The sequence below is a fragment of the Paenibacillus sp. Marseille-Q7038 genome, from assembly GCF_965111595.1.
The window spans coordinates 2,136,717-2,252,059 of record NZ_CBCOOM010000001.1; the positions used below are offsets into that span (position 1 = coordinate 2,136,717).

Here is a 115,343-nt window from a genome sequence, read left to right on the forward strand (position 1 = left end):
TTCAAATCAGCTTGCGTCTTGTCAAATAGAGTCAGGTAATACTGCTTCGTACCTTCATCATATTGCCATGCAGGACCGCCAAACTTAGACTGCCAGTTGTTAGGTGGGCCGCCATCTGGGGCTGGGTCTTTCCATATATAGTAATCTCGGTATGGATTATCACGTGAGGAACGTGCTTCCTTAAACCACTGATGTTCGGTTGAGGAATGATTAACAACGATATCAATCATGAGATGCATGTCTCGTTTTTTCATTTCGTGAATTAACTCGTCCATATCTCCCATCGTGCCAAAAGCAGGGTCAATACTATAATAATCTGCAACATCGTAACCGTTATCATTTTGCGGCGACACATATACCGGTTGCAGCCAAACCATATCAATTCCAAGGCCTTTAATATAATCTAACTTCTTAATTAATCCCTGAATATCCCCTGTTCCCTTACCGGTCGTATCACAAAAGCTCTTCGGATATACCTGGTAGATGGAAGAGGTTTTCCACCACTCAGAAGAAGTGTTCTTATCTAGTACATTCACTTGAATAACTCCTCCTTAATTTTATTATTCCAAACTTGTATATACAGGTTGTTATGATTTCATGATAAACATGTATATACATGTTGTCAATACACTTTTAAACGATATAGTAAGAATATAAACAATAAAAGCCCAAGTATAAGCATCCTGATGGAAAAGAATCAACACTTGCGATTCTCTTTCTGATCACCGGATAATTTATACTTGAGCTATTTTCATCCTCTTTTATTAAGGATCTTAGTCTATGATTAAAATTCACCAAATTCAACAATGAACGTAAGATTTTGCATTATTTTATAAAGCGTATTCGCACTGAACAATCCTAGTAGCAGCTTACTTATGTTGGAACTCTTGAATAAACTAAGTACCCAGTGACACCACGAAACTTCTTCTTTATTTAAAAAATGACTTCTACACAGAAGGATATACTTACCAAAATGCTTTGATGTCGTCGATATCTGCTCTTCATTTGCTTTCTCTATTTCAGTCACTTGCAAAGATACTTGTTGGTTTAATTTCACCAATCGATCTTCTATCAATTTTTTAGCGCTTTCCTCATCCTTAAGCCAAATCGAATATACTTTAATTAGAAAATCATCTCGAATAATTTGGTTGCCCGCAGGTTCATTGATCCAAGATTCTAAGGTTCCTCTTCCTTTTTCCGTTATTGAATATATTTTTTTGTTAGGCTTCCCGATTTGTTCGATATGTTCATAGGACAATAAGCCCTTCTGTTCCATTTTGGTGAGAAGGGGATAAATCTGGCTGTGTTTCGCTGGCCATAACATATCCAGACAAGAAGCCAATTCATATCCTGAGCTAGGCCTTTTACTTAATACGCTCAAAATCGCATAACCAAGAGTATTCATATGCCTCATTCCTTATATTAATTAAAGTTGTCCAAGATTCCAGTTTATCTCAAACTACATCTTATTGTTACCTGTTTTTCATTAAAAAACCCTGCAACCATTTATGATTGCAGGGTTTTGTGAGCATTAATATTTTCTTAAAAATGAAGGTGAACTGTTAAAAAGCTCTTGGCTAATTACACGATGACACTCGGTTTGAATTCTTTCTATGGTCTGCGTTGAATTAGCTAAGATACGAATCAAGATCCCTGTGACTGGCAGTAACGATAATCCAATATTATATTCTTTTGTATCTTCGTGTATTGCATGGTATAGCCGGTCAAGAAGTTCATTATCTGCTTGGTCTCCGATCAACATCATGGAACCTAGATGCGTAAATCCTTCCATATATCCAAGAGAAGCAATATTTTGTGAAGAAGGATTTAATTTAATATGATCATATAAGGCTAACTCGTCATCAATATAGACCTCTGTCATTAATTGAAGCAGATCATAACTAAACTGAGTTCCTTCTGGAGACCACCCCGAAGTAATGATATCCGAATAAAGAAAAGTAGAACCCTTCTCCATTCGCACTACTGTTTTTTGAACATACTTAGCATCCTGATAACCAATAAGCGGATCTGTAATATATTCAAGATAGCTGCCCTTTTTGAGAATAAATTCAGTCTCCTGATAGGCAGGTTTATTCGGAGTCTTATATATTTTAGTAGCCGACTGTGTAGTTAATGTCATCCGGGCTTGTTCTGCCAGCGATACTTTCATCTGATAGCGGTCACCGTCTAGATATCCGCCGCCTGGATTCAGAATGTAATAACATGGCTGTCCCGATTGATCATGGTAAATCGGACGCATTACTTTGAAAGCACCTTGGAAATACACATTTTTTGCGACAGTTTTTCCGTGTCTTTCTTCCGCATCTAATCGCAGAATCCCTGTCCAGTCTTCCATTCTATTCTAATCCCTTTAAGAATGCATTGTTTTTAATCCAGTCAATGACTTCGTTAAGACCTTTATTATCCTTCAGGTTTGTAAACACGAATGGTTTGTTTCCGCGGAAAACCTTAGTATCGGATTCCATAACTTCAAGGCTTGCGCCAACATAAGGTGCCAAATCCGTTTTGTTAATAATGAACAAATCAGATTTAATCATTCCTTGTCCACCTTTACGCGGAATTTTCTCACCTTGTGCTACGTCGATGATGTAGATGGAGAAGTCAACCAATTCAGGGCTGAATGTCGCAGCTAGGTTATCTCCACCGCTTTCTACGAAAATCAGCTCAACATCAGGATGTTTTTCTTTCAGTTCATCAATGGCAGCGAAGTTCATAGAAGCATCTTCACGGATTGCCGTATGCGGACATCCACCTGTTTCAACACCGATAATACGATCTGCGGGTAGAACACCATTTTGCATCAAGAATTTAGCATCTTCCTTGGTATAGATGTCGTTTGTTACGACTGCCATACTAATTTCGCCTTCCAGATGACGAGTCAATTTCTCAACAAGCATCGTTTTACCTGCTCCAACAGGTCCGCCAACTCCAATTTTAATCGGTTCCATTATTCAAACACTTCTTTCTTTGATTAGATTTATGACATAAAAATACGAATATTTACACGTTCATGCTTCATTTGTGATAATTCAAGTCCCGGTGAAATGATTCCGAAATCAAGTTCATCCATCATCAAAATTTTATCCGTTGCCTCTATCAAATCACCTTGAAATTGCTGTATGACTTTTTGACCAGCGGTCTGGCCTAAAGGAATTGCACGCACAGCATTTTGAACAAGACTTGATAGAATCGAATACAAATAATACAAAATGGTTGTTGATTTGGAAACACCGAGGTGATGCCCGATCATCGTAAAGACGATGGCTGGATGTCCGAAGCATTTCTTCGCTTTGATCTGCTCCCGATACTCATGAAGGACCGGCACTTCATACAGTGATCCAACAAGATTTAACATCCGGTCGCCCATTTTTTTCGTGCCTTCTCTAGTCTCACGCGGCAAGTTTTGTACAGACAACATTCGATCCATTTTCCATACAGCTTCCAAGTTCTCTTCTTCTAAAGCATCGTACACCATACGAGAAGCAAGTCCATCCGTATGGACAAGCTGCTCATATAAATACACATTCAACCATTCAGAGAAAGTTTCTTGGTTATGCACAAGATCTTCCTGAATATAACTTTCCAGACCATAGGAATGACTGAACGCTCCTGTTGGAAAATTAGAATCACACAGTTGAAATAAGGAGAGCGTATTCTTATCCATGACTGTGGCCGATATGACGGAATGCTTGTTTTACTTTTCTTTCTTCTCGCTCATAAGGGATTTCCAGTTGATTCAATAATTCCTCAACAAGATAATCATACTGAACAAGCATTTCATCACCTTCAAATTGGGCTGGAAGATGGCGATTTCCTAATTGATGGGCAATCGTCCCCATTTCATTTAGGCTGCGCGGACGAATAACGATGAGATCATCGGAAGTAACATCAATCATAATGATGTTCTTATCATCCATATATAAAATATCACCGGCGATCAGGTCACGCTGTTCTTTCAAGCGAATGCCAACTTCTTTACCGTGATCTGTTTTGACACGTTGGATTCGTTTTACGAGATCAGAACTATCAAGATACACTTTTTCAATATGGTGTTTCTCTATTTCTTCTTTGGATAGGTTTTCTATATTTGTTACAACTTTTTCAATAATCATTTTTCTCTCACCTCAAAATAAGAAATAGCGCTGGCCCATCGACACACGGTCTACAGGTTCACATGTAATTAATTCTCCATTAACTCTTACCTCGTACGTTTGCGGATCAACCGTAATCTCCGGCGTTTCCGAATTCAGCTTCATATCTTTCTTCGTTAAATTCCGAATACCATGAACAGGCAGAATGATTTTTTCCAATCCTAATTTTTCATGAACCTTCAGATCGAAAGCAGATTGCGAAATAAAGGTGGCAGATGTACTGGAAAGTGCTTTGCCATACTGTGCATACATTGGACGATAAATGACCGGCTGCGGAGTAGGAATCGAAGCATTTGCGTCACCCATCAAGCCTTGAACAACCATACCATTTTTGATAATCATCTCCGGTTTTACACCAAAGAAGGCTGGAGACCAAACCACTAGATCCGCCATTTTCCCTACTTCAATGGAACCAACATATTCTGAGATACCATGGGTAATTGCTGGGTTAATGGTATATTTAGCAACATATCGTTTTGCACGGTTATTGTCCGACATTGCGCTGTCGCCTTGCAAAGAACCCCGTTGTTTTTTCATTTTATCAGCCGTTTGCCATGTCCGAAGAATAACTTCGCCAATTCGGCCCATTGCTTGTGCATCCGAGCTAACCATACTGAACACACCCATGTCTTGCAGGATATCTTCAGCTGCAATCGTTTCACGGCGAATTCGGGAATCTGCAAAAGCAAGATCCTCAGGGATCGATGGATTCAAATGGTGACATACCATAAGCATATCTAGATGTTCATCAATTGTATTGATGGTATAAGGTAATGTTGGATTCGTAGATGATGGAAGTACATTCATGTAGCTGGCCGACTTGATCAAATCGGGAGCATGACCTCCGCCTGCACCTTCCGTGTGATACATGTGAATTACGCGGTCTTTAATGGCAGCCATTGTGTTCTCCATGAATCCACCTTCATTTAAGGTATCCGCATGAACAGCAACTTGGACATCATATTTATCTGCAACCGTCAGTGCGTTATCCAGAGCCGATGCAGTAGCACCCCAGTCTTCATGAACTTTCAGACCAATCGCTCCCGCACGTACTTGTTCTGCTAGAGGCTCTTCCGATGCAGCTTGTCCTTTACCCGTGAAGCCAACATTGATCGGCATACCTTCAGCAGCTTCGAGCATGCGATGGATGTTCCATTCTCCTGGAGTAACCGTCGTTGCTTTGGAACCTGCAGCTGGTCCCGTTCCTCCGCCAATTAGCGTGGTCAGACCAGATGATAATGCCGTTTCGATCTGAGCCGGGTTAATAAAATGAACGTGCGTATCAATTCCACCCGCTGTAACAATCATTCCTTCACCGGCAATAATCTCGGTAGAAGCTCCGATCACGATGTCTACATTATCCATAACTAGTGGATTACCGGCATTCCCGATCCCAGAAATTTTCCCGTCTCTAATCCCGATATCAGCTTTATAAATACCGGTGTAATCCAAGATAATCGCATTTGTAATGACAACGTCAGGGACTCCTTCTCCACGGGTAACAAGTGGGTGCTGACCCATTCCATCACGAATTACTTTACCGCCGCCGAATACGACTTCGTCACCGTACGTTGTATAATCTTTTTCAATCTGAATAATTAATTCCGTATCCGCCAGACGGATTGAATCCCCAGTTGTTGGTCCGTACATTTGAGAATACTGAGTTCTTGGCATACGAAAACTCATGATTTACACCCACTTTCCAATGATCCATCTGTTTTATTATTAAATCCGTACACTCGGCGTTCTCCGCCATAGGGAACCACTTCTACTATTTTTTCGTCCCCTGGTTCAAAACGAACTGCTGCGCCTGCCGGAATATTCAGGTGCATACCAAAACCTTCTTCCCGATTGAACTCAAGTGCTCCATTCACTTCAAAAAAATGAAAATGAGATCCCACTTGAACAGGACGGTCTCCTGTATTTTTCACTTTGATTTTAGAAGGTGTTTTTCCTACATTACAAATAATCTCTTCATCATTCAGAAAAATTTGGCCCGGTATCATCTCTGTATTCCTCCTATCAATTCGTATTTAGCGAATTGGACTGTGTATTGTTACCAATTTTGTACCGTCTGGAAAAGTAGCTTCTACTTGAATATCGTGAATCATCTCTGGAATACCTTCCATTACATCTTCGCGCGACAAAATAGTTGCTCCAAATTCCATCAATTCAGCAACTGTTTTACCATCACGTGCACCTTCGAGTACTTCATAAGTAATGTAAGCAACAGCTTCCGGATGGTTTAATTTGAGTCCTCGTTCTTTTCTTCGTTTGGCAAGATCCGCAGCAACAACAATTAATAGTTTGTCAATCTCACGCGGCAATAAATGCATAGTTTCGCCTCCACAATATCCAACATTATTTTTATATAAAACTGTCGAAAACCCTTTAGGTTAGGACCTTATTAAAGGGGATATAAGTCTCTTATCGAGATTAAGGTTTACTAACCTAGTCCTCTTATTATATCATAATTTATATATACCACAAATTGCATATACTCATTATAAACGAAAATCGACACTTTATGGCAAATTTTTTTCTGTCCTTTTCCAGCTACTAACATAACAAGATTAAAAAGGAGACTACAATGCATTTAGATATCCAAAAGTCAGTTTACAAGGAAACGATTTCTCCCCTAATCTCTGCTACTTTTAAAGGGATTTCCCAAGTTATATTTATTGAAAATGCATTTACAGGACTCCTTATTACCATTGCAATTATGTTTTCTTCCGTCTCACTCGGTATCATTGCCTTACTATCTTCTCTCATTGCTGTCTTGATTGGGAGACTCGGAGGAGCAAAGCGTGCGCTTGTGAACCAAGGGCTGCTCGGATATAACTCCGTGTTAGCCGGTATAGCGATTTCACTCAATCTACAAGGCGGCATTCGTTTTGCTATTGCACTGGCTGGAGCTGTCGTTGCGGCTCTATTTACGGTAGCAATGATGCAATGGATGGAGCATCTGAGTATACCTGTACTCACGTTTCCTTACATTATTATGACTTGGTTTCTACTGCTTGCGTCCTATCGTCTCGGTTTGTTTAAGTTAAATCCTAACCTTACTCCTCAGGATCTATCTCATCTGAATCTCCATTTCGAGGGTACAGTGAACTCGATACAGGGAATGGTCTCCGGGGTTGGACAAGTCTATTTCCAAGACAGCTTCTGGGCAGGTATTTTGATTTTAATCGGGATCTTTTGGGCTGGCTGGAAGCTTGGACTATATGCTGTCCTTGGTTCCGCTGTTGCTCTGTTAACAGCTTACTGGCTAGGAGCTGAAGTCTCTATGCTCAATTCAGGACTTTATGGATTTAACGCTGTATTAACGATGCTGGCAGTTGGGGTTGTGTTCGATGCAAAAAGCCGTTTCGCACCTATAACCGGTATCATCGCAGCTATGGTATCTGTTCCTGTTACAGCAAGCGTAACTACTTGGATGATGCCGTATGGCCTTCCAACTCTGACGATGCCTTTTGTTCTATCTACTTGGCTATTTCTCGCCGCAAGAAAGGCGCTACCTAATATATAATAATCGGGTATTCGGAGCTTAGTAGAATATCAATCATATCCCTTAAGAGATCAGCAGAAGAGAGATTAAGAGAAATCTAATCTATCTTCTACTGCCCCAAGGGATTTTTTATGTTAAGAGTTTACTTTCAATATTAAAAAACAATTTGATCTAACCTCCTGCCCCCTGATATTTATTAACGCTTAGCATCCATAAACGATAACCTAAGACATAGCAAACCGGACCCATCAGAGGTACCATCCACATTGCCCAAGATGACAAAAGTGCTGTTCCTTTAGAAAGTAAAAATGCAGCAGGATAAAAATTGATAAATGCGAATGGAACCAAAAAAGTCAAAAGCACTTGTATGAACGTACCGAATACAGGGAGCGGATAAGAGATGAATTCTTTAAATTTAAAGAATAGAGTGAATAAGAAGCTCGTCCTAACCCATATAAAAGACATCGCTCCGATCACCGACATAAACCCTGCCTGAATCATAGCTCCGCCGATAATGCACAGGAATAGATACATGAACTCATACCAGGACAGATATAAATCCAGTTCATACAGTGCCCAGATCAGTACAGACCCTGAAATTGCTACATGAGCAAGATAACCTAAGTTAAATCCTCTACAAACTATATATAAATAAGGGTTTACTGGTTTAATAAGTATCGAGTCAAACGTTCCATTCTTCACTTGATTCTCGAGGTCCCGCATTTGAACAAAAGAAAAGGAAGCTCCTAATGCATAAGTGAACAAACCAAGACTATATAAGAGTGCTATTTCTGGCCAAGTCCATCCAGCTAAAGTATCGAATTTCCTAATAAACAGCCAAATGATAAGATAATCGCCAGTGTAATTAATAATTTGAGCAATCAAAGCCAGTAAAAAATCACCACGGTATTCCAATCTTTCTTTTGTGAGCAAAAAGACTAATTTGCCGAATAACCTCATTGTCATTTATATCAGCCTCTCTACCTTATCCACCCTGAACAACTAATCGTTTGATCGCTTTATTCCATAACCAACATACAAGAAGAGTTAACCCTGCAATCCATGCAAGTCCGGTAATAAGCAAACTACCTATCTCGTGAACTGTGATTGTTCCCAAATAGATTGCTGCGGGGAAATACCCCAGATACAGGAATGGCAATATTTTTGTAATGGTTTGCCATGATTCAGGAAAAAACCATAATGGTAGAAAGGAACCTGAAAAGATAGTGATTAGTCCTCCCATCATCCAATTCAATGCAAAATGATTCATTAACCAAAAAGCTAGTAAGGATATGAGGTACCCTAATAAAAACGAAATAGCAAGTGCCAAACCTAAAGCAAACAAAAACCCTAGAAAATGGATTGCAGAAGCCGGAGGAAGAAAACCAAAGAAAAACCAAGCAATAAATAAAGAGGGGATCGAAGTAAATATCAGTTGATAAAATGAATTCCCTAGTCCCTCGGATAATAGATAAAAAGGATAGGAAATTGGCTTTATGAGTTCTGTGGCAATGAAACCTGATTTGAGGCTATTATCAACTTTTTCACTAATTCCATTTAGCAATAAGGCACCAAGAAGCGTATTAATTATGCTATATGTAATCATTTGCTCTACACCTATACCGTTAATTTCCCCAGTTCCTAATACAGCCTTCCAAATCTCCGTCAAAATAAGAATCGCTACAAAATTCCCAAACAATCGTAACCATACTTCAGAACGATATGATAATTGGTTTGAGAATATCTTCGCCCCAAACATGATATATGTTTTCAATCATTCTCCTCCCTTCTCTTCTAGTTCGCTTGCTCTTCTTCTAGCTTTTTATAAAGTTTCCGAATCACGGAATCTATATCTACACTTTCAATAGAAACATCTTCAACAGAATATTTCGAAGCTATCTGACTGACACAATCAAATACGGTCCTATCTTTTTGCTCAAATAAATATGCTTTTCTTAAACCTTCCTCTTCCATTAACTTTAGTTCAGGTAATTCAATTGATTCTGGCTCTTCCCTAAAATAGATAATCACCTTTCTTTGATCCCCTAACTTCTTTCGAAGGTTTTCAACTGACCCGTCATACACCATGTTCCCTTTGCTTACCACAATCATTCTATGGCAAATTTCCTCAATATCTTTCATATCATGTGTAGTCAAAATAATAGAGACTTTCTTCTCCCGATTGATTGTTCTAAGAAATTGCCTAATCTGTTCTTTAGCAACTACATCAAGCCCAATCGTCGGTTCATCTAAAAATAAAATTTTGGGTTCATGTAACAAAGCCATGGCAATTTCAACTCTCATTCTCTGACCTAGACTTAATTGTCTAACTGGTTTTTCAATGAAAGAAGATAAAGATAAGAGCTCTGTGTAATATTTTACATTTGCTTTATATGTAGATTCGGAAAGCCTATAAATATGCTTATGAAGATCAAACGAATCTTGGACAGGTAAATCCCACCATAATTGACTTCTTTGCCCGAAAACAACACCAATATGTTGAGAGTTTTGTCTCCTCGCTTCATGAGGGGTAGAGCCTAGAACTTTTAATTGTCCTGAAGTAGGAACCAATATTCCCGTCATCATCTTGATCATCGTCGATTTTCCCGCACCGTTTGGACCTAAGTAACCGACAGCCTCACCTTCATCAATAGAGAATGAGATATTACGAACAGCAACTTCTTCCACATACTTCCGAGTCACCAAACTCCTTAAAGAACCTAGTAATCCCGGGAATCTTTTGTATTGTCGATACACCTTTGTGAGCCCGCTTACATGAATAACACTCATATGTAATACCTCTTCCATGTTATTTATAATTGAATTAATCAATCAAAATAAAGTGAACCGGTTACTTCTCAGATTCCGGTTCACTTTATTTACATATTTACTCCCTATCTTCTGCTTCTTAAATCTGTTCAGGTTTCTTACCTTCTACGGCAAGCAAATACATCTTCATTCCTGTCGCTTTTTGCGCAGCCCATGTACGATAGGAAACTTCTGCTTCAATTCGTTCCTCTTCCGTAAGATAACCATCAGATACCAATTGTTTGCCCCGGCTTTCTGCTACTTCGGCCCAGATCGCGATTCTGCTCTCAAAATCGAGATCTCCTCTTGACGTTTTTTCATGCTGTTCATACTTAATTACATTCTTAAGTCCTGCCTCTTCAAAACAAGAAACCAGCTGATCCGCTATTTCATTTGACATACCGCTGTCCTGTCTCCACTTCAGAAACGCCGAATAAAAGTGCAAAAATGCTTCCGGCGGTGCAGGAGACCATTCTATTTTTTCATGATTGTAATCAAGAACAAGCAACGTACCGCCTGGTTTTACAGCACCGACCATTTGCTCAAGCGCTTTCTGTGGTTCCGACAGCCACTGCAGGACACGTGCGGCAGTAATGACATCATATGTATTTTCATAAGGCAAATTGTATATATCAGCTACTTCAAATTCAAGATTTGTCAGATGAACTGAATTTTCTATCGCTTCTTGTATCAACCGATCACTTACATCGATTCCGGTGACTTTTCCATCTGATCCTACCCTTTCAGAAATTCCGCGGGTAATAGCTCCGCTGGCACAGCCAACATCAAGAACTGACATGCCCGTCTGCAGGAGTGCTGCAAGTCTTCGGTTCGATGCTTCGAGCGATCGCTGATTGACAATAACGGAAGTCCCTGCCGGCATCGATGCCCGATTACGTGATATATGGTTCATATTCATTCCTTCTTTCCATAAGTTATCCTTTATTGTAATGGAAATTAATTGCTTTTCATATAAAAATATAGAAAAAAACCTTGAGATCCTTCTGTATGCACAGAATATGAACTCAAGGTTGGTTTCTATTTTCACTTACGATTGTATCTTACTGAACTGATCTAACATGGCTTCGAGCGCTTCCAGTTCATCTTTTCCTTTTGCGGACAGGCGAAGATGGGTTCCAGGTATAATCGGTTGAAAGATCATCCCGAGCAAGCTTTTCACATCTATGATATGTTCGTGCTCATCTTTATCTACATATGAGAGGACAATCTGAGATATAAAACGGGAAGCCAAGTTCGAGATTTGAATTAATTCAAACCGATCAATATTCGAATGAACTGTGAATTCATGAACTCTCACATTCGCCACTTCCTTTTCGAATCTACTTTATGTTATTGCTCACATGTTTTCATAAAACTATTCTAATTCAAATTCACAGATTGGTAAATATACCCTTTTATCCAATTCATGTAAGGGTCGCCCGCATTAACCTTGTAAACTGGAAGTGAATACATTATGGATATGAATATTGTCAACGGGCTTACCTAACGCAGCTGTCATTAATACAAAAGCAACATCTTGTTTTGGATACATCCAAACCATACATCCACCCATCCCATTATGACCATAAATTTCACGCTCTATAAATCCTTTATGACGGATTGGAGTCTTCCATACGAAACCATAATCGGAATCGACCTCTTCGATATGTAACGTTTGAGGTGTGATCATTTGTTTAAAGGTCGCAGGCTTAATTAAGAAGTTACCTTCTTTGGTCTCGCTTTGTCTTAACATGGATTTAGCGAAAAGAAGCAGGTCATCTGCTGTGCTGAATAGGCCACCGAACGGAATCTTGGCTGCAACGAGTGAATCCATTTGACTCGCCATCGCTTCCGCTCCAGCTACGGGTGCCATTCTGGATGGATCCTGATGAACCCCGCCAAATCCGGTATCATTCATTCCAAGCGGTTCAAAAATATGTTTGTTCAGATATTCTTCATAGGTCATGCCGCTTATCCGTTCTATAATCTCAGCCAGTACGGTAAATGCCGCATTATTATAGCTGACTTCCTGCCCAAGAGCAGACTCTAAGCGGCTCTCCGCAAGTGCAGTATATAGATGAGGATGAAGTAAGCCATCAGGAGCATGTTTGCCCTGAGCGCATTCCATCAAATAACGTTGATCTAAACCACATGTATGAGTAAGGAGATGCCATAAGGCAAGCTTATCTTTCCCATGTTCCGCAAAATCCGGTAGAATCTTGCTTATTAATTGACCTGGATGAAGCAAACCTTTTTCCCAAAGTTGCATAATGGCAAGCCCAATCATCGGCTTTGTTATGGAGAAGACAGGAAATATAGTCTTGCTGTTTATTTCTCTTCCATCTTCATAAGTGCCATAGGAGCGAAGATCTAGAATCTCATCGCGATTCGTAATGCCAAATACAGCGGAAGGCCATTTCTTATTTATTACATTTTGCTCTATAAAATGATATATAGGATCGAATCCAGAAGATTGATTATTCATAAGTGAAACCCTCCAAGTCATATGTCTATTCTTTACTATGGTAACATGGATATTGTTAGGTTACAAAACAAAACCGCTTCGCTCCTTGTTAGGAATGAAACGGCTTTTCCTCTTATTTTACAGTTTGCATAACACGTTCTAGCAGTACACTTACTTCGGCACGGCTGGCTCTTTCCCCAGGTTTAAATGTGGTTGCTGTCTTGCCTTGAATCAGCTTGTTCCCATATAGATAAACGATGTCTTCTTTTGCCCAATGGGATGGAATATCAGTGAATGGATTCTTATTGTCACTCGTCATCCCTTTACCGCTGTTCTTTAATTGCCTGGCTAGAATAGCAGCAAGCTCCGCTCTTGTAATTGGTGCATTTGGATTAAAATTTATCTCACCTTGTTTGTCTTCTCTCCCTTGAATCAGTCCATATGCTCCTGCCGTTTCCACATAATCATAGTACCAGTCTGAGGTTTTGACATCTGAAAAAGTAGGCACTGTCTGCTGTTTCATATCAAGCCCGAGTGCCACTACAGCTGATTTAGCAAATTCAGCTCTTGTCATATCACGAAGCGGTTCGAAATTCCCTTCCTTTGTACCTTGCAGAACCTCGCTTGCCGCAAGCGTTATAATTGAATCCTGTGCCCATTTTAGTTTCGTTATTGCCCCTTGATCTTTAAAACCTGCGAGTGTTTGGGAAGAGTTAGGCTGATTTATTTTATTGACAGGCAAGTCTCCTACGGTTTGGGTCTTTTCATTCACTTTATCCGGTACTGTACCGCTCTGACGAATCGTAATCGTAGGTTCATTCGTTTGATGCTTCATGTTTAGCCCTGGGTTGTTCGGCTGAATAATAATAGACTTGGCTTGTTTTAATGTGACTGTTCCTTCTTTTAAGGCACGAAATGAAATCGTTCCTACTTTTCCATATCCAGCAAAAAGTTTAGCGTTCTGTGAAGTGATCGCTTCTGAAATCTGAACACTTCCTGCCGAATCAATTTTATTAACAAGACTCATTGGATTACTTGTTTTCTTGAAGACCTGCGGAGAAAGTTTCTTACTACCTGTGTCTGGTGCTAGCAGAGCTGTATCATAATTCATGTGAATCTCGTACCCTTGAACTTGGCTGTAGTCACCTGTAAATCCTTGCAGCCATATAGCAACCTCAATCGTATCCCCCACCTTAGCCTGATATGCCGAAGGTACCAAACGAACGATCGGCAGATCGACATCGGAAGCCTTATTCGTACTCTTTACCTCTGAAGCTGCTGATAGTGAACCTACTGGAATAACACAGAACATGATCCCCATTGCAGCTGTGAAAGCGATCCATTTGTTCTTTGTCTTCATTATCTTCATTCTCCCGCATCTCCTGTCGTCTTAGGTATGTATGGAGAGAGGACGTCAATGTCCCATCCTCTCTTCAGCTAAACTTACTCTAACAACTCTACTTCATTATTCGATTTCATAATTGTTAATAATGAAGGATATATCGAGTAGATCAACATTATTATCACGATTTAAATCAGCGGATGAAGTTTTTGCATTCGGCCAGCTCGCTCCTTTTTCAGCACCAAATACTTTCGCTGCGAGCTGCAGATCAACGAGATTTACATGACCATCCTGATTTAGATCCCCTGCGGTAAGTGGTCCAAAGTTCACGGATTCATTACCATCTACGGTGACTGAACCCGATTCAGAGATATGACCTGGTACAACCACACGCACGGTATAGGTTCCTTTAGGGACTTCGATAGTATACGTTCCATCTGCACTTACCACACCTGAACCCGCTACTTGTCCGCTCGCATTCAGTGCTTCCACAACGACTTTGTGAACCCCGTCAGCGCCTTGGTACCAAGTATCATTGTAATTCACATCTTGGAAGGCCTCTGCATCAATGCTGCCTGTGATCTTGAATTGATCCGGATCAGGGGTTGGAGCCAGCGATACTTTAACAGTACCACTCGAAACTTTCCCAAGAGTGATATCTTCTGACTCGCTATTTAAGACACGAACATTGGACAGAGAAAACGTGTATTCACCTGTTTCTGGACTAGAAAAATGAAATGAGGCAAGTGCTCCTTTACCAGAATATCCATCCGGGATACCAGCAAGAGAAATGACGTAGTCCGTTTTCGCTTTTCCATCACCAAGATCTACCGTACCCTCTTTAATAATCGGAGAGACTCCTGGATTCACTTCTTCTTGATAAGTAGCAAGCGCTACGCTTGGGGTTACCGAACCCTTCACGAGATCTTTATCGTACGTTAAGCTGAATTGAGCGGAATAAAGATCTTTTGTGTCGGTAAAATCAATATCTACATTAAACGTTTCATTGACGGATACTTGTTTTTTAGAGAGATTTGCCGAAAGTGAGATTTCACCCGGTGCTGGTTCTTCCGGCTCTTCCGGCTCTTCTTCGCCATCTGATTCATATTTCACCACATGAGCAGGCTCAGAAAAACCATTGCCAACAAAATCATACACATAGATATTGTATTGATTCTTTCCTTTCGTTACGGGTACTTCAATGGTAAACTTCCCATCTGAATCAATCGTACCGGGAACAAATTCCGGTTTGCCATCTACTTCATATTCTGCTTCCACGATAAGACCCGAATAATTCCCAAGCAGTTTAACTAAGAGCTCTTCTTCAATTTGTCCTGTAATTATCCCAGTGTTATCTTTCACTTGAATCGCAGGATCATGAAGAGAACTGACAGGTGCTTCTTTATCGATAACAAAATCATACGTAGCATCTTCTACAATTTCTAATTCTTCATCACCAATACCTACATAAGGAGCCAGAACGTAAACATCTGAGTCGAGTGCAAACTCTGTTTCATAATTTGAAACGAGGCCATCCCAACCTGTTAAGTTATAATCTCCTGGGTTTAAACCATCTAGAACCTCAGCGACAACACCAATCCATTCCCCTGTGTAAGCATCAAATACATCAAGTGAGAAATAGTTATTTGCCACATTTACTGTGAAAAAGGCGTCTGCTGTGTCGAAGATGTCATCTCCGTTTGGAGAGAAGAACTGCGGAATAAGTTCAAGATCAGAAACGATATCAATCTTCATCGGTTCGCCGACATATACATATACGGGAATTTTGAGCTGATGACCCGAAGTTTCGGTCAAAATCACTTCTCCATCATAATTTCCATTGAGTGTATCTGCATTCATCGTAAGGCCTACCGTAAACTCTGTATCTCCTCCAGCTGTTACTTCTACAGAAGACTCACTTGCAGTAAGCGTACCTGGAGCATTTCCATACCACTCTGTTGTAATGGTATAAGCCGAACTCTCAGACACGATATCACTGACCTTAATGGTCTTCGTTGCAGATTGTCCCCCTGCGAGAATTCCGTACGAAAGCAGACCTGTTTCATATGGTGTAGCAGTGCCTGATTCTACTGCCGTTGTTGCTTCTTCCACAAGGGCTACTGCTTTGGCTTTCAGACTATTCGTTAAATCAATACGCCCTGCACCTTGTTCATTATGGGTATAACGATTTCCTTTTAGATCACTAATCTTGAGAGCATTATTCGTCATCAGTCCCTTAATCTCATACGGGTTCAGGGATGAATCTTTATCAAGCAAAAGTGCTGCAGCTCCCGCAATATGCGGCGCAGCCATACTTGTACCTTGCAAATCCGCGTATGCATCCGTATAATCTCCGCCATATGCCGGAACGGAAGAACGAATACCTACACCTGGAGCCGAAATGTCCGGCTTAATACCGTATTTGGGAAGACCAGGCCCTCTTGAACTAAAGTCTCCCATCAAATTTTGTTGCAAATCTACACCAAAGTTGATTTTGTAACCTGCATTCGCATCTATTTTGGTTTTAAGCGCAGTACCATCTTCTAAAGAAATACTTAAAGTAGGAATGTAATCTCCTGGCTCACCTAAGGTACCCCCAAAATTACCGGGTGCATTATTATAAATCACAGCCACTGCTGCTCCTGCAGCCTGCGCATTGAGTGATTTTTCGGTGAAGGAGATTGTCCCTCTCTGAATGAGTGCCACTTTACCTGTCAGATCTTTACCTGCAAAATCCTCCGTTCTTCCAAGCCCCGCTGCAACAACTTCGATCGGTGTATCTTGAAGAGATGAAAGATCGGGAGAGAAAGTCATCAAACTGCCGAAAGTTTTAATAAGACCATCTGCCTCAATTGTTGGAACATTAAGAGGTGGTGTAGAAGCTCCTACGGAAATAGGAATCTCTGCTGATCCAGGTGAACCGAGCGTATAACCATCTGGACCGTCGTTACCATTCGCAACAACAGCTACGACTCCTGCTAGAGCTGCATTATTAAGAGCGACGGAAGAAGGATCGTATTCATTGTTAATCGCACTGCCAAGCGAGAGATTAATGACATCGAGTTCATCTTGCACGGAACGCTCAATCGCTGCGATAACTCCTGATGTGGCACCGGAACCGCCTGGTCCAAGAACACGGTATGCATAGAGATCAGCACCATAAGCAACGCCGCGTACCCATCCCGCAGTGCCATCTGGTTCCAGCGGGTTTCCGCGTCCGGCTATCGTTCCCGCCACATGCGTACCATGTTCCGTTGCTGCTTCCGGATCGTTTGGATCAGGCTGGGTTTCATATGGATCATTATCGTTATCGATAAAGTCATATCCACCTTTGTAGGCATCTTTCAAACTCGGATGATCATAGTCAATTCCAGTATCCAGAACACCTACTTTAATTCCAGAACCATCATAGCCGGTATCCCAGAACGTATCCGAACCGATAAAGGGAGCACTGTCATCCATATTCGGCGTTACACTGCTAATTGGCGATGCTTTCATTTCTGCATCAGGATAAATCGCCTTCACACCAGGAAGACCTAGTAAAGAATCCAATTTATCTGCTGTAATATCAAGCGCATAACCGTTAAATACATCTGTGTAATTTGTTTTCAGTTTTGCATTCAGTTTCACAGCCGCAGCCGCAAATGTGGTCTGCTGACTCTTAACGATGTTTCGCTGATTGGCTCCTGATTTACTTACTCCTTGTTCACGATTTGCCTCTTCTACAACCACTGGATTTTCGGTTAGTTCGATAATTACACTAATGAGATCCGTACTGTCAGAGGCAGGAACATAGTTTTTAGGCGTTATATTATAACTCTTTTTATCGTTGTTATCAGAATCTAAAGAGTCCACTTTCTGAATAGATGAGTTTTCTTTTATACCACCGTTCTTGTTTTTCATCGCTTCTATTTTCTTACTCATGTTCAGATTTTTAGATGTGACCGAAGATAATTTGCTTGAATCCACTTGAAATGCTTCGGAATTAAATTTTCTAGCTTCGGCACCAGAGACGACGGCAGGGAAAAGACTGGATATAAAAAGAGCAGATACGACGGAGAGCGACATCACTTTACGCATGAATGGCTTAGACTGCATGGTATTCCTCCTTATTCAATTCGGTAGATGGGTAGAACGGGAGCAAAATTTAGGGGAGTTTGTTCACTCTATTCTCATCGCATGTCTCCTTTTCTAGATCAATTCTTTTATGTAAGCTTGAAAAAAAGCAGTTTGTTCTTTCAAAAACTATTTTAATTTAACATAGGTAAAAACTTTGTAGAATCGTCTGTTTCTCCTATTTAATGATAGATTTCATACCATATACCTGTTTTATCTATAAAAATATAGTCGTATTGATGTAGAAAACTAACAATTCGATCTTGTATAGGTCAAATAACTTGACACATCATTAATCATCCAATGGTTGAAATATGTATAATCTATTGTTATTTTGTCTTCATGAGTCATAATTTTACCTAGTATTTTAAAAGATAGGAATCTAGAGCTACTGCCTTTATCACTGATCCCGATTTCGCTAGACCTAGTGCGTTGCATATTGTTTACACTTCTTTTTTTATCCCCGAGAAACGATCCGTACCAAGAACTAGATCTTTTGTTTTCATAGATAAAAAGGCCTGAACCACAGTATACTGACACTAGGGTTCAGACCTTTTTATTACGAAATGATTCTTCCTATGAGGGAAGGTATTCGACAATCCCCCGCTGTATTGTATTAGTCCCAGCGTTCATCCAATTTATCTGCATAAAAAGCAATCGCTCGTTTATATTTCTGTATACCGGCATTACTTGAATGTTCAGCAATTTCCTGCAAGAGCAATTTCATCGCCTGTTTATGTTCTTTAAGATTGTACTGAACCATTGCCATAAAAACTTGAAATTCCCGTCTCTCTGGAAACTCAACTATTGCGGTCTCAAAAATCTTTTCTGATGCCTCATATTGGCCAAGCGTTCGATAGGTACTGCCTAGTCCAAGTAATGCTCCGGCTCTGTCTTCCTTGGATAATTCGCCTGAAAGTGCAGCTGCATAGTAAGGTACTGCTTCTTTTTCGAGCCCTAACGTATCGTACGTCCAGGCAAGCTGATAATGTAACTGTGCAGAATCAATCAGAAGTTCCCCATCCCGTGAAAGATCTTCAAGCTTAAGCAACTCCTCAAGCGCCAGTTCGTTTTGTCCACTCTCTCTTAACTGCACTGCCTGTGATAAACAATCCATAAATTCTCCTACTCTCTTCCATTGCTCTTCTATTGCTTTCCTAATATATTATCAGCTTATAATCTACTTCAGAAGTCATGTTTAATTTAGACTCATTTAGTCCCAGCTGAACAGCTCAACAAAAAAAGAGACACGTATTTGTGTCCCTTTCTTAGTTACTACGTTCATTAGGGCGCTGAATTGGCTGCCTGACTCTGTCTTTTCCGAATGGAATGAACCCCCATAATCACCGCAATCAGTTCATAGCTGTCTATTTCGGAGGAGTTATTTTGCAGGCGATAGGCTCCTGAGCTGAAAAAACCCGAGATTTTCTCAAATCCAGCTACCATCTCTCCTTGCTCATCCATGATCGTAAAATCTCTAGAGAATGCGGGTGAGGTAATCGTAAATATTCCTCTCGATCCTGCCTGATACTCAAACTTCTTCTCAAGAAAACTCATTCTAGATCGAACGATGCCGATCGTCTCTCCTTGAGGATCAAGTACATTCCATTTATTAGAGAACACTCTGAATTTGCCTGAATAGATCAGATTACGCGAAGAATCATAGATATCCAGCGAAGACCCGAAGGCACTTTTCAAATCGATGTGACCCAGCTCACTGCCTGAAGCATCCAAAATTTCAGATGTCCCTGAACTAAAAAAACGATCCTTGAAATAGAGCTCCATACACGCTTCCCCCTACTATCAATAGTTAAGATGCTTGCCATAAAGATAACGACTTAAAACCGGCTATCACGATCCGGATGTGTAACCTTTTGGTCTGAAAAATTCGATCATCTTAATAAAGTTCACGTCATATACCTTCTCAACATCCTGCAACGTATATAGTCTGCCATCCATCTCTTTGAGGGCATAAACATAATCATGCCTTACGATATCCATCGCTTGTTTTCCGACATACTCTCCTTCGTAAGCCGCAAGTTGTTCATTCTCACTTTTGTTAAAATTCAGTACCTCGCGGAAAGAGGCTTCTACAAATGCATTGACTAATATAAGTGTATTCCCTTCTATCTGAACGGCGCGGTATAAATTACCACAATTATCCTCAATTAGATCCTTGTTTATTTCAATATTCATGGTATCCCTCATTTCATTTCTTATTTTCCATTGTATCAGGTTATGAAGACAAAAAAACGCCTTACAGACATTTGTCCCGTCTGTAAGGCATTTCCCTTTGTGAAATTCTCACATTCCACTTTTATAATTCATATGCATTCGTAATATAGGTATGTGAGAACGAACCCAAACCATCAAATAACGCATCTACAAATCCAGCTGGATCATAAAGCATACGGCCTCCACCTAGATCACGGTAACCTTCAAAACTCCATCCCCAAGGAGTATTAGCTGCATTAGCACGACCTTCATCTCCTCTGAAGGTACCATAACTACTCCATAGATCTAGTGTAAAATCGTTTCGTAATGGCCATAGAGATGTTTCAAGAGGAATCAGAGAACTATTCAGCTGCTTTGTGTTATCGAAATCCCCTAACTTTTGTGTCCAAATATCCTGACCAGCCGCATTCATGTTAGTGACTACAACACCGTTCCCGCCCCACTCAAATACGTAACCCGTCTTCCCTTTGGCTCCATTTCCATTGTAAGGTTTGAGCGCATGCCCGAAATCGCCGTCTGATTCTGTGTATTTCTCGTCATTTTGAGCACTGTATACAAGTACATGTGTACCTGTTGCATTCGTTTCTGTTGTAAATGTTCCATCATAATAGACCGTACTGAGACCCGGAGTATAACCTCCCCCTGTGGCAGGAGAGTACATTCCTAGTTTAGCGTGACGCGGCATGAGTGCTAGTTCAAGTTCCCCCTCTGGGTTCGTTACGACACTGCCGTTTTCTTTAGCCGTTCCCGGCTTTCGAATAGTGAACATCATTCCTTCCATATCATTCTCATGATCACCGAGTGTCCCTTGCGGATTATGCGCTGCGTAGAATAAGTTATAGCTGATAAAATAATGTGTCTCACTTTCAACTACAGACCAATATGTGGCTGGGTTCAGGGGAAGGCTGCTACCTTTTCCATATTTCCCAATGTTATTCCAGCTGTTTAGTGCTGACCAGTCACCGTCAAAATTCACAGGGACCGGAATATCCTCCTGAGGAGCAGAGCCTACATCCTGATACAATATCGGTGACCAGAAACTTGCAAGTTCAGCTTGTTCCTGTGCATTTAAGCTGAGAGCTACCGATGCTTCCGCCTTGCTAACCGGTGTTTCTACTATTGGTCCTGTAAGTAAAGTTCCCACTACGATAGCGCTTGCCAACACCCTTTTACCTAATCCCCATTTCTGATTCATCCTCAGTCCCCATTTCTTAGATTAATAATCCCGTCCTTACTCCTTCACGGCGCCCAGCATGACACCCGTCACAAAGTAACGCTGCAGCCACGGATACACGAGTAAGATCGGAACCGTCGTAAATATGATACTGGCAGCCTTCAGACTTTCCGGCAAAACCTCTACCATGCGAATTCCCTCCATCTGCATCGTATCATTGGACATATTGTTCATTACGAGCTGATATAGCTTCAGCTGCAGAGGATACATACTTGGATCTGTGATGTAAAACAAGCTATCCATAAACCCGTTCCAACGGCTAACCGCATAAAATAGACTAAGTGCAGCAATGACCGGCAAGGATAGGGGTAAAACAATACGAAACAGGACACCAAAATGACTGCATCCATCGATTTCCGCTGCTTCTTCCAAACTTTTCGGTATTGCTCGCAAGAAGCTGATCATAATGATCAAGTTAAAAGGATTAATTAAATGAGGTAAAATGAGGGACCACATCGAATTAACCAAATGCAGTTCCTTAATGAGGATATATTCTGGAATAATCCCCCCGCTGAAAAACATCGTAAACACGATAAGGTACATCATCATCTTTCGACCCTGCAACTGAGGTTTCGTAAGCGGATATGCTGCAGCAATGGTCATTGCCATGCATAGTACGGTGTAAAGCAACGTAAGTCCGATCGTAAAAATAAGGGATCTTAACATACTTATATCACCGATGACTCTTTTATGCGCTTCCCAGTTCCATTCCACTGGCCAGAGCATCACTTTTCCTGACAAAATTGAATTATTAGAACTCAGCGATACAGCGAGCACGTGCAGGAACGGCGCCAGACACATGAGCGAGAATAAGATAATCAATACCGTGTTGACGCCTCTGAACAGCCGATCCTTGAAAAGCAAACTCATGATCTATCTTCCTTTCATGTCCTCCATACCTAAAGGAGATATCCAGCTTAGATAATGCCGTTACCTGTCAAACGTTTCGCTAACTTATTAGCTCCGAGAATAAATACAAGTCCTACCAAGCCTTGAAAAAGACCCACTCCCGTAGCGAAAGAGAATTGTCCTGATTGCAATCCTATGGTATAGGTGAACGTACTGAGTACTTCCGAAACATCTTTAACCATCACATTTCCCATGATATAAGGACGTTCAAACCCGATCTGTACCATCTGTCCCAAATTTAATATGAGTAAGGTCACCATGGTTGTACGTATGCCCGGCAAAGTAATATGACGAATAGCAGCGAACCTGCCAGCTCCATCTATTTTGGCTGCTTCATATAATTCTTTGTTGATGCCCACGATCGCAGCAAGATATATGATCGTTCCCCAGCCTGCACTTTGCCATACCCCCGTTAATAAATAAGTAACCACCCAATAGGCAGGATCGGATAAAAATGGAATAGGTCCTATTCCTATTCGTCCGAGCAATTCATTGACAATACCTGAATTTGTAGCAAATACTTGATAGAACACGCCACCGATGATCACCCAGGAAATAAAATGCGGCAGATACAATACCGTCTGAGATACTTTCCTGATTTTTGCAGACGTTAATTCATTCAGCATGATCGCTAAAATGATCGGGGCAGGAAAAGATACGAGCAGATCGAGAAAATTCAGCATAAGCGTATTACGCAGTGCAACATAAAACTCCCGATTCGCAAAAATTTCACGAAACGTTTCTAAACCGATCCATTCACTGCCCGCAATCCCAGTGAACAAGTTGTAATCTTTGAACGCGATGGTAATCCCATAGATAGGGCCGTACTTAAATAATAGAAAGAAGATCAGCGGTAAAGAAATAAGGACATATAACTGCCAGTTGCGGATGAATTTTTTCCATTTCTGTTTTCTCACCGTACCTCCGTGTAAACTTAGAAGACGCTTAGTAACCGCTCCAGACTCTAGGTTGGCCTCTGTCTTCATCCCACTTCTCCTTTCTTAGGTGTGTGAATGAAAAGATTATTACTTTTTCATCGCTTGATAAAGTTCTTGACGATCTTTTAATATCGCATCTCCGCCGCTTTTCATCATGTCACTGAGCAGCATATCGTAAGTTGCATCGAATTCATTTGCTTTTGCCAGTATTGATCTGGCTACCAGCTCATCATATTTCCCCTGAAGCAAGGTTCCATATTTAATCTGTGATTCAAGAGGTTTGTCAAAGCGTACTGGCTTCACACCGTCTACAAGTGTAATGTCTCTTACTTGTTTACCGAGCTCGCGATCTTCTTCAGATAAGGACATTAAGTCTGCCATTTTGTTTTTCTCTGCATCACCGAAATCTTGTCCATTACTGATAATCGCCATATCTCCTGTGTTAAATAGATCCTTCTTGGCATCTTCCGTTTCCACACGAACAGGAATCCCTTGCTCTAGCCGATAATGTTTCGTTTCCTCACCATTTTGCATCGCAAACAATGTATCTTCCTGTGCCATCCAATCCAGGTATTGAATCGCTTCGACAGCATGCTTGCTTGCTTTTGGAATAATGATATATAAGCCTGCAGGCTTGTAGAGTGGTTTAAAATGATCCCCTGTGCTGTTTGTATAGGGATCAATCGCGGTAAGCTTTGCTCCAGTAACATTCGTCTTCAAGTTCTTATATGTCTCATGCAGCGGTTCGATGCTGTCAGCTCCGAACATTCCCACTTTTCCTGTCTGAATATCTTGGTTCAGTTTCTTCTTATCCTTATCCAGTGCAAAATCCGGACTCATTAAACCTTCTAAATACAACTTATTCAGAAAGCGAAGTGCTTCTTTATGTCCAGGCAGCAGCGTTGGATAGTCACGTGAACCTAACTGATGGGTAAGCGTAATACTCTGCTCTTCCGTCAATTCTTCTGTGAGTCCCCATATGATGGGTTCATACGAAGCCGGTGTCAGAGAAAATCCGAGAGGAATTACCTGATCCGCGCCTCCTGGTTTCTGTTCTTTAAAAGCTTGTAATGTTTCATACACTTCATTCGTCGTTTGTGGGGCAGGTAAACTTAACTCATCCAGCCAATCTTGACGAATATAAGAAGCGTATTTTCCAATATTGACCCTTTTAGCTGGAATCGCATATTGAGTCCCTTCAAAGACTCCATATTCAAGTGTTTCTTCGCCTAGGAAAGTTTTTAAGTTAGATCCATACTGATCCAGTAACGCATCTAATTCGGTCAACCCACCTTGCTTTGCATAGTTATATACAAGATTCTCGTCATAAGTGAAAATAATGTCAGGTACTTCACCCGAGGCCATCATGACATTCAGCTTCTGAACATCCTCTGAGCGTGGAACCGGTACGTATTCTAATATAATTCCATTTGGATCTCCGAAATTGGTCTGTGCGTACTTTGTCAAATAATTGTCTGTTATCGAAGTTCCCGTTGGTGCTTCTCCCCGCTCATACACTTCAATTTCTAGGGTTACGTTACTGGAAGAAGATTTTGCGCCCTCTTGGACTTTCTCACTCCCAGCTGTCATTACGGTACTGCCACAACCAGACAATAAACTGACGACGAATGCCGAAGTTAATATAAGTGATATCCCTTTTCCCCATCGCTTCTTCATCCAGTACTTAGCTGCTACATCACGGTTTACCATTTCCCTTTCAGTCCCCTTCCATCTTCTCCATGGATAAGCGTGTCCTTTAGCCAAAATCAGAATCGGCCTGGTTCGCATCTTTGTTATAACTTGAATTTGACTTCAGACGAAATAGACCATTTCTCTATACTTTTTATTAGCCTTAAACCCTTATCCAGCAAGGGTTTTCCCCTCTCATGATAAACCGGATTCCGATGATCAACCATTATCTGCAGATATCCAGCGAATCGGGCATGAATATACGCTGTACGCACAAATAGTAGCTTACAATGATACAAATCCTAAGCGTACAACGGATAATGATTCATTCTTTCTTTTTCCTTCGTAATAAAAAATGCCCCTTGAGCAAATATCGGAAACAGCCCTTTGGCTGTACTCCTCTCGTCAAGAGACATGTAGATAATTTCTTCTTAAAATATGCTTTCCTCATTTCAACACTTGTTCCAGTCGCGAAGATTCGAGATGAGTACTTGTCATTTTACGATACTCCCCAGGGGTTATTCCCTCCATTTTCTTGAACATTCGTCCAAAGGAGATAGAGGTCGCATACCCGATCTGGATCGCGATATCTTGAACTGAATCCTCTGTTTCAATCAGTTTCTTCTTCGCTTCTTCCATTCGCAGTCTTAGTAGAAAATCGACGAATTTCATACCGAATTCTTCTTTGAAAAGTTGACTTGCATACTTTGGTTTCAAGGCGAATTTATCGCTGATTTGTGTGAGGGACAGGTCTGGATCCGTGTAATTTTGCTCAATGTACTGTTTCACCCGATTAATCGTTTCCTGATATTTATTTGATTTCTTATAGGTACAATACCGCACATAGAAACGTTCCAGATGTTCACTAAACACTCTAGATAACCCTTGAAAAGAAGCCTCCTGCCCCACCATTTCTTGCATCATTGCGACTTGGTCTCGAAGTTTATTCTTGACATCAAAAGCAGCTATCCCTTCTACCTCTTCCAGCAGAAGCATCGCTGCATAGTCAATGATTGCGTATATTTCTTCATCCGCCAGCCGATCTCTCTCCATTTGTTCAAAAATAGTTTCGATCTTTTCCCGCCAAACCTCGTTCATCGTATGTAAATGTCTTATACATTCCGCCACATGACGGTAATAAGTATATGCTGAATAGGGAGAAGTCCTCTCTATGTGAGCGTACAACATAACGTTCCCGCTAATTAGCTTATACCTCAGTGCATGACTTGCCTGCTGATAGGAAACGGCAGCTTCTAAGTGGTGTGAAACCAGCTGTCCGACTCCAATTCGAACGATGATTCCTAGGTGTTTTTTTATCCAACTCGCTAGCTCATCAAGTTGCTTCGTCTGATTCTCCGAGACATAATCCACTTCGTGCAACCACAGAACAGCAAGTCGATCTGGCGTCACCCATTCTAGTTCCAAATGCCCTTTTTGCTGCCACTCTTCTCGAACAACATTCGCTAGAGAAAACTTCAAAACTCTTTGATCTTGATCCTGATTTTGTCTCTGAAAATCTATATCAAGATCTAATTCGATAAGAGCTACCGAACATAAATGAACATCGACTGGTATTTCGAATTGCCGTGCTTTTTCTTCCCATTCTGAATTAACAGCTTCTCCCTCCAACCAATCCCGGAGAAACTGCCGTTTTCCCAGCATCCAATCTTCCTGGTGCCTTTGTTCATATCGTTTATTTGTCTCTACCAAATTCTCCAGTGCCTTCTCAATATAAGCAAACTCATCCATTGCCTTCTGCTTAGGAAGATCTTGAAGAGGGAACTGCTGTATCCTGCTTATTAGCAGCTCTACCGGTCGATAATTACGTTTGAAAATATAAACACTCGCAAATACACAAGTAAGCAGCACTAAAATGCCAATAGCGATCCAAATATAAGATAGAATAGAAACCCATGCAAACAGCGATCCTTCTTTAATGCCGCTGTAGAACGTCCAGCCCAGATAATCCGATCGATACTGAAAGGTATACCTATTATCCACCTTTACATCATCGTGTTGCCTTTCTGTTTCCATCTCATTTGTTGAATAGAGCATGTCGCCGGTTTTGACATCACTAATCTTCATCACCGATAAATCATCACTGCGCATATCGGCTGACAGTGCAATAAGTTTCTCTACATTCACATTGACCACAACAATCCCCTCCGATCCAAGCGGCAGGGGAAAACGTTGAATTAAGGAGAGGACCTGTGTTGACTTTGTCGAATGCTGATCTGTAAATAACCTTGCCCTCAGCCAATTCCCGCTTTCTGTCAATGGAAAATGAGCCGCTATAAATTCCTTATCCGAGAACTCAGAGAGCGGCATAATCTCCTGCAAAGTTAAAACCATTGCATCTTCCGATCGATACACATAAAGTGACTGAATCGCTGGATAACTCGCCGCCAGTTTATTTAAATCTGTAGACAACTCATATTGAATAAGCCTCATGTTGTCATTAGAGGAAGTATTCATAAAATCATATAAAGGCCGATTCACCGCCAGTTCACGAAGAACCATGCTTTCCATATCGTGTGCGGCTCCTTCGATCGTATCAACCACACGTTTAGCAGTCAGTGTATCGGCCCTCTCCGCTTCTTGGGTCATCATGTCGGTAACGATGATAAAAGAAATAAAGACAACCGCAGAAATGGATATGAGTACAAGCGGTAAATAGGACAGCAGCATACGCTTATATCCTTTTCTCGCAATGATCCCTTCTTTCTGATAGAGTTGTCCCAATCATCCCACCGTCCTTCCGGTACCGATATTTGTATAGAAAGATTATTAAGGTAATTGCAACCCGAGTTCTCTTATTCGGTTCTCAATTCTTGTCGGCACCATAAGAAACAAATCATTCCAGGGCATCATAAGCTCCCCTGTAAACTTATACTCGGTAAACTCCATAGTCGGAACAAAGGCAAAACTCTGAAGATATTCCCTTACCTTCGCATCGATCTCATCATTTGTAGAAAAAAATTCACCGAACAGATCATTCACAAGCAGACCATCTATCCCCGCTTGGCTTCCTGCAGCATGATATAAATTGGGGAGCAGTTCAAACAGGGTAGGAATTGGCGAAAAAGCATGCTTGCCTGGCTGAGAGTACAAACGAACATGCGTATCTTCGATCAAATTACTGCGATCTTTCAATAGCCCTTTCAGCACTCTGCCATGAAAACTCGCCTCACAATCCACCACTTCACCGTCGTTCCCTACATAGACCCATACATGCTCCATCTCGTACAAATGCCCAATCTCGTAATCCCACCAGATGGCATATTCAATGACCTGCTTCACCTGTGACTCTGAACCTAGAAAGGACCTGCGAAACGAAGGAGATTCCGCCGGCATCTCCAGTATAGAAACCCCTACTGCCTCTGGATAAAATGGTTCATGTAAATCAAACATGAGATACGGTGCATACTTTAGCCATACATCCTTCGAATGAGAGGTATTCATCGCTTCAGTTCCTCCGTTCCTACTTTTAATTTCTCAAGCAACAGATTGTGACTAGCATGGATTTCTTCCGGCGTGCAGATTGACTTCAGCTCATAAACTTTTACCTTTGCCTGCTTTATGGCCGGAAGAAAACGATCAAAATCATCCCGATCCTGACTGTGGATATAAGGACAATAATGGTCTGACAAGCCGACCGTTTCATGAATATGAACACCATATATGTAAGGAAGCACTTCTTGCAGCTGCTCCTTATTATCATAGAGTCCCATACGTTCCATCATGGTGGCATGCCCAATGTCATACCATAAGTAAACACCGGCTCCAGCTAGTTCATCACAGATCATCTTCGCTTCCTTTAACGTGGGTATTTGATTGCAGCGTGAACGTGTTTCAATACCAACTGCGATGTTCCACTGCTTTTTCGCTGCATATTCACAAGCTTCTGTAAGACTTTGCACGATCGTGTTCAAGTACTTAGGCGCCGCCTGGTCCCGCTTATTCAACATTTCTTGAAATACACGCGCATAAAGAGCTGAATTGGGACCTTCTTCCCTATAGATCTTTTTTAGCCTCGAATCAATTTCATTCTCAAACGGAACTTCACCAGGATGAACAACAACCGCCTTTGCCCCATACCGGTGTGCATATTCCATCGATCCAATTAACGTCTCCACGGCCCGCTTACGTTTCATTTCATCCTGAAAACCTAACAATACGGAATCTGTTCCATAATCCGGATCAGGAGTATGAGGAAATACGTTATGTACACTTGAAATCCCAATCTCTCCACGTTCAATCATCGGCTCGATTGTGCTCAAATGAACGTCCGTTACATTATAGTTAAGCTCTACCTGCTGAAATCCAAGCTCCTTTATCTCCTCAACCATACCTCGTCCATCATCCGTGTAACGTTTCATGTTCCAACATGTCGAAAATGAATAGTCCCCTTTTTCCATCTCACTCCATCCCTCCATAAAAAAGTTTCCCGCTCACACAAAACATGACCTGTTTCTATTGTAGGTGGTAATTGTTAACTAGAAGTATGTAGAATGACAACGAAGTGTTAATTTCACATGGTTAGAAGCATCCCGTGTTTTTTGTAAAACGATGCGATTTCCCGAGAAATAAAAAAGACGACAGGCAAACTAGTTTAAGCTAGTTTGCCTGCCGTCTGACTGTATTCTTAAAAAGAGTACCGTTCGCAGTTATTTTACAAGCAACCTCACGAGCACTATTTCTAGGACCTAGTCATACCCAGTTCAGACAACCGTGTTGATTTCACCAGATAGGAGGGAAGGCTCGGAAACAATTGCCCAATGATTGGAAAAATTTGATTTGCTTTCGAAAAAGCAATCTTTTGTATCCTTCTGGCTCTGCGCAGTAAATCAGAAAACTCCCGATTCGCTTCTAAAGTGTAATTGCTCTCCCACTCCAAATAAGTCAGCTTACCTTTCAGATACTGATCTGTAGCAATGGAACAGATCATCGAAGAACGAAGCGCAATCGACATCCCATCTCCGCAGAGCGGCGGAATCATGAGCATTGCGTCACCTATATGTGGAAAGAAAGACCAGGGTTCCGGTTCTTCGGATAATTTTACAGGGGATATAGATACCTGAGTACCTTGAACTGGCGTTCCCACTGATAACCGGTCTGATAACCTAGAATTCGTAGAGGCTGCCACGCTAAGAATCTCCTCAATCGATTTACCGCTGCGCTGCACCATTTCAAAGGATAATAATGCGGCTATGTTAACTACACCCTCTTTAACAGGTGAGATCCCCACATAACCCCCATCACAAAAATACAGTTCCACCTCATCTGCTGCTTGTATCCCTGTATAGTGTGATTTCACTCCAACAAATACTTCCAGCTCTTTTCGCTCTACTTCTTGTTCCGTTGGAACTCCTCGAGGCTTTCTAATACCGTAAGCTCCAATGACTGCTTTGGCATGATAAGTTTCCTTCGTTTGTCCTTGCTTTGTCTCTACGAAATAAGTGTGATCATCTTGTTGTTGAACATCTATAACCATCGCTTTTGTCTTGATCTGGACGCCGAGTTCCAGCGCTTTTTTATGAAGCATAAGGTCAAGTTCATATCTGCTGATGCCCCATGCCTCACCCGGCAGACGTGCTTCCATCTCTTTGCCACTCGGTAAGATAATCCTAGCTTGTTTCATCGTTGTCGGCTCGACCCCATGCTCTAGTGGATTCACTCCAAAATAAGCCAGCATCTCCTTGGTCTCCGGAGACATAAATTCGCCGCATGTTTTATGTCTTGGGAATGCTTGCCGATCAATGAGCAGCACCTGATGCCCTTTTTCAGCAAGCTGAATGGCAGCAGCACTACCCCCGATACCGGCTCCCATAATAATCACATCTATCACGTTATCCATCTTCTCAATCCCCTCCCTTCTTCTTCTATTTTTTACTCTCTAGGTATGACAACCGCATAGCGGAATAAAGGTTTCCATGAATAGGTCATCGTCTTATGATTCAGTTTTGATTTCAGGTCGCTCCAGTCTTTGTGTGTAAATCCTTTGGCGACAGAAAGCGGACCATCGTGCCGAATATACCTGTTCCGTGAAATGATTCTTGTCGTTAACCATACCGCCGTGTAAGGTACCGGATGCCTGTGAATATCGTTAATAACCACTCCGAATTTGGAAGACTTCAGCATGTGACTCACAATTTCAACGAGCTCCTGTCCCTCGAAATGATGTACGAACTGAGAACCCGTAACGATATCTGCGTATCCTTCCGGCAGAGACTTCACATCTGCTCTAATCACATGTACACGCTTTTCATCTTGAAAATAAAACCGTGCTTCTTCGCAAGCTTCTTCCGTCAGATCTACAAGGGTAATCTTCATCTCAATCCCTTTGCTGTCAGCCCATTTAAGAAGTTTGCGATTGACATCTCCTGATCCAGCACCGACATCAAGCAGTGTCAGCTCACTCGGTCTGCCCATCTCCGTCCATAGCTTCTCCACACCATAACAAGTGGGACCCGAAGCTCCAAAAATCTTGTTCAACCTTCGCAAATGCTGGAGTGCTTCGCTCAGTTCTTCTCCACCGAGAGAGAAATCATCCATCAACTCATCTTCTTTTGCTCTTGTTGAAAGATTTCTAAAGATAGACATGGGAAGGCTCCGTTTCAGCTGCTTGATAGGCAGGGACATAAGTAAACTGCATCAGTTCTGCGGTAAGTCCAGGACCAAATGCCATCGCAATCCCCTTCGTTTTTTCCTGATTCTGATCTCTCATCTCCTTACGCATGGCAGCAAGTACAAACATAATCGTGACAGATGACAGGTTACCTGCATTCTTAAGAATATCCCTGCTGTATTTTGTCTGATCGTCACGAAGTCCAAGTACATTTTGTACAGAATCGACAATTCCTTTTCCGCCTGGATGGATTGCCCATAATTCAGGATGCTTGTCCCCTCCTAACAATAGTTCTAGTTCCGGAGCAAGATATTCACCTAAAAGTTTGGGGATTCGAGGAGATAAGTAGAGATCAAATCCCGCATTGCCCACTTCCCACGTCATATCTTCCGTTGAATCGGGTAGCAAAACGGAGTACCCTTTTCCAAGTTCGAGATAGGAACGATGATTACTGTCAGCTTCTCCAATCACGCACCCAGAGGCCCCGTCTCCAAAGAAGGAAGCTGCAAATAATGCCTCTCGATCCATAGCCGGTTGAAAATGTAAACTACTCAGTTCTACACAAACCACGAGGACCTTTGATTCCGGAGAGCCATGAACTACATCTCTTGCCATCTGGATCGCTTTAAGACCCGCCGCGCAACCTTGGAAAATCAATGGAAGCCGGTTCACGCGTGGTGATAAGCCAAGCTCTTTCATTAACATCACATCAAGCCCAGGAAGAAACTGCCCCGTACAGCTCACGGTAATCAGATGCGTAATTTCACTTTTATCTACGCCGCTATCAAGTAATGCTGCCTCCGCAGCCGCAAGCCCAAGGGGGACAGATTCCCTTTTATATGTATTCATTCTTTCTTCCGTAGTTGGCACTCTAGAGAAATCATTAGACGGCAAATATCTGCATTCTGCTGAAGATTTTTTGGTGAATTCCGGCTCGCATGTATAGCGCATCTCTACTCCACAGGATCTAAATATCCTTCGTGCAAACCGAGCTAAGTCGGGCCGGTCCTGCAGTGAAGAGGTGATCAGTTCGGATATATCTGCTTGCGGAATGGGATGTGAAGGTAGTGCGGTACCCATGCCTAATATAGAAATGCCGGTGAATTGTGAATTTTGTGTCATATATTTACCTCCTCATTGAATTAAACGGATTTTCGTTCATTTGTTCATTCGTTAACCCTATTGTATTAACTATGTTTATTCACCTCTTTCAATAAGTATGATGCTTACTGAGTTGAAAGGTAATGAAATGTCTCATCCCCGAGAAAAAACGTGTCGAATCTGTTGAATATAGATGACACAATATTCAGACGAGATAATTTTCAATCGATTTTATTACATAAATGATATTAAAAGTGACACAATGCGAAATTTTTATCCCACTTTTATAAGTATTTACCCTTAACAAATCATTTGAAATCAATAAAAATAGGAGTTACAACTGGTAATTAAATACCAGTCACCCCATTTTAAAGGAGGCCACTCATTTTGACAGAACAACGCTTGCTTGAAAGAAAAAGTTTCCGTTTTCGTATTTTGCTTGGTTTAGCATTTGCTCTTGTTGTAGGTTTAGTAACCGCGGGAATCGCTTCAGCACACGGGTATCTAAGCGCCCCGCAAAGCCGTGCTTTCTTGTGTAAACAAGGACAGAATACAGGCTGTGGTAATGTACAATATGAACCGCAATCTCTGGAAGCGAAGGGTAACTTCCCTGCAGCCGGCCCTGCTGATGGACAAATTTCGGGAGCTGGCATCTTCCCAGAAATGAATGAACAATCTCCAACAAGATGGAAAAAAGTTGATTTGAATTCTGGCAGCAATACCTTTAACTGGACTTTAACAGCAGCTCATGCAACAAAAGAATGGAAATACTACATTACGAAACCAGGCTGGGATCAAAGTAAACCGATTACTCGTTCCAACATTGAACTCTTCTGTAAAATTGATGACGGGGGAAAAAGACCCGACTTTACTGTAACGCATACATGCGACATTCCTTCGGACCGCAGCGGGTATCATATTATTCTTGCAGTATGGGAGATCTCCGATACGGGGAACGCTTTCTACAATACAATTGATGCAAATATTAAAGGTAGTGGCGGCGGAGCAGCAGACACAGCTGCACCAACTGCTCCAGCCAGCCTGCGTTCTTCTAGCGTAGCACCTACGGCGGTATCCCTGGCTTGGAATGCAGCTACGGATAATGTTGGTGTAACAGGCTACGATGTTTATCGTGGAAGTACGCTCATTGGCACTGTTTCAGGATCAACTCTGACTTATACAGCTACTGGTTTAACAGCCAATACAAGCTACACTTTTACAGTGAAAGCAAAAGATGCTGCAGGAAACGTATCCGCTGCCAGTAATGTACTGACGGTACAAACAGCTGCTGTTTCTACACCTGATACAACAGCTCCTACAGCTCCGAGCGGACTTCATTCCATGACAGTAAATGCAAATTCCGTTTCTCTTATGTGGTCTGCCTCTACAGATAACGTAGCTGTAACTGGTTATGATATCTATAATGGTAATACTCTAGTAGGAAGTGTGTCTGGATCAACACTTGAATACACCGTCACTGGTCTAACAGGCAGCACGAATTATACCTTTACTATAAAAGCGAAAGATGCTGCAGGGAATGTATCCGCTGCTAGCAATGCATTTACCATCACAACTTCTGCTCCATCAACGTCAGCACCGGAATGGACTTCCGGAACCGCTTACAAAGCGAACGACCTAGTTACTTATAACGGGGTTGTCTATAAATGCATTCAACCTCATACTGCTTTGAGCGGATGGGAACCTGCTACAACACCAGCCCTTTGGTCTGTTAATTAATTTTTTAATCACATCATCAAAAAGGAGACCCTCTATGGGTCTCCTTTTTGATGATGTGAATCTCTCTGCAACAATAAACGATATGGTTTGTTGATTATTTTAAAGATATATGAATCTAGGTAGAACTAGGCTTAGCATTCACAATTGATTCAAGCTGTCTTGAAATGGTGACCCGTTCATATTTTAATTGCCAGATTTGTTCGGTTACTTTTTTCTTTACTTTCAAATCTGTCTCTTCTTTTAATTGTTTAAAAAGTTCAAGTAATTCATCATTAAGTGCATCGAATCGAACCCATAGATCGCTCCGGGCAGGCAACTCTTCTTGCTGAACAGATTTCGCTGCACAATGGCGAATTTGCTCCATAATCGACTGTCTCCATGCTTCGTCCTTCATTTGGGTTGCATAATTCAAGAGGTCTAAATAATCATCCATTTGTAAAGACTTTGTTTGATTTTGTATGTTCATAGTCAACCTGCATCTCCTTCGCTCTCTTTTACCGAGTATTATACTAGGTATTATAAGATTTACAACACTTTTTTATATTTTTAGATATTTTTCTACGGTTGCCCTACCTTTCATAAGAGAATTCAATAAAATAAAGGGGATAAAAAAAGCCCGCTTTGCAGACGCAAGGGGCTAGTGTAAGGATCATTACTGATCAAGCGTATATAAAGGAAGCTCGGAAGGAAGTGGTTTCGGACTCTCGCACGTGCTATGCATCGTATAATGCTTACCTTCGCTTGATGCATCATGAAATGCCCACATGGCTTCCAGTACATGGTACGCAAGTTCACCACTTGCTCTATGGCTGCGCCCACTACGAATGGCATAAGCCATGTCTGCAGGTCCAATTCCCCGCGTATTTCGGTCATATCCAGGGATAAGCGGAACCTCGGTCCACTCCGACTCTCCCACCCCTCTCCATTTTACTGGACCACCAAATGTATTCGGGTCAGGAACGAGAAGTGTACCCTTCGTACCGTGGATCTCCATGTTTGGAAGCGTACTTCCGCCAAAGATATCAAAACTTGTAATCAGACTCGCTACGGCTCCACTCTGAAATCTGACAAGACCCGAGACATGTGTTGGAATATCGACCTTAACCTTCTGGCCACGTTTCTTTTCACTTGTAATCTCCCGTTCTTCAAGCGCGGCACTTGTCATACCGGTAACGCTTGCAATCGGGCCAAGCAGCTGGATCAGCGCTGTTAAATAATAAGGTCCCATATCAAACATCGGACCTCCGCCTGCCGCATAATAGAACTCGGGATCGGGATGCCAATGTTCATGTCCGCGGCTCATCATAAAGGCAGCTGCACTGACGGGAGTTCCAATACGCCCTTCTTCAATCGTTTTAAGTGCCGTCTGAATTCCTGTACCAAAAAAAGTCTCCGGTGCACAGCCCACCCGTAAACCAAGCTCCGCTGCGCGTTTTAATACTTGTTTTCCTTCTTCCCGAGTCACAGCCAGTGGTTTTTCCACATAGACATGTTTCCCTGCCTCAAGCGCCTGTAAACATACACTCGCATGAACCGCAGGAATCGTCAGATTGATGACGAGCTCAATCTCAGGGTCGGCTAACAATTCGGGAACCGTAAGCGCTTTAGGAATCTGATACGCTGCTGCTTGTTCCTTGGCTCGATCCAGATCAAGATCGGCACAGGCGACAAGTTCCAGAATGTCGAACTTACTGCAATTCTCCATATAAATCCCGCTTATTTTACCGCAGCCAATAATACCTACCTTCACTTTTTCCAAGCGTAACATCTCCCTTCAACATGTTCATTTTCTTTACAGCTGGTTATCGGCCATACCTGTATAGGCATTCGCGGCAGTATTTCTCGAATCTACTAATGTCTTTCCTTCAGCAGCCCATAAGAGCCCCCGAGTCATGATCTCTTTGACAGAAGACTGCTCCATAATATCCGCATGATGACCTAGCGAATTATAGAACACTCGGCCTTGCCCCCACCTTTTCGTCCATACTACGGGCATATCGACAGCACCATTTGCACTGTGCGGACCTTCTACTTGCGGAAATCTAGTCGTAGCAAGAACCTCTACTGCTGGATCCACATGAAGATAATACTGTTCACTTTTCACCTGAAAATTGTCTATTCCTGCAAGCAACGGACTTGAACTATTCTTGATCTCCACCGTATACTCGACTCCATCATTGCCGGGATGAGCTACCCATTGCCCACCCGTCATAAACTGCCAATCCACATTCGTTCGGAAGGAGTCACACATTCCTCCATGACACCCAGCAAGGCCTACTCCGCCAATGACTGCGGCTGAGACATTCTCCACATATTTCTGTTCAATCGTGCCCATTGTCCACATCGGTACAATCAGATCCAGTTCACGAAGTTTTTCTGCGTCCGCATAAGCATCCAGTGTGCTTGACCGTTCTACTTCAAAACCAGCTTCGGTGAGCCATTCATCAAATAAAGCCGATACCAATTCAGGTTCATGACCATTCCATCCACCCCATACAATCAATGCTTTTTTCATTGGTTTATGTCCTCCATTTCGGTTAGTTCCACCCAGCGGCGTTCCTGTACTGATTTCTCCACTGCTTCTAATACGGCCTGACAAGCTACCCCATCGGAGAAATTAGGAACCGGCTGACGATCTTCTTCGATTGCATTCATGAACTCTACCATCTCGTGAGTAAACGTCTGATCGAATCCAATGGGATGTCCAGCAGGCCACCAAGCCTCTGCATATTTGTGAGCTTGGTCTGTTGCCAGCACCCGGCGGAAACCTTGTACATCTTCCTCATCACTTGTAAAATAAACGTCCAGTTCATTCATCCGTTCAAAATCAAATCTGACACTGCCTTTACTGCCATTCACCTCGAAAGAGTTCGTACTTCGATGACCAGCCGCAAACCTGGTTGCCTCAAAACTACCAATGGTACCGTTTTCAAATCTAGCTAGAAACAGCGTCGCATCATCTACAGTGACAGGCCCTTTTTCCGTATTCTCATTTCCTTTTGTAGCCGTAAGCCCAGTCATTGCCGATGCAATCGGACGCTCTTTGATAAAGGTCTCGCTCATTCCGACGACTTCCTTAAACTCCCCTACCAGAAAACGAGCCATATCGATGAGATGAGCGCCAAGATCACCATGCGAACCGGAACCGGCAATCTCTTTTTGCAAACGCCATACAAGCGGAAACTCAGGGTCCAAGATCCAATCTTGTAAAAAGGTCGCGCGGAAATGATAGATTTTACCGAGTCTTCCGCTCGCAATCAGTTCCTTAGCAAGCTGTACCGCAGGTGAAAAACGATAATTAAAACCGATCATATGCTTAATCCCTGCTGCTTCTGCCGCACCTAGCATCTCACGAGAATCCGCAAGTGAAAGCGCTAACGGTTTCTCACAAAAAATATGTTTGCCCGCTTTTGCAGCAGCGAGTGCAATCTCTTTATGTGCATTGCTTGGCGCATTGATATCAATAAGATCAATATCTTCGCGCTGTACAAGTTCTTTCCAATCCGTCACACTTTCCTGCCAACCAAATTGCTCTTGTGCTTCTCTTACGGCTGCTTCATCGCGTCCACATATAACAGCCATCTCTGGTTTTTTTACTTTTGGGAAGAACATAGGAACACTTCGGTATGCATTACTGTGCGCCTTCCCCATAAATTTATATCCTACCATTCCAACACGAACTGAACTCATACTATATCCTCCTTGTTAGGTTAGTTAGGTTATTCACATCGATATTCACTCTAGAAGAAGCCCGAACAATAAGCTCTGCTTGCAGTAATTCTCTTACAGGATCGTCAAACCACTTACGAAAGAGCTCTGCATCATTACCTATTTGAAGCAACTTATTAGCTGCGATCGTTCCCATTTCATAAAAAGGAACTCTTACACTGCTAAGCGGAGGCACTGTGATTTCAGCTGCGTCCGAATCATCATATGCGACTATTTTCGGGTATTTCTCTTCAGGAATTTGCCATTCCCTAAACTTTTGTAACACTCCGATTGCCATCCGGTCATTCGAAACAAACAACCCATCCATCACTGGAAGTAGGTCCATCATTTTCTCTGCTGCCTCATATCCGCTTCGGCGGCTAAAATTACCTTCGAACAAATAAGTTGCATCGAGCTGAAGATTTCCTTGTGTCAAAGCCTTTTGATAACCTGACAGGCGATCTGAACTGTTGGAATACGTTAAAGGTCCATTTAAAAATCCAATATGTTTGCATCCTTGCTGAATCAAATGTGTGACAGCCTGCCTGCTACCTTCCTCATGATCCACATCGACTTCAGGAAATGATTCTCCCTTAAAATGCTGGTTCACCACAATGAAAGGATGTTTTGCATCTTTTAATTTGCGTATGGCTTCCCGCTCACCCGGCTCATCCCTAGAACCCAGAATAATAAGAGCATCTACCTTATGAGCCAGAAAAAAAGATTCGTATTCCTGCGGTTCCTGCTCACTTCGAAATAACAGAAGCAGATCATAACCTTGCTCACGAACGGCACTGCCGATCCCGCTTAGCATTTCGGAGAAATAATAACTTGAGAATAAGCGTGCTTTGGGGATATACGGCAGAACCACACCGAGATTACCACTTCGATTTCTTGCAAAACTACGTGCAAGCGCACTCGGCACATATCCCAGTTTCTCTGCTGCATGAAGCACCTTGGAACGGGTTTCTTCTTTCATGGGACCCACCCCATTCAAGACTCGGGATACGGTAGCTTCCGACACCCCCGCAAATTCAGCAACTTCCTTTCGTGTAGCGATAAGATATCCACTCATTTCCATTTAATGTACGCGCGTACATTTTCTCATGTCTTTCCATTACTGTCAATAATAAAAGTAAAAAAGACACTGGAAAAGCGTGTCTTATAATACCACTGTTTCAAGCATCTTATTAACTAAACCTTTGATTCAATTCTACATTTCATTTATCTATTTATGTATATGATGAATGTCTTGGTCTATGAAAAAGGTTTCTTCTATTCACCGCCTGGCATTGTTTCAATGGTAGTGATTATAGCAGAATTATCCATGGCAACGGGACAGAAAAGGTAAGCCGATGATTACATTCATGTTTCCGATATAAGAAAAACCTTGCTCAAGTTGAATGAGCAAGGTTCCATACTAAACAATGTGCGCTGCCAACTTATCTACCTCTCTAATTTTCAGGTAAATAATCGGTAGTAAACGTCGTATTCACATCAATCTCTTGATCGAGCAGACCGATTTCTATAAGTTGTTGCATGAGTTCTGTCCAGCGCTCCTCCGTCATGTAGCCAACTCCATGTTCTTCTGCATCATAGCCATATACATATTCCCGCTGAGCCTCTTCGCCAAATGCGATTTCATCTTCAGACAAGTTCGTGTTCACTTCATTTATTTTTTTGTTAATTTTTTCGTAATTTTCTTTGTAATTATTCCAGCCTTCCACCGTCCCGCCGATAAAAGCTTTTACGGTATCTGGATTTTCTTTCAAATACTTCTCCGTTGTATAAATAACGGCCGCATACGGCTTATAGTCGGAATCAGCAATGAGCTTCGTCTTCACTTTCACTCCTTGTTTCTCAACGACAAAGGGCTCTCCATTAACGAAAGATTGACTGGCCGACTGTGGATCATCGATAAAGTTACTGTGTTGTCCGGTATAAGCTACTTCTTTGACGGTATCTAGTTTATATTTATGTTTGAGAAACTCCCAGTAAGGCTGGCCTTGCTGGATAAATACCGTCCGACCGTTCAGGTCCCCGAAATCACTAATTCCTGACTCTTCATGATACATCAGTGCTTGCGGACTGATCTGGAACGTAGTAGCCAAGGCTACAATGGGTATTCCCTCTTTACGAGCAAGCAGAATTTGGTCCGCATGCGCTACCCCAAACTCTGCCTTTCCAGAAGCTACTATCTGAATAGAAGATACTTGAGGACCACCAGGTTCAATGGTTACATCTAGATTCTTGGCTTCATAGATCCCCTCTTCCTCTGCTGCGTAAAAACCACCGTGTTCCGATTTAGCAAACCAGTTGAGCACTACTTTTACTGGTGTTTTCGTTGTTTGCTCTGGGGTACCTGCGGCCTGATCAGGGTTCTCTGAGCTGGTTCCTCCTCCGCAGGCAGTTAAAGCCATACTCAAAACAATCAATAGGGCTCCCATTCTAACCGACTTTTTACGGCGTTTCCCTGACTTCTTCATCCCCATCACACTCCACTTCCCCTATTTTTCTTCTTTATTCTCTATTTAAAATAGTCTAATTTTTTCTTAGTGAAGATGCGTATTCAGGCTTTCGCCTTACTGCTGTTCCAAAAGCCTTCATGTACCGCAGCAATCTCATCTGCAAGTTCGGGAAAAGGTCCAATGACCTCAATTCTCTTCTGACCTCTTGCGAAAATTTCTCGGCAAGGCAGATCAAAGGTTGGATTCTGCGGATCATCCCCAGTAAGGGCGAGGAGATCCTTCTCTGATATCCCATATACCACTCTACCCAGATTCCCCCAGTACATGGCTCCCGCACACATCGCGCAAGGTTCTGCCGTCGTATATAAGGTACAATCCCATAAAAAATCCGGTGTGTATGTATGCGATGCTCTTTCCATTAAAGCCGTTTCAGCATGACCTGTGCAGCGATGTTCGGTGATCTCCACATTGCCTTGCTCCATTAAAATATGGCCGTCTTTGTCAACCAACAAAGCGCCAAACGGCGTGTTTCCACTGTCTCGAGCCATCCGCGAAATTTCAATCGTTCTTTGTAATAAAGTAAGGTGGTCTAGCTGTTTTTCTTGACTCCCCATGGTCATCGCTCCTTGTCTCTCTGCTATAATTCGATTTTAGCTACATCCAATTTCCGCGTCAATTAATCTAACACATATTCGGTATGATGAATAAGAAGCTCTTCACTTTTTGTGAAAATAGACATAACAGGCTTCTTCTTTCTGTAGAAATAAGATAATATATCGAATTACTTAACATAAGATGTTAACAAATAAATAATATTAGAGCATACATTATAAATAACTTATTAAAAATTGATTTCGTCATTCTAATTACGTTATATTGGATTATATTTACATATACCGATAGTGAGGTAGTTTGGCAGTGAAAGTCATCATTTCATTTAGTTTGGTAGTCATCAACATGATTGCCGAGCTATGGACCGGATGCTTCCGTAAAACAACAGACTTTTATGATCAGCACTCTACTACCCGCACCAAAACAGGCTACGTGTTGTTTCTTATCTCTGCACTGAGCGCAGTTACCCTTATTACCTTTTGGATCACTAAGCAAATTGATAAATAATACATCATGATCTACGTTTGGACCCTAACATAAACGATAAAACCCCGTTTCCTTATGGATTCGGGGCTTCTTTATTCTTTTCGGATCATTTTCGTCTATTCTCTTTTCTGTTCTCGTCTATTCATGATCAGTTCTAGATGTAGCTGCCGCTTGCTGTACCGCACGGATGATCCCGCTATAACCGGTACAGCGACAAAGATTGCCGCAAAGTACCTTTTCAATCTGCTCCGTAGATGGATTAGGATGCTGTTCGAGTAACTTGGTCGTACATAGAATCATTCCGGGTGTACAATAACCACACTGAAATCCGCCTTCATCAATAAAAGCCTGCTGAACCGGATGCAGGTCCGTTTCGTTGGAAGAAGCAAGCCCTTCAATGGTCTGAATCTCCTGCCCAGCACATTGATAAGCCATGAGTAGACAGGAATTTACTGGTTCCCCATTGAGTAAGATCATACAAGCTCCACATCTGCCGATTTCGCATGAGATTTTTGTGCCTGTTAGTAGTAAACGATCCCTTAGAATCGTTACCATCCGCTGCGTCGCAGGTACCTCCATCTTTACCTGATTTCCGTTAATAATTCCATTCCACTTCATGAATGTTGTGCCCCCTGTCATGGGTTAACCCCTTCTTTCCATTCGAAATGCAGCGGAGTAGCCAGCAGTTCTCTATTAATCGGCAATTTATTTAGCCAAACCCCCGTCGCTTGATGAATCGCCGATACAATGGCCGGAGCGAGTGCCACGGAACCGATCTCACCGATCCCTCTAGGACCAAAAGGATCATTTTCAGGTAAATTTTCGATCGCTTCCACTGTGATTTTCTGATGCATATCCTGAAAGGTAGGAATCAAATAGGTGTCCAAATTCGTGGTTACATACATACTGTGATCCATTATCGCATCCTCCATCAAGGTGAAGCCGAGTGCCATCCCGCTTCCTCCCTCAATCTGGCCTATATAGCCCATTGGATTCATGACGGGACCTGCAGCAACCATATGTTTAATCTCTTCTACTTTAACCTCGCCTGTCAGCGTGTTGACTTCCACTTCAGCAATTACTGCCGCATAAGTATAGAGAAAATGTCCGCCCATCACTTCATCCGGTGTTGTTGGATACTGAAATTTCGTATCGAAAGTGAGATCTTCTTCTGGAGCAAGGTCCGCAATCTCCAAGTAAGATAACAATTTCTTCTCTTGTTCATTTGAATCCGAATCACGGCTCCTGTGCCAAATTCCTCCCGCTCCCGTAACTAATTCCGATGCAGGAAGCCCGCTAACCTGTGCACATAGTTCTATTAATGTGTTGTTAAACGGGGTTTTCAACCGCTGTAAAGCCATCCAAGCCATCGTTGTGGACCGTGAAGCGGTACTTGAACCACCGTGCGGAACTCGGTCTGTATCTCCAATTACGATCTCTATATCTTCCGGGATACAACGAAATATATCGCATAACATAATTTCTAACGTAGCCACAAGCCCTTGCCCGAACTCTTCATAACTAAAAGCAACCTCGATTTTACCCGAAGCATTCAGTTTAAGTCTGCCGCCGGCAGGATCAGGAATTCCGTAACCAAGACCCGCACCATGCATCGCAAGAGAAGCGCCTATTCCTTTTTTGATCCAAGGGGTTGCTGTAGAGTGCGAGAGTGATTCTGATGAAAAATCTAATGAAGGAACCGCGTTTGTTTTTTTTATATCTATTTGTCCATTCCTTTTCTTCCACAGTTCGGAATGATCTACTGCTTCCCATACTTCACTCAGTCCATTTGTGACAAGGATCTGTTGCCCCAGCGGTCCTGGATCTGTGCTGCTGCGTAAATTCCGCCGCCGAATCTCCCACGGATCTATTCTAAGTAACGCCGCCGCCCGGTCCATTTGTCCTTCCATTGCAAAGATTGCCTGATTGCCTCCAAATCCACGGAACTCTCCAGAAACACCATTATTCGTGTAGACTGACAACCCTTCTACATCCACACTCGGTATTTGATACGGACCCATGGAATGCTCTGTTGCAAAGTTAAGCACTGGCGCTCCAAGTGTCGCATAGGCACCCGTATCAGATAAAATACGGACAAGATGGGAAGTAATCATCCCTTCCTTAGTAAAACCCGTCTCCATCTCTATTTTCATCGGATGGCGCTTGAGTCCGGCACGCACCGATTCCTTACGGGAGTTATGGAATTTAACTGGACGTCTTGTCTTCAAAGCCAATAGCGAACCATATGGCTGAACATTCAGTTCATCTTTTCCGCCGAAGGAACCGCCGATCGGGCTTGACACGACACGAATAGACTCTTCGGGCATATCCAGAATGCGGGATAACTGCATCCGATCTTTATATCCGTGCTGTGTTGGTGCATAAACCGTTAACCTTCCGTTATCTTCCGGGACAAATAAACCGCCTTCTGTCTCCATATAAGTGTGCATTTGCCGCGGCGTATAATAAACTTCTTTGATAACGAGGTCGCTTTTTTGCAGATCAGTCTTTGTGTCGCCCCGTTTCACTTCCGTCCGGTGCAATATATTTCCGGCGGGATGCAAAGAAGGTGCTCCTTCTATAAGCGCAGCCTCGGGAGAACTTAAAGGGGACAACACTTCATATTCAACACGGATTAGATGAAGTGCCTGTTCTGCAATCTCAGGCGTATCCGCAGCAACTGCGGCAATCGCATCACCCGTATACCTTACGAAATCCTCACAAAATACCGGTTGATCCGGAATCGCAATGCCGAATCCATTGAGTCCTGGCACATCCTTGTGAGTCAGTACCTGATGAACACCTGGCAAAGCCTCTGCTTCGGCTGTATCCACGTTTCTAATGCGGGCAAACGGGTGATCGCTTCGTTTAACCCGACCGTAAAGCATACCTGGCAGTGACTTATCCGTGAGATATTGTAGCGTCCCCGTCACTTTTTCTCTTCCGTCTGGACGTCTGTGCCATTTGCCCCCACTCGTTTCTTTGGTTAGCAGCATGTTCCCATTCCTTTCCCTATAAATGCGGTTATACGGAGTAACCTGCAGATCTCATTCCCTTCCATAATTCAGAGGCAAATAAACCGGCAGCCGCTTGTTTACGGTAAGTATCGGTAGCAAACACATCGCTAATGGTGACAAATTCATCCTGTACTTGCTTCATTAGTTCAGACAAAGACAGTCTACCCACAGGAAACTGACGAATCCATTTTTCAGTTTGGACTAGCCTCATCGCTGTTCCTGAACCTCCTCCTGCCGCCATAGCCAGAGAAGACCATTCTCCTTGAGAATTCATAGTTCCATGAAATGCGATCGTGACCAACGCAGGTGTAAAGGCTTCTCTTCTTCCGAGCTTTTTGAAGAAGGAGAGGGTATGGCTTCCTTCCTCCGGTGCAGGCTTAGATAATGGAATCCGGATTTCAGTTAGAAAATGATCTGCACTTCGCTGTCCTCTGCGCCATTCTTCCAGGCATTCTGTTAGTTTCTTCTCCGTAAGACCCGTGTCTGTCATCCATCGCAAACTCGCTTCATATACAAGCAACACAGGAATCGAATCCCCTACTCCAGATACAATATTACCTCCAAGCGTAGCCAGGTTTCGGATCGATGGTGCTGAGATCACATCAATAGCCTGACTCAGTAAAGGAAACTGGGTTTGAATTCTCTCAAGGGCAGCACAGGCATTCAGCCTCATCAATGCTCCAATACATAATTCATTCTCTTTCGTAGTACACGTATTCAACTCTCGTATACTCGCAAGACTAATCAGATGCTTTGGTACAGGTACCGTGCCCATTTCCCACTGCGTTCGTAATAAGGTGGTGCCTGCCGCCCACTGATAATGAGGCGATACATTCTCCACGATCTTTCTCGCTTCTTCCATACTTTCCGGTTGCCATAACACAGGATACATGATTCGTTCAGATCCTATTCCCATATCCACACCCCTTACTCCCACCTAAGCTGTAACAACCTCTACGTCCATTTCTATTCCTTAGTAAAATCAAGAAAAATCCATTTTCTTGTACGACTCCATCAGCTCACCAAGGTAAAGTAAAGTTTCAGGCGTGTCTGCGTCATAGAAGACTTCTTTTTCAAATGGGATTTGTTCTCCTACATAAGCTGGGTTTCGAATGATGGATCTAGCTCCTACATCTCCTTCGAGCTTAGAAATCACAGGATAGACCTTGCTTGATAGCAGCAGCGGAGGTTTAACTACATCCCCATCTTTCGCTGCGACATAGTGAAGTTCAGGTGATAAGGAGTATACGGATAGCAGAGCATTGATATGTTCGGTTTGAACCAGTGGCTGATCCGCTAATAAAATTAGGACACAGTCAGCACCCCGATCTACCGCTTCATTCCTTCCGCAGCGAAGAGAATGGCTCATTCCAAGCTCACAATCAGAGCATCTAGTAATGACTAGCCTGTCATTCGCTGGGTTTACGAGCCAGTAAAGCGGATCGTCTACTCTGACGACCAAGATAACCAAATCAAGGTTCGAATCCAATGCTGCTTTTACCGCATAGGAGCCGAGGGGAGCACCACTCAGCTCTAGATTTATTTTTTCCTTACCCATGCGCCGACTTTGACCTGCCGCGAGTACAATCCCTGCTGTCTGCATCGCTGTACGCCCCCTTGGCATGATCATGAACTGCTGTTATATTACGTTTGACAGCAATGAGTTCAGCGGTAATCGCTATCGCTATTTCTTCGGGGCCTTCCGAACCTATGGTAAGTCCAACAGGTGTATACAAATGAGGGAAGGGTGCCAGACCTTCAAGAAGCCTGGAGGTTCTGAACCGGGAGCCTAAAATGCCGAGATATCGGTATGAGGAATGTTGTAACTGTTCGAGAAACGCTCGTTCCTTGGGGAATTGATGACTCATGAGGAGAAGGTAATCCTGCTCCTTGATCTGAAAAGCACGTAAGATTTCCTCAGGAAAACCAACAAGAAGTGCTGCATTTGGAAATCGTTTTTCTGTACATAAGGCTTCCCGCCAATCAGCCACCGTGACACGAAATCCAGTACTCGCCGCAAGTTTAACGAGGGTAATGGAATCATCACCTGCCCCTAGAATGAGAAGTCTTGGTTTAGGGTGATAAGTATGGGAGTATAGCGCTTCGATTGAATCATCTTCGGTATGAAACGGATGTTCACCCTTCTCAGCATAATAATGAACGTCTTGCTTCTGTTCGTTCCACTTGCGCCGGATTGTAACGGAATACCCTTGATCCAGATACAGTTTCATCTGAGTTAACTTCCATCTCAGATCCCCTGCTATCGGCTCCAGCAAAATATGTAGCAACCCGCCGCAACCGATATTTTCACCCCAAGATAAATCATCTTCGGGCCTCATGTCGTACAAGACCAACTCAGGTTTGTCAGACCGTCTCACTTCTTGTGCCCTTAAAGCTAGATCAGTTTCAATACAGCCCGGGCTAAGACTTCCTATCATTCCGCCATCCTCCGTGAAGAGCATGGAAACCCCCTGCTTACGGTATGCATGACCTTCTACATATACAGCTGTTGCTAAAACCAGTGGTCTTACTTCATTTAAAGCTGCTTCGCAAATATCATGCATCTCCATATGATTTCCCCTCTCTCTTCCCTCGTTCTCCACCGGCCGTAGACAACGAATGTGGAATTACGAACGGCAGAGGCCGCGCACGATGGACATAATAAGATGGATGTAAACTACTTAGGCACTTCGTTGATACGGTTCACCATTCTTGCAATACTGCAATCTGCTTCTCTTAATACGATGGAGCGGTCAATCGTTCGCATTGCCCGCTGATCTAACACGATTTCCCCATCAATAATGACAGTATCCACATTGCTTCTTGTTGCCGAATAGACAACTCGGGAATAAACATCCACATCGTAAGATGGATAGGTATGAAAATCATGTAGATCCAGCAGAATCACATCTGCTTTCTTGCCTACTTCAAGACTTCCTATCTCCTTCGCCATACCAAGTACCTCCGCACCGCCCATTGTCGCCATTCGAAGTACCGTTCTGGCATCCATAGCTGTTGGTCCATGCGGTATTTTATGCATGAGAGCTGTGAGTCTCATTTCCTGAAACATATCCAGATTGTTATTACAAGATGCGCCATCGGCACCAATGCCGACATGAATTTGCCGGTTGAGCAGATCTGGTATGTCCGCGATTCCCGAGGATAACTTCATATTTGAACCTGGGCAATGTGTTACTTTTACACCGCGCAGACGAATGATCTCTTTTTCTTCTTCACTAAGCCATACACAGTGGGCAAGAACCAGCCTCGGCGTAGCCAGACCAATGTGATCCAGATAAACAACATTACGCATGCCGCGCTCATTCTCGACAAGTTCGATCTCTCCTCGATTTTCCGAAGCATGCGTGTGTACTTTTACATGATACCGTGCTGACAGATCCCGAACTTCTGTAAGCAGCTGTTCTGTACAGGAAACTACGAACCTAGGGCAGAAAGCGTACTGAATTCGTCCACCGCCAAAACCATTCCATTTTTCAAGTAAATCAACACTTTGCTGAATGGAATCTGCCGTTGTTTCCTGCAGTGGGAGCGGTACCTCATCTCCATGATCCATCATGACCTTTCCCGAAACCACACGCATCCCACTTTGAGCCATTGCTTGAAAAGCAGAGTCCGTGTAATGAACCGTCTCCATGTCCAGAATAGTCGTTGTGCCGCTCGCGATCAGTTCTCCGAGCCCCAGAAGTGCAGAGTAATATACAGATTCCTCATCATGCGCTGCTTCAAGAGGCCAGATCCGCTTACGCAGCCAATCCATGAGTTCAAGATCATCTGCACGCCCCCGAAAAAGAGTCTGGCATAAGTGAATATGAGTCTGAATGAATCCAGGAAGCAGCGCTTTGCCTTTGCCGTCAATAACCCGATCAGCAGCTACCTGAATGTCCTCCCCTATTTCCTTTATCTTGTTCCCTTCCATGAGTAAATCGCCTATAAATACATCTTCATTTCCATTCATCGTCACGATTTGCGCACCTTTGATCAGTAGTGTACTCATCTTTTAGGAACCTCCCCAGACTGCAACCTTATCCGTATCGATGTCACCAACCTATCGCTGCGCCGTCGCCTCGAGGATCCGCTGCTCCGTTAAGTAATCCGTTCGGATCTATGAGAATTCCTTGTGCTTGCCCCATCAAATCATCCCATTCGCTTAGCGCAATCACTTCATGCCCCATAGTCTGCAATTGCTCGATAACCTCTATTCCAAATCGCTTTTCGAGTTTCAGTTCATCTCCATCCACATCCCAGGTTCGCCCATATACCCAGCGAGGAAGTGAAATCGCTTCTTGAACCGTATAGCCGTAGTCCAGCACTGCGGTCAGAATGGATAACTGCGTCTGAGGCTGCCCTTCTCCGCCCTGAGTACCCAGGAGCAAAAAAGGTTTGCCGTCTTTCAATACCATACCAGGCATCAACGTGTGAAAGGTTCGTTTGCGCGGTTCGAGTACATTTGGGGAATCTGGATCAAGTGAAAAAAAGGAGCCTCTATTTTGAAGAATAATCCCGGTGTTTTCAGGGACATAAGCAGAACCAAAATCAAAATATAGACTTTGGATAAAAGAAACGGCATTCCCTTCCCGATCTACGACAGCCGCATAAGCGGTGTCCTGACCCATCGCTTGAGATAGGAAGGGCTGTGCTTTTTCAGGAGAATTCGCAATCTCCTCCCACAACTGTTTCGCATAGGGTTTAGATAACAAATCACCGATTGGAATTTCACGAAATTCAGGGTCAGTCAAATAACGATCACGGTCCCGAAATGATTTTTTAATCACTTCCGTCATGAGGTGATAATACGAAGCAGATAGACGATCTATAGAAGCTACGTTTGTATTATCCAGCATATTCAGCATCATGAGGACAGAGTATCCTTGAGAATTCGGGGGCATTTGGTATACCTCATACTCCCGATAATCTACCTTTAACGGAGTAACCCATTCTCCTGTATGATTTTCGAAATCTTCTTTTTGCAGAAATCCACCATCTCGAATAACGGAGTTTGTTATGTCATCTGCTAGGATCCCTTTATAAAAGGCTTCCCTTCCACCGCTTTGCAGGATTCGCAAGGAAGTCGCCAGATCAAGCTGAGTAAAGAGTTCCCCTTCCGCAAGCAACTTTCCATTTCGGATATAAACGCTGGATAATCCTTTATCCGCCCGAATATACGCTTCATCTCGAAGCATCCAAGTATGTACATTACGAGAGATCGGGCATCCTTTTTCCGCATAGTGAATGGCTGAATCAAATAACTTCTCCCAAGGCAGGCATCCATATTTCTGCGATATTTCCCACCAGGCATCTACCACGCCCGGCACCGTCACTGCACTGAGAACACCTCTTCTAGGAATCGAAGTTATGTTCATCTGCTCAAACAACTCTCTCGTCAGAGAAGCAGGTGAGCGCCCTGTTCCGTTATATCCAGAAAGCTCGCTGGACTTGGCATCATACATTAGAAAAAAAGCATCCCCTCCAGGTCCTGTCATATGAGGGTAAACAACACCTAGTGTAATACTGACGGCAATAGAGGCATCATAAGCATTTCCGCCTTGAGCTAAGATCCGTGCACCTGCACTGGTAGCTAAGTGGTGGGGGGAAGTGATCATCACTTCCGTACCCATTGGCATTTGATTCAGCATGGCACTTCCTCCTTACTGGTTTCCGCATATACCGAAAGTGCTGCTTGCACCGCTTCCCCGGCAGGAAGTTGATGTCCTTCGTGAATAAGTACCGCTTCAAGCGCACCTAGTACGTGCAGCACATTTTTACGACTGCAACTATACCCCATCGTTCCAATTCTCCAGATCTTCCCTTTAAGCGGTCCAAATGAACTGGCGATTTCAATTCCAAAATCATGAAGCAGTTTATTTCGTACAAGCTCTCCATCAATCCCGTCCGGGATATTTATACATGTCACACAAGGAAGTTTACTTTCCTCATTTCCATATAACGAAAGTCCCATTCCTTTGATTCCCTGCACAAGCGCCTTTTCATTCCGTACATGTCTTGCGAAGCGGTCTTCAAGCCCCTCTTGAAGTAAAATACGTAGCCCTTCATGCAGACCATACAGCATAGAGGTCGCTTCTGTATGATGGTTCAGTCTAGCTGAACTCCAGTAATCCTGAATCTGACTTAGATCAAAATAATTACTTCGGATGGGTACTAAAGATGGCTCATTATCCAAACTTGCCGGATCTCGTAGTCCCCGTTCGATTTGTTTTCGAGATCGAAGCTTTGTTTCGATCCGCTGATTATAAGTAATCGGCGCCATACCGGATGGAACGGAGATGCATTTTTGAGTTCCGCCGATCACTGCATCAATATTCCAAGCATCCGTCTTGACAGGCACACCGCCAATCGTAGCAACAGCATCAACCACAAACAAAATATCCAGTTCCCTGCACGTTTTTCCAATCTCAGCTAATGGCTGCATCTGACCTGTAGACGTTTCACCGTGCACCAAGGCAACCATATCCGGCTTATGAGTATGAATCGCTTCTATCACGATCTGCGGATCAAAAACACTTCCCCACTCGATTTCCATAAATATAACTTCCGCACCAGAGCGCTGAGCGATTTCAACAAGCAGATGTCCGAATCTCCCAAAAATAGGTACCAGCACTTTATCCCCAGGCTCAATAATGCTGACAAGGACTGCTTCTATCCCAGATCTAGAAGTTCCGTCTACTGGGAAACTCCACTCATTAGAGGTTTGAAATACATCTCTGAGCATCTCCATCGTTTCGTTCATCAGCATCGTAAATTCAGGATCAAACTGTCCTAATATAGGAAATGACATGGCCCGCAGCACACGCGGATCAACTTCCACCGGCCCAGGTGTCATGATCGTTCGAAGCGATGGGTTTAGCTCTTTATATTTTTTCATCTGTCTTCCCCCAGTAGCCATATTGGTACAGCATTTCTACAAGCACTCGGAACCCCCGATTGATGTCTTCCTCTGAGGTGAATTCCTCAGGATGATGACTCAGACCATTCTGACTTGGTACAAAGATCATTGCCGCCCTGCATACCTCTGCAAAAATCTGAGCATCATGCCCTGCACCGCTCGGCATTTTACGGTAAGAGAAATCAAGTATTTCACAAGCATTCTGAATCTGTTCTATCCATCGATCATCCAGAGCCACAGGATCTACCGACAAATGCTCCTGCCACTGTGCATCTAGTCGATTTCGCACTGCCAATTCGGAAATAATCAGAAGCGCCTCCTGTATAAAACGATCCATAATCTCTTTGTCCGTATGCCGGATATCCAAAGTGAATACCACTTTTCCCGGAACCACATTAACTGCCCCCGGCCAAAGCTCAATCGTACCTACAGTGGCTACCAGCGGGTCACCATAAGAAAGCGCAAGCTCATGGATTCGAATAATCATCTCGGATGCACCGATAAGCGCATCTTTTCGGTAATTCATAGGAGTCGTTCCCGCATGATTGGCTTCACCGGTGATCATTACATCAAGACGTTTCTGTCCAACGATATCGGTAACAATGCCGATGGATGTGCTCGTTCTCTCAAGCACAGCTCCCTGTTCAATATGAAGTTCCAGATATCCACCCGGCTCGAAAGGTCTCACGCGGTAAGATGAATTCGGACCGAATCCACATAACTCGGCCGCTTCCAGCATACTGATCCCTTCCACATCTTTCAGGTCACCTGCAGCACCCCAATCATTTGACCCCGTAACACTTCTCGAACCCCAAAAAGCAAACGGAAATCGACTGCCTTCTTCCTCACATAAAGACACCGCTGCAAGTGATCGAACCGGAGGCCCGTATACTTCACTCAGATATAGAAGAGCAACCATTCCTGCCGCAACGCCGAGTGCACCATCGAACCTGCCTCCCGAAATAACGGTATCTATATGCGACCCTGTAAACAGCGGTTTATGGCGACTGTTCTCGTCTGTACCTTCGAGCAATGCGTATAAATTTCCGGATTGATCAAAAGAAGTGACATGGCCTTTTTCCTGCATAAAATGTTGAAGATGCTGCTGTGCTTTCAGCCAAGAAGAGGAATACAATAATCTTGTCATTCCTCCTTCCTCGCTTTTCCCAAGATTCGAAAGTTCCTCTAGCAATTCATGAAGAAGATGACAAGAAGCTGCAAATGTTGTTTCTCTGTCAACTTCAGTACTTTTGATGGGAGTTTCAGAAAAATCAGACATAAATATCCCCCTCTTCCGCCGCCGCTTTAGACGGTATGGAAGGAATAAACCGACCTCGTCTTTGATGAGTCAATCCGTGTAGATCGTCATAAATTTGAAATCCTCGGCTAAAAGTCGCCTTTATCTTGCAGGAGAATGTACGATCTATATAGGGTGATATCGGATGTCGATATCTGATTTCTTCCTGAGTCAGCGTATAGGATTCATTCAACCTTACGATTGCAAAATCAGCATCTTTACCCAGTGCGATCTCTCCTTTACAAGAATCCAGTCCAAAACGTCTAGCAGGTCCTGCTGCGAGTAAAGAAGCGAGCAGCGGAAGTGGTGCACCCCGCTTTATGTGAGCTTCTTCAAGCATCAAGAGCAACGTACTCTGTGCTCCTGCAATCCCTCCCCATACTTGAAAGAAATTGTCCGTATCTTTCATGGAGGAAGGGCAAGGGGAATGATCTGAGGCGATCATATCAATATCACCTGATAAGAGAGCCTCCCATAATAGATCCTGCTCCTGCTTACTGCGAAGGGGAGGTGCACATTTAAAGGCGGCCCCCCTTGTTACAACATCCTCTTCTGTAAGCACCAAATAATGAGGACAAGTCTCTACCGTAACATCAAGTCCGCTGCGCTTCGCTTCTGTAATAAGCTCTACAGACCTAGCGGTGCTGATATGAACAAAATGAAGTCTGCATCCTGTTTCTTTGGCGTACATGAGGGCGCGAGTTACTGCTTCTGCTTCCGCTTCCGGTGGACGGGAAGCCAAATAATCTTCTGCCCCTACTCTTCCTTTGGAGATTCGTGCATAGGCAAGTGCATCTGTCATTTCATTGCTCTCTGCATGCAGAGCAAGCACCCCGCCAATATTTGCAATGACAGACATCCCGCGAATCAGCGCCTTATCATCCGTTCGAGTGAAAATCTCATCTCCTTCTCCGCCAGGTTCAGACATAAATGCTTTGAACCCTGCTGCACCTGCACCAGCGAGAAAACTTAGTTCCCCTTCATTTGTAGGAACAAGCCCACCCCATAAAGCATAATCTACATAGCTTTTTCCGTCGGCAGCTGACAACTTACTCTCCCAGCCGTGCCTCGTGGTCGTCGGTGGAACACCATTCAGCGGCATATCAATATATGTAGTCATTCCGCCTGTAGCAAGTGCGGCAGAACCGGTCTCAAATCCTTCCCACGCTGCTAATCCGGGTTCATTAAAATGAACATGTCCATCGACCACACCCGGAAATACAAGCTGATCTTCAGCAGAGTACAAGATAGCAGCTTCATCTGCATCTAACTCAGGAGCGATCGCCGTAATCACTCCATCCTGAATGCCGATGTCCACTTTTTCCACACCATGGGGTAAAACAACACAGCCACCTTGGATGATGACTTCAAATTTTTTCGGCATCAGAAGCCCTCCTTTTACAATAAGATGACCTGCAATACTTGCTATTACGTGCCCCGGTACGTACTATATCCCCCTGGAGCAACAAGTAAGGGAACGTGGTAATGCTCATTAGTGCTCGTGATCTTACATCGGAGTGGAATTATATCCCAGATGGTATGTATTCCACTTTCTAATAGAAAAGCCTCAAAGTACGCTCTGGCATGGAAACGAAGTTCATAAACCCCTTCGCTCAGCTCATTTTCGAGAAAAGGAGTATCCAAGCGTCCATCCGCATTCGTGAAACGGGTAGCAATCAGAACAGCCTGCTCTACTCCCTGCTCTTCCTGAACCCTGTAAAGTTCAACCTTCATATCACTTCCCGGGATTCCTCGGCTCGTATCCAGCACATGTGTTGTTAATTTCCCGTCCATCCTACACCCTGCCTGCTTGCTGTGCTTCATTTAGCTGTGCTGCGGTAAGATCTTCCCTTGTCATAGAGAAGCCTTGAAAACCATAGGGTGGACGCGGCTCTGTAAAAACAGACCCCGGACCTTCTGCTACCGTCTCGGCAATCGTTTCCCAGGTACGGTTGTTGGATTCAAAAGATACCTCTGCCAGCTGGCTGAAGTTTTGAAGCATTCGTAGTCCGATTAGATAGATGAGAGACTGAATGGAAGGAGAATTATTTTCGTGGAATACGGTAGCTGCAATGTCACGTATTTGTTCTGCATCGACATAATTACCGCGGGTGTCATCAAGACCATCTTCTGTTTCTGTGTATTTCCAATGAATGTTCAAAAAGATGAACAATGGCCGGTCAGAAGTCTCCGGAAGTGTCGTATATTCGTCCCTTACAAAACCGGAAAAGCTGCTGCCTTTCACTTTAATTAATCTAAGATTCATGACCCCGCTTTGATGCTCTGCCACATGTATGCGATCCCCTTCTCGTTCAAGAACAAATGTAGCGCTCGCACTTTCGTTGTGAGAATACTTAAACACAAGGTCACTGGCAGCGATTCCATTGGTATTTCCGACCCCAATCTCTTCAAAAGGAACCTGCTCTGCTGACATTCGTACCCCTGTCATTTGCGGGTAGGTTTCAAGGAAAGCTCGGCTTGCGTATTCTAGAAAACCTTCCACCGTAGCCCCTGTATAATCAGCGGCATGACGTAAAATAAAATTTTTCATAGAATCTGTTGCCACAATTAGAGAATTATCCCCTTCTGTAAAAGAAGTAATAAATTGTTCTCCCTTGACAGCTACCTTGATATTCATCCCGAACAGAACATTTCCTCTCCCTCTAAAAGAAGATTCAGGAATTACCTTCACACCTGTCAGCGGTTTGGCATAGGAACGGAATACCCATACATCCCCTTTTCCGTAGTACATCGTTCTCTCTTTCGCCGCTTCGTAAGTCATTCATACCCTCTCCTCTGCCATGTTTTGTTCCACCCAAGACGTAAGACGATACCAACTAATCAGATAAACCTCTTCTAATGCGGTTTGGAATTCTTCTTCCGGAGTATGCTCTGATCGTTCCTTCAAGGCTTTCCCGATTTCTTCAGGTGTTTTACCCTTCACCGCAATAATAAAAGGAAATCCAAACTTTCCTTTATACCTGTCATTGTCTCTCGAAAGTTCTTGTTGCTCTGCAGCAGGCAGCGTACCTAGTCCCGCTCCTTTTTGTTCGTTTACAGAATGCTCACTCATCGTAAGACGCGATCCAAGATCCGGGTGATGACAAAGCAGTGTCATTTTCTTATCGTTATCTGATTGTTCCACTACTTTGATCATTAACGCATGCATTTGTTCCAAAGAAGCAAAAGGCCGTTTGTGGTAAGTGGCTTCAGCAATCCAAGGTGAATGTTCAAAAAGATCACCAAATAAAGCGATGTACCTTTCCTTAGTGAAAGAATTTATATCTTCTAATGTTAGGTTCAGTGAATCCCACCTCCTAATTTGCTTTTGTATTTACATTTTATGCTATATGAATTTTAATTGACAATATATAGGGAACATATTTGTCATATAAACTAACATGTGAGATTTGTTTTGTGTTTTGTGCACGTATACTACTTCATGAAGCGTGGTTTAGGAATGGATTCATGAGCCTGTAAATAGTTCCGAAAGGTAAATACAAGTTTGAGTTTGAGAAGATCATTTGATTTTTTGAGGTCCATCTGCAGGAGGGTACTGATTTTATCCATACGGTATGTGATTGTGTTACGGTGTACAAACAATTGTTTTGCTGCTTCATTAATAAGTCCGTCATTTTCGATAAATGCTTCGAGTGTATTCATTAAAATTTGACTTGGATCTCCGCCCTCCATCTGTAAAGGCTCCAGTACCTTATTGCAGTAATTTTCCATTACAGATTCAGGTACATGACTAAAAAGATAAGCGAATTCAAGCGTTTCAAACTGAAGGGCAATTTCTTTCATTCCAAAGCGAGCGGCAAGTGAGCGGGTATGGAGGCATTCTTGATAAGCTTCACGAAGTGACTTGGGTTCATATTTCATTTTACTGATCCAAAATCTCGGTATGGAACCACCAGCCGTTTTACCAGGCTCAATGATATCTTCAAACCGACTGAGAAGAAAACGGGACAATTCTTCGCCATAATCTTTTCCGGCAGGGCATGTATAGATCGAAAGAATACCTTCATTTATTTTGATATGTGAAGAGTTGGTCAGCTGCATCATTGGATTGTATTGCAGTTCTCGGTGAATCTCCTTCAGCAGTTTCCCATCAGCAAACATCTCAGGTTCCACTGTTGTCAGTACACATTGATAATTTCCTTGGAACAACTGTATTCCATATCCTTCGGAACGTCTCACCAGCTCATCCCCGTTGATCTTCCGTTCCAGATACTGTTTCATTAAAAGACACATCTCATCTTGCAGGGTTGGATTAATATGATCTCGGTAAGTCATATCCATATCATAAGCAAGAACTTCCGCTGCTTGCTGAAACAACTCTTCTTCCTCTTTTAGCGCATAAGCCCCATCTGTATATATAAGTAAAAAGCCGAAATCTTCATCTTTTTGAATGATGGGAACACGATAGCAACTGCCATGATCCCATTTCACTCGCTGAAACATTGCTTTATAGGGCCATCCTTGCTGTACATTCAGATCCTTTGTTTCTTCGCTCGCAAATAATAAATGTCCCCTCGAACCGATCACAGCAATGGGGTGACCAATAATACTAACCAATTTAGCAAACACATCTTTTTTATGATCTTGATCTAGGGCGAATTGCATTAGTTTTTTCTGTTTCTCCACCACATTTTGCAGTGTTTTCGTATTCCGTTCATATTCAGCCTTAAACAAGGCATTCATCTGGTCAGAAAACGTAAATTGAAAAGGTAATTCGATTAGGGGGAATCCGAGGTGATCCGCTTCTTCCACAATCTGATTCGGTATGTGCTCCCAGAATCTACCGAGTTTTATACCGAGACCTGCACAACCTCGTTCATGCAACTTCCGAAGGAGCATAACAGCTTCATCTTCACTGTCTTTCATCACAAAGGCGGTCGTAAATAACAGCTCGCCGGATTTAATCCACTCCGCAATATCGGGTGCGTCCATCACATTAACCGATTTAATAACTCTCGCCCCTCCCTGTGCTCCAGCGACCAATTTAGCCTCAGAGAGAGGATAGATACTTAAGGCTTCATTAACAGTAAGCTGCATGCAAGACACCCTTTCTATACCTAACATGTAACGTGAAGTTATCTCCTTATTTGTTAAATATTATAACTTTTGTAGCGGCATATGGAATAGAGGAGTAGGATTATTCTTTGCATTTATGTTCTACTAGCTCATTTTTTATGGTGTATGGACTCCTATGCTTGTAAGCACAAAAAAACACGATTTCCCGCTTTTGTGCGAAAGATCGTGTTTTGGACAGAAGACGTATTTTTCTGAAAATCACGTTTAATTCAATAGGTTATTTAAGCATTTTGGTCATGATCAGATCTATTTGTTCTTCATCACCCATATAGAAAGAATGAGCGCCTGTTTGCACAAACCCCATTTTCTTATAGAAGGAAATAGCATTCTCGTTCTTCTCCCAAACGCCTAACCACATCTTCTCTTTGTTCTGTTCTCTTGCGATTTCGATCGCTTTATTTATGAGGAATTTACCCAGCCCCTGTTTATGAAACTTTCTTCTTACATAAATTCTTTCCACTTCTAGTGAATCATGTCCCATCGTTTCAGATTGAGCGTCATTCGTGTTTAACTTTAAATACCCAGCGATTTCTTCATTCAAATAAATAAAATAGAATTCTGAACATTCATTTACTAATTCTTCTTCTATTTGTTTCAAGTTAAATGCTCTATCAAGATAGGTTTTCATATTTTCTGGAGAATTCTGATCTTCAAATGTATCTTTAAATGTTTCCACACTTATTTTCCGAAGTAAATCTAGATCTTCCATTGTACATTTTCTGATATTCATCTTCGTGATTTTTCCTCCCACTACTAAATCAATATTTTCTCTTGTTGCCTTTTTTAACGTACTCCCAGTCTTTTTCTACATTGTTTCTGACTTTCTGCAGTAAATTGTAAATTGTCTCTACTTCATCATCGGATAATCCAGAGAGAGCAATCTTATTGGAATAATCGTTTTCTCTTATGATAAAAGGGTAAATAGCCTCCCCTTTTTCCGTGGGAAATAGTTTCTTTATTTTTTTGTTATGATTGTCTTCTTTCTTTTCAATAAAGCCATTGATTTCTAATTTCTTTATAGCGCGTGAAGCGGTTGTTCGATCTACTTTTATCATCTCAGCTAATTTTTCTTGAATGATTCCCGGGTTTTCACAAATTCGTACAAGGTACAAATATTGTCCTTTTGTAAGGTCATATTCTTTAAATTCTATATTACTTATTGAATCTAAAGCCCTTGCGATCATTCCTATTTCACGAAGAATTCCCTTCATATTTAGCTCCTTAGCTTAATTTTATTGCATTTGCAACAATTTAATATATATTAATTTAACCTATCTTTGTTGTATTTGCAATATTAATGAGAATGAAGAATAGATGGCAAAATATATACTTTTCAATCACTATCTTTTGCGCTCAGGTGTTAGGGGATTTGCTCCATTAAACGTAAAAAAAACCAACCTAAAAGTCGGTCAGTTTTGTTCATGGTATATACCTGATAACTATTTTATTTAACTAAAAACCATGTAAGCGGATATTCTAGGAGTCACTTCAAACTTAACACACAAGTTTTCCGCTTTGAACGTAACTCCATTCCGAAATTCCGGATTTGTATTGGAGAAGCGGTCCGTTTTTAGACACTACATTCGGCTTCCCTATTTACTTCGTTTTGGTGAATTCCGTACTTGGCTTAGACGCTCTCCATACTTAAAGACAAGAATGCCTCCTATGATCACGAGAACTCCAATCAATTTGTTCATTGTAAATTCAATTTTTTCTAGTCCAAAAAAACCAAGCGAATCCCATAATAACGCAAAACTTAATTGAGACGTGAGCACAATAGATGTCGAAAACGTAGGCCCGAGTAACTTGATTCCCTGCATCAAACTAAATACGACCCCTACCCCAATCGCTCCGCTGATCCAATACCATGCCTTCATATTCTCCATATGATATCCACCGGTTCCTTCTACCACTAAACTAATCGCAATAGAAGCGATTGCTCCAAGTCCAAGTACTATAGTCGTTGTAAACCAGGAACCTGTGTGTTCGCCCATTTTACTATTAAAAACAACCTGCATCGCTACAAATGAGCCTGCAATCAAAGCTATCATAATTCCTATTGTCATATCATAACGGGTCCTTTCCAATCTTATTACATTACAACTTAAGAATAATAACTCCAATAATCATCATCGCGATCCCAAGCAACTGCGGAATGGTAATTTTCCGCTTCATTACCCCAAACCAACCATTGATGTCGATTAGATATGTGAGACTAAGCTGGGCAATTAACAAGGCAGATATCGTGAGGGTTACACCGATTTTTTGGATCGCAGTCACTTCACTAAAAATAATAATTGCTCCCATCAGGCCACCCGTTATGTATAGAGGTTTTACCTTCTTGATCGCGCCAAAGTTTCTTTCACGCACAAGCAGCATAATGAGTAATGCAATCACAAACCCGGTAGTTTGTGTAATGGCAGCCGCCTGCCATGTCCCCATATCTTCACTAATTCGGGTGTTCGCTATCCCTTGCAGTGTAATACACGCCCCACCCAAAATGGCAAATAAAATTCCTTTCAATTTCTGTACTCCCTTCTGTCCAAAAGATACGTTCAGCATGTCTAATCATACAAGCTCGCTATGAAAAAAGGCAACCCAATAAGAAAAGGACCAGAAACCGATAAGGTTTCTAGTCCTTTATGAATGTACGGATTAGAATCTGTACATTTTCCTGCTTTATACCGGGTTATGCTTTTGGAGCAATCATTTTGGATGGATCAACATACTCTGCAAACTGTTCTTCTGTCAAAAGTCCCGAAGCAAGTGTTGCTTCTTTTAACGTCAGACCATTCTTATGCGCATGCTTCGCAATCTTCGCTGCGTTCTCATAACCGATATGCGGATTGAGCGCTGTAACTAGCATGAGGGAATTATCCAAGTTCTGTTTAATTGCCTCTCTATTCGGCTCAATACCAACGGCACATTTGTCATTAAATGCACGAATGGAGTCTGCAAGTAACTGCACGGATTGTAAGAAATTATAGATAATAACCGGTTTAAACACATTCAGTTCGAAGTTACCTTGGCTTGCCGCAAAACCTATGGATGCGTCATTTCCCATCACTTGTGCAACGACCATAGTGAGAGCTTCACTCTGCGTTGGATTTACCTTTCCTGGCATAATGGAGCTACCCGGCTCATTCTCTGGTATCGAAATTTCTCCTAGACCACTACGAGGTCCACTTGCCAGCCAACGTACATCATTCGCAATCTTCATTAGATCCGCAGCGAGTGCTTTGACGGCACCGTGGGTATAGACCACTTCATCATGACTTGTCAGGGCATGGAACTTGTTTACTGCAGAAGTAAAGTTTTTGCCTGTTGCTTTACTAATCTCTTCTGCGGTCATCTCGCCAAACTTAGGATGAGCATTAATTCCCGTACCTACTGCGGTTCCTCCAATAGCAAGCTCCTTCATGGTCTCCACACTAGCTGCAATCATACGCTCGCTTTTAGCAAGCATGGCTTCCCAGCCGCTGATTTCCTGCCCAAGTGTAATCGGAGTAGCATCTTGCAGATGAGTACGCCCTATTTTAATGATATCCATGAATTCTTCCGATTTCTGATGGAGTGTTCCTTTTAGCAATCGAATAGCTGGCAGCAATTCATCTTCCACTGCAATAACACCTGCAACATGAAGCGCCGTAGGGAATGTATCATTAGAACTTTGTGACATATTCACGTGATCATTCGGGTGAAGACGTTCTTCCTTAGCTTGTTCAGCGAGCCACTGATTACCGAGATTTGCAATCACTTCGTTTGTGTTCATATTGGACTGCGTACCACTTCCGGTCTGCCATACAACGAGCGGGAAATGATCATCCACGCGGCCACTCAAAATCTCATCGGCTGCGTATACAATTGCTGCCGCTTTATCTTCTGAGAGCTTGCCAAGCTGAAGATTACTTTGGGCAGCACTTTTTTTCAGTATCGCAAACGCACGAATGACCTCAATCGGCATTTTTTCCTGACCAATTGGAAAATTCTCTTTACTGCGCTGTGTTTGCGCACCCCATAAACGATCAGCTGGAACCTTCATCTCACCTAGCGTATCTTTCTCAATACGGAAATCCAATTGCAATTCCTCCTTCACCGAATCTTATGGGATCCTAAGTTATTTTTATGAAGAAAAGCTTGAGCAGCAGATATCCTCACTGCCTATTAACTATTGAGATCTATTTACTACATACAACCGGCTGGCTTGTTCAAAAACAAAACCTGGTTCTAGTGCAATCAGCCCGATTTCCTCGTTTGATTTTCCTGTTACATTAGGTGCATTTACGAGATTCATCTGCGGTTCAGGACAGAAAAACTGATTGCTCGCATTGTTGTTCCAGATCATCCAGTGCTTATACGATGTACCTACATCATAAACAAGCGTATCTCCTGTTTTTGTGTTCGTAAGTTCCATGTAGTTACGTCCATTCTGAGGCTCAGAAGTATAGTGATTATCCATCGCTTCAAAATATGGATTCACGCCTTCTGTCTTTAAGAGCTCTTCTTCTTTGGATAAAGGCTGTATGTCGCCTGTCGGCAAACTACGAGCATTCAGCTCATAACGCTGACCAATCGTCGCTTTGACTTTATAATCAGAAGCCTCGCTTGCATTATCAAATGGCGCCTTGATTGCCGTGTGAAAAGCTAATAAATTAGGCATCGATTCCTTACCTTCATTTATAATGGTAACTTGTTGCTGCAGTCCTAGCTCGCTAAGTGTATAACGAAGACGGATCGTATATTCAAACGGGAGATACTTATAAAATTCATGTCCTTCTCGTACAATCTGTTCGACAATGACATAGCTCTCCTGCTCAGTTGTACCAAAACTTACAACCTGCCATGGTATGTAGTGCATAAATCCATGCAGATGATTGCCCGTTGCTTCTTCATTAATTGGCAATTGATATACCTTGCCGTTCCAAGGAAACTTACCATCCTCGAATCGATTCGGCGGAAATAGTACAGGAATTCCATATACTCCTGGGTTCTCTTTTAATTCCTCAGCGTGATCTTCACCTGGTTCTCTCAGGTAACTATGACCTCGCTCTACATCACGAAAAGAAACTAGATTCCCTCCGATTTCCGGGATCATCTTAGCTTCGTAAGGGCCTGACTTCAAAATGATAGCAGGAAAACTTCCGTATGTTCCTTCATATGCTGTATGCGTATCTTGTACCATGTTTCTTCAACGCCTCCTATATGTAGCGCTTTCATATCTAGTATGAAGCAAAGTTATTCTCTTGACGAATATATCATGTTCTACAAAAAAATTCTATCATATGCCTTTATGGTGCAAAAAATAGGAGAGGTATCCTGTATATAATTCCAATAAGCACTTCTCTAGAGAAGTGCTTATTGTTTATTACCCTTGAAGCATATTATGAAGCAAGTTCAGCCACTTTTTCTGGAGTAATTGCTCCTTTGTAGATCTGACTCATCAATCATACCTTTGAAAGGAGTATCCCACCAGTTTGTACCTAAACTGAAGGTTCCTTTATTATCTGTAAAAATATCAGGGAAACCTTTGCCCGTATATTTTCTGCTCCATCAACATATACGGTAACTGCGTCACCATTCACCGTAAATGCATAGTGAGTCCACTTTTGAAGCGGTGTTTTCACATCCGTTTTTGCATCGTACCACGCTTCACCTGACCACAACATCGCGTTGTTTTTTGCCCCATCATGTCCCATCGGCAGCATACTAATCCAGTTTTTATTCGTTTGTGCTCCGAAGAACACGGGAGTGTAGGGCTTCAATTCATCTGCATATACCCACATCGCAACCGAATAACTGTCGCTTGAAATCAGTCCGCTTGGAAGAAGGATACCTGACTTCCCGTCAAACGCGGCTGCTTTCCCTTTTACCCCATCCTTATATGAGATCGTTCCACCATCTGGGTTACCGATTTTATCTCCGATCACCGTTCCGCTTCCAAAGCTGCCTTTGGTATCAGTTAACTTTTCCTCAAAAGAAAATTCAGCGGAGAGTTCAGCTTCGCCTTGTTCCTCCTTTGGTAAGTCCTCAGCTAGTTTTGCAGCTACTTCCGCAGTAATCGCAACATGGTAGATGCGAAGTTCATCCATCAGCCCTTTGTATGCAGTATCCCAGAAGTTAACACCTAAACTGAATACGCCATCTTTGGTCGTAAATACATCTGGGAAGCCTGAGCCTGAATAAGCCTCGGTTCCGTTAACAAACACTTTTACAAATCCATTATCGACAGAGAATGCAATATGTTGCCACTGATTCGTACGAATTCTTGACCCGATGGATGCATTGTACCAATTCTCACCAGACCATAGTGTTGTCGTATTATCCCCTGCTTGCGGTACAAAACTGATCCAACTTTTATTTGATCCGCCAAAGAAAGTCGGTGTATACTGTGTGATCTCTGTAGGCTTCAGCCACATGGACACAGAATACTCTTTCCCTTCAATTAAACCATTCGGCAGCTTAATACCCGATTTTCCGTCAAATATAGCTCCGTTTCCTACGACACCCTTATCATAAGTAATTGTACCGCCTGTATTATCGATGCGATCTCCCGTAATCGATCCTTCACCAAAGGAACCGAATGAAGGGGATAGATTATTTTCAAAAGAATACTGCGCGTGTAAACCATACGCAACATCAACCGGTGCCACGACAATCGTAAATGTTTTCGTCATTACTGCACTACCCTTAGAGATCGTTGCTGTCAGTGTTGCCGTTACATTCGGCTCGCCGACCTCTGGAGGGTTCACTTCTCCTGTCTCAGACACAACGTTTGGATTAGATGTCTTCCAGGAGATTTGAGTGTTGCGAGCCCCCTTCACAGGAAGGATAAGGTTAGAAGAAACATTAGATGTATTACCTAATGTAAGTGCCTGCTCCACATCTTTTACAACCTCTTGATCTGTTTTCTCAGGCTGTCCAATACCCCAGATCGTTTCTCCCGCACTTGAAATAGCCGTAAATGTCATCGTTTCCTTCTGTAAAGTTTCGTCCCATTGTTTTACGAAAACTCCATCATAGTTGACTCCGTCCACGGTTAGCTCTGCATAGTAATTATTTTTTAATTTCCATGTACCGGTTACTCCTCCGGTTATTTTGTGATTTTTGTTCAGCGTAATATCAACGGAATTGGTGATATCTCCTGAATAAGCTAAGCCATGGTTCACAAATTTATATTCACCTGGAATATCTTTTGTCTTGAGTTTCGTAAGGGACTCGCCCGCATAGCGATTAGCCGCTACTACCGGCCAACCATCCTTATTCATGTACATTTGGTGAACACGAAGCTCGTGTGCTTCTCCTTTTTGCGGGAAGCGAGCATGGAAGAACAAGAATTGTTTACCTGTCTCTTCATCGTAATATACCGAGTTATGACCAGCAGATACGTAACCATAACCTGTACCTGTTCCCGGATCCCCAATCTCTCTCTTGAAGAGGAAGTTACCGATCATTTTAATTCCATAAGTTTCATTTTCCGCGCCACTTGGCAATACAGCATTTTTCCCCTCAGCATCGACATACGGACCCTGAGGATTCTTCGATCTGAATTGTCTCATGTTGTATCCGCCGTCAGCCCCAAGCCAGCCGTAAGTAACCGTTAAGTAATAGTAACCCGTCTCTTCATCATAGACAATAAACGGGCCTTCTCCTGATTTCGTATAACCGCCGGCAATTTTCGTACCAAAATAACGATCAATGATTCGTCCATCTTTCGTGGTTCCATCTTCTCCTGGATAAATTGCTTCCCCCGTTTCCGGGTCCAGTTCGAGTAAGAAAATACCGCCTGACCAAGAACCATAGGTCATCCATAGCTTACCGTCTGTATCATAAAATAAGGTGGAATCAATCGCGTTAGGATACACGGTGTTATTGAATGATCCGTCTGCTTTAAACCATTGTTCATTAGGACCGCTTAAAAGCTTCTCGTCAACCAATGTTTTGATATTGGTATTTGTCCATTTTTTATTCACTTGACTATCTGTATCTTTAGCATCATTTTTTGTGAATCCAGAGTAAACAATGGTATCTACATACTCATAGGGTCCTTCGATGTTTTGAGATACCGCATAACCAATCGCGGAACGGATATAGGTGGATGATGCACTGTAATACATCATATAAGCACCCTTTGTATTGTCTTTATTGATGTAATCTTCGTTCCAGAACACGTCCGGTGCCCAAACCGAAAAGCCACCTTTACTATCTGAATCGTTTTCACCAGCCCATGCGAATGAGCCCTTCAAATTCTCTGAAAGATTGCCAAAGAGAACATTATTAGGGGTTGTGTATCCATTCGTAAACGTTGTCCAATTCATCAGATCAGTCGATTTAGCTGCCTCAATATGAGAACCGAATACATAATATTCTTTTCCGTCTTTAATGATGGAAGGATCATGGACTGATACATTCGTAAAGGTTGGAGATCCCTCTTTATTTAACGTAGTTCCGCTTGTTGGAAGCCCTTTCAAATCTACAGACTGTGAAGCACTTCCTTGTTTACCGCTTACCTTTGAATCCTGGCTGTCTGCATAAGCAAAAGTCGGTACAAGCAAAGCAAATACGAGAATCATTGCTACATATTTCGATAAAGTTCTTTTCACATTAAAGTCCTCCCCATAAAGTATGACAAGCGTGTTTCTCTTTACTTTGTAAACGAATACAACAATCCAGCCATTGAATGGCTTTTCCTTATCTACCACCTATACGACCATAAACCACGCCCCATTACTCGCATGTTAATACATATCCTAACTAGTTAATATTTGTATTCTAACGTCATTTACCAATTTTCGTCAATGCTACAATATATTAAATGAGAATAAGGAACACCCTGTCTATCAATAGAAGCTAATAAACATATGAATTATTTTACTTGTATATTAATTCTTGGTTCTATATACTAAATAACCTGGATTATATTTCTATAAAAGGAAGGTAGATACGATGTTACGTATGGGAACCCCAGAAGAAGCAGGCATGTCCGCATCAAAAGTAGCTTACGCTACCAGCTATGCGAAGCAGATGGTCGACAACAACATTACCCCTGCTGAAGTCATACTTGTCGCAAGGAAAGGCATCATTGTCTCCCACCAAGCATTCGGAACGCTCACACCAGCTGCCGATTCACCACAGTTAGCTACTAATGCTTTATTTCCCTTATGCTCCATTACTAAAGTGTTCACTGCTGCTTGTATTATGATATTGGTTGAACGAGGGCTCATCGGTCTGAATCGTCCCGTGTCAGACTACATACCCGAATTTCAAGGAACCGGAAAAGAGAATGTGCGAATTCACCACCTGCTGACCCACACTCCGGGAATGAATGGAGAAGACGTATATACTTACGCGATAGGGGATGGATCAACAATGGATATCCCTCCTTGCGAAGAATCAGAAGAACCTTATTTCCATGAGTACCTCCATAGGAGATATGGCGCTCCCCTATCCAGCAAGCCGGGTGAGATCATGTCTTACCTTGGATTTGGATATGATCTACTTGGAGATATCATAAGGAGAGTCAGTGGAATCTCCTATCCCGACTTTGTTAAGCAAGAACTGTTTGAGCCGCTTGGGATGAATGACTCTTATTTTAAAGTCCCTCACGCCGAACGTCATCGCATTGTGAAACGATCGCCTGAAGACCCTTGTTCAGAATGGCTCGAAACAGACGAAATGATAGACTCCGTCTCCCCTTCAGCAGGTATCTATAGCAGTGCCATGGACCTTGCTATCTTTGCTCAGATGTTCCTCAATAAAGGTACATACGGGGATCAGCGGATCCTCTCTCCCATTTCTATAAAAGAAATGACAAAAAATCATATTCCAGGCGTCTCCTCCGTCTACAGAGATGAAACTTTTCCAGAAGCGAGCTGGGGATATGGCTGGAGTATTAATGGGAATAAAAAAGATGGCGGAGATTTATTTTCCCAGCAGGCATACTCTCACTGGGGAGCAGCAGGCGTATTTGTCGCAGTTGATCCAGTATATGATATTATATTAATTCATTTTACGATCGAACGAGATTTGGAGAAACCTTTCAAAAATATGTACACAGATCATTTTAACAATGTTGTGCTGGCCGCGATTGAACAATTTTAAATTTCATCACAACAAAAATAAAGATATCCCAAATTGCGGGATATCTTTATTCATCATTTCTCTGATCTATTAGACGTATTTCCCTTGTCTCGGTAGGGCAAGCCGGTCAAAGTCCCGAGCAAGACGATCCAATTGACCTCTAAGTTCTGTACTTGCCATCATATGACCATGTCCCGTAATGGCAAACTCTGGTTTAAGATCAGCAAGCGTCTGAACAGAAGTTTTGGCAGCGTCCCAGTCAGTAGTGAAATACATTGGAGGTCCATGGAGTTCTTTATCCTGGAAAATAACATGCCAGAGCGATTCTTGCTGGACTGTGATAAACGCATCCCCTGCAATAAGTGCCCCGTCCGTCTCCCGGTATAAAGAGATGTGGCCTGGGGAATGACCCGGTGTAGCAATCCAGCGCCATTCTGGGGCGTACGGTACACTATGATCAGAAGGAAGCGCATCAACCCGATCATCCAAATGAATTGCTTCGTTAGGAAAAATAAAGGATGCACTAGCTAGTAAACCTCCGCCAACCGTAGGATCCGCTGGTGGATAATCCGTTAGACCTGTTAGATAAGGTAATTCTAAAGTATGCGCAAATACAGGTGTTCCCCAATGTTGCTCCAGCTCAATCACATTACCCACATGATCAAAGTGTCCATGAGTCAACACAATCGCTAAAGGCGGTCCATCAAAACGTTCTTCTGCAATTTCAATAATATCTTTCGCGAAGCCCGGCATCCCTGTATCGACTAGAATCCATTGTCTAGAACCTGGGGTTCCGACAAAAAGGACATTAACAAACAATGTTCGCAGACACAATAAATCGGGTGCAACCTCTTCTAGAGCCGTCTTGCCTTCCGTTATCAGATTATCAGATGCCATGCGACGGATACCTCCCATTCTTATTGGAATGCCCCCTATGTGCAATCAATCATCTGTAGAATTCCCAAGTTCCCAGAAAATATGTGCTTCGTAAGAAAAACTCACCCTACTATCTATAGTCGGCATGTCACAAAAATAGAACAACCATTCATATTAAGACAAGCTTTGTCACTTTTCGTCTGCTTTATTCAGGAATTGAATCAATTGCTGCATCTAGAAGATCATTATATAAATCATCATCTTCCTCGAGCCTTGCATCCAGTTGCAAAAATTCTTCCTCTACTCCCGGTTCAGCCGCAAAATGCAGGCTATAATCCCAATCCTTGCCGTTCTTACTGAAGAAGGAGATTTCATATTCCGTCTTGCTCTCCCCGATCGTAAATACAGTATTCCCTAACCAATGTTTCTCTTCATCCCTGTGCATGGATGCTCTGATTATGTTATAACTCACGTTTTTCTCTCCTTATAATCCTAATTTCATTTTTTGATTTCTTTTTTTGAAAACCCATTGCAATAGTTCATTTTTACCACTTATATTGTACAATAATAAAATAGCTTTGCGAAAGAGTCTGGATTCACTCATCCGGGCATGCTAATCACATCGCTTTTTTAACCAAAGGTAGAAAAATATATCATAGCGTGTGAAATGGAGGAATTTTACAATGTCTGATTTTGCTCAAAAACTAAAAGCTTATGCTGAACTCACCATTAAAGTCGGGGTAAATATCCAGCCTGGACAAGCGCTTATTGTTCATGCTCCTGTTGAAGCTAGAGAATTTGTACGTCTAATCGTGAAAGAAGCATACGATACAGGCGCTAGTTTTGTTAAAGTTCAGTGGAATGATGAACAGATCACTCGTATGCAGTATGACCTTGCTTCCGATGAAATATTTGAAAAAGAACCAAAATGGTATGCCGGCGAGATGACGGAAATGGTGGAAGAAGGGGCTGCTGTCCTACATATTCTGTCCGAAAATCCCGATTTACTTAAAGGTGTCAATCAAAATCGAATTGTAGCTGCTCAAAAAGCACGCGGCAAAGCGATGGCCAAATATCGCGCATATCAACAAGCTGATAAATTCAGCTGGTGTCTGATTGCTGTTCCATCTCCCGAATGGGCTGCCAAAGTATTCCCGGATTCCCCAGAACAAGAACAAGTACCTATGCTTTGGGAAGCCATCTTTAAAACGGTACGTATCGGTGAAGCCGATCCTGTTGCTGCATGGCAGAAGCATATTACTACCCTAGAGAACAAATCAAAAGTGCTCAATGAGAAGAAATATAAAAAATTACACTACATCGCACCGGGTACAGACCTTACGATTGAGCTTCCTGAAAGACATTTGTGGGCCCAAGGAGACAGTATCAATGAAAAGGGACATACGTTTGTAGCTAATATGCCTACAGAAGAAGTGTTTACCGCACCGCTGAAGACAGGGGTTAATGGTACAGTGAGCAGTACGAAACCTCTCAGTTACGGCGGAAATCTAATTGATAAATTCTCACTTACATTTGAGAATGGCCGTATTGTCAACGTGACAGCTGAAGAAGGCTTAGAAGCCCTGCAAAATCTCGTTGATATTGATGAAGGATCCCATTATTTGGGTGAAGTAGCACTTGTTCCTCATCAATCCCCCATCTCGGATACTAACATTTTGTTCTATAATACGCTATTTGATGAAAATGCCTCTAACCACTTGGCTATTGGCAGCGCCTATGCCTTTACCTTAGAAGGCGGCAAAAACATGAACCAAGAACAGCTGGCAGCAGCTGGACTCAACACAAGTCTAACACATGTTGACTTTATGATTGGTTCTTCTGAAATGGATATCTATGGGATTACTGCTGACGGTACAAAAGAACCGATCTTCCTTAAAGGAAATTGGGCATTCTAATTCAGCCAGATGTAGATCCTTTACTCAAAATACACTCTATTAAAAAGGTTGCCCGGCGGTCTATTATTTAGACCTAAGGCAACCTTTAATTTTTCATACCATGATTATGGCTTCAAGATTACTTTCAAGCAGTTCTCTTCTTTTTCCGAAAATATTTCATATCCACGCTCTGCATCTTCCAAATTCATGCGATGAGTAATAATATCAGTCGGATCAATTTTACCTGTCTTGATTTGATTGTAGATTTCTGGGATAAAATGAATCACCGGAGCTTGTCCCGTACGTAGCTGGATATTACGTTCAAACAGATGACCAAGCGGGAACATATTATAGTTAGCACCGTACACCCCTATCAACTGAATGGTACCGAACTTTCTTACCACTTCTGTTGCTGTTCGGAATGCCCCTAAGGAGCCTCCTTGAAGCATGAGTGCCGTTTCCACTTTTTCAGCTACTGTTCGTTTTGCATCCATCCCTACACAATCAATAACTACATCGGCACCACCATGCGTAATTTCCTTCATATAACCTTCAAAACCTTTGATCTCTTCAAAATTGAAAGTTTCCACATGATTTGTCCGTTTCGCATGTTCTAAGCGATAGTTAACATGATCTACAGCGATCACCCGCTTAGCACCTGCCTGCCAAGCAAATTTTTGGGTGAACAGGCCAACAGGACCACAACCTAATACGATCACTGTATCTCCCGGCTTAACTCCTGCATTTTTCACGCCCCAATACGCAGTCGGCAGAATATCCGAAAGAAAGAGCAGCTTCTCATCTTCCATCTCTGCATCTTCCGGGATCACAAAAGGCATAAAGTCACCATAAGGGACACGTAACAGTTCTGCCTGTCCACCTTGGTAGCCGCCATAGGAATCCGAATAACCTAGCAAGCCGCCCGTATCTTTAGCCTCGTTTGAATAATCACACTGACTTTCCATCTCATGTTTGCAAAAATAACATTCTCCGCAAGAAACATTAAAAGGAATAATTACTCGATCTCCCTTTTTCACATGTGTCACATCACTCGATACTTCCTCTACAATTCCCATTGGTTCGTGACCAATAACGTAGTCTTTATGCATACCGGGAATAAGTCCATTATAAATATGAAGGTCCGATCCGCAGATTGCTGTCGATGTGACTCGGACTAGAATATCTTTGTTCCCCTGCAAAGTAGGATCTGCAACTTCCTTTACCTGAACTTTTTTCTTTCCTTGATAAGTTAGTGCTTTCACTTACTCCACGCTCCTTTTACATAATAAAATTTCCAATAAATCCTTGTGCTTATATAGTAACCATCACAGCTGAAATTAAACGAGAAATTGAAGTTTACACATTTCAGTTCTTTATTTAAGAGGTTTTCACATAAACATGGAATGATGGACCGTAGAGATAGGAGTAAGAAGTTTAAATTTATGGAGAATAATCTCAATTTATAGTAAAATAATGGAATACATGTTTAACAATAGAGAGATGTACTAGAGAGGGGATAATCATGTCTACCCGGATCCAACTGCTGTTGGCTGCGGACTATAATGATCTTGGCGAATCCCTACAGAGAGAGATCTACTATGAATTCTATCAGATGATGTACGGATTTATCGTATATATTGTGAAGGATCGCTCTGCAGCTGAAGACATTATCCAGGAAGCATTCATCAAAATTATCAAAAACAAACCCGAATTCGAGAACGAAATCAAGTTAAAAGCTTGGCTGAAAGTAGTAACTAAAAATACAGCAATTAATTATTTAAGAAAAAATAAAAAATATCGTAACCTTTTGGATGCTGACAGTGTCTTCTTAGATGTAGAGACCGTACAACAAACCTCTGTATCTATCGAATCGATGGTAGAGACCAAGCTGATGCAGGAATCCATAGAGCGCTATATGGAGACGCTGAAACCAGAGTACAGATCTCTCATTGAGCTTCGCTGGAAAGAAGGACTTAGTTATCGTGAGATGGCAGAACTTCTTGATCTGCGGGAAGATGTAATTAAGCAACGTCTTTTCAGAGCCAGAGAAGCAATTAAGAAACTCCTTTATAGAGAGTGGGGTGCGGCTAATGAGCAGCGAAAAGTCCGTTAATAAGTCTGCTGACGATTCAAATAACATCTATGAGAGAGAATTTGAAGATGTTTTTGATCTTGCTTTCGAAAATGCCGCTGCTGCCTCCACCACGGTAGACAAAGAGAGTATGGAGGCATCCTGGTACAACATGCAGGGCGAGCTTCAGAAGATCCGCAAACGAAAACGTAGATCAAAACGATGGCAGCTTGGAGGAGTCGTTGCCGCTTCCATTATGCTAGGTGCAACTATTTTTAGTGTTCCTGCAGGACTTCAAGCGAACACGCTTTTTGTTGAAAAACTTGAGAAGATTGGTGACGACTTTATATTAAGTTTTACGGGTAAGGAACAAGAAGAAGAAAATACAGGAGCCTTAACCGCCCCTCCGCCCGACATCTCTAAACCTGTTCCAACAGAGGAAAGCACGGGACTACCAGAAGGAACTACAATCGTAAAATATGACTTAGAGCGGGTGACGGTCTCAAGAGAAACTGCTATGGACGGAGCTACATTTGTCTACCATGACTTTGAGGTTCCGTTTATTCCGGATCGGAAAGAGTATCAGCTCTTAATAGATCAGAATAATCCCATTGACCCAGACAATATCTATCATTCCGAAGAAATGGTACTCGAATATTACAAAGACAACAAGAATTTATTGACAATTGAAATGAACCAAAGGTTCAAAGAAAACGATGATACCTCTTTCCACATCGGTATTAATGGAGAACCGGAAGAAATCACTCTCGAAGATGGAACAGCTGCTGTATATTATGACGCCACTTTGTCTGAATATGACCATGTGGCTTACCGGAACAATCTCGTATTTGTCATTGTTACAGGCACCATTGGAAAAGAAGATTTAATTGCCACTGCGAACGCGATTCAAGCCAGCAATCGTTTTGAACTGAAGCCTTAAGGCATGCATAACTATTAAAAAGCCCAGTACATGTACTGAGCTTCTTTCTTTTTCACTATGTAGAATTGCAAAACACCCAGTAATGATGTTATTTCAATAGACGCGATGGGCTTGTGTAAGTCGCTTTTTCAATCACGGAACCAACTCTTACTGTATGGGTAGAAATTACTCGATAATAATAACCCGCACTCACGGCAAAGCTTTCATTAAGACTGACTGTTTTAGAAGTGCTTTTTGAAGATGTCTTACTCGTTACCGCAACCCATTCCTCACCTGTCCAGCGCTGTATCGCAGCATCGATTCCTATAAAATCAGCAGTAACGGATGCCCCCGTATTACCAAATACAGAACCTGTTCCGCCACTGGAATACGAAACATCACTGGTATAAGCACTCAAATACTTATAAGTAGCTTTTACCTGAGCCGTCTCTTCTGCAGGCGGTTTTGTAGTTAGTGCTCCTTCTTCTTTTGCTGGATCAGCACCAGCGACACTCGCAAACCCTAAAGATAGTACTAACACAAGCAAACATAAAGCATGCAGTTTGGTACCTCGCACGTACTTTTTCATTGATCTCCCTGCCTCACATTATCATTTTAACGCGGTTCGTTATCGCGTTTCATAAGTAGTACGCGGATATTTGGTTTTGGTTTCATATAAAGTAAATTTTTTACATAAGAAAGACCGTCTCCATTTGGAAACAGTCTGCTTTGTTTTCTTATTTTATTATATCTGAAGTATGGACTCACAACTACACTAGATGGCAAGCCACATGATGCCCTTGCTCAATTTCTCTAAATAGTGGTATTTCAGAAGAACAACGTTCGACTGCAAAAGGACAACGAGTGTGAAATTTGCAACCGGAAGGTGGATTCATGGGAGATGGGATATCTCCTTTCAGTACGATTCTTTCTCTCTTAAGCTTAGGTATGGGAATAGGCACAGCGGATAACAAAGCCTTTGTATAGGGATGCAATGGGCGAAGAAATAGATCATCTCTTGTTCCCATCTCCACCATGGAACCGAGATACATGACTCCGATTCGATCACACAAATGTTCAACCACACTAAGATCATGAGAGATAAATAGATAAGTGAGACCTCTAGAGACTTGCAATTTTTTAAATAAATTAATGATCTGTGCCTGAATAGAAACATCAAGGGCAGATACCGGTTCGTCCGCTATAATCAGTTCAGGATTTAGGGCAAGGGCTCTCGCTATTCCGATTCGCTGACGCTGTCCCCCGGAAAATTCATGCGGAAATCGATCATAATGATAAGCAGATAAACCACAGGATGTTAACACCTCAGTAACTACTTCACGAATCTTTTCTTTAGGCACGAGCTGGTGATCTAAGAGAGCTTCACCAATGGCATCCCCTACTCGAATCCTCGGATTCAGAGAGCTATACGGATCTTGAAAGATAAGCTGCATTTTGGGTCTAAGCTGTCTTAACTCTTGCGGTGATAGAGCATACAGGTCTTTCCCTTGAAACCGAATCTCTCCTGCCGTCTTGTCATGGAGTCGTAAAATGGTGCGTCCCACCGTACTTTTTCCGCTCCCAGACTCACCTACAAGGCCAAATGTCTCACCTTGATACAAAGTGATATTTATATCGTCAACTGCTTTTACATACCCTATGGTTCGGCCCATAAGACCTTTTTTCACGGGAAAATACTTTTTCAGTGACTTCACTTCCAGTAATGCTTCAGACACGAGCGGCCACCTCCTCGTACAACCAGCATGCCGTCTTTTGTAGTGGAGCTACTTCTCTCAGTTTCGGTTCATTCGTTCTGCAGATCGGCATGCAATGTTCACAGCGATCACTGAAATAACAGGATTCCGTAAGGGTCAGCGGATTCGGAACTTGTCCAGGTATGGAGTAAAGTTCCTCCTGCCGTTGATTAATAACCGGCTTAGATTTAAGAAGTCCTTGTGTATACGGGTGTTTGGGAGAACGGAAAAGCTCAACCACTTCGCCCTCTTCCACTACTTTGCCGGAATACATCACAACCACGTAGTCGGCCATTTCGGCAACCACACCCAAATCATGAGTAATCATCAGAATAGACATGTTAGAATCTTCTTTGATTTTTCGGAGCATTTCGAGAATTTGGGCTTGAATAGTAACATCAAGAGCTGTTGTCGGCTCATCAGCAATAAGGAGTTTGGGATTACATGAGATGGCGATCGCGATCATCACGCGCTGCAGCATTCCTCCACTCAGTTCATGAGGATAAGACTCTGCAATTTGCTCGGAGCGAGCAATTCCTACTTCTTTCAAGAGTTCAATCGCTCTTTTTTTAGCTGTTTCTTTTTTCATTCTTTTATGAATGATCAGCGGCTCCATAATCTGTTCACCGATCTTCATTACGGGATTTAAACTCGACATCGGTTCTTGAAAAATCATCGTAATGTCATTTCCACGAATGGTTCGAAATTCATTTTTGTCCATCTTCAGCAAATCTTGATCTATAAAATTAATTTCTCCATTCACAACCTTGCCCCCAGGTTCCTCAATCAAACCCATGATAGACATAGCAGTTACGCTTTTACCGCATCCCGATTCTCCCACAATACATACGGTTTGTCCCTTAGGTACCGTAATACTCACATCATCCACTGCTCTCACGGGTCCTTCATCTGTGTAAAAATGTGTCTTCAGGTGATTAATTTGTAGTAACGATTCCATTTGGTGTTCACCTACCTCTTCTGTTTGGGATCAAGCACATCACGTAAACCGTCCCCAAATATGTTAATGGCAATGACTGTAATAAAAATAGAGAATCCAGGTGGCATCCAAAGCCATGGATGTTGCTGAAAATCAATTAAGTTATTCGCAGCATCAATCATATTGCCCCATGTTGGCGTCGGCGGCATTACACCTAATCCAAAAAAGCTCAGCACCGATTCACTTAGAATTGCACCGCCGATACTTAAAGTTGCCATAACAATAAGAAGTGGATAAATATTCGGCAATAGATGATGGAACAGTTTCTTTCGATCCCTGAGTCCGAGGACAGTCGCGGCATGCATAAATTCTCTTTCTCGTAAGCTGAGCATCTGTCCCCTCACCATTCGGGCGAGTCCCGGCCAATTGACGAGTCCAAGCATCAGCATAACCACGTACATTCGGTAATCTGGGGGTACTTTCCACTCAGATAAAAGCGCACCGACTATAAATAGCAGCGGAAGGCTCGGAATGGTTAGCAACAGATCGGCAATCCTCATAATGAGTTGATCTACAACCCCTCTATAATATCCAGCTACTGCTCCAAGCGTCGCTCCAATCAGAACAGATAACGTCATGGAAGCTAGCCCTACTGTTAGGGAAATACGCCCTGCTTGCATCACTCTAGTAAGTACATCTCGTCCCAAGTTATCTGTTCCGAGCCAATGTTTCGCATTGGGTGCCTTCTTCATCTCCAGCATATTGATTTTGTTATCTGCGTAAGGAGAGAATAATGGACCTAAGAAGCAGATAAGGAACATCAGGAGCACCACAACAAGACCGAAAATCGCCAGTTTGTTACGTAATAGTTTTCGAACGGATTGACGCCATAGAGAAGATTTATACTCAACACCAGGACTTGTACTTGCTTTTGTAGCTCTGCTAATTGATGACATTCGATTCACTCCTTAATCGAGCTTGACACGCGGATCTGCGAGTCGATACAGCAGGTCCGACAACAAGGTGCCAAGGACAGTTAAAATCGCGATAAATACAGTAAAGCTCATCAGCAGAGGATAATCACGCAAAGAAAAAGATGACATATAAAGCTGTCCTATACCTGGCCAGTTAAAGATCTTTTCAATAATTAACGATCCGCCGAATAGTCCTGGAAGCTCAAAACCGATGAGCGTAATCGCCGGAAGCAGAGCATTTCGGAGGGCATGAGTGAATAGTACTTTACGTTCAGTAAGCCCTTTAGCTCTCGCTGTTCGGATATAATCCTGTTTGATAACATCAATCATGTTACTGCGGATATATCTTGTGAGTGAGCCAATTCCAAGTAGTGTCATGACTACAACAGGCAGTGCCATATGTTCAATCACTTCTTTTGCATAAGCAAGACCGGTTGCATTACTCCCCGTTGTTGTCATTCCGCCTGGCGGAAGCCATTTCAGGTCAACGGCAAACATCTTGATCAAATACAGACCAATGAAAAAGGACGGAATGGACATGGCGGCAAAAATAATCAGCATGACCACGGTATCAAACCATGAATACTGTTTGTAAGCTGAAATAACTCCAATCACAACAGCAATGAGCCATGTGAAAAAAGTCGACACGGCAGCAAGTAGAAATGAATTCCAAATATATTCGTTAAAAAGGGTTAACACCGGTTTTTGTTGCGCTAGTGAATAACCAAAGTCACCTTGAAGTGCGTTTTTAATCCAAATCACGTAGCGATCGAGCATCGGTTTATCAAGTCCATATAACTCCCGCAGCTCTGCTTTACGTTCTGGGCTTAGCTTTATATTACTCGACACGTAATCTCCTGGCGTGAGAGCATATAGACTAAAAATAAGAAATGAAGCGGCCAGCAAAATAACAAGTATGTAGGTGAGTCTTTTGACAAGGTAAGTGCTCATGTTATGCTCCTTATCTGTTAAGCTTACGTCCGCCTAAGGGTCTAGGTCGGACATAAGCTAACTTTTTGATTCTCTAACGAAATGCTATTGTTCTATTTTCCATTCAGGTAATGATTGGGCAATGCCACGGTATGGGCTAATACTTACGTTCTTCAATCTACCATTATTGGCGTATACCGATTTCCTGTAGGATGTAAAAATAACTGGCAATTCATCATTCAGAATTTGATACAATTCTTGATACACTGCTTTACGTTCCTCTGTATCTACCGTAGCTAGACCTTTTGCATATAACTCTTTTACTTTCGGGTTATCATAGCCAGCCAAAGAACCATCGATAAATTGATTAACGCCATCCGAAGGATCCGTTAGCATTGGCGTTGAGAATGAGGCCATATCATAATCTTTACTTTCTACTTTGGACACTAAAGCGTTAAAGTCTGCAAATACTTCGGGTTGAAAATCGATGCCGATTTCGGCGAAATTCTCTTTTGCTACCGCAATAAAAATATCCGTTGCCGGGCTTTTGAAACCAAGATAGTGAATGGATAATTTTTTACCATCTTTCTCACGAATCCCATCTCCGCCTACGGTCCAGCCTGCAACATCAAGAAGTTCCTTCGCTTTTTCTGGATTATACTCGTAAGGGTTAATCCCTTCTTCGGTATAAGACCATGAGATCGGAGCTGCCGGAATGTTAGCTACTTCACCCGCTCCTTGATTGGCATCTACATAAATGGCTTGACGATTTAATCCGTGAGTAATAGCTTGGCGCACTTCTTTTTGTTTCATCTGTTCATTCTCAAGATTCAATTGGAAGTATCCATAAGTGCTTGGTGTATAAGGCAGAATATCGACATAACCAAGACCTTTTAATTTATCGATGTTTTCCTGTGTTGCTGTATAAGAAGCAAGATCCACTTCGCCTGTTTCAAGGAATTGCCACGTATCGCCCTGAGAAGTTTTATAGATAAAACGTTCGACACTTGGTTTTCCTTTCAGATAATGTTCACTTGCTGTGAAACGAACCTCTTGTCCTGGCAGGAATTTCTCTAATATGTAGGGTCCATTACCCAGTGGAGCAGAATGTAGTTTTTGTAAATAAGTGAGTTCGCCAAACTTATAATCTTTACCGTAATAGGCTTTAGATAGCACATTACCGCCGAGATTTAGAAGAGCAGTCGCATTGGGTTCCTCAAGCGTTACAGAAACCGTATAAGGATCGACTATGTTAATGCCTTCGATGCTGTCTGCTTTTCCCTCTTTGTAAGCAAGACCGCCTTTTACTTTCATCAGTGAAATATCGGTATCGCCATCGTAAGCTTTGTCATGCAGAAGCGTCCAAGTAAATGCAACATCTTCAGAAGTAAGGGGTGATCCATCACTAAACGTACCTTTCTCAGGTAAATGGAAGGTATATGTTAATCCATCTTCAGATACATCATAACTTTCTGCATAATCCGCTACAGGGAGCCCCTCTGCATCCGAAGTAATGAGTGATGTGTACAAAAGAGATGCGACGTTACCGTCGTAACCGCTCTGTGAGAAATAAGGGGTGAATGATCCACTTGGATCGGTGAGCCCCACAATAACCGTGTCTGTTCTTTGTACAGCCGTTTGAGGTAATTTGCTGAGATCTGATGCAGGTACCTTTTCAGTTAGCAGGTTCGTTGCTACAGGAGCCTCACCTGACGGAGCATTAACCGATGTATCTGTGCCCGTGTCGGCTGGTGAAGCACCTTCTCCTGAACATGCAGATAACAGAAGCGAGCTAGCAAGCAATAACGAGGAAGCATAAGCGATCCTTTTTCTCATAAAACATCTCTCCGTCTCTTTATACATTTTTTTGAGTAACGACCTTACAAAACACGGAAGCATTAATTCCGATAAACTAGGTATGTTTTGATCGATTAGTCATTATTATAGAAATCAATTGCAGTTCTGTAAATAGAGAACTGGTTATTTTTTTGGAAAATATTCAACTTTTTATCTTTTTATGATAAATAAAACCATCAAACCCCTTATCACATAAGGAATTTGATGGTTTTCAACATTTTTATGCTTCTATGTAATTTAGTAAACTTCGTTCCACCTGACGCAGCGCATGTGATCTAATACTGTATTCAATCAGATTCTCTCCGTCAAAATGAGCATATAAGAGTCCACTGCTACGCAGTTTGGAAATATGATCATGCGTAATTCCCTTCGATAGTTGCAAATGTCTGACAATCTCAATAAAAGATCGTGGTCCTTGGTGTAGATATTTAAGTATTTTCAGACGATTTTTCTCACCGAGACTACGAATCACTCGCAAATCATGCGGAGGAATAACGGAATCTTCCCCAAGGTAAATAGGCGCAGCATAGTGACAGACAATGGTATTTCCATAATGCCAAAAAATATGTAGCGGCTGAAAATGGTACTGCGGAATGAGCACAATGCGAACAAGCCCCTCTGTTCTGCCAAACACGAGTCCTCGAGTCGTTTCATCAAGTAAAGAATCTGCCGATTTATATTCTTTTTCAGCAAATCGTACTGCATATTCTGCTTGAAGGGCTTTACACACCTCAGGACGGAGTTGTTTGAAATATTGTTCATTCCATTCGTAAAATAGTTCCTTATATCGCTTCCTAAACCTGTTCATTTCAAATTCAGGAACTTCAAAATCCCACTCTTTGCAAAGAGAAACGAAATGGTCAAGCAGCTCTTTGTCTGATGTATTTTCTAAAAAGGTTATGTAATCTTCCGCAGTATTTATGTCTTCTCGTTCTAACAACAGATAGGCATACTTCCATTCATCATCCATTTGCCAATCGTGCAGTAAAGAACTGTACTCTGTAGTCAGCATGCTCTGAGTCTGCTTGACCCAACTAAGCGAGAGTTCAATCTTTTTATGTGATTTGCGACAAATAAAAGTATGAAGACTGTTCATAAACTCATATACAGGTTTAAACCGAAAGGTAATCTCATAACTCATAGCTTCACACTCCTTCGTACCCTATATTATAACGTTCGAAGGAAGTATGGAATAGTAAGCGATTTATAAGATTTCTTTATATAAAACAGCTGAGTTACGTACCCGTTTGTTCATTTGTATCCTGCTTTGGGGACAAAAGTATTCTAGAAATTCGTAAGTGTTCCATCTCTTCTATAACATATTGAAAGCCTTCTTTGATTATATATTCTCTTTTTTGAGGAGAGGAAGATTCTAATTCAGAGAACAGCCATCCCCCAATCGTATCGTACTGAATATCCTCCAGGCACAAATCAAAATGCTTATTTAAATCTTCAATTAACATTAGACCATCAATAGAATAGACATCATCACCTAGATATTCCACAAGCGGCCGTTCATTATCGAATTCATCCTGAATTTCACCCACAATTTCTTCGACGATATCTTCTAAGGTGACGAGTCCAGATGTTCCGCCATACTCGTCTATCACAATGGAAATTTGCGTCTTGGATTCCTTCATTTGTTTCAGTAAAAGGTCAATCGAAGTGGATTCCGGAATACTCAAAATAGGTCTGATTGCCCTTATATAATCCTCCATTCCTGACATGAATAAATCTTTGATATGGACAAATCCAATGATATGATCCTTATCTCCTCGGCATACTGGATAGCGAGTACGCATCTCTATACTTGCTGTCTTTAGATTTTCATGAATACTCCATTCTGTATTAAGGCATATCATTTCTGTACGCGGAATCATGATTTCCCTTGCTGTCCTTGAAGAGAATTCCAGAATGTTTTGGCTGAGCAAAGCACTCTCTTTATGATCTGATTTAGTAATACTAACAGGAGCGGAGTGCTTATTTTCCCGTCTTCTTAACCACAGTTTGGAAATAACACTGCCGCAAACCATATATACAATAGCAATTAGAACAACTAATACAGCAGTAACGATGTACGATTCACTTCCTACAGTCATCATTCCGGCTGCAATCAATGGTAAAATCGAACCTGCTCTGCATAAATACATATAGAGCCGCAAATGTGCTCGCAGTTGCAGTCCCAACTTATCAAATGTAGACGGAAACGTATGATTCGTGGATCTGAGTGGTTCTGGGTCTGAGGTTAGAAGAATCAACTGATTCTGAAAAAAACCAAACATAGCACTAATCAGTGCAAGTACTGCCATAATCATGAATAGCTCTAGAGCCGGTAAAGGATCAGCCAAATGATTATCCTATCCACCGTGAAAATTCAGTGAATAGGTTCACCTCCTTTTATCCTTCTTTATTCTGTAATCTTGATAATATATATGATGTGTAACATGAAAAAAGTGCTATAAAAAACCGCTGGCTACACAAAAATGATAAATGTGTCACCAGCGGCTTATTACTGCATTATGTGTTTTTTAGTAAGGGTTCATGAGCACATCATTCACAAACCTAAGTTTTACCGACGAGCACTCGGCGGCGCGTATGGATATTCATAATTCAGAGGCTCATCGAATGTAGCGTAGTCAAAGTTCACCATTAAAATAATCGTACGTTGCCCCGTATTTGGATCACTTATGATAATATGATCACGTCCTGCTGCTTCCAGAACTCCTTTAAAGATCTTTGCATTCCACTCCCTGTTCCCTTCATAAGTGGCGTAAAAAGTCCCAATCTTTCCGAGGTTCAATCTAAGAATATTCTCGATAAAAGATTGTTCAGTAAATGGAAGAGTTTGCTGAATAACGGCCCCTCCTGGAGTCATCACGCTCCCACTGCTCACTTCTGGAGGAACAACGGTTGTATTTGGCATCATTGGCATCGAAGGAATCCCCATATTTCTCGGATCGTATCCAGGCCCCCCATTTCCAATCTTATATGTGACGGGCTGGTAAGGATGGTTAAACATAATTAAAAACCTCCCTGATTTTGAATAGATATGCTGTTCGATAAACTAATAAACAGCTGGACAATCTGCACCTGAAGGACTAAAGAAGCAATGCGCTCGGTATCTGCCTGTATTGGCTTGATTATACCAAGTCGGCGGACATTCTCCTGAAGGTCTAAAGAACCAAAGCGCGTTACTTGCCGGCCATATTTTTTCCCCGTTAATGACCCGCTGAGCAAGCCTGATCTCTGATTCCCTTGCTGCCTGATAGAAATAGCCCTTTTGGGTAGCTTCAAACCCTCCGGGATTCTGGAATACCATCTCACTCACCGTGCGGATATTACGGAAATCCAAACAACCTCCTAGTACTCGATTAACCCCTACGTTTCCTACAAGGAGCATCCCTGTATCCCCGTCTTCTTCCGCTTCCGCACGCATAAGTCTCGCGAGTAATTTCACATCTTCGGAGTTCGCTTTAATCACTGCCAATGGAAGTCTTCCTCCTTCCTGTATTCAATGTTCTCATGGCTATACTTTATATCTTATTGTGCATTCGCCCAGATCGTGACAATTTATTTCAATTATTTTTTAAAATAAAAAAAGAATGCTGGGTTTTCTTTTCACAAGAGCCCCGGCATTCTTCTTATTTTTATCCTCATTTTTTATTCCGATGATTACGAAAATAGCGAGACACATAATAACCTACAACGAGAAAAACAAGCAAGACAACTACACTTGTTATCACAAGTATAGGATCATAAATTTCTTCACCTGAAGATAGAGGACCGAAACTAGTCCTAGGTTCATCCTCTGCATATGACAAATGCCTGTCTTCAAAAAAGCTATTCAGATACATAGACTCCTCCGAGATTATATCTTTTTTATCAGTTTAACAAATCTTGAATTGGAAATATATAACTATTGGTAAATGTGCATATAAAAAAAGAGCAAACTAAAAGTTACTTTAGCCCGCTCTTTTCGCCTCTTTCAGAGGTTATTCCACAATATTTCTTTAAGGCTTCGCATTAATCCAATAGTCGTAAGAGTGAATTAAATAACCCTCGTACGCATCATATCCCGCAAGCAAATCTGGTAACTTCGCGAGTTCTGATTCCATATAAGCTTCGCCTTCTTCATAAAAAGTAATATGATTACCTTCATGACTTTCTTTCATTTCAACCGAAACGAGCAGCGGCTTGCCTAATTCATCAGCCATTTCCATTTCTTGAGCTACAACGGTTGCGATTCCATTAGACCCTTCTGCTGTATCCCGGAAAGCCATAAGGGAGATGTGATCCAGTGTACGAATCATCCATTCCGTTACACTCATATCTTTCCCTGGTAATTCATGACGATCAAGCCATACAGCTAAATCAGCACTCGTCTTAAGATTAGAATCTTTTTTGGTTTCACGAGCGAAATACTCAATATTGGATGCCCACTCTTTAAGCACACGCTCTCGATTATTATCCCATTCTGAGTTCGTATAAGGTTCAATATCTAAATGAATGCCTTGGAATTTTTCTTCATCTGCTGCACGTAGGTTATATTGTTTCACATAATTAATGAGCCTTGTCAGTCGTGATCTGTTTTCTTCAAGTCCCCAACTTGGATGACCGCCCATCGCATGAACCTCAATTCCCATCGCTGCAGCTTGACCCACAAAATTACGATAAAGCGTATAAGGCTGGTCAAGGTCAAGTCTTACATATAGAAAATTCACTTTTTTCTCTTGTAAGAATTCAAGCACTTGTTCACTTTCATTAATAATCTGTTCTGCTTTCCATATATAAGTTCCACGTATAGAGTCAGCAGGCAACTCTGGTTCTGGTGATGGTTCTGGGTCCGGCGTTGGGTCTGGATCCGGTGTCGGTTCTGGATTCTCTGTATCTTGGGTCATTTGACTCCAATATACATAATCATGAATGGCAACTCCAGCAAAACTTGAATAGCCTGCAAAGGATGAAGTCACTTCCTGAAGAGCTTGTTCCATCTTCTCTTTCGTTTTCCCAGCAAATGTGGTGAATTCTTCTCCAGGCATTGGTTTCGCGTTAACTCCAACAATGATTTTTGCAGAATAATTGCTTGACCATTCCATCTCTTCCTGAATAACTTGAAGAATGCCGCCCACTCCACTTGCTTTATCACGATAAGCCATTAAAGCAATCTGATCAAACCTGCTCATAAACCACTGAATCAGCGGTTCATTTGAGTCTGGAGTATAATAGTGATCATACCAGAAAGGAAGATCTATAGCTGAATCCAGGCCAGATTCTTGCTCAATTACAGACAGGAATTTTTCAATATTCGCAAGATAAGACCGAATGACCTCATCGCTATCTATCTCCCATTCCCCTAGAACATAGGGCTCTATGTCCAGATGAATCCCACTAAACTGCTCGTTTTCTTCTGATTCCCTATTGAAATCAACAACCCAGTTAGCAAAACGCAATAACGGAACATCTCCGCCTTCCGCAGCCCACTTTGGGTGACCTCCCAGAGCATCCACTTTTATTCCATTCTCATGCGCACGAAGGATAAAACGTTGGTATACTGCGGCAGGTTGCTCCATATCAATTCGTAAATAAATATGATTAATCCGATGATTGTCTGCGTAATCTAATATATCTTGGCCGCCATCCTGAATAGATTCAGCTTGCCAAAGCCACATTGCCCGAGTAGTTTCTTTTGAGGTATCGAAAGCTGTCAAACACATTACACTAGCAAGAAGTACAACCCACAAGAGCATGCGGGAAAGTTTCCCGTACATATCTTCCCTCCACTTCTTTTCTCTTTTTTTAAGCCAACGCTATTATAGCAGTGAGAGAGAGCAAAAAAAATGAGCCCTCGTGCTCATGTTGGGCTCAGCTTGAAATATTATACAATTTTGATATGAGTCCTAGGTTAGGGCTGATATATCATTTTTCGTGACATTCCGCCATCGATAACTAGGTTCTCTGCTGTAATAAAATCATTCTCAGGATCGGTCAAATATAAGCAGGCACGCGCGATATCTGAAGGTTTTCCCACTCTTCCGCTTGGATGTTGTGAATGATCCTCTGGGCGCAGTTGTTCATATTCACCCGTCTCAATCCATCCCGGACTGATACTATTGACCCGGATGTGTTCAGTTGACAATGATAAAGCCATCGCATGGCTAAGCGAAATAATAGCTCCCTTAGAAGCAGCATAAGCTTCTGAATTCGGCTCTGACATCGTAGCCCGGGTAGAAGAAATATTGACTACAGAGCCACCATTTTTGTTGTTTTTCATGTATTTCGCTGCGATCCTTGTCCCCAGAAAACAGCTACGGACATTTGTGTTCATCACATCATCCCATTCCTCTACCGTTAGTTCATAAGGTGATTTCCATATCCCGTATCCTGCATTATTAATGAGAACATCAATCTGACCATACTCAGTTACAGTAGCTTCCATTAAGGCTGAAATTGCTTCTTCCGACCTAACGTCACAGTGGATAAACATCGCTTCGTATCCCTCTTGACGCAGTGATGCAGCTGCTGCCGCTCCCTTCTCCTCATTGCGATCCGCTAGGACGACTTTTGCTCCTTGCATTGCATAAGCACCTGCCACTTCTTTACCAATCCCGCTGCCGGCTCCCGTTACGATCACTACTCTATTTTCAAATTTCATTTTCCTCATCACCCTTCCCTTCTGAATTCCTTTAATACTCATTACCCTAGTTCTACTAAGTTACTCTATTAATTTGAATAAACAGGTGAACATCAAAAAAAGCCGCCCTTGTTAGGGACGACCTATACACTATTATGGCAAGAGATTAAAAGACAAACTCCACTCATCAGTCAGCCCCGTATCTTTTCCTAAGACCCGTGAACCGGCTCCACATATACTTTAGCAAGACGTTCAAAGCCTATGTAACGCGTTCCTTGAAAAGTGAGTCTTCCTTCATCCCCTTCAGAACATAGACCATACTCTTTACCGGCGACTTTAAACTCCAAGCGATCGCCACTCTCTACTTCAAACGTGACATAATACATGGTTCTTGTATTGTTGCCTTCGCTCTGATTTGTCTGCTGCTGTACAGAAATACGTCTACCTGTAATTCGAGATTGCACCGTGAGGATAGGCTGTTTTTTGTTTTTTCCCCACTGAAGTGCTTCTTTTCCAATGGAAATAGCAATGATACCGAGAATCACGACAAACACTACAGGGAATACCGTTCCGAAAAAATCAAACATCCAGAAAGATTCAAATCCCATGCCGTCTCCTCCCGTCCATGTTGGGCTTTTGACAAACCGTCATTCTGTTCAAGTATATGCCGCTATGAAAAAGAACTTGTCATCTTATTAGCAGAATAGTTCAAAAGTATTTTGTTATAACACTTCCCAGTTCAACCCACCATCCGTCGTTTGCATCAATATTGATTTCTTCTCGCTTGCGTTTTCAAGTAAAATCCATCCGACCTTTGTCGTAACGAACTGCATTTTTACAACCTCAGGGTATTTATCCAGTAAATCAGACAGATTCTTGCTCTCTGCAAGTTTAGTCCACGTCTTTCCTTGATCTGCGGTCTGGTATACCGTTTTTCCTAGTAACATCCATCCTATATGATCAGAGACAAAAGTAGGATATAACCGTTTATCCGTCCCGCTTTCTGCAGGCAGCTCAAATGGGACATGTTTCCAAGAATCGCCGCTGTCATCTGTGAACAAACCGCTGTACTTAATCTGGTCTCCTTCAGAACACCCTAACGGTAAGTAAAGTTTATGATGATTTACGCTTAATGACTCCATTTCACCGATTGTAAACGAAGAGCAATCCATATGAAGTGAGGAAGTACGATTAAAAAATGACTTGTCCACGCTCCAAGTCTCACCGTCATCTCTAGTTACGTACATTTTTGGGGTTCCCAGCTCTAGAACAGGTACGAACCCTTTCCCCATATCTGTGAACATCATACCCATCGTATAACCTTGTAGTGAAATTGCATCATCTGTAGCTTGAATTGGATTGTTCGTTGATGTCTCGGTCCAGTTAACTCCGCCATCCGTCGTCGTATATAATGTTTTTTGTTCCTTTAATGTACCCACACTCTCACTCGTCAAGAGATAACCGTGTGTACTGGAATTGAAATGAAGGGCTGTAACTGCTTCCGATTCTTCGAGAGAAGCGATCTTCCAGCTCTCTCCGCTATCCTCCGTTCGAAGAACGACATTATTAGTTCCATCCGTTCCCGAACGAACGATCCATCCATGTTCTCCATCTAAAAAGAAAATATCTTTGCCGTAAACGGGGTTAGATGAGAATTTCACATTGGCTGAAGGTGAAATATTAACCCAGGTTTTTCCGTTATCTCGCGTATAATACAGTCTTAATTCATTACGAGTAACGCCCCAAGCAAGACCACCATAACCATGGATTAATTGAAAATCAGTCAACCTGGTTTGAATTTGATATTTATTACTATCCGGTACTTCATAATATTCTGGTTCTACTAATGTTAGGGTTTGTCCTGTCTCTACAGGCTCTTCTTTCATGATCGGCTGCACTTGTTCTGACTCTTTAGAACTGCAGGCTGCAAGCAGTAATATAAACATACATGCTAATGACCATACTATTGCTCTACGCATGTTATCACCTTTTCTACCATAGCGTTTTCTCTAAGTTAGTCATTATAGCATAATTTGCTATGAATGAGAGTCAAAACTGTTACTTGTCTGTGATATATAAAAAGCTTCCGGCATCCAGCCGAAAGCTTCTTAAAATCAGTATATTTTATCTAGAAAAAATGGATTATTTAGGATCGCCTTTACCAAGCTCACTATGCGAGTATCCGTAGAATAGATAAATTAGGAGTCCTACGATCATCCAAACGATGAATCCCATCCAAGTCCAAATGTCTAACTGGAACATGAGTAGAAAACAACAACCAGCACTTAACAAAGGAAGGAATGGAACCCAAGGAACCGTAAAACCTCGCTTAAGATCCGGTCTTGCTTTACGTAATCCGATTACGCCTAGAGATACGATAGCAAAAGCGAATAATGCACCCATATTTGTCAGACTTGCCAGTTTATCAAGCGGAAGAAATCCGCATAACAAGGCGATAACCAGCCCAACCATCCATGTACTACGAACGGGAGTCTGACTCTTTTTATCGACTTTTGACAAAAATTTAGGAAGCAGCCCATCACGAGAAATCGCGAATAAAAGTCTTGTTTGACTGTATAAAAGCACAAGTAAAACGGTTGTAATCCCAGCAATAGCCCCCAGCGATATGAGTCCTGCTGCAAAATCTTGCTCTACGAACCGGAGTGCAAAAGCCACTGGATCGGCTACACTGAGTTCTGTATAAGGTACCATGCCTGTCAGGACAACAACCACAATTACATAGAGTATCGTACACACTAAAAGAGAAGCAATAATACCAATCGGCAGATCTCGCTGTGGATTCTTAACTTCTTCAGCTGCCGTTGCTACGGCATCAAAACCAATATAGGCAAAAAACACTAGCGCAGCACCGCTTAAAATCCCCGAATATCCGTATGGAATAAACGGTGTCCAGTTATCTGGTTTTACGTAGAAAGCTCCTACGATCACAAAGATGAGAATGACCGCAATTTTAACAAACACCATAAACGCATTAAATCTAGCTGTTTCTTTTGCACCTCTCGTTAGTAACAAACAAATTAGTAAAATAATAATAACGGCCGGTAAATCCACAATTTGTCCTGATGCAGCATCAAATGCTCCAGACAATGCAGCAGGCAAATGAATATGAAAACCAGCTAATAGTCCTTGCACATAGGCTGACCACCCACTCGCAACAGAAGCAGCAGCTAAGCCGTACTCTAGTACAAGAGCCCAGCCCATTAACCAACCAAACACTTCGCCAAAGGCGGCATAACTGTATGCATAGGCACTCCCGGATATCGTTACCGTTGAAGCTAGTTCAGAATAACAAAGTGCTGCAAGAATACATACCAGGGCAGCAACCACAAATGAAATAACGAGTGCCGGACCGGCATTATCTGCGGCAGCAGTCCCGGTAACGACAAAGACACCCGTTCCGATAATCGCCCCTATTCCAAGGACGGTCAGATCAAAAGGGCCCAGTGTTTTCTTTAGATTGTTATCCGTTTTTTGATTGGGATCAAAATGTTTCTTACGTAGTAAATCCATAAAGTCACTCCTAGATGTAAGTTGCCCTACTATTATGTAGTTTCATAGTAATGCTGTTTTATTATCTAAATATGGGTTGACTCTGTCAATGAATATTTAAATGATTAATCAAATTATCATACTCCACTTACTCAATATCCCATTTTCACTAGTATTACGCTATTATTAACATAAAAAGACTTGTATGGGTACGTAACAGATCCATATCAACGCACAAAATTATCATTTCCTGTGTACAATGAAATTCAGAATAATTCAAGCTAATGATACGTACCAATTTGATGAGTACTTAACTGATTTCAATAGTAGATATTAGTAAGTATAAGAATCTATAAAAAAACACTTGCTGTGATAGCGCTTCCTGTATTATGATAACACCTACAGAGTTACAACAACTCATTTACTTACTAAAATATATCAACTAATTGAATAATGGATCTTCGGGGTAGGGTGAAATTCCCAACCGGCGGTGACGCTTTTTAGCGAAGCCCGCGACTCAATTTTCTTATTATAGAAGATTGACTGATTTGGTGAAATTCCAAGGCCGACGGTACAGTCCGGATGAGAGAAGATCAAATATCGCAACGTGCCGTGTTATTTCGCATGTTTGTTTGATCAACCCCTATTGTTTTTGGCATGCAAAATGCTGAAATGATAGGGGTTTTGTTCACTGAAGATACCATTTTCAAATTTCGATGGAGGAGTTTGATGATGGAAAACACTACCCATGCAAAAAGAAATTCGAGTTCAACTGGTTTTTGGCTGGTTGCCCTTGGGGCAGCTCTATGGGGAATAAGCCCCCTATTTCGTATCAACTTATTAGAACACCTGACTTCGATGCAAGTTGTTCTCGTAGAACATTTACTCGTATGTCTTGTCGCTGGTCCTATCCTTTGGAAGAATCGTCATGAACTTAAAAACTTGAAGCTGAAGCATTACCTTGCTATGTTATTTATTTCATGGGGTGGATCTGCGCTTGCGTCTGTTATCTTCACGATGGCACTGACAAACGGTGACTTAAATGCAGTAATCTTGCTGCAAAAAATGCAACCTATCTTTGCTATTCTTTTAGCGAAATTGATTTTAAAAGAAACATTACCACAAAAATTTGGCGCTTTATTTATCGTTGCGATTATCGGTACCTACCTCCTTACCTTTGGATTTCACTTACCCTTTGGCGGAGGAACCGAATGGCTTAAAATCGGCAGTCTTTTGTCACTCTTAGCAGCTGTACTATGGGGCGGATCTACAGTGATGGGCCGTCTGCTCCTTGGTCAGATCCAATATAGTACCGTCACATCAATTCGGTATGTATTCGCAATTCCTTTGCTTGTTGGTATGACATGGATCGAAGGTGGAGTAACCAACCTTCCTCAAGCGGGTCCTGCGCTTACCAGTATTATTGTAAATCTTCTCGCACAAGCTTTACTGCCGGGACTGCTGAGTCTGCTTCTGTACTATAAAGGTTTATCATCAACGAAAGCCTCTATGGCTACACTCGCCGAACTCAGTTTTCCGATGACAGGTATCATTGTAAACTGGCTTGCTTTTGGTGAAATGATTACACTAGCCCAGCTCGTAGGCTTTATCTTTATATGGTCCGTTCTCTTTATTCTGACGCGTCAGCAACAGTCGAATCAGAACAAACTTTCAACCACTTAAATAGGTTAACCCTGCCATGTCTTATAGACATGGCTTTTTTATGTTCGAGATAACGACAAAGCTCTTGCGTATGTTAAAATCATAATTAGAAAGGATGATTGACATGAATAACCAGTACACTTCCTACGATGCTGTAGGGCTTGCTGAGCTCATCAGAGATCAGCAAATTTCACCTGCCGAGTTAGTTCGAACAGCGATAGAGCAAGTTGAAAAACAAAATACGAAAGTAAATGCCGTAGTACATACAAGATATGAAGAGGCTTTGAAAGAAGCTGCAAAAGTCAGCATAATGGAGCAGCCTTTTGCAGGCGTTCCTATTTTGTTGAAAGATATCTCTCAGGCCATTGGCGGTGAACCGCTCACCTCTGGTTCTAAGCTGTTTAAAGAGCATAAACCTTTATATGATTCACATTTCGTTGCCAAGTTAAGAAAAGCTGGCTTTATTCCCATCGGGCACACCAATACACCGGAATTTGGCCTCAAAAATATTACCGAACCAAAGCTGCATGGACCTGCTCGGAATCCATGGAACACGATGCACTCTCCTGGTGGTTCTAGCGGTGGTTCCGCAGCAGCCGTTGCGTCTGGAATGGTTCCGATCGCAGGAGCTAGTGATGGCGGGGGATCCATTCGTATCCCTGCATCATTCAGCGGCCTCTTCGGTCTTAAACCGACTCGTGGACGTACACCGGTAGGTCCTGGCGTCGGTAGACAATGGCAAGGAGCCTCCATTGATTTTGCCTTATCCAAGACCGTCAGAGACAGTGCGGCACTTCTCGATGTATTACAAGTGATTCAGAATGAAGCCGCTTTTCAAGTTCCCCTTTATCCGGGACGTTATCTCGAGGATATGTATCAGCCGCTTAAACGTAAATACCGAATTGCATATACCACTACCTCACCTGTAGGTACTCCTGTAAGTGAAGACGCCATAGAAGCAGTACACAAACTGGTTCGTTTCTTAGAATCTGAGGGACATGCTGTAGAAGAAAAACTGAGCCCTGTGAATGGTGTCCGTCTAATGGAGAACTATTACATGATGAACAGTGGTGAAATGGCGGCTATGGTTCTTGGAATAGAACGTGGGCTTGGCAGACCCATTACCACAGATGATATCGAAATCGAAGGTTGGGTTCTGCTTGAAGCAGGTCGTAAGTTATCTGCTGCCGAATTTGTACACAGTTTAGCGGAATGGGATGTCGCTGCTGCCCAGATGGGTACGATTTATGATCGTTACGATTTTTACATTACACCAACTAATGCCTATCCAGCACCGCTTGTGGGGGAACTTACGCCTGGACCTGAACAGATCCAGCACTTGCTTTCCGTGAGCGATTTACCAAAGGCTAAACAGCAGGAACTTATATATGAAATGTTCCTTCCAAGCTTGACCTATACTCCTTTTACACAACTAGCTAATCTTACAGGTAATCCAGCCATGAGTCTTCCTATTCATCTGACAGAGTCAGGACTTCCCATCGGCGTACAAGTGATGGCTGCCAAGGGGCACGAGAATGAGTTGTTTACCTTAGCTTCTATACTTGAAAATTCATCACTTTGGGTTGATTTAATGAACAACCCAATGATGCAAAATGAATAGGACGTGACAAATGGATATCTGGTCTGTGCATCTCCGTCCGATACTCGATTCGGGTAAAGACTGGATGCGTATCATACCCTTAATGAATTCTCAGTTGCAAGCTAAGATTCGGAAGTTTCGTCAGCCTGAAGATCAGCTACGCACCCTTTGCGGTGAACTCCTTCTGCAAGCATATGCTTTAGAACAGTGGGGAATCCCCCTCTCTTCTCTTGTCAAAACGTATAATGCTTATGGGAAACCGGAACTTGAAGAATACCCTTCTTGTCACTATAACATCTCTCATTCTGGAGATTGGGTCGTAGCCGCTTTTGATAATAAGCCAGTTGGGATCGATATTGAGACTTCTGCTAATCCCATAGAGATCTCTATTGCAGAGCGCTTCTTCTCACCTGCTGAAGTCAGCCAGCTTCGGGAACAAAACGAGGAACAACAGCAATCTCTTTTTTACGATCTTTGGACACTAAAAGAAAGTTATATTAAAGCAGAAGGTGCAGGGCTCTCGATCCCGCTTGACTCTTTTTCGTTTGAACTTCGTGAGCATCCTAAAGTGGAGTTTTATCGTTCAGGTCAGCCGGATTCCAGTTGGTATTTTAAACAATATACGATTGATTCCGGATATGCTCTTGCCGTATGTGGCCGTGAGCCAGACTTTCCGGAACAAGTTGAAGCCGTTCGTTGGGATAAACTGATTTCAATGATATGGAAATAGTTACTGCATTGACATGATAAAAGGATAGGCGTAGTGCAGAGGGTGAAGTCCCTTGCACTACGCCTATTTATTACACTCTATTTAGTATTTATTTAATGTATTCATTTGTGTCCGTTCTTTAGCATCTAACTTTTTTATAACTTTAATTTGCTTCGTCTCAAATGAATATCTATATAACTTATATTGATCAGACGGATACTCACTTGCATAATCAATGAATGATCCTTTTTTATCCCAAAGTATAAATGCCGTAGAAATCGTTCTTGTTTCTCTTGGTACATAAGTAAAGGTATCATAAAACACATTATATACGGCAATTCTACTTAATGAAGGATCTCCATACGAAAAAGCAAGTTTTTGACCATTAGGAGACCATTCGTAAGCTGTCACGGTTTCAACTGCTCTCGAACTTTTCACAATACTATTAATCTGTTTGTAAGATCCATCTTTGAGATTAACAACATATAGTTTGTTGTAGCCGAGATTCCCTGCTTGGATCGCAAGAAATTTCTGGGTTGGGGATATGGAGATTGAATTAATGGTATCCAACTGATCCGTGAATTTTATCGTATACTTCTGAGTCCCATTTAGGATCTCTACAGAATCTATAAGGGTTTCAGATGGAGGATTAGGTGACTTTTTCTTTGTCGCAACTACACTTACGTTATCCTGTTCAAACACAATCTTGTTTTTTGTTTCTTTTTTGCTAGGCCGTTCTTTCATAATGAAATAGGAAGAGTCATTATCTGTTACTATTTGTGCTTTGGCTTGATCGCTAAAATGTGGATTGAATTGAAAAACAGAAGACACTAATGTGAGAGCTAAAGTTATTTTACATATTTTTCTCAAGATTAAACCTCCCCATAAAATCACCATCACATATTAGTATAATATAGGTTAGAATATTTTCAAAATAATGGAATTATTTCTGAGCTGGGAACGATTAAGTTAAACTTGCGTTTATAAATGCACTTATGATTGCACAGCATCCAAATAAGATAAACCACCACGCCCATTTGTTCTTCTTTCTCTTTTGCTTACTGATCAGCAGACCCACGATTCCCGTAAGCAACACAAGTACAGCTAAACTTGTTCCTACAATAAAGCCCGCCATTTCAACTTCTCCTCCTTTACTGTTTCCTTAATGAAAACTCTCCTCCCCTAACCTCAGCGCTATAGTTCCTCCTTGCTTGTAAATAGGTATATACTTTTCCCTCCAAAATTAAGGGAAAATCACTTTTGAAGTTGCCTGAAACCTTTTTGAACTTAAAAACAAAGCCGTCATTATCAGGAATAGAGATGATAACCTTTGCACCAGTCCCTACAGAGCGTATTTTTCCGGGAACAATGCCGGATCGAATCGTCATCCCTCTGCCCTTGTTAGAAGAATCGATCTCTGAGAATTCACCTGACAGTTCCAGTCTGGATGAAGTTGAATTGATATGCAGCTTATCAACGATTAACTTCTCCCCAGTGACACTGGAACCCACAATGCCTAGATCCAATTCCTGTATATTCCCTGATAGCTCCGCTCTCCCAGAGGTGATTCGGCACTTACAATTTATAGCACTCACTTCTTTGAAATATACCCTACCGCCAACCGTTGTTATTCTCACCGAGTTCCATACCTTTTCAGGGAGATATACTTCCAGTATCGTACGGTGAAATTGGAACCCAATCCTTATTGTTTCTTTTCTACCGTCAACAATCCGCAGTTCATCAGAACTGATATCAGTATTGAAAAGCCTGCTTTCAGGAAATTTGTTACTGGCTTTTTGAACAATCCGAATATCGTCTAGCTTCGTGTTAAAAATTCGAATGTCATCTGAAAGCCAATCAATCTTAAAATGGGTAACTGAATCATTGATCGTTTGTTCTTTTCGTATCTCAAATCCGCTCGTAAAAGACACACTATCACTCCTATAATAAAACGTTCTTGTTTTATTAATCGATCTCCATGCTGTTTACCTTGTTCATCAACTCCCAAAGTATAAAGATACCCACAGCAACGACGAGGATTAACAGGGAGAAAAGAATCGCATCATTTCCAAAACTGCCTATCATGGCATTTGCAAATACTGCTGAGAGAATGAAAGAGGTAACAATTGTTGTGGGTATAGACTTTTTGACAAAACCGATTCTCATGGCGATGATGCAAATACCATTTACGCTGATAGAAAGTACAAAGATCATTTTGATTATGGAAATCAATAGTCCGATGGAAAGTGTGTCGCTTACGATAGGTATAAATGACTCCGTTAGACTAAAAATCAGAACTGCCGGAATATTACAGATGATCATGGCAATCGTAGTAAATAAGACCACAATTCCCACTTTAGCCAGAAGTACTTTTTTTCTGTTGACTGGATATGAGAACAAGAGCAGCAATCTTGTGCCGCTATATTCTTCAATTACAAACCGCGCATACATTACAGAGGACAAAACGGAAAACAAAATCATACTGACTATTGAAGTGAATAAAAAAATATTGGGGTAAGTCTGAAAATCCGGTTCATTCTCCACCTGCGCAACATAGGCGACAAAATACATAAATCCTATAAGTACAATTCCAGAAATGATACTGGCCGTAACATAAGAGCCAAGATGATTTCTTCTCATCTCCAATTTCATCATCTTAAGCAAACCGGTTACCTCCGCTCACGATATCAAAAAAGTATTCCTCCAGACCATTCTCAAACTGAGTCTTGATGTCCACAATGGGCATCTCCCTCTCTACTTTTCCTTCTGTAATTATTCCTACGATATCTGCAATATGTTCAATCTCTGAAATAATATGACTGGATAAAAGAATCGTCATACCATAATCGTGTACTAGGGTAAGAAACAGGTTTCTCATCTCTCGAACAGCGACAGGATCAAGTCCATTAATAGGTTCGTCAAGTATGAGAAGTTTAGGATGATGAATAAATGATCTTGCAATAGCAAGACGCTGGCGCATCCCTAAAGAAAATTTAGATACAGGCTTAGAACCGGTGCCCACGAGACCTACCATTTGCAAAGCCTTAAATATATCTGCCTCTTCCACATTCATATAGGCAAGATGCAAACTTAAGTTCTCCTCAGCAGAGAGATGTTCAAAAAAAACGGGAACTTCAATTAGACTTCCAACTTGCGTTAAGATTTTATTTCTCTCTTTCGTTACGTCCATGCCTAGCACTTCTGCTTTTCCAGCGGTTGGGGTAAGTAAACCAAGCAAAATCTTCATTACCGTTGTCTTACCCGCACCATTAGGGCCTAAGAATCCATAGATTACCCCTTCTGGAACAGACATTGTGCAAGATTGAATTACTTCCTTATCAACAAAAACCTTCGAAAGGCCTTCTGTTTTTACAGCGAAGCCACTACTCATCCTGAGTGTATCCTCCAATATCCGAATGGCGTTCCGTAATTTTTTGAAGTAATTGGTCGCTCACAATATCTGCGCCCAAAACCCTCATCATATGTTGTAAAAACCGTAATCGATCCACCGTTTCTTCCCGCTTGCGTTCAAACAATAGTGGATTTATCCAGATATTCACGAGTAACATAAAGACCTCAGCACACTCTATTGGAAAATCGGTTGTGATGGATCCATCCTCTTTTCCTTCCATCATTATCCTTGCGATAATTGGGGCATCTTTCTTCACACCTTCCTGGATACCCGTCACAACAAACTGCGGATTTTTAATCTGTGTACTCAGCACTCCATCAATGGAATGGGCATCTGGATCAGCGACTACTTTTTCTAAAATACTGACCAATTTCTCTCTTGAATTTGAAGCTTGTGTATTACGAATAAGATCATCCAGCATCTGTGCAGCATAACTGAACTGCTTATCCATTACCGCATCCAGTATGTCTTCTTTTGATTTGAAGTGATGGTATATGGCCCCTTTGGACATTCCAAGTTCATCAATGATATCCTGTATGCTTGTTTTCTCGAATCCTTTTTCCGTAAATAATTTGGATGAGACAGCAAGGATTTGTTCCAATGTCTGTTCTGGATATTTATTTCTAGCCATAATAGCCTCCTTCTTTAAATACCGACCGTTGGTATTTATAATAATGCATCAAACGACCTCCTGTCAATATAAGGTAAAAATGATTACAACAAAAAAAGATCCACTACTGCCGTGGATCCTTGCTTAACTTAACATATTCTAGAATTACTACAAATCCGTTACTTCAGGTTTCTTACTTAGATAATAGGGCTTTAATTGCTTTTCTATCAGCCCATCCTCTGTAAATGACACTTGATAGGCAAATGCATTCGGCCTTGAACTTACCACCTTGTGTAATTTCTTGCCTTTATAATGAAGTGCAACCCCATCATCAGCTGCTATTCCTCCACCAAGATCCCCATTCTCAATTAACTTGCGATAAGCCGGTTTATAAGTATACTCTCCTCCATTCATGTCATCATAATGCGGACTGTGACTTCCTGGAAGTAACCCAAGACAACGAATAGCAGAGTAACCTTCCTGATTAGAGTCTGTAACACCTTCTTCATACCAACAGAGAGATCCGGCACTAAGACCTGCAAGGACGATACCTTGTTTCCCAGCAGTTGTGAGAATCTCATCAAGCCCCCACTCTTTCCATAGAGCAAGTAAATTCTAGTACTCCCTCCGCCTACATAGATAATATCCTTGTCCAGAACATAATCCTCTAGATCCTGGTTGGGCGGAGAGTATAACGATAAATGGGATGGGATTCATTGGTATTGATCAAAAGCAGCATAAAATCTCTTTACATCCCCCTCCGCATCTCCGCTGGCCGTAGGTACAAAACATACTTTTGGCTTATCAGAAACAGATTGAGCTAAAATATATCTATCCAGCAGTGGATTATCAGGTTCCATGGAGAAACCTTCCCCCCATCGCAATGATTTGAGATATCATCTTATGTAGCCTCCTTTACTGTATGATTAACCTTGAGCTTGTCCTGATGTTCGAGCCTGACATGAGCTAATAGTAAAAAAGGAATGCCGCATGCTGTCATGAGCACGATTGGGATAAATATGTATAGCGACTGCTCGGCCGTAAAATGAGTAAGCAATGCTCCGCCAATCAGTGGTGCTAATACATTCCCCAGATTATTAAACCCAATCATTCCGAAGTAAGTGCCTTTGAGCTCTGGTTTTGCAATACGATCCACCAATAAGTCCATTAAAGTGAACATCAACACTTCCCCGATGGTAAATATCACAACACCAGCTAACATAGCCCACCAAGAATCCGACATGCCGAACAATATAAAACTTCCAGCAACGAAAACATTTCCCACCATAAGTGACACAGCAGGAGGCAGTTTACGGAACGTTCGAACAAGAGGATATTGAACGATCAGAACGACTACGGCATTCAAAGACAGCATGTAAGTAAACCACTTCGCTCCATCTTCAAATTGTGGGCTGAGTTCAAGATACTGTGCTAGTGTAGAACTGAAATGCCCGTATCCAAGTACACAAAAGATAGAACCGATAAGTACATAGATGAAAGTTCGATCCCTGCTTGTAATCGTAAACGCCTCTCTTAAAGATACCTTGAACCCGCCTTCTTCGGACGGTAACTTCACTTGCTCAGGTCTTACTGCAAATTGAATGATAAGTACGATTCCATACACAATATAAACGGCACCAGCAATGATAAAAGGAAATCCCGATTCAGCTGAACCCATCTGTAATCCAATCAGCGGTCCAATGACAACACCGAGATTAATAGCAGCATACCGCAGATTAAATACGAGCAGCTTATTTTCCGGTTTTGTAATATCAGATAACATGGCTCTTGATGTAGGTTCAAAAACAGCACGACACAAACCGTTCAACGCATTCATTACAAAAAACATCCAAATTTGATTCGCTGCAGCAAACCCGATAAATACAATTGCCCAACTAAAAATTGAAAAAAGAAGTACTTTTCTTCGTCCAATTCGATCCGATATGTAGCCTCCATAGAAACTGGCAAACACGCCGATCAGTGAACTTACCGCGACTACCACACCTGTTTCAACTGGTGAAGCCCCCATTGTCTTAATTAAATAAATCGATAAAAAAGGGATGCTCATCGACGTCGCCATTCTACCAAATATCGTACCGACGATGATTGTCCATGCAAGCGGGTGAATCTCTTTTAGATGTTTATTCATGCTGCCTCCTGTGTCTTTGAATTGTACGTTTCCTAGCTATATGTAATTTTGAAAATAATACATATCATTCCAGATAATTAAACAGGTGTCAATAAACATTACTATTTTGGTTAACACGCTTCTTTTAAAACTGTAATAGACATAAAAATTGTGTGATTGATGTGAATGGACTTTATAGTGGTCATTTATTAATTTGAATTTTTCACATGTTTAATTTTTATAATGTTATCTTAATGAACAAAAAAGAGATTCTCTTTAACAGCCTTCGTCAAAGAAAATCTCTTTATCACTCTAATCTTTAGGTTACAAAGTGCTGGCTTGGGTTGCCCGATTCCGGATGAAATCTCTCCCGAAACTGTCCATTTGTATAACCGCCAATCACTTTACGCCAGAATGCTTGGGCTACCATATTTGTTCTAACCTGAGAAACCTTCCATTCTCCTTGAAAGCGGCTGAACAGTTCATTTGCTGCCCAAGTTCCTACTCCGCTCCGCCGATATTTTTGCATGACAAAAAACTCGGTCATATAATAGTCGCCTTCCTTCTTCGAAGAAAGCTTGTCTACAAGCGCAAAGCCTGCGGGAGAAGAGCCATTTTTAATAAGAAAAGGATATTTGTCCGCATGATTAAAGTAATCATCAAGATTCGGATAGTCTGGAAATAGACCATAACGATCGACATCAATATCAAGATACTTTGTAAAATCATATAGATAAAATTGCATAAGATGGCGAATCACTTGTTTTTGTTCGTGTGATACCCTAATGAGGCTTAGTTCCATATCATATCACCTCTATTTTTTTCATATAAAATAAATATAAAGCTTTGATTCAGGCCGAGCAAGTCATAACCCTAGCGAATGTGGTAAAATAAGGACACTTGTTCTTACTCCTAAAGAAGACAATTGAAATTAGTAAGGGGCGTACGCAATATGAATATTCAAAAGGAAACCGATCGTCGTAGACTTGATGAACGTGTAGTCACGATGCCCTGGTATGTTCAGCAGTTCATTGATTATAAACTACCAGACCTCTCTCCTTCCACGCTGCTGGAGTATGTTCGAGATTATGATATGTTCTTCACTTGGCTAAGGGCAGAAGGACTGTCTGAAGCCGAATCAAATACGGGAGTAACTTTAAAAGAACTCGAGATGCTACGGATGGAAAGTATTACAGGGTATCGTATTTATCTGACTACCAAAAGAGAAGGAGCAAACTCCCGGATTACCGTATCACGTAAATTATCTTCACTCCGGTCTTTGTTCCACTATCTGAGCCAGATTGCTGAGGATGAAGAATTTTATCCCCTTCTCAAACGAAATATTATGGCTAAAGTCGAAATCAAGCGAGTTCACAAACCAAAAGATACCGCTGCAAAGCTGAAAGGTAAAATACTAGAGGAAGATGAACTTCTTGAGTTTATCGGATATATTTTAGAAGGGTATGCAAAGGATATGGAGAAAAATAAACAAGCTCTATATTCACATGAGATGAACAAAGAACGTGATGCTTGTATTGCTAGTTTAATTCTGAATTCTGGACTTCGTGTATCAGAGATCGTAAATTTGAACATTGATGATCTTGATTTAAATAATAAAGTGCTTTACGTATACCGAAAAGGGAATAACGATGAGACATTTAAGAATCCGGTCTATTACCGGGAACAGGCTAAGGATGATCTCTTTAACTACATGGAGCTTCGCACCCTCCGTTATCGCACTCCCAAAAAAGAAAAAGCACTTTTTGTCACGGTCCCTAATGGTCAAAAAGAAGGGAAACGAATGACAAAGCGTGCTATTCAAGCCATGATTATCAAGTATGCAAAAGGCTTTGGCAAACCGTACTTAACCGTCCACAAATTACGGCATTCTTTTGCCACCGATTATTATTTGCAAAATGATATTTATAAAACCAAGGAACAACTCGGACATGCCTCTACGGAAACAACCGAGGTTTACGCTCACCTCACGGATAAAACGATGTCGGAAGCGATTGAGCGAAGAGTTGATTAAACTGTTCTCCCCTCACTTGATACCTTTTCATATAACGGATTTAAGGCTGCCCCTTCGGGCAGCTTTTATTATTTTCGTTCAGTATTCAGTATTCGGTATTTGGCATTTCAGATAAAGACAAATCCTATTCAAGCATCATCTGCCAAGCTTTAAGATTTCCACAGCAGCTCCTGCTTGTAACCCTTGCTTGTCAGGAGGAATGATAATGAGACAATCACTGTCCTTAATCGTTACCATGACACTTGATTCATCTACTTTGGCAGGGAAAGCAAACACTTGTCCATTCTTCACTTCCAATTTCCCCCGAACAAAACGCGTAAAGTTGTTCACTTTGCTATAATCCGCACCTAAAACGGCAGTCCATCGCGGTAAATAAGGCTGTTCTGAAGCTTGCATTCCTTGCAGCGCAGGTCGTACAAAAAGTTCAAATCCAACAAAACAAGCTCCCGGATTACCCGATAAGGCAAAAAGCAGTTTATTCTGAATATACGCCGCTGTCGTTACACTTCCGGGCCGCATGGTTACTTTGTTAAATAACATTTCCATGCCATCCTGACGTACTAGATCTCCCATAATGTCATAATCTCCCACAGATACACCACCCGTAGTGATGACCACATCATAGGTTGATAAAGCTTCCTGCAACTTTTGCTCAGCCAGCTTCAAATCATCGACAATTGCTCCAAGCAGATGGGGTTCTCCCCCCGCTTCTTTCACCTGAGATTGAAGCATGTAGGAGTTGCTGTTACGTATTTTCCCTGGCGCTAGTTTTTCTTCAATCCCAAGCAGCTCGGTCCCTGTTGCAAAAATCCCCACTTGTGGTTTTCTAAAAACAGACAACTGATGAATACCAAAGGTTGCGAGAACCGAGATCTCTCCTGCGGTCAGCAGGGTGCCTTTTTTTATCAGTAAATCCCCTTCTGACACTTCAAGACCAACCGGCGTAACGTTTGCTCCCTCTGATATCGGACGCTTTAACACAACGTATGGTTTTCCTTCCACCTCGCACTGTTCTGTCGCTTCCAGCATAACAACGGCATCCGCTCCTAATGGAACCTCCGCACCTGTCATAATACGCGCTGCCGTTCCTTCTACAATCTCCTTCTGTGAGGAATAACCGCAGGGAATTTCATCAATGATGGCTAGCTTAACCTTTTGTTCGCTGCTAGCGATGCTAAGATCTGCGCTTCGGACAGCATATCCATCCATACCCGATCTTCTAAAGAACGGATAAGGATGCGGTGCAACAACATCTTGTGCAATAATTCGATCATGCGCATCCTCAAGTCTTACCTGTTCTGTATCTACTAACTTTACCTTATTTGCTATAAGCTGCTGCGCAATATCTACCTGAATGGCTTTTCGGTTAAATTTCGGATTGGTTTTATAGTTACTCATTAGGTTTTCTCCTTGCTCTAATCTGACTTTGAATAAAGTGTATCTCCATCTCTTTCTGGTTGCAAGAGAGGAAGTGGTTGAATACAGTCCTCTTCGTGTTTGATTAATCCAGCTTATGCATGCATATTGTATGCTTTTTTATCTCACGCTACTAAAGGAGGTGAAAGCAATGCCATCTCAGAATGAAGAACATACCTGTGCTCTCTGCAAAAGAAAAGTTCCTGTTACGACCGTACATCATCTCACTCCTCGGGAAGAAGGCGGAAAAGACAAACCTACAGCAAATCTATGTATTCCATGCCATAAACAGATTCATAATTTATTTACCAATCGAGAATTGGTCGTACTAGGACTGACTACGATTGAAGCGCTTCTGCAAGAACCAAAGATGGCCTCCTACGTTAAATGGATACGTAAACAGCCAGCTACCGTCATTCCTAAATCTAAAAAATCAAGACATGTACGTAAAGCAAGATGATGAAACACAAAACCCGGACACTGGGGGTGTCCGGGTGACTACATTCTTCTATCTTCGCCTTGATATTCGGCCTGATCCGATTTTAGTCTTCGGTCTTGAGCTTTTCTTTGGTGAGCTGAAAATGCTCGATCCGCTGTTCTTTCCTCGTTCAATTTTCCCTTTCGTCGATGAGCTTGAAGAAGTATCCCGTTTAAGAATACTGCCATCGTCCGATTTTTTCGTGTTTACTGATTCTCCAAGCCCCCTGCGAATAATGGAACCACTGCGTTTTGTTGTTAGCGGCGGGGCCATTTTTTTATCATTGTCTGTCGCTGTTCGATATTGCCCCTGAGTCGGTGTATATGTCTTAGAAGAAGTATATCCCCTGTAATTCCCCGATCCTCGCATGACATCAAAGATGCTATCCAGAATAGAAGCCGTAATATATCCCTGTAAGAAAGAAGAACTATAATTACGCTGAACATATTCTTTAGAATCAACCTCGATCAGTGTATCTTCCGGCTGATCCGGATCTTGCTGTAAATGGTACAGCTCACTCGGATACACGAGGAACATTCGCTCTGTATCAACGGGGGACACTTCGTCTGGAGTTCGTTCTTCCATTAGTTCGTCGGCTACTTCTGGAACAGTAAGATTGGCCGCACGGTATACATAGGAAGTCGAATTACCACTGCTGTTCACCGATTCAAGCGGGTACGTATCTTTCACAGCAGGTGCGCCGCAGCCTGATAACAGGGAGACAACTAAACTGAGGACCAGTGTGATTTTTAAGATGTGCCAAAAACGCTTGTTCATGAATAACCTCTCCTAGGTTGCCCGAATAACTTTTACATCTGCCGGGAGAATATCTTCTCCTTCGTACATCATAAATCGACCGTTCTGCCATTCGATACGTAAGAGATGATTATCATCCGACTGAAACTGCCATACATATTGTTCTCCATTTTGAGAAAATGGCGTCTTACCTGCCGTCATTACATGACCCGCATATTGTTCCTCTAAATGATACTCTCTGTCATCCAGCTCAATCGTTGTCGGTACTTCTTCGGGATGATCAAGTCTTCCATCTATAGGAGAATATAGTGCATAGATGAGGCGTTCTCTTTCCTCAATATATAAATACGCAATTGTATTTCCGTCTTTCAGTGTAAGCAGAGCCGCATTTCGTCCTCGGTTCTGAACTTTACCCGTCACTTCATAAGTAATAAGCGAAACCTCGCATATATCACCCGGATTCAGCTGTAACATACTTTTCTCCGGAGCGGAAGGTTTCGGCTTGGATATTAAATTCGTTACTCTTTTCCATAAACTCATTATTCATCGAACTCCTATTTCTAGTTGGAATAAGTCGGTTACAGAGAGGCTGAAATAATCAGCGCCCCTACTAAGTGAAGTGTACCTGAGAATAGCCCGTATCCAATCTTCCCCTTCTGCATTCCGCCGTCAATATCAAAATCTGCAAAGCGGCGAATCAAGGTGTGAACCACCCCTTCGATCACAAGCAGAATAATAAAAGATACGACAGATACAACGAGTGCATCTCCTAGATGATAAGATACAGATATGGACGAGAATAAGATGTACCCCTGAGCAAACAGCTTCATAATCAATCTTGTAGTAACCGCCATATTTCCCGCTTTTACTTCTGTGAAGTCTTTGTACTTCGTAAATAATGAATCAACATACATGAGAATAAACAGCAGTACTGCTCCCGAACCTGTCCATACCAGCATGCGTACGATATCCATAAATTCCATAGATATAACATCCTCCAATAGTGTCAGATTGCTCCCTCATGAAAAACGAAGGAGAAACTGCATCGTTTCCCCTCCGTCACATGGAATAAAGCTGATATAACTCACTTTATTCATTTTTTATCATGGTCATGCTTGTTATTTATTCTCGTACTGTTTCAGCAATGCTGCCAGTTCGTCTTCTACTTCCTTGTCTTTCCCCATGTTTTCAAATTCTTCATCAAGTGATTTTTCTTTGCTGTTCATTTCGTTACTTGCTTCTGCATGTGCTTCCGCTTGCAACATTTTTTCTTCCATACGTTTCATACCAGATGTGGCCGAATCGGAACTAAAACCACTCATTGCTTTGTTGATTTCCGTCTGAGCTTTGGCTGCATTATAACGAGCTACCAGTGTTTCTCTTTTATTCTTCATTTCACTCAGCTGTTTACGCATTTCCTCCAGTTTGGAACGGAGGTTGTCTGCGGAAGCTTTGTTTTGATCAAAACTTGTTTTGTATTCCGTAAGTTTGACTTCTGCATTTTTCTTTTCTTCGAGAGCACGACGAGCAAGATCAATATTCTGTGCTTTAGCTGCCGTATGCGCTTGTTCTTCTCTTTTCTTCACTAGCGCTTCCTGCTCTTCATATAAAGCTTTAAATTTCTTCTCAATGGCTATTTGTGCAGCTACCGCTTTCTCCGCATCTTCCAAATCCTTCTGCATATCACGGATATATTGATCGGTCATTTTAATTGGATCTTCCGCTTTATCAATCAGAGCATTAATATTAGACATGGTTAAATCACGAAATCTTTTAAATAGAGACATTATAAAATTCCTCCCGTATATGTTTTCTTTTACTTAATATACTCATTTGCTTGGTAATGAATCACTACTTATGCATCTAATTACCTTATACGGTTCAGTAATTCATGAAGTTTCATTTATTTAATAAATGGGGCTAAACAAATACCACCGTATTTGATGTAAGAATAATTTTGTTGCGTCTAGGCAATAACATACGAATACCCGTGATGTACTGTTCGATTGTTTTTCGTAACGATAAATCACAAATATAAGGAGTTATGCTTACATGAAACGCTTCATTTGTTCTTTTGTTGCATTTACTTTATTATCTGGTATCCTCCTGTTATATTTTTCGCAAACCGCCACGGCATACGTTCTGGATCGTACATATGTTTACGCACCGGAAGATAGTAAAAACATAGAAGATCCTTTTTTTCTGCCGGATTCGATGACAAAAGAACTCCTCCCTTTTGTAAAAGAGCCGAAGAAGCAAGTTGATGAAAAATCAAAACTTACACTTGGCCAGCTGCGAAAAAAATACAAGAGTACATTCGTTACGAACGGACCTAATATAAAAAGGATTGCCTTAACATTTGATGATGTACCGGATCCAAGATTCACCCCGCAAATATTAGATGTTCTGAAAGAGTCCGGGGTAAAAGCGACTTTTTTTGTGAATGGTCAAAGAGTGGTTAACCATCCCGAACTTGCCAAACGAATTCATGATGAAGGACATGTGATTGGTAATCACAGCTTTACTCATCCGGATTTCAATAAAATTTCAATGTCTGCTTTTATTGCAGAGATTAATAAAACGGAGCAAGCCATCCTTCCAATCACAGGATATATTCCAAAAATAATTCGTCCGCCCTACGGTGAAATCACAGAAGAACAGCTTATATGGGCAGCTGAGCACAAGTACCAAATTGTGAATTGGAATGTTGATTCTGTAGATTGGAAAGGACTAAACAAAGAGCAAGTGTTAACGAACATTCTCTCTGGTATTAGACCTGGTGCGATCGTGCTTCAGCATGGCGGTGGCGGATATGGGTCGAAACTTCAAGGGACGATCGAAGCTTTACCTGAAGTCATTAAAGCTTTGAAAAATCAAGGATACGAACTGGTCACGGTGCCTGAACTGCTAGGAATCGAAAAATCAAAATAAAAGAGCACCTGTGTATATTCCGATACACAGGTGCTCTTTTACTTTTGTATTCACTTTATCAATTTATTAATTATTCAATGATATAGAGTTTGATATCTTGGATACCAAACTTCGCAACAGAACTTTTACTTCCCGGGATAAAGATATCAATCTTGTTACCTTTGATAGCTCCACCGATATCGGTAGCTGTCGCGACAAAAGCTTTGTCAGGCAGATTATCATGAGAATGACCTGTAACCAAAACTTTCGTTCCTAGTGGAATGACGGATGGATCAACAGCAATCGTACCTAATTCCAGCGGATTGCCGAAGTAGTCAACGGCTCCATACCCGCCATTTTCTGCGGGGTCAGAAGAATACGCACTAGCTTTTACATTTAATGTTTCGCTGTAATTAAATGTTTTCCCCCATGCTTCTACCACTTTATTGCTGCTGTCTACATTCAGGCTTGCTGTCACTGCATTATTGCTAGAAGAACTCACTGTATTCGAACTACTTGTTGGTAGAGTCAATTTTAATCCTTCATAAATATTATATGGCGAAATGTCTTTATTCGCGTTCATCAAAGTATCTAAGTCAATGTCATATCTTTGAGATAGTTTGTAAAATGTATCTCCCTCTTTAGCTACATATACTTGCGCTGCATGAGCAGGAACACTTTGTGCTAATAAGGTAACACCTAGCAAAGCGGCTGCTACCGTAGAAGATTTCTTGAAACGTTTAAACATAATTTCCTCCTATAGTTAGCTTCTTCATAGAAGCTTCTCTAGTTGTTTTCTCGTAAGATGTAGCTAATATATCACAATTCTGTAACCTGTGCGTATGTAATAGTTACCAATTTGTTATATTTACGAATGATTCACATAAAAAAAGCTCCCTTTGCATGAATAAAATTCATGCGAAGAGAGCTTCTATATACCTAATCTATTAATGATTTATAGCACTTTACTTAAGAAATCTTGAGTACGAGGATGCTGCGGGTTACCAAATACTTCATCTGGCGTACCTTCTTCCACGATTTTACCGCCATCCATAAATACAATACGATCACCGACTTCGCGGGCAAATCCCATTTCATGAGTAACAATAACCATCGTCATTCCGCCCTCGGCGAGTTTTTTCATGACATCAAGAACTTCCCCGACCATCTCAGGATCCAGTGCTGAGGTTGGTTCATCAAACAACATCACATGTGGCTGCATCGCAAGTGCTCTTGCGATGGCAATCCGTTGTTTTTGTCCGCCAGAAAGCTGATTCGGATAAATATCTTTTTTATCAGCTAAACCTACCGTTTTCAGTAGATCATCAGCGATGGTATTTGCTTCTTCAGCAGATACATTTTTTACGATGGTAGGAGCAAGTGTAATGTTTTGACCTACCGTCTTATGTGGAAAAAGATTAAAGTGCTGGAACACCATCCCCATTTTTTCACGAGTCGAATTGATATCGTGTTTCGGGTCTGTTATAGATGCACCTTCAAATAATATTTCGCCTTTTGTCGGTACTTCCAGCAGATTGATGCAGCGTAAAAAGGTGCTTTTCCCTGAACCGGATGGACCAATGACAACAACCACTTCGCCCTTCGCAATTTCAATGTCAATTCCTTTAAGAATATCTAGTTTTCCGAATGATTTATGCAAATTTTTAACGCTTATCACTAGCACTCAACTTCCTTTCGAATAGACTTAGCAGCTTGGAAAGCATGAAGGTTAGAACGAAATAAATAGCTGCTGCGATGATGTAAGGACTTAGACCTGCATACGTGATATTTCTAATCGAGTTAGCTTGGTACATAATGTCAGCCATACCGATAATCGAAATGATAGATGATTCTTTAATGATGGTAATAAACTCATTACCAATCGCAGGCAGAACAGATTTTAATGCTTGTGGAAGAATAATGTGACGAAGTGCTGCACTTCGTTTCATTCCGAGTGAACGTGCAGCTTCCATCTGCCCCTTATCCACTCCCTGAATTCCTGCTCTAAATATCTCGGCTAAATAAGCTGAACTGTTAATCGAAAGGGTGATAACCCCCGATTGCAACGGAGATAAATTAAGACCAAATACAAGTGCGAGTCCATAATGCATAATCATTAACTGCACCAGCATTGGTGTGCCGCGTAACACTTCTACGTATGCCGTACCGATCCATCTGAATACTCTGAATGCCGACATACGCATTAAAGTAATAAGTAAGCCAATCAGAAAACCAAAGATAACGCCAAGTGCTGATAATAACAGAGTATAACCAATACCCTTTGCATAATAATGACGGAATTCATAAGCAATCGTAAATATATTGCGGTCTTTTTGGTTACCGGATGCGAGCAAGCTCGCTTCTTCTACCATTTTCTCAATTCCATTATCAACTTTTAGTTCTGCGATTGTAGCATTAATGACTTCTAATAGTTCCGTATTCCCTTTAGCAACCCCAATCGCTGCTGCCGAGTCCGTTTCTGCAGGACTTGCACTAGCGATTACAATTTTATTATTTAGGTAACCTTTTGCAACGGTATCTTCAACGATAATTGCATTAACACGCTCTGTTTCAAGCTGAAGGACAAGATCACCCATTTTATCAAGCGATACTAGCTTCGCATTATTGATTCCTTGAGCAATCTCTTCCTGGATAGACCCTTTTTGAATCCCTATTGTTTCACCTTCAAGATCCGTCATTGATTGGTACTTATCGGAATCCTCACTGCGAACTAATACCACCTGACTTGCTTTGTAGTACTGATCAGAGAAATCGATACTTTGTCTACGATCCTCCGTAGGCGTCATTCCTGATATGACAAGGTCAACTCGGCCGCTCTGAAGGGCAGGCAGCAAACTGTCAAATCCCATATCTTCAATTACAAGTTCTGCGCCCATTTTTTCAGCAATGGCTTTTGCTATTTCAATGTCAAAACCGACAATCTGGTCTTGTCCATCAATCGTTTTATGAAATTCATAAGGCGGAAAATCAGCACTCGTCCCTAGAACCAGCGTTTCCTTGCTGTTTACATTGTCGGTTGCATAAACGGTAGCCATTCCGGCTGGAAGCAACAAGACAATACACATTAATAACATAAGTATACGAACTGTTTTTTTCAACTTCTGTCTCTCCTTAGCTGAATCTAGATCATTTTTATAAGATTGAACTATTATAAGTGAAAATGTATGAATATGCAACGTATTTTCTTTCTATTTTCATAGTTTTCCATTGATTTACCTGAATTACAAGACGTTTCTAAAAGCCAGTGCTATAATGTATATACGATTTTTAATTACACAACGATGAATCGACAAATCATAGTCAAAGGGAGAATCTTATGAACAAACAAACGATAAATGACACTATTGATCAATATAGTTCCCGGTTTAAAGAAATATCATTATATATTGGTGCGAATCCTGAGCTCGGAAATGAAGAATTTCTTGCCAGCAAGCGTCTGAAAGAAGAACTGATCTATCATGGTTTTGAAGTGGAAGCCCCTGTTCTTGGTCTCGATACTGCATTTATTGGTACCTATACCGCCTCTAAACCTGGCCCGAAAGTTGCTTTGTTATGTGAATATGATGCTCTTCCGGAAATCGGACATGCTTGCGGGCATCACTTGATCTGTATGATGGGTTTAGGTGCAGCGGTTGGTCTAAAATCTGTTATTGATACGATTGGCGGCTCGATTAAAGTATTTGGTACCCCAGCAGAAGAAACAAAAGGTGCGAAAGTTCCTATGGCTGCAGCTGGACTATTTGATGACTGCGATATCGCAATGATGACTCACCCGTACTACGCTTTCGAGAAGTCAGGAAAATCACTCGCGATCGATGCTGTTCAATTTGAATTTTTCGGTAAATCATCCCATGCTGCTGCTACTCCTCATGAGGGAATTAATGCACTAGATGCTGTGATCCAAACATTTAATGGAATTAATGCTTTCCGTCAACAAGTGAAAAGTACAGTTCGTATCCACGGTGTCATTAACCATGGCGGAGAGGCGGCAAATATCATTCCTGATTACGCTTCCGCTCAGTTTTATGTACGTGCAGCTACACGTAAAGAACTTGATGTACTTACGAAACGTGTCATCCAAATTGCAGAAGGTTCTGCACTACAAACTGGCTGCACACTGAAAACTTCCAATTATGAAACTTCGTATGATGAGATGTATACAAACGAAACCTTGTCTGACGTATTCTCAACAAACCTTGCTGAGCTTGGCATCGATGAAAAGGAGATAGTCTCCGGAAACGATCACGGTTCTATGGATATGGGGAATGTTTCATTACGTGTTCCTGCGATCCATCCATTTATTAAAATTATTAATGAAAAACATGCGCTGCATTCCATAGAATTCAGAGATCTTGCCATGAAAGAACAGGCTCTTGACGCAATGATTCTAGGTGCAAAAGCATTAGCAGGTACTGCTTATGACGTCATATCACAACCCGATCTTCTTGCATCCATTAAAGATGAATTTCAACGTAATGCGTAATATGTAATTGTACATGCGATAGGATCGAAAATAGAAACAGAATAAAAGAAGGGTCCTCTTGCCTTTTGGCAATTGAACCCTTCTTTATTTTTTATGCTTTATTCCGTTATTTGCTCGTAAATATCTAGATATTCTCTTGCTGAAACTTCCCAGCTATAATCCCCGCTCATTGCATTATTCATAATCTTCTTCCAATGCTTGGATTGGTTATAGAATGACTCTGCTCGCCGAATCGTATAGAGCATGTCATGAGCATTAAAGTTGGTAAACGTAAATCCGGTTCCTTCACCAGTGAATTCATTATAAGCTTGGACCGTATCATTCAGTCCGCCCGTCTCCCTCACAATGGGAATACTTCCGTATTGCAAAGCTAATAATTGACTTATCCCGCACGGCTCAAAACTAGAAGGCATCAGGAACATATCACTTCCTGCATAGAATCTTCTCGACAATCCCTCATTGAAACGAATTTGTGCCGACATTTTTAGAGGATGGCGTTTCTCCGCTTCACGGAACCAATGCTCAAATTCACCTTCTCCTGTTCCCAGTAGAATAAACTGCACATCATCATAATATAATAATTCATCAAGTACTCTGGTTACGAGGTCAAGACCTTTTGATTCCACAAGTCGAGTCACCATTGCAATCACAGGAACTTCTGGTTTGACAGGTAATCCGAGTTCTTTTTGAAGCGCAATTTTGTTTTCTACTTTTTTCTCGAGCTGCTGCATATCATAGGTTATAGCCAGTTGATCATCCGTCGCAGGATTATAACTATCTGTGTCTATACCGTTAACGATCCCTGACAATTTACCTTCAATGGAACGCAGGAGACCATCCAAACCATATCCGTAATGAGATGTTTTGATCTCTTCTGCATAGGTAGGGCTAACGGTAGTGACATGATCAGAGTAAACTAATCCAGCTTTCATGAAATTCAGGTTTCCATAATACTCTACACCCTCTGAGGTGAAGTAGCGGCTATCCAGTGCAAGCAGATCGCTGTGTACTTCATAAGGAAATACACCTTGGTATAGAAGGTTATGAATGGTGAATACCGTTTTCATGGACTGATAAGCTGCAATATGATCAAAATGTGCTTTCTTTAGCAAAGGAATCATGGCAGAATGCCAGTCATGACAGTGGATTACATCCGGATTAAAATTAAGGAAAGGAATGATTTCGAGAACAGCTCGGTTAAAGAAAGCAAATCGTTCACCGTCATCGTTATAACCATAAATCCCGTCTCTTCCAAAATAGTACTCATTATCAATAAAATAAAATGTTACGCCTTGATGAACCAGTTGTTCAACGCCGCAATATTGCTTGCGCCAGCCTACATTTACTTCTGTCACTTCAACAGGCTCCATCTGTTTTTTATACCGGTCAGGGATATTTTTGTACTTGGGTAAAATTACCCGCACATCTACTCCCTCTTTAATAAGTGCCTGGGGCAGAGCACCAATAACATCGGCAAGTCCTCCTGTTTTTATAAATGGATGACCCTCTGCTGCGACATATAATACATTCATTACTTACTTCCTCCTTATTATGCCTTACTTAATTGGATGTACTTCCTTCTATAAGAGACGGTTCACCATCTTTAATTTTTTTTGTTTGTCTTCTAGGCTTCTTTTTCTCTAGGGAATCTGTTTTATTTCTATTTTCCTGTTTTGAAGAAGTATTCAAAACGGGATCTCCCTTTACTGAAGCACGTTTGCTTCTGGGTGTCTTCTTGAAGATAACGATACTAAGAGGTGGCAAGGTAACCTCAATGCTGTTCGGCTGTCCATGATAGCTGATCTTTTCGGTGCGCACTTCTTCATTAAGAAGACCTTGTCCGCCAAAATCAACACGGTCACTATTTAACACTTCTGTATATGAACCCGAACGATGTACGCCTACTCTATAATGATAACGGGATACAGGTTGCAGATTAATAAGTACGATCAAGGAGTCACCTGGTTTTTTTCCTTTTCTTACATAAGAAAGTACGCTTTGAGAGCGATCATCTGCCGAAATCCATTTAAATCCTTCGGTACTATGGTCTAATTCCCACAATCCTTTTTCTTGTAAATAAAACTCATTTAATGATTTGGAGAAATGGAGAAGCTTTCGGTGACTTTCATAGTCAAGCAAAAACCAATCTAAAGGTTCTTCATCCTTCCACTCAATAAACTGACCAAACTCCCCACCCATAAAGA

General features: G+C 41.9%; 108 protein-coding genes, 2 pseudogenes and 1 riboswitch (2 of these 111 cut by a window edge). Of the genes and pseudogenes, 14 read left to right on the top strand and 96 right to left on the bottom strand.

The features are described 5' to 3' along the window. The 9 genes from treC to ACWPWY_RS10145 form a co-directional block, all read right to left on the bottom strand. Positions 1-536, bottom strand: partial view of an alpha,alpha-phosphotrehalase gene (treC, locus tag ACWPWY_RS10105; protein ID WP_454191580.1) — the 5' end (the start) only. 1,201 nt of this gene lie to the left of the window's left edge; only the first 536 of its 1,737 coding nucleotides appear in the window; the start codon lies at positions 534-536; its stop codon lies off the left edge, out of view. 248 nt (positions 537-784) lie between these two features. Further along, the gene (locus ACWPWY_RS10110; RefSeq protein ID WP_454191581.1) at positions 785-1,405 is read right to left on the bottom strand and encodes a PadR family transcriptional regulator; all 621 of its coding nucleotides are present in this window, start codon (positions 1,403-1,405) and stop codon (positions 785-787) included. A gap of 126 nt (positions 1,406-1,531) precedes the next feature. Next, positions 1,532-2,356, bottom strand: coding sequence for an urease accessory protein UreD (locus ACWPWY_RS10115; protein ID WP_454191582.1), 825 nt, complete (start codon positions 2,354-2,356; stop codon positions 1,532-1,534). Position 2,357: 1 nt separating this feature from the next. Beyond that, the gene (gene ureG, locus ACWPWY_RS10120) at positions 2,358-2,969 is read right to left on the bottom strand and encodes an urease accessory protein UreG (protein WP_191799553.1); all 612 of its coding nucleotides are present in this window, start codon (positions 2,967-2,969) and stop codon (positions 2,358-2,360) included. Between the two features lie 29 nt (positions 2,970-2,998). After that, on the bottom strand, positions 2,999-3,685 hold the full coding sequence (locus ACWPWY_RS10125; RefSeq protein WP_454191583.1) for an urease accessory protein UreF: 687 nt from the start codon (positions 3,683-3,685) through the stop codon (positions 2,999-3,001). After that, on the bottom strand, positions 3,678-4,133 hold the full coding sequence (gene ureE, locus ACWPWY_RS10130) for an urease accessory protein UreE (protein ID WP_454191584.1): 456 nt from the start codon (positions 4,131-4,133) through the stop codon (positions 3,678-3,680). Before ureE ends, ACWPWY_RS10125 begins: the two co-directional genes overlap by 8 nt. A gap of 12 nt (positions 4,134-4,145) precedes the next feature. Beyond that, a complete protein-coding gene (ureC, locus tag ACWPWY_RS10135) occupies positions 4,146-5,858 on the bottom strand; it encodes an urease subunit alpha (RefSeq protein ID WP_454191585.1) in 1,713 nt (570 codons plus the stop codon). Continuing rightward, on the bottom strand, positions 5,855-6,178 hold the full coding sequence (gene ureB / locus ACWPWY_RS10140; RefSeq protein ID WP_454191586.1) for an urease subunit beta: 324 nt from the start codon (positions 6,176-6,178) through the stop codon (positions 5,855-5,857). Before ureB ends, ureC begins: the two co-directional genes overlap by 4 nt. A 27-nt stretch (positions 6,179-6,205) precedes the next feature. Beyond that, positions 6,206-6,508 carry an urease subunit gamma gene (locus ACWPWY_RS10145; RefSeq protein WP_454191587.1) on the bottom strand — a complete coding sequence of 101 codons (303 nt, stop codon included), beginning with the start codon at positions 6,506-6,508 and terminating at the stop codon, positions 6,206-6,208. A gap of 254 nt (positions 6,509-6,762) precedes the next feature. On the opposite strand from ACWPWY_RS10145, the gene ACWPWY_RS10150 reads away from it, so the two are divergent. Next, entirely contained in the window at positions 6,763-7,704 is a 942-nt protein-coding gene (locus ACWPWY_RS10150; RefSeq protein ID WP_454191588.1) for an urea transporter, read from the top strand. Between the two features lie 150 nt (positions 7,705-7,854). Here ACWPWY_RS10150 and ACWPWY_RS10155 read toward each other — a convergent pair whose 3' ends face one another. The 21 genes from ACWPWY_RS10155 to ACWPWY_RS10255 form a co-directional block, all read right to left on the bottom strand. After that, positions 7,855-8,649, bottom strand: coding sequence for an ABC transporter permease (locus ACWPWY_RS10155; protein WP_454191589.1), 795 nt, complete (start codon positions 8,647-8,649; stop codon positions 7,855-7,857). A gap of 19 nt (positions 8,650-8,668) precedes the next feature. Next, positions 8,669-9,457, bottom strand: a complete 789-nt coding sequence (locus ACWPWY_RS10160) for an ABC transporter permease (RefSeq protein ID WP_454191590.1) — start codon at positions 9,455-9,457, stop codon at positions 8,669-8,671. Between the two features lie 20 nt (positions 9,458-9,477). Next, positions 9,478-10,371 carry an ABC transporter ATP-binding protein gene (locus ACWPWY_RS10165; protein WP_454191591.1) on the bottom strand — a complete coding sequence of 298 codons (894 nt, stop codon included), beginning with the start codon at positions 10,369-10,371 and terminating at the stop codon, positions 9,478-9,480. A 220-nt stretch (positions 10,372-10,591) separates the two neighbouring features. Then, positions 10,592-11,404: a class I SAM-dependent methyltransferase gene (locus tag ACWPWY_RS10170; RefSeq protein ID WP_454191592.1), complete on the bottom strand. Its 813-nt coding sequence runs from the start codon at positions 11,402-11,404 to the stop codon at positions 10,592-10,594. Positions 11,405-11,539: 135 nt separating this feature from the next. Beyond that, positions 11,540-11,809: an HPr family phosphocarrier protein gene (locus ACWPWY_RS10175; protein WP_454191593.1), complete on the bottom strand. Its 270-nt coding sequence runs from the start codon at positions 11,807-11,809 to the stop codon at positions 11,540-11,542. Between the two features lie 126 nt (positions 11,810-11,935). Next, complete coding sequence (locus ACWPWY_RS10180) at positions 11,936-12,976, bottom strand: serine hydrolase domain-containing protein (protein ID WP_454191594.1); 1,041 nt, start codon at positions 12,974-12,976, stop codon at positions 11,936-11,938. Between the two features lie 112 nt (positions 12,977-13,088). Next, a complete protein-coding gene (locus tag ACWPWY_RS10185; RefSeq protein WP_454191595.1) occupies positions 13,089-14,324 on the bottom strand; it encodes an S-layer homology domain-containing protein in 1,236 nt (411 codons plus the stop codon). Between the two features lie 96 nt (positions 14,325-14,420). Beyond that, a complete protein-coding gene (locus ACWPWY_RS10190; protein WP_454191596.1) occupies positions 14,421-18,395 on the bottom strand; it encodes a S8 family serine peptidase in 3,975 nt (1,324 codons plus the stop codon). A 634-nt stretch (positions 18,396-19,029) separates the two neighbouring features. Beyond that, complete coding sequence (locus tag ACWPWY_RS10195) at positions 19,030-19,530, bottom strand: tetratricopeptide repeat protein (protein ID WP_454191597.1); 501 nt, start codon at positions 19,528-19,530, stop codon at positions 19,030-19,032. A gap of 167 nt (positions 19,531-19,697) precedes the next feature. Further along, positions 19,698-20,198 carry a hypothetical protein gene (locus tag ACWPWY_RS10200; RefSeq protein WP_454191598.1) on the bottom strand — a complete coding sequence of 167 codons (501 nt, stop codon included), beginning with the start codon at positions 20,196-20,198 and terminating at the stop codon, positions 19,698-19,700. Positions 20,199-20,264: 66 nt separating this feature from the next. Further along, positions 20,265-20,609, bottom strand: coding sequence for a hypothetical protein (locus ACWPWY_RS10205; protein ID WP_454191599.1), 345 nt, complete (start codon positions 20,607-20,609; stop codon positions 20,265-20,267). Positions 20,610-20,730: 121 nt separating this feature from the next. Continuing rightward, positions 20,731-21,843: a hypothetical protein gene (locus ACWPWY_RS10210; RefSeq protein WP_454191600.1), complete on the bottom strand. Its 1,113-nt coding sequence runs from the start codon at positions 21,841-21,843 to the stop codon at positions 20,731-20,733. A 36-nt stretch (positions 21,844-21,879) separates the two neighbouring features. Continuing rightward, positions 21,880-22,752, bottom strand: coding sequence for a carbohydrate ABC transporter permease (locus ACWPWY_RS10215; protein ID WP_454191601.1), 873 nt, complete (start codon positions 22,750-22,752; stop codon positions 21,880-21,882). 47 nt (positions 22,753-22,799) lie between these two features. Next, the gene (locus ACWPWY_RS10220) at positions 22,800-23,777 is read right to left on the bottom strand and encodes an ABC transporter permease (protein WP_454191602.1); all 978 of its coding nucleotides are present in this window, start codon (positions 23,775-23,777) and stop codon (positions 22,800-22,802) included. A gap of 39 nt (positions 23,778-23,816) precedes the next feature. Further along, a complete protein-coding gene (locus tag ACWPWY_RS10225; RefSeq protein WP_454191603.1) occupies positions 23,817-25,439 on the bottom strand; it encodes an extracellular solute-binding protein in 1,623 nt (540 codons plus the stop codon). Between the two features lie 426 nt (positions 25,440-25,865). Beyond that, a complete protein-coding gene (locus tag ACWPWY_RS10230) occupies positions 25,866-28,160 on the bottom strand; it encodes a helix-turn-helix domain-containing protein (RefSeq protein WP_454191604.1) in 2,295 nt (764 codons plus the stop codon). A gap of 45 nt (positions 28,161-28,205) precedes the next feature. After that, entirely contained in the window at positions 28,206-28,880 is a 675-nt protein-coding gene (locus ACWPWY_RS10235) for a hypothetical protein (RefSeq protein ID WP_454191605.1), read from the bottom strand. Then, positions 28,877-29,836 carry a sugar phosphate isomerase/epimerase family protein gene (locus tag ACWPWY_RS10240; protein ID WP_454191606.1) on the bottom strand — a complete coding sequence of 320 codons (960 nt, stop codon included), beginning with the start codon at positions 29,834-29,836 and terminating at the stop codon, positions 28,877-28,879. The genes ACWPWY_RS10235 and ACWPWY_RS10240 overlap by 4 nt, the downstream gene beginning before the upstream one ends. A 281-nt stretch (positions 29,837-30,117) precedes the next feature. Continuing rightward, positions 30,118-31,275 carry an NAD(P)/FAD-dependent oxidoreductase gene (locus ACWPWY_RS10245; RefSeq protein ID WP_454191607.1) on the bottom strand — a complete coding sequence of 386 codons (1,158 nt, stop codon included), beginning with the start codon at positions 31,273-31,275 and terminating at the stop codon, positions 30,118-30,120. 32 nt (positions 31,276-31,307) lie between these two features. Next, complete coding sequence (locus tag ACWPWY_RS10250) at positions 31,308-32,021, bottom strand: methyltransferase domain-containing protein (protein ID WP_454191608.1); 714 nt, start codon at positions 32,019-32,021, stop codon at positions 31,308-31,310. Then, complete coding sequence (locus ACWPWY_RS10255) at positions 32,008-33,168, bottom strand: type III polyketide synthase (RefSeq protein WP_454191609.1); 1,161 nt, start codon at positions 33,166-33,168, stop codon at positions 32,008-32,010. The genes ACWPWY_RS10250 and ACWPWY_RS10255 overlap by 14 nt, the downstream gene beginning before the upstream one ends. A gap of 366 nt (positions 33,169-33,534) precedes the next feature. Between ACWPWY_RS10255 and ACWPWY_RS10260 the strand changes: the two genes are divergently transcribed. Further along, positions 33,535-34,884: a lytic polysaccharide monooxygenase gene (locus tag ACWPWY_RS10260; RefSeq protein ID WP_454191610.1), complete on the top strand. Its 1,350-nt coding sequence runs from the start codon at positions 33,535-33,537 to the stop codon at positions 34,882-34,884. Between the two features lie 115 nt (positions 34,885-34,999). Here ACWPWY_RS10260 and ACWPWY_RS10265 read toward each other — a convergent pair whose 3' ends face one another. The 7 genes from ACWPWY_RS10265 to ACWPWY_RS10295 form a co-directional block, all read right to left on the bottom strand. Then, the gene (locus tag ACWPWY_RS10265) at positions 35,000-35,350 is read right to left on the bottom strand and encodes a hypothetical protein (RefSeq protein ID WP_454191611.1); all 351 of its coding nucleotides are present in this window, start codon (positions 35,348-35,350) and stop codon (positions 35,000-35,002) included. Positions 35,351-35,536: 186 nt separating this feature from the next. Further along, a complete protein-coding gene (locus ACWPWY_RS10270) occupies positions 35,537-36,643 on the bottom strand; it encodes a Gfo/Idh/MocA family protein (RefSeq protein WP_454191612.1) in 1,107 nt (368 codons plus the stop codon). A 33-nt stretch (positions 36,644-36,676) separates the two neighbouring features. Continuing rightward, positions 36,677-37,399: a ThuA domain-containing protein gene (locus tag ACWPWY_RS10275; protein ID WP_454191613.1), complete on the bottom strand. Its 723-nt coding sequence runs from the start codon at positions 37,397-37,399 to the stop codon at positions 36,677-36,679. Beyond that, on the bottom strand, positions 37,396-38,574 hold the full coding sequence (locus ACWPWY_RS10280; RefSeq protein ID WP_454191614.1) for a Gfo/Idh/MocA family protein: 1,179 nt from the start codon (positions 38,572-38,574) through the stop codon (positions 37,396-37,398). Before ACWPWY_RS10280 ends, ACWPWY_RS10275 begins: the two co-directional genes overlap by 4 nt. Before the next feature lies 1 nt (position 38,575). Further along, positions 38,576-39,667 (bottom strand): LacI family DNA-binding transcriptional regulator, encoded by a 1,092-nt coding sequence (locus tag ACWPWY_RS10285; protein ID WP_454192847.1) that lies wholly within the window; start codon positions 39,665-39,667, stop codon positions 38,576-38,578. A 379-nt stretch (positions 39,668-40,046) separates the two neighbouring features. Further along, positions 40,047-41,084 carry an ABC transporter substrate-binding protein gene (locus ACWPWY_RS10290; protein WP_454192848.1) on the bottom strand — a complete coding sequence of 346 codons (1,038 nt, stop codon included), beginning with the start codon at positions 41,082-41,084 and terminating at the stop codon, positions 40,047-40,049. Between the two features lie 77 nt (positions 41,085-41,161). Beyond that, entirely contained in the window at positions 41,162-41,674 is a 513-nt protein-coding gene (locus ACWPWY_RS10295) for a nucleoside deaminase (protein ID WP_454191615.1), read from the bottom strand. A gap of 304 nt (positions 41,675-41,978) precedes the next feature. Between ACWPWY_RS10295 and ACWPWY_RS10300 the strand changes: the two genes are divergently transcribed. Continuing rightward, a complete protein-coding gene (locus ACWPWY_RS10300) occupies positions 41,979-42,179 on the top strand; it encodes a hypothetical protein (protein ID WP_454191616.1) in 201 nt (66 codons plus the stop codon). Positions 42,180-42,296: 117 nt separating this feature from the next. On the opposite strand, the gene ACWPWY_RS10305 is transcribed toward ACWPWY_RS10300, so the two are convergent. From ACWPWY_RS10305 to ACWPWY_RS10410, 22 genes and pseudogenes are all read right to left on the bottom strand, one after another. Continuing rightward, complete coding sequence (locus ACWPWY_RS10305; protein ID WP_454191617.1) at positions 42,297-42,776, bottom strand: (2Fe-2S)-binding protein; 480 nt, start codon at positions 42,774-42,776, stop codon at positions 42,297-42,299. Positions 42,777-42,793: 17 nt separating this feature from the next. Continuing rightward, the gene (gene pucD / locus ACWPWY_RS10310; protein WP_454191618.1) at positions 42,794-45,154 is read right to left on the bottom strand and encodes a xanthine dehydrogenase subunit D; all 2,361 of its coding nucleotides are present in this window, start codon (positions 45,152-45,154) and stop codon (positions 42,794-42,796) included. A 28-nt stretch (positions 45,155-45,182) separates the two neighbouring features. Then, positions 45,183-46,091 (bottom strand): FAD binding domain-containing protein, encoded by a 909-nt coding sequence (locus ACWPWY_RS10315; RefSeq protein WP_454191619.1) that lies wholly within the window; start codon positions 46,089-46,091, stop codon positions 45,183-45,185. 66 nt (positions 46,092-46,157) lie between these two features. After that, positions 46,158-46,778 carry a nucleotidyltransferase family protein gene (locus ACWPWY_RS10320; RefSeq protein WP_454191620.1) on the bottom strand — a complete coding sequence of 207 codons (621 nt, stop codon included), beginning with the start codon at positions 46,776-46,778 and terminating at the stop codon, positions 46,158-46,160. Beyond that, on the bottom strand, positions 46,726-47,745 hold the full coding sequence (locus ACWPWY_RS10325) for an XdhC family protein (RefSeq protein WP_454191621.1): 1,020 nt from the start codon (positions 47,743-47,745) through the stop codon (positions 46,726-46,728). The genes ACWPWY_RS10320 and ACWPWY_RS10325 overlap by 53 nt, the downstream gene beginning before the upstream one ends. Positions 47,746-47,852: 107 nt before the next feature. Beyond that, entirely contained in the window at positions 47,853-49,190 is a 1,338-nt protein-coding gene (locus ACWPWY_RS10330) for a 5'-deoxyadenosine deaminase (RefSeq protein WP_454191622.1), read from the bottom strand. Positions 49,191-49,233: 43 nt separating this feature from the next. Further along, complete coding sequence (ggt, locus tag ACWPWY_RS10335; RefSeq protein WP_454191623.1) at positions 49,234-50,829, bottom strand: gamma-glutamyltransferase; 1,596 nt, start codon at positions 50,827-50,829, stop codon at positions 49,234-49,236. Further along, positions 50,823-52,076 carry a pyridoxal-phosphate-dependent aminotransferase family protein gene (locus ACWPWY_RS10340; protein ID WP_454191624.1) on the bottom strand — a complete coding sequence of 418 codons (1,254 nt, stop codon included), beginning with the start codon at positions 52,074-52,076 and terminating at the stop codon, positions 50,823-50,825. Before ACWPWY_RS10340 ends, ggt begins: the two co-directional genes overlap by 7 nt. After that, entirely contained in the window at positions 52,063-53,376 is a 1,314-nt protein-coding gene (locus ACWPWY_RS10345; RefSeq protein WP_454191625.1) for a M20 family metallo-hydrolase, read from the bottom strand. Before ACWPWY_RS10345 ends, ACWPWY_RS10340 begins: the two co-directional genes overlap by 14 nt. After that, positions 53,369-54,778: an allantoinase AllB gene (gene allB / locus ACWPWY_RS10350; protein ID WP_454191626.1), complete on the bottom strand. Its 1,410-nt coding sequence runs from the start codon at positions 54,776-54,778 to the stop codon at positions 53,369-53,371. Before allB ends, ACWPWY_RS10345 begins: the two co-directional genes overlap by 8 nt. A 44-nt stretch (positions 54,779-54,822) precedes the next feature. Next, positions 54,823-55,188: a hydroxyisourate hydrolase gene (gene uraH / locus ACWPWY_RS10355; RefSeq protein ID WP_454191627.1), complete on the bottom strand. Its 366-nt coding sequence runs from the start codon at positions 55,186-55,188 to the stop codon at positions 54,823-54,825. Between the two features lies 1 nt (position 55,189). Beyond that, positions 55,190-56,176, bottom strand: coding sequence for a factor-independent urate hydroxylase (pucL, locus tag ACWPWY_RS10360; RefSeq protein ID WP_454191628.1), 987 nt, complete (start codon positions 56,174-56,176; stop codon positions 55,190-55,192). Continuing rightward, positions 56,177-56,728 carry a 2-oxo-4-hydroxy-4-carboxy-5-ureidoimidazoline decarboxylase gene (gene uraD, locus ACWPWY_RS10365; protein ID WP_454192849.1) on the bottom strand — a complete coding sequence of 184 codons (552 nt, stop codon included), beginning with the start codon at positions 56,726-56,728 and terminating at the stop codon, positions 56,177-56,179. Positions 56,729-56,829: 101 nt separating this feature from the next. Further along, a complete protein-coding gene (locus ACWPWY_RS10370) occupies positions 56,830-58,452 on the bottom strand; it encodes a PucR family transcriptional regulator (RefSeq protein ID WP_454191629.1) in 1,623 nt (540 codons plus the stop codon). A 256-nt stretch (positions 58,453-58,708) separates the two neighbouring features. Continuing rightward, positions 58,709-59,221 (bottom strand): GNAT family N-acetyltransferase, encoded by a 513-nt coding sequence (locus ACWPWY_RS10375; protein WP_454191630.1) that lies wholly within the window; start codon positions 59,219-59,221, stop codon positions 58,709-58,711. A gap of 28 nt (positions 59,222-59,249) precedes the next feature. Next, entirely contained in the window at positions 59,250-59,702 is a 453-nt protein-coding gene (locus ACWPWY_RS10380) for a MarR family winged helix-turn-helix transcriptional regulator (RefSeq protein WP_454191631.1), read from the bottom strand. 381 nt (positions 59,703-60,083) lie between these two features. After that, a complete protein-coding gene (locus ACWPWY_RS10385) occupies positions 60,084-60,557 on the bottom strand; it encodes a DMT family transporter (protein WP_454191632.1) in 474 nt (157 codons plus the stop codon). A 31-nt stretch (positions 60,558-60,588) separates the two neighbouring features. Then, on the bottom strand, positions 60,589-61,014 hold the full coding sequence (locus ACWPWY_RS10390; RefSeq protein WP_454191633.1) for a DMT family transporter: 426 nt from the start codon (positions 61,012-61,014) through the stop codon (positions 60,589-60,591). A gap of 166 nt (positions 61,015-61,180) precedes the next feature. Continuing rightward, positions 61,181-62,569: a class II fumarate hydratase gene (gene fumC, locus ACWPWY_RS10395; protein ID WP_454191634.1), complete on the bottom strand. Its 1,389-nt coding sequence runs from the start codon at positions 62,567-62,569 to the stop codon at positions 61,181-61,183. Positions 62,570-62,659: 90 nt separating this feature from the next. Beyond that, positions 62,660-63,673 carry an aldose epimerase family protein gene (locus ACWPWY_RS10400; protein WP_454191635.1) on the bottom strand — a complete coding sequence of 338 codons (1,014 nt, stop codon included), beginning with the start codon at positions 63,671-63,673 and terminating at the stop codon, positions 62,660-62,662. A 298-nt stretch (positions 63,674-63,971) separates the two neighbouring features. Continuing rightward, the gene (locus tag ACWPWY_RS10405) at positions 63,972-64,418 is read right to left on the bottom strand and encodes a LamG domain-containing protein (protein ID WP_454192850.1); all 447 of its coding nucleotides are present in this window, start codon (positions 64,416-64,418) and stop codon (positions 63,972-63,974) included. Positions 64,419-64,517: 99 nt separating this feature from the next. Continuing rightward, positions 64,518-67,061 (bottom strand): annotated as a pseudogene (locus tag ACWPWY_RS10410) (LamG-like jellyroll fold domain-containing protein); the annotation flags it as partial. Between the two features lie 373 nt (positions 67,062-67,434). On the opposite strand from ACWPWY_RS10410, the gene ACWPWY_RS10415 reads away from it, so the two are divergent. Continuing rightward, positions 67,435-68,589 carry a serine hydrolase domain-containing protein gene (locus tag ACWPWY_RS10415; RefSeq protein ID WP_454191636.1) on the top strand — a complete coding sequence of 385 codons (1,155 nt, stop codon included), beginning with the start codon at positions 67,435-67,437 and terminating at the stop codon, positions 68,587-68,589. Positions 68,590-68,658: 69 nt separating this feature from the next. Here ACWPWY_RS10415 and ACWPWY_RS10420 read toward each other — a convergent pair whose 3' ends face one another. Further along, complete coding sequence (locus ACWPWY_RS10420) at positions 68,659-69,465, bottom strand: MBL fold metallo-hydrolase (protein ID WP_454191637.1); 807 nt, start codon at positions 69,463-69,465, stop codon at positions 68,659-68,661. A 184-nt stretch (positions 69,466-69,649) separates the two neighbouring features. After that, the gene (locus tag ACWPWY_RS10425) at positions 69,650-69,916 is read right to left on the bottom strand and encodes a hypothetical protein (protein WP_318245285.1); all 267 of its coding nucleotides are present in this window, start codon (positions 69,914-69,916) and stop codon (positions 69,650-69,652) included. A 211-nt stretch (positions 69,917-70,127) separates the two neighbouring features. Between ACWPWY_RS10425 and ACWPWY_RS10430 the strand changes: the two genes are divergently transcribed. Next, entirely contained in the window at positions 70,128-71,360 is a 1,233-nt protein-coding gene (locus ACWPWY_RS10430; protein ID WP_454191638.1) for an aminopeptidase, read from the top strand. A gap of 104 nt (positions 71,361-71,464) precedes the next feature. On the opposite strand, the gene ACWPWY_RS10435 is transcribed toward ACWPWY_RS10430, so the two are convergent. Continuing rightward, positions 71,465-72,601: a zinc-dependent alcohol dehydrogenase gene (locus ACWPWY_RS10435; protein ID WP_454191639.1), complete on the bottom strand. Its 1,137-nt coding sequence runs from the start codon at positions 72,599-72,601 to the stop codon at positions 71,465-71,467. Between the two features lie 260 nt (positions 72,602-72,861). On the opposite strand from ACWPWY_RS10435, the gene ACWPWY_RS10440 reads away from it, so the two are divergent. Then, positions 72,862-73,452 (top strand): RNA polymerase sigma factor, encoded by a 591-nt coding sequence (locus ACWPWY_RS10440; protein ID WP_454191640.1) that lies wholly within the window; start codon positions 72,862-72,864, stop codon positions 73,450-73,452. Beyond that, positions 73,430-74,350, top strand: a complete 921-nt coding sequence (locus ACWPWY_RS10445) for a hypothetical protein (RefSeq protein WP_454191641.1) — start codon at positions 73,430-73,432, stop codon at positions 74,348-74,350. Before ACWPWY_RS10440 ends, ACWPWY_RS10445 begins: the two co-directional genes overlap by 23 nt. An 88-nt stretch (positions 74,351-74,438) precedes the next feature. Here the strand turns inward: ACWPWY_RS10445 and ACWPWY_RS10450 are convergent, their stop codons facing one another. The 15 genes from ACWPWY_RS10450 to ACWPWY_RS10520 form a co-directional block, all read right to left on the bottom strand. Then, the gene (locus ACWPWY_RS10450; protein WP_454191642.1) at positions 74,439-74,918 is read right to left on the bottom strand and encodes a hypothetical protein; all 480 of its coding nucleotides are present in this window, start codon (positions 74,916-74,918) and stop codon (positions 74,439-74,441) included. A 181-nt stretch (positions 74,919-75,099) separates the two neighbouring features. Next, positions 75,100-76,065 carry an ABC transporter ATP-binding protein gene (locus ACWPWY_RS10455; protein WP_454191643.1) on the bottom strand — a complete coding sequence of 322 codons (966 nt, stop codon included), beginning with the start codon at positions 76,063-76,065 and terminating at the stop codon, positions 75,100-75,102. Next, positions 76,058-77,041, bottom strand: a complete 984-nt coding sequence (locus ACWPWY_RS10460) for an ABC transporter ATP-binding protein (RefSeq protein ID WP_454191644.1) — start codon at positions 77,039-77,041, stop codon at positions 76,058-76,060. Before ACWPWY_RS10460 ends, ACWPWY_RS10455 begins: the two co-directional genes overlap by 8 nt. A gap of 11 nt (positions 77,042-77,052) precedes the next feature. Next, on the bottom strand, positions 77,053-77,976 hold the full coding sequence (opp4C, locus tag ACWPWY_RS10465; protein ID WP_454191645.1) for an oligopeptide ABC transporter permease: 924 nt from the start codon (positions 77,974-77,976) through the stop codon (positions 77,053-77,055). Positions 77,977-77,988: 12 nt separating this feature from the next. Next, positions 77,989-78,945, bottom strand: coding sequence for an ABC transporter permease (locus ACWPWY_RS10470; RefSeq protein ID WP_454191646.1), 957 nt, complete (start codon positions 78,943-78,945; stop codon positions 77,989-77,991). 84 nt (positions 78,946-79,029) lie between these two features. Next, positions 79,030-80,760 carry an ABC transporter substrate-binding protein gene (locus tag ACWPWY_RS10475; RefSeq protein WP_454191647.1) on the bottom strand — a complete coding sequence of 577 codons (1,731 nt, stop codon included), beginning with the start codon at positions 80,758-80,760 and terminating at the stop codon, positions 79,030-79,032. Positions 80,761-81,001: 241 nt separating this feature from the next. Then, positions 81,002-81,922: an ArsR/SmtB family transcription factor gene (locus ACWPWY_RS10480; RefSeq protein WP_454191648.1), complete on the bottom strand. Its 921-nt coding sequence runs from the start codon at positions 81,920-81,922 to the stop codon at positions 81,002-81,004. A gap of 94 nt (positions 81,923-82,016) precedes the next feature. After that, positions 82,017-83,129, bottom strand: a complete 1,113-nt coding sequence (locus tag ACWPWY_RS10485; protein WP_454191649.1) for a hemolysin family protein — start codon at positions 83,127-83,129, stop codon at positions 82,017-82,019. A gap of 221 nt (positions 83,130-83,350) precedes the next feature. After that, entirely contained in the window at positions 83,351-83,803 is a 453-nt protein-coding gene (gene gerQ, locus ACWPWY_RS10490) for a spore coat protein GerQ (protein ID WP_454192851.1), read from the bottom strand. Between the two features lie 42 nt (positions 83,804-83,845). After that, positions 83,846-84,268 (bottom strand): cell wall hydrolase, encoded by a 423-nt coding sequence (locus ACWPWY_RS10495; protein WP_454191650.1) that lies wholly within the window; start codon positions 84,266-84,268, stop codon positions 83,846-83,848. Positions 84,269-84,791: 523 nt separating this feature from the next. Next, positions 84,792-86,549 (bottom strand): hypothetical protein, encoded by a 1,758-nt coding sequence (locus ACWPWY_RS10500; RefSeq protein WP_454191651.1) that lies wholly within the window; start codon positions 86,547-86,549, stop codon positions 84,792-84,794. A gap of 134 nt (positions 86,550-86,683) precedes the next feature. Next, complete coding sequence (locus ACWPWY_RS10505) at positions 86,684-87,433, bottom strand: SDR family NAD(P)-dependent oxidoreductase (protein WP_454192852.1); 750 nt, start codon at positions 87,431-87,433, stop codon at positions 86,684-86,686. A 188-nt stretch (positions 87,434-87,621) separates the two neighbouring features. Beyond that, positions 87,622-88,020, bottom strand: a complete 399-nt coding sequence (locus ACWPWY_RS10510) for a DUF2500 domain-containing protein (protein ID WP_454191652.1) — start codon at positions 88,018-88,020, stop codon at positions 87,622-87,624. Positions 88,021-88,134: 114 nt separating this feature from the next. After that, a complete protein-coding gene (locus tag ACWPWY_RS10515; RefSeq protein WP_454191653.1) occupies positions 88,135-89,391 on the bottom strand; it encodes a WD40/YVTN/BNR-like repeat-containing protein in 1,257 nt (418 codons plus the stop codon). A 163-nt stretch (positions 89,392-89,554) separates the two neighbouring features. Beyond that, on the bottom strand, positions 89,555-90,943 hold the full coding sequence (locus ACWPWY_RS10520) for an amino acid permease (protein WP_454191654.1): 1,389 nt from the start codon (positions 90,941-90,943) through the stop codon (positions 89,555-89,557). Between the two features lie 432 nt (positions 90,944-91,375). Then, a riboswitch (FMN riboswitch) is annotated at positions 91,376-91,520 on the top strand. Between the two features lie 134 nt (positions 91,521-91,654). Between ACWPWY_RS10520 and ACWPWY_RS10525 the strand changes: the two genes are divergently transcribed. The 3 genes from ACWPWY_RS10525 to ACWPWY_RS10535 all read left to right on the top strand — a co-directional run bounded on the left by ACWPWY_RS10525 (position 91,655) and on the right by ACWPWY_RS10535 (position 94,914). Continuing rightward, positions 91,655-92,605 carry a DMT family transporter gene (locus tag ACWPWY_RS10525; protein ID WP_454192853.1) on the top strand — a complete coding sequence of 317 codons (951 nt, stop codon included), beginning with the start codon at positions 91,655-91,657 and terminating at the stop codon, positions 92,603-92,605. A 103-nt stretch (positions 92,606-92,708) separates the two neighbouring features. After that, entirely contained in the window at positions 92,709-94,205 is a 1,497-nt protein-coding gene (locus tag ACWPWY_RS10530; RefSeq protein WP_454191655.1) for an amidase, read from the top strand. A 10-nt stretch (positions 94,206-94,215) separates the two neighbouring features. Beyond that, complete coding sequence (locus ACWPWY_RS10535) at positions 94,216-94,914, top strand: 4'-phosphopantetheinyl transferase family protein (protein WP_454191656.1); 699 nt, start codon at positions 94,216-94,218, stop codon at positions 94,912-94,914. Positions 94,915-94,995: 81 nt separating this feature from the next. Here the strand turns inward: ACWPWY_RS10535 and ACWPWY_RS10540 are convergent, their stop codons facing one another. The 9 genes and pseudogenes from ACWPWY_RS10540 to ACWPWY_RS10580 all read right to left on the bottom strand — a co-directional run bounded on the left by ACWPWY_RS10540 (position 94,996) and on the right by ACWPWY_RS10580 (position 101,845). After that, positions 94,996-95,763, bottom strand: a complete 768-nt coding sequence (locus ACWPWY_RS10540; protein ID WP_454191657.1) for a TolB family protein — start codon at positions 95,761-95,763, stop codon at positions 94,996-94,998. Positions 95,764-95,857: 94 nt separating this feature from the next. Beyond that, positions 95,858-96,028 (bottom strand): hypothetical protein, encoded by a 171-nt coding sequence (locus ACWPWY_RS10545; protein ID WP_454191658.1) that lies wholly within the window; start codon positions 96,026-96,028, stop codon positions 95,858-95,860. A 16-nt stretch (positions 96,029-96,044) separates the two neighbouring features. Next, positions 96,045-96,824, bottom strand: a complete 780-nt coding sequence (locus ACWPWY_RS10550) for a DUF4097 family beta strand repeat-containing protein (protein ID WP_454191659.1) — start codon at positions 96,822-96,824, stop codon at positions 96,045-96,047. Between the two features lie 34 nt (positions 96,825-96,858). Then, positions 96,859-97,548 carry an ABC transporter permease gene (locus tag ACWPWY_RS10555; RefSeq protein ID WP_454192854.1) on the bottom strand — a complete coding sequence of 230 codons (690 nt, stop codon included), beginning with the start codon at positions 97,546-97,548 and terminating at the stop codon, positions 96,859-96,861. A gap of 1 nt (position 97,549) precedes the next feature. Then, positions 97,550-98,284, bottom strand: coding sequence for an ABC transporter ATP-binding protein (locus tag ACWPWY_RS10560; protein WP_454191660.1), 735 nt, complete (start codon positions 98,282-98,284; stop codon positions 97,550-97,552). Beyond that, positions 98,277-98,936: a TetR/AcrR family transcriptional regulator gene (locus ACWPWY_RS10565; protein ID WP_454191661.1), complete on the bottom strand. Its 660-nt coding sequence runs from the start codon at positions 98,934-98,936 to the stop codon at positions 98,277-98,279. The genes ACWPWY_RS10560 and ACWPWY_RS10565 overlap by 8 nt, the downstream gene beginning before the upstream one ends. 147 nt (positions 98,937-99,083) lie before the next feature. Next, positions 99,084-99,812, bottom strand: a pseudogene (locus tag ACWPWY_RS10570) (Type 1 glutamine amidotransferase-like domain-containing protein). Between the two features lie 4 nt (positions 99,813-99,816). Next, entirely contained in the window at positions 99,817-101,064 is a 1,248-nt protein-coding gene (locus tag ACWPWY_RS10575) for an MDR family MFS transporter (RefSeq protein ID WP_454191662.1), read from the bottom strand. A gap of 298 nt (positions 101,065-101,362) precedes the next feature. Beyond that, entirely contained in the window at positions 101,363-101,845 is a 483-nt protein-coding gene (locus ACWPWY_RS10580) for a GNAT family N-acetyltransferase (RefSeq protein ID WP_454191663.1), read from the bottom strand. Positions 101,846-101,995: 150 nt separating this feature from the next. Here ACWPWY_RS10580 and xerS point away from each other — a divergent pair, with 150 nt between their 5' ends. Further along, positions 101,996-103,075, top strand: coding sequence for a tyrosine recombinase XerS (xerS, locus tag ACWPWY_RS10585; protein WP_454191664.1), 1,080 nt, complete (start codon positions 101,996-101,998; stop codon positions 103,073-103,075). Between the two features lie 135 nt (positions 103,076-103,210). Here xerS and ACWPWY_RS10590 read toward each other — a convergent pair whose 3' ends face one another. Beyond that, entirely contained in the window at positions 103,211-104,473 is a 1,263-nt protein-coding gene (locus tag ACWPWY_RS10590) for a molybdopterin molybdotransferase MoeA (RefSeq protein WP_454191665.1), read from the bottom strand. A 169-nt stretch (positions 104,474-104,642) separates the two neighbouring features. Here ACWPWY_RS10590 and ACWPWY_RS10595 point away from each other — a divergent pair, with 169 nt between their 5' ends. Then, entirely contained in the window at positions 104,643-104,951 is a 309-nt protein-coding gene (locus ACWPWY_RS10595) for an HNH endonuclease (protein ID WP_454191666.1), read from the top strand. A gap of 48 nt (positions 104,952-104,999) precedes the next feature. On the opposite strand, the gene ACWPWY_RS10600 is transcribed toward ACWPWY_RS10595, so the two are convergent. The 4 genes from ACWPWY_RS10600 to ACWPWY_RS10615 form a co-directional block, all read right to left on the bottom strand. Next, positions 105,000-105,746, bottom strand: coding sequence for a DUF4247 domain-containing protein (locus ACWPWY_RS10600; RefSeq protein WP_454191667.1), 747 nt, complete (start codon positions 105,744-105,746; stop codon positions 105,000-105,002). 12 nt (positions 105,747-105,758) lie between these two features. After that, positions 105,759-106,265, bottom strand: coding sequence for a DUF4178 domain-containing protein (locus tag ACWPWY_RS10605; protein ID WP_454191668.1), 507 nt, complete (start codon positions 106,263-106,265; stop codon positions 105,759-105,761). Between the two features lie 38 nt (positions 106,266-106,303). Continuing rightward, positions 106,304-106,708, bottom strand: coding sequence for a DUF350 domain-containing protein (locus ACWPWY_RS10610; protein ID WP_454191669.1), 405 nt, complete (start codon positions 106,706-106,708; stop codon positions 106,304-106,306). A 135-nt stretch (positions 106,709-106,843) separates the two neighbouring features. After that, positions 106,844-107,512, bottom strand: coding sequence for a PspA/IM30 family protein (locus ACWPWY_RS10615; protein WP_454191670.1), 669 nt, complete (start codon positions 107,510-107,512; stop codon positions 106,844-106,846). A 265-nt stretch (positions 107,513-107,777) separates the two neighbouring features. On the opposite strand from ACWPWY_RS10615, the gene ACWPWY_RS10620 reads away from it, so the two are divergent. Beyond that, positions 107,778-108,656: a polysaccharide deacetylase family protein gene (locus ACWPWY_RS10620; RefSeq protein ID WP_454191671.1), complete on the top strand. Its 879-nt coding sequence runs from the start codon at positions 107,778-107,780 to the stop codon at positions 108,654-108,656. A gap of 70 nt (positions 108,657-108,726) precedes the next feature. On the opposite strand, the gene ACWPWY_RS10625 is transcribed toward ACWPWY_RS10620, so the two are convergent. From ACWPWY_RS10625 to ACWPWY_RS10635, 3 genes are all read right to left on the bottom strand, one after another. Further along, positions 108,727-109,383, bottom strand: a complete 657-nt coding sequence (locus ACWPWY_RS10625) for a 3D domain-containing protein (protein WP_454191672.1) — start codon at positions 109,381-109,383, stop codon at positions 108,727-108,729. A 207-nt stretch (positions 109,384-109,590) separates the two neighbouring features. Continuing rightward, on the bottom strand, positions 109,591-110,313 hold the full coding sequence (locus ACWPWY_RS10630) for an amino acid ABC transporter ATP-binding protein (RefSeq protein WP_454191673.1): 723 nt from the start codon (positions 110,311-110,313) through the stop codon (positions 109,591-109,593). Next, positions 110,300-111,754, bottom strand: a complete 1,455-nt coding sequence (locus ACWPWY_RS10635) for an ABC transporter substrate-binding protein/permease (RefSeq protein ID WP_454191674.1) — start codon at positions 111,752-111,754, stop codon at positions 110,300-110,302. The genes ACWPWY_RS10630 and ACWPWY_RS10635 overlap by 14 nt, the downstream gene beginning before the upstream one ends. Before the next feature lie 218 nt (positions 111,755-111,972). Between ACWPWY_RS10635 and ACWPWY_RS10640 the strand changes: the two genes are divergently transcribed. Beyond that, on the top strand, positions 111,973-113,139 hold the full coding sequence (locus tag ACWPWY_RS10640) for a M20 family metallopeptidase (protein ID WP_454191675.1): 1,167 nt from the start codon (positions 111,973-111,975) through the stop codon (positions 113,137-113,139). Between the two features lie 98 nt (positions 113,140-113,237). Here ACWPWY_RS10640 and glgA read toward each other — a convergent pair whose 3' ends face one another. Then, on the bottom strand, positions 113,238-114,671 hold the full coding sequence (gene glgA, locus ACWPWY_RS10645; RefSeq protein ID WP_454191676.1) for a glycogen synthase GlgA: 1,434 nt from the start codon (positions 114,669-114,671) through the stop codon (positions 113,238-113,240). Positions 114,672-114,699: 28 nt separating this feature from the next. Continuing rightward, positions 114,700-115,343, bottom strand: partial view of a 1,4-alpha-glucan branching protein GlgB gene (glgB, locus tag ACWPWY_RS10650; RefSeq protein WP_454191677.1) — the 3' portion only. Its footprint extends 1,423 nt past the window's final position; only the last 644 of its 2,067 coding nucleotides appear in the window; its start codon lies off the right edge, out of view; the stop codon is at positions 114,700-114,702.

Excerpts from the sequence above, each read along its gene's own strand:
- pucD (WP_454191618.1), bottom strand. The coding sequence starts at position 45,154 with ATGCTGCTAACCAAAGAAACGAGTGGGGGCAAATGGCACAGACGTCCA.
- ACWPWY_RS10340 (WP_454191624.1), bottom strand. The coding sequence starts at position 52,076 with ATGAAAAAATATAAAGAGCTAAACCCATCGCTTCGAACGATCATGACA.
- ureG (WP_191799553.1), bottom strand. The coding sequence starts at position 2,969 with ATGGAACCGATTAAAATTGGAGTTGGCGGACCTGTTGGAGCAGGTAAA.
- ACWPWY_RS10245 (WP_454191607.1), bottom strand. The coding sequence starts at position 31,275 with ATGGATAACGTGATAGATGTGATTATTATGGGAGCCGGTATCGGGGGT.
- ACWPWY_RS10500 (WP_454191651.1), bottom strand. The coding sequence starts at position 86,549 with ATGTACGGGAAACTTTCCCGCATGCTCTTGTGGGTTGTACTTCTTGCT.
- ACWPWY_RS10640 (WP_454191675.1), top strand. The coding sequence starts at position 111,973 with ATGAACAAACAAACGATAAATGACACTATTGATCAATATAGTTCCCGG.
- ACWPWY_RS10345 (WP_454191625.1), bottom strand. The coding sequence starts at position 53,376 with ATGTCTGATTTTTCTGAAACTCCCATCAAAAGTACTGAAGTTGACAGA.
- ACWPWY_RS10235 (WP_454191605.1), bottom strand. The coding sequence starts at position 28,880 with ATGAATACCTCTCATTCGAAGGATGTATGGCTAAAGTATGCACCGTAT.
- ACWPWY_RS10565 (WP_454191661.1), bottom strand. The coding sequence starts at position 98,936 with ATGGCTAGAAATAAATATCCAGAACAGACATTGGAACAAATCCTTGCT.
- ACWPWY_RS10625 (WP_454191672.1), bottom strand. The coding sequence starts at position 109,383 with ATGTTTAAACGTTTCAAGAAATCTTCTACGGTAGCAGCCGCTTTGCTA.
- glgA (WP_454191676.1), bottom strand. The coding sequence starts at position 114,671 with ATGAATGTATTATATGTCGCAGCAGAGGGTCATCCATTTATAAAAACA.
- ureE (WP_454191584.1), bottom strand. The coding sequence starts at position 4,133 with ATGATTATTGAAAAAGTTGTAACAAATATAGAAAACCTATCCAAAGAA.
- ACWPWY_RS10430 (WP_454191638.1), top strand. The coding sequence starts at position 70,128 with ATGTCTGATTTTGCTCAAAAACTAAAAGCTTATGCTGAACTCACCATT.
- ACWPWY_RS10315 (WP_454191619.1), bottom strand. The coding sequence starts at position 46,091 with ATGGGAATAGGATCTGAACGAATCATGTATCCTGTGTTATGGCAACCG.
- ACWPWY_RS10580 (WP_454191663.1), bottom strand. The coding sequence starts at position 101,845 with ATGGAACTAAGCCTCATTAGGGTATCACACGAACAAAAACAAGTGATT.
- ACWPWY_RS10600 (WP_454191667.1), bottom strand. The coding sequence starts at position 105,746 with ATGAACAAGCGTTTTTGGCACATCTTAAAAATCACACTGGTCCTCAGT.
- ACWPWY_RS10150 (WP_454191588.1), top strand. The coding sequence starts at position 6,763 with ATGCATTTAGATATCCAAAAGTCAGTTTACAAGGAAACGATTTCTCCC.
- ureC (WP_454191585.1), bottom strand. The coding sequence starts at position 5,858 with ATGAGTTTTCGTATGCCAAGAACTCAGTATTCTCAAATGTACGGACCA.
- ggt (WP_454191623.1), bottom strand. The coding sequence starts at position 50,829 with ATGCTGAATCAAATGCCAATGGGTACGGAAGTGATGATCACTTCCCCC.
- ACWPWY_RS10330 (WP_454191622.1), bottom strand. The coding sequence starts at position 49,190 with ATGAGTACACTACTGATCAAAGGTGCGCAAATCGTGACGATGAATGGA.
- ACWPWY_RS10525 (WP_454192853.1), top strand. The coding sequence starts at position 91,655 with ATGGAAAACACTACCCATGCAAAAAGAAATTCGAGTTCAACTGGTTTT.
- ACWPWY_RS10180 (WP_454191594.1), bottom strand. The coding sequence starts at position 12,976 with ATGAATAATCAATCTTCTGGATTCGATCCTATATATCATTTTATAGAG.
- ACWPWY_RS10110 (WP_454191581.1), bottom strand. The coding sequence starts at position 1,405 with ATGAATACTCTTGGTTATGCGATTTTGAGCGTATTAAGTAAAAGGCCT.
- ACWPWY_RS10265 (WP_454191611.1), bottom strand. The coding sequence starts at position 35,350 with ATGAACATACAAAATCAAACAAAGTCTTTACAAATGGATGATTATTTA.
- ACWPWY_RS10240 (WP_454191606.1), bottom strand. The coding sequence starts at position 29,836 with ATGGAAAAAGGGGACTATTCATTTTCGACATGTTGGAACATGAAACGT.
- ACWPWY_RS10185 (WP_454191595.1), bottom strand. The coding sequence starts at position 14,324 with ATGAAGATAATGAAGACAAAGAACAAATGGATCGCTTTCACAGCTGCA.
- ACWPWY_RS10295 (WP_454191615.1), bottom strand. The coding sequence starts at position 41,674 with ATGGGGAGTCAAGAAAAACAGCTAGACCACCTTACTTTATTACAAAGA.
- ACWPWY_RS10470 (WP_454191646.1), bottom strand. The coding sequence starts at position 78,945 with ATGAGCACTTACCTTGTCAAAAGACTCACCTACATACTTGTTATTTTG.
- ACWPWY_RS10595 (WP_454191666.1), top strand. The coding sequence starts at position 104,643 with ATGCCATCTCAGAATGAAGAACATACCTGTGCTCTCTGCAAAAGAAAA.
- ACWPWY_RS10290 (WP_454192848.1), bottom strand. The coding sequence starts at position 41,084 with ATGGGGATGAAGAAGTCAGGGAAACGCCGTAAAAAGTCGGTTAGAATG.
- ACWPWY_RS10400 (WP_454191635.1), bottom strand. The coding sequence starts at position 63,673 with ATGGTACAAGATACGCATACAGCATATGAAGGAACATACGGAAGTTTT.
- ACWPWY_RS10545 (WP_454191658.1), bottom strand. The coding sequence starts at position 96,028 with ATGGCGGGCTTTATTGTAGGAACAAGTTTAGCTGTACTTGTGTTGCTT.
- allB (WP_454191626.1), bottom strand. The coding sequence starts at position 54,778 with ATGCCGAAAAAATTTGAAGTCATCATCCAAGGTGGCTGTGTTGTTTTA.
- ACWPWY_RS10125 (WP_454191583.1), bottom strand. The coding sequence starts at position 3,685 with ATGGATAAGAATACGCTCTCCTTATTTCAACTGTGTGATTCTAATTTT.
- ACWPWY_RS10575 (WP_454191662.1), bottom strand. The coding sequence starts at position 101,064 with ATGAATAAACATCTAAAAGAGATTCACCCGCTTGCATGGACAATCATC.
- ACWPWY_RS10305 (WP_454191617.1), bottom strand. The coding sequence starts at position 42,776 with ATGAAGTGGAATGGAATTATTAACGGAAATCAGGTAAAGATGGAGGTA.
- ACWPWY_RS10205 (WP_454191599.1), bottom strand. The coding sequence starts at position 20,609 with ATGAATATTGAAATAAACAAGGATCTAATTGAGGATAATTGTGGTAAT.
- ACWPWY_RS10255 (WP_454191609.1), bottom strand. The coding sequence starts at position 33,168 with ATGACACAAAATTCACAATTCACCGGCATTTCTATATTAGGCATGGGT.
- ACWPWY_RS10445 (WP_454191641.1), top strand. The coding sequence starts at position 73,430 with ATGAGCAGCGAAAAGTCCGTTAATAAGTCTGCTGACGATTCAAATAAC.
- pucL (WP_454191628.1), bottom strand. The coding sequence starts at position 56,176 with ATGACTTACGAAGCGGCGAAAGAGAGAACGATGTACTACGGAAAAGGG.
- ACWPWY_RS10170 (WP_454191592.1), bottom strand. The coding sequence starts at position 11,404 with ATGAACCATATATCACGTAATCGGGCATCGATGCCGGCAGGGACTTCC.
- ACWPWY_RS10280 (WP_454191614.1), bottom strand. The coding sequence starts at position 38,574 with ATGAGTTCAGTTCGTGTTGGAATGGTAGGATATAAATTTATGGGGAAG.
- ACWPWY_RS10505 (WP_454192852.1), bottom strand. The coding sequence starts at position 87,433 with ATGAAATTTGAAAATAGAGTAGTGATCGTAACGGGAGCCGGCAGCGGG.
- ACWPWY_RS10610 (WP_454191669.1), bottom strand. The coding sequence starts at position 106,708 with ATGGAATTTATGGATATCGTACGCATGCTGGTATGGACAGGTTCGGGA.
- ACWPWY_RS10440 (WP_454191640.1), top strand. The coding sequence starts at position 72,862 with ATGTCTACCCGGATCCAACTGCTGTTGGCTGCGGACTATAATGATCTT.
- ACWPWY_RS10145 (WP_454191587.1), bottom strand. The coding sequence starts at position 6,508 with ATGCATTTATTGCCGCGTGAGATTGACAAACTATTAATTGTTGTTGCT.
- ACWPWY_RS10225 (WP_454191603.1), bottom strand. The coding sequence starts at position 25,439 with ATGGTAAACCGTGATGTAGCAGCTAAGTACTGGATGAAGAAGCGATGG.
- ACWPWY_RS10220 (WP_454191602.1), bottom strand. The coding sequence starts at position 23,777 with ATGAAGACAGAGGCCAACCTAGAGTCTGGAGCGGTTACTAAGCGTCTT.
- ureB (WP_454191586.1), bottom strand. The coding sequence starts at position 6,178 with ATGATACCGGGCCAAATTTTTCTGAATGATGAAGAGATTATTTGTAAT.
- ACWPWY_RS10590 (WP_454191665.1), bottom strand. The coding sequence starts at position 104,473 with ATGAGTAACTATAAAACCAATCCGAAATTTAACCGAAAAGCCATTCAG.
- ACWPWY_RS10475 (WP_454191647.1), bottom strand. The coding sequence starts at position 80,760 with ATGAGAAAAAGGATCGCTTATGCTTCCTCGTTATTGCTTGCTAGCTCG.
- ACWPWY_RS10115 (WP_454191582.1), bottom strand. The coding sequence starts at position 2,356 with ATGGAAGACTGGACAGGGATTCTGCGATTAGATGCGGAAGAAAGACAC.
- xerS (WP_454191664.1), top strand. The coding sequence starts at position 101,996 with ATGAATATTCAAAAGGAAACCGATCGTCGTAGACTTGATGAACGTGTA.
- ACWPWY_RS10210 (WP_454191600.1), bottom strand. The coding sequence starts at position 21,843 with ATGAATCAGAAATGGGGATTAGGTAAAAGGGTGTTGGCAAGCGCTATC.
- ACWPWY_RS10605 (WP_454191668.1), bottom strand. The coding sequence starts at position 106,265 with ATGAGTTTATGGAAAAGAGTAACGAATTTAATATCCAAGCCGAAACCT.
- ACWPWY_RS10195 (WP_454191597.1), bottom strand. The coding sequence starts at position 19,530 with ATGGATTGTTTATCACAGGCAGTGCAGTTAAGAGAGAGTGGACAAAAC.
- ACWPWY_RS10325 (WP_454191621.1), bottom strand. The coding sequence starts at position 47,745 with ATGGAGATGCATGATATTTGCGAAGCAGCTTTAAATGAAGTAAGACCA.
- ACWPWY_RS10510 (WP_454191652.1), bottom strand. The coding sequence starts at position 88,020 with ATGGGATTTGAATCTTTCTGGATGTTTGATTTTTTCGGAACGGTATTC.
- ACWPWY_RS10190 (WP_454191596.1), bottom strand. The coding sequence starts at position 18,395 with ATGCAGTCTAAGCCATTCATGCGTAAAGTGATGTCGCTCTCCGTCGTA.
- ACWPWY_RS10555 (WP_454192854.1), bottom strand. The coding sequence starts at position 97,548 with ATGATGAAATTGGAGATGAGAAGAAATCATCTTGGCTCTTATGTTACG.
- ACWPWY_RS10370 (WP_454191629.1), bottom strand. The coding sequence starts at position 58,452 with ATGCAGCTTACTGTTAATGAAGCCTTAAGTATCTATCCTCTCTCTGAG.
- ACWPWY_RS10250 (WP_454191608.1), bottom strand. The coding sequence starts at position 32,021 with ATGTCTATCTTTAGAAATCTTTCAACAAGAGCAAAAGAAGATGAGTTG.
- ACWPWY_RS10215 (WP_454191601.1), bottom strand. The coding sequence starts at position 22,752 with ATGAGTTTGCTTTTCAAGGATCGGCTGTTCAGAGGCGTCAACACGGTA.
- ACWPWY_RS10380 (WP_454191631.1), bottom strand. The coding sequence starts at position 59,702 with ATGAAGGGAATTCTTCGTGAAATAGGAATGATCGCAAGGGCTTTAGAT.
- opp4C (WP_454191645.1), bottom strand. The coding sequence starts at position 77,976 with ATGTCATCAATTAGCAGAGCTACAAAAGCAAGTACAAGTCCTGGTGTT.
- ACWPWY_RS10415 (WP_454191636.1), top strand. The coding sequence starts at position 67,435 with ATGTTACGTATGGGAACCCCAGAAGAAGCAGGCATGTCCGCATCAAAA.
- ACWPWY_RS10155 (WP_454191589.1), bottom strand. The coding sequence starts at position 8,649 with ATGACAATGAGGTTATTCGGCAAATTAGTCTTTTTGCTCACAAAAGAA.
- ACWPWY_RS10275 (WP_454191613.1), bottom strand. The coding sequence starts at position 37,399 with ATGAAAAAAGCATTGATTGTATGGGGTGGATGGAATGGTCATGAACCT.
- ACWPWY_RS10285 (WP_454192847.1), bottom strand. The coding sequence starts at position 39,667 with ATGAGTGGATATCTTATCGCTACACGAAAGGAAGTTGCTGAATTTGCG.
- ACWPWY_RS10375 (WP_454191630.1), bottom strand. The coding sequence starts at position 59,221 with ATGAATATCAGAAAATGTACAATGGAAGATCTAGATTTACTTCGGAAA.
- ACWPWY_RS10480 (WP_454191648.1), bottom strand. The coding sequence starts at position 81,922 with ATGAGTTATGAGATTACCTTTCGGTTTAAACCTGTATATGAGTTTATG.
- ACWPWY_RS10535 (WP_454191656.1), top strand. The coding sequence starts at position 94,216 with ATGGATATCTGGTCTGTGCATCTCCGTCCGATACTCGATTCGGGTAAA.
- ACWPWY_RS10320 (WP_454191620.1), bottom strand. The coding sequence starts at position 46,778 with ATGCAGACAGCAGGGATTGTACTCGCGGCAGGTCAAAGTCGGCGCATG.
- ACWPWY_RS10615 (WP_454191670.1), bottom strand. The coding sequence starts at position 107,512 with ATGTCTCTATTTAAAAGATTTCGTGATTTAACCATGTCTAATATTAAT.
- ACWPWY_RS10200 (WP_454191598.1), bottom strand. The coding sequence starts at position 20,198 with ATGGAGCTCTATTTCAAGGATCGTTTTTTTAGTTCAGGGACATCTGAA.
- ACWPWY_RS10420 (WP_454191637.1), bottom strand. The coding sequence starts at position 69,465 with ATGGCATCTGATAATCTGATAACGGAAGGCAAGACGGCTCTAGAAGAG.
- ACWPWY_RS10560 (WP_454191660.1), bottom strand. The coding sequence starts at position 98,284 with ATGAGTAGTGGCTTCGCTGTAAAAACAGAAGGCCTTTCGAAGGTTTTT.
- ACWPWY_RS10460 (WP_454191644.1), bottom strand. The coding sequence starts at position 77,041 with ATGGAATCGTTACTACAAATTAATCACCTGAAGACACATTTTTACACA.
- ACWPWY_RS10530 (WP_454191655.1), top strand. The coding sequence starts at position 92,709 with ATGAATAACCAGTACACTTCCTACGATGCTGTAGGGCTTGCTGAGCTC.
- ACWPWY_RS10385 (WP_454191632.1), bottom strand. The coding sequence starts at position 60,557 with ATGACAATAGGAATTATGATAGCTTTGATTGCAGGCTCATTTGTAGCG.
- uraH (WP_454191627.1), bottom strand. The coding sequence starts at position 55,188 with ATGGACGGGAAATTAACAACACATGTGCTGGATACGAGCCGAGGAATC.
- ACWPWY_RS10620 (WP_454191671.1), top strand. The coding sequence starts at position 107,778 with ATGAAACGCTTCATTTGTTCTTTTGTTGCATTTACTTTATTATCTGGT.
- ACWPWY_RS10520 (WP_454191654.1), bottom strand. The coding sequence starts at position 90,943 with ATGGATTTACTACGTAAGAAACATTTTGATCCCAATCAAAAAACGGAT.
- ACWPWY_RS10515 (WP_454191653.1), bottom strand. The coding sequence starts at position 89,391 with ATGCGTAGAGCAATAGTATGGTCATTAGCATGTATGTTTATATTACTG.
- ACWPWY_RS10450 (WP_454191642.1), bottom strand. The coding sequence starts at position 74,918 with ATGAAAAAGTACGTGCGAGGTACCAAACTGCATGCTTTATGTTTGCTT.